Annotated in this window: 94 protein-coding genes, 2 pseudogenes and 2 riboswitches (1 of these 98 running past the window's edge); of the genes and pseudogenes, 27 read left to right on the top strand and 69 right to left on the bottom strand. The window is 29.3% G+C overall.

The window, feature by feature from the left end:
• The 9 genes from hydA to KGF48_RS06515 form a co-directional block, all read right to left on the bottom strand.
• Nucleotides 1–545, bottom strand: the 5' end (the start) of a protein-coding gene (gene hydA, locus KGF48_RS06475) for a dihydropyrimidinase (protein WP_227828386.1). 847 nt of this gene lie to the left of the window's left edge; only the first 545 of its 1,392 coding nucleotides appear in the window; it begins with the start codon at nucleotides 543–545; its stop codon lies off the left edge, out of view.
• Nucleotides 546–825: 280 nt separating this feature from the next.
• Complete coding sequence (locus tag KGF48_RS06480) at nucleotides 826–1,935, bottom strand: 4Fe-4S binding protein (protein ID WP_227433768.1); 1,110 nt, start codon at nucleotides 1,933–1,935, stop codon at nucleotides 826–828.
• A gap of 87 nt (nucleotides 1,936–2,022) precedes the next feature.
• On the bottom strand, nucleotides 2,023–3,375 hold the full coding sequence (locus KGF48_RS06485) for a nucleobase:cation symporter-2 family protein (protein ID WP_227828385.1): 1,353 nt from the start codon (nucleotides 3,373–3,375) through the stop codon (nucleotides 2,023–2,025).
• Between the two features lie 143 nt (nucleotides 3,376–3,518).
• A complete protein-coding gene (gene ssnA, locus KGF48_RS06490) occupies nucleotides 3,519–4,847 on the bottom strand; it encodes a putative aminohydrolase SsnA (protein WP_227839632.1) in 1,329 nt (442 codons plus the stop codon).
• A 27-nt stretch (nucleotides 4,848–4,874) separates the two neighbouring features.
• Nucleotides 4,875–6,458 carry an N-acyl-D-amino-acid deacylase family protein gene (locus KGF48_RS06495; protein WP_227828383.1) on the bottom strand — a complete coding sequence of 528 codons (1,584 nt, stop codon included), beginning with the start codon at nucleotides 6,456–6,458 and terminating at the stop codon, nucleotides 4,875–4,877.
• Nucleotides 6,459–6,473: 15 nt separating this feature from the next.
• A complete protein-coding gene (locus KGF48_RS06500; RefSeq protein ID WP_227839631.1) occupies nucleotides 6,474–7,661 on the bottom strand; it encodes a YgeY family selenium metabolism-linked hydrolase in 1,188 nt (395 codons plus the stop codon).
• A 115-nt stretch (nucleotides 7,662–7,776) separates the two neighbouring features.
• A complete protein-coding gene (dpaL, locus tag KGF48_RS06505) occupies nucleotides 7,777–8,991 on the bottom strand; it encodes a diaminopropionate ammonia-lyase (RefSeq protein ID WP_227839630.1) in 1,215 nt (404 codons plus the stop codon).
• Between the two features lie 316 nt (nucleotides 8,992–9,307).
• Complete coding sequence (locus KGF48_RS06510) at nucleotides 9,308–11,116, bottom strand: sigma 54-interacting transcriptional regulator (protein ID WP_227828380.1); 1,809 nt, start codon at nucleotides 11,114–11,116, stop codon at nucleotides 9,308–9,310.
• A 366-nt stretch (nucleotides 11,117–11,482) separates the two neighbouring features.
• Nucleotides 11,483–11,860: a RidA family protein gene (locus KGF48_RS06515; RefSeq protein ID WP_227433761.1), complete on the bottom strand. Its 378-nt coding sequence runs from the start codon at nucleotides 11,858–11,860 to the stop codon at nucleotides 11,483–11,485.
• Between the two features lie 888 nt (nucleotides 11,861–12,748).
• Between KGF48_RS06515 and KGF48_RS06520 the strand changes: the two genes are divergently transcribed.
• A complete protein-coding gene (locus tag KGF48_RS06520) occupies nucleotides 12,749–13,234 on the top strand; it encodes a hypothetical protein (protein WP_227839629.1) in 486 nt (161 codons plus the stop codon).
• A 182-nt stretch (nucleotides 13,235–13,416) separates the two neighbouring features.
• Here the strand turns inward: KGF48_RS06520 and KGF48_RS06525 are convergent, their stop codons facing one another.
• The 3 genes from KGF48_RS06525 to KGF48_RS06535 form a co-directional block, all read right to left on the bottom strand.
• Nucleotides 13,417–14,838, bottom strand: a complete 1,422-nt coding sequence (locus tag KGF48_RS06525) for a glycoside hydrolase family 55 protein (protein WP_227839628.1) — start codon at nucleotides 14,836–14,838, stop codon at nucleotides 13,417–13,419.
• Nucleotides 14,839–14,952: 114 nt separating this feature from the next.
• Complete coding sequence (locus tag KGF48_RS06530) at nucleotides 14,953–16,416, bottom strand: glycoside hydrolase family 55 protein (RefSeq protein WP_227839627.1); 1,464 nt, start codon at nucleotides 16,414–16,416, stop codon at nucleotides 14,953–14,955.
• Nucleotides 16,417–16,441: 25 nt separating this feature from the next.
• Entirely contained in the window at nucleotides 16,442–17,788 is a 1,347-nt protein-coding gene (locus tag KGF48_RS06535) for a glycoside hydrolase family 55 protein (RefSeq protein WP_227867843.1), read from the bottom strand.
• A gap of 356 nt (nucleotides 17,789–18,144) precedes the next feature.
• Here KGF48_RS06535 and KGF48_RS06540 point away from each other — a divergent pair, with 356 nt between their 5' ends.
• Nucleotides 18,145–19,272 (top strand): Fic family protein, encoded by a 1,128-nt coding sequence (locus KGF48_RS06540; RefSeq protein ID WP_227841386.1) that lies wholly within the window; start codon nucleotides 18,145–18,147, stop codon nucleotides 19,270–19,272.
• An 86-nt stretch (nucleotides 19,273–19,358) separates the two neighbouring features.
• Here KGF48_RS06540 and KGF48_RS06545 read toward each other — a convergent pair whose 3' ends face one another.
• The 3 genes from KGF48_RS06545 to KGF48_RS06555 all read right to left on the bottom strand — a co-directional run bounded on the left by KGF48_RS06545 (nucleotide 19,359) and on the right by KGF48_RS06555 (nucleotide 23,752).
• On the bottom strand, nucleotides 19,359–20,768 hold the full coding sequence (locus KGF48_RS06545; protein WP_227841385.1) for a glycoside hydrolase family 55 protein: 1,410 nt from the start codon (nucleotides 20,766–20,768) through the stop codon (nucleotides 19,359–19,361).
• 145 nt (nucleotides 20,769–20,913) lie between these two features.
• Nucleotides 20,914–22,380: a glycoside hydrolase family 55 protein gene (locus KGF48_RS06550; RefSeq protein ID WP_227841384.1), complete on the bottom strand. Its 1,467-nt coding sequence runs from the start codon at nucleotides 22,378–22,380 to the stop codon at nucleotides 20,914–20,916.
• 25 nt (nucleotides 22,381–22,405) lie between these two features.
• Complete coding sequence (locus tag KGF48_RS06555) at nucleotides 22,406–23,752, bottom strand: glycoside hydrolase family 55 protein (protein ID WP_227867844.1); 1,347 nt, start codon at nucleotides 23,750–23,752, stop codon at nucleotides 22,406–22,408.
• A 472-nt stretch (nucleotides 23,753–24,224) separates the two neighbouring features.
• Between KGF48_RS06555 and KGF48_RS20255 the strand changes: the two genes are divergently transcribed.
• The gene (locus KGF48_RS20255) at nucleotides 24,225–24,359 is read left to right on the top strand and encodes a hypothetical protein (protein WP_255642490.1); all 135 of its coding nucleotides are present in this window, start codon (nucleotides 24,225–24,227) and stop codon (nucleotides 24,357–24,359) included.
• A 203-nt stretch (nucleotides 24,360–24,562) separates the two neighbouring features.
• On the opposite strand, the gene KGF48_RS06560 is transcribed toward KGF48_RS20255, so the two are convergent.
• The 3 genes from KGF48_RS06560 to KGF48_RS06570 all read right to left on the bottom strand — a co-directional run bounded on the left by KGF48_RS06560 (nucleotide 24,563) and on the right by KGF48_RS06570 (nucleotide 26,795).
• Nucleotides 24,563–25,102 carry a flavodoxin family protein gene (locus KGF48_RS06560; protein ID WP_227841359.1) on the bottom strand — a complete coding sequence of 180 codons (540 nt, stop codon included), beginning with the start codon at nucleotides 25,100–25,102 and terminating at the stop codon, nucleotides 24,563–24,565.
• The gene (locus tag KGF48_RS06565; RefSeq protein ID WP_227828373.1) at nucleotides 25,095–25,511 is read right to left on the bottom strand and encodes a MerR family transcriptional regulator; all 417 of its coding nucleotides are present in this window, start codon (nucleotides 25,509–25,511) and stop codon (nucleotides 25,095–25,097) included. The genes KGF48_RS06560 and KGF48_RS06565 overlap by 8 nt, the downstream gene beginning before the upstream one ends.
• A 162-nt stretch (nucleotides 25,512–25,673) precedes the next feature.
• Entirely contained in the window at nucleotides 25,674–26,795 is a 1,122-nt protein-coding gene (locus KGF48_RS06570; RefSeq protein ID WP_227867845.1) for an aldo/keto reductase, read from the bottom strand.
• A 133-nt stretch (nucleotides 26,796–26,928) separates the two neighbouring features.
• On the opposite strand from KGF48_RS06570, the gene KGF48_RS20615 reads away from it, so the two are divergent.
• Entirely contained in the window at nucleotides 26,929–27,141 is a 213-nt protein-coding gene (locus KGF48_RS20615) for a winged helix-turn-helix transcriptional regulator (protein WP_413894788.1), read from the top strand.
• A 113-nt stretch (nucleotides 27,142–27,254) separates the two neighbouring features.
• Entirely contained in the window at nucleotides 27,255–28,949 is a 1,695-nt protein-coding gene (locus KGF48_RS06580; RefSeq protein WP_227867846.1) for a cell wall-binding repeat-containing protein, read from the top strand.
• A gap of 259 nt (nucleotides 28,950–29,208) precedes the next feature.
• Here the strand turns inward: KGF48_RS06580 and KGF48_RS06585 are convergent, their stop codons facing one another.
• Nucleotides 29,209–30,072 carry a conserved phage C-terminal domain-containing protein gene (locus tag KGF48_RS06585; RefSeq protein WP_227841361.1) on the bottom strand — a complete coding sequence of 288 codons (864 nt, stop codon included), beginning with the start codon at nucleotides 30,070–30,072 and terminating at the stop codon, nucleotides 29,209–29,211.
• A 541-nt stretch (nucleotides 30,073–30,613) separates the two neighbouring features.
• On the opposite strand from KGF48_RS06585, the gene KGF48_RS06590 reads away from it, so the two are divergent.
• The 5 genes from KGF48_RS06590 to KGF48_RS06610 all read left to right on the top strand — a co-directional run bounded on the left by KGF48_RS06590 (nucleotide 30,614) and on the right by KGF48_RS06610 (nucleotide 37,250).
• On the top strand, nucleotides 30,614–31,534 hold the full coding sequence (locus KGF48_RS06590) for a GyrI-like domain-containing protein (protein WP_227828368.1): 921 nt from the start codon (nucleotides 30,614–30,616) through the stop codon (nucleotides 31,532–31,534).
• A gap of 90 nt (nucleotides 31,535–31,624) precedes the next feature.
• Complete coding sequence (locus KGF48_RS06595; RefSeq protein ID WP_227867847.1) at nucleotides 31,625–34,045, top strand: excinuclease ABC subunit UvrA; 2,421 nt, start codon at nucleotides 31,625–31,627, stop codon at nucleotides 34,043–34,045.
• Nucleotides 34,045–35,067 (top strand): serine hydrolase domain-containing protein, encoded by a 1,023-nt coding sequence (locus tag KGF48_RS06600; RefSeq protein ID WP_227867848.1) that lies wholly within the window; start codon nucleotides 34,045–34,047, stop codon nucleotides 35,065–35,067. Before KGF48_RS06595 ends, KGF48_RS06600 begins: the two co-directional genes overlap by 1 nt.
• 100 nt (nucleotides 35,068–35,167) lie before the next feature.
• Nucleotides 35,168–35,914 (top strand): MerR family transcriptional regulator, encoded by a 747-nt coding sequence (locus tag KGF48_RS06605; RefSeq protein ID WP_227828365.1) that lies wholly within the window; start codon nucleotides 35,168–35,170, stop codon nucleotides 35,912–35,914.
• Nucleotides 35,915–35,999: 85 nt separating this feature from the next.
• Nucleotides 36,000–37,250 carry an MFS transporter gene (locus tag KGF48_RS06610; protein WP_227867849.1) on the top strand — a complete coding sequence of 417 codons (1,251 nt, stop codon included), beginning with the start codon at nucleotides 36,000–36,002 and terminating at the stop codon, nucleotides 37,248–37,250.
• Nucleotides 37,251–37,400: 150 nt separating this feature from the next.
• Here KGF48_RS06610 and KGF48_RS06615 read toward each other — a convergent pair whose 3' ends face one another.
• The 8 genes from KGF48_RS06615 to KGF48_RS06645 form a co-directional block, all read right to left on the bottom strand.
• Nucleotides 37,401–37,817, bottom strand: a complete 417-nt coding sequence (locus KGF48_RS06615) for a DUF3795 domain-containing protein (protein ID WP_227839721.1) — start codon at nucleotides 37,815–37,817, stop codon at nucleotides 37,401–37,403.
• 202 nt (nucleotides 37,818–38,019) lie between these two features.
• On the bottom strand, nucleotides 38,020–39,033 hold the full coding sequence (locus KGF48_RS06620; RefSeq protein WP_227839722.1) for an ABC transporter permease: 1,014 nt from the start codon (nucleotides 39,031–39,033) through the stop codon (nucleotides 38,020–38,022).
• A gap of 2 nt (nucleotides 39,034–39,035) precedes the next feature.
• Nucleotides 39,036–40,064, bottom strand: coding sequence for an ABC transporter permease (locus KGF48_RS06625; RefSeq protein ID WP_227828361.1), 1,029 nt, complete (start codon nucleotides 40,062–40,064; stop codon nucleotides 39,036–39,038).
• Complete coding sequence (locus tag KGF48_RS06630) at nucleotides 40,064–40,909, bottom strand: ABC transporter ATP-binding protein (RefSeq protein WP_227842393.1); 846 nt, start codon at nucleotides 40,907–40,909, stop codon at nucleotides 40,064–40,066. The genes KGF48_RS06625 and KGF48_RS06630 overlap by 1 nt, the downstream gene beginning before the upstream one ends.
• Nucleotides 40,906–41,034: a hypothetical protein gene (locus KGF48_RS20260; RefSeq protein WP_304521268.1), complete on the bottom strand. Its 129-nt coding sequence runs from the start codon at nucleotides 41,032–41,034 to the stop codon at nucleotides 40,906–40,908. Before KGF48_RS20260 ends, KGF48_RS06630 begins: the two co-directional genes overlap by 4 nt.
• Before the next feature lie 264 nt (nucleotides 41,035–41,298).
• A complete protein-coding gene (locus tag KGF48_RS06635; protein WP_227839724.1) occupies nucleotides 41,299–42,432 on the bottom strand; it encodes a sensor histidine kinase in 1,134 nt (377 codons plus the stop codon).
• Nucleotides 42,432–43,100 (bottom strand): response regulator transcription factor, encoded by a 669-nt coding sequence (locus tag KGF48_RS06640; RefSeq protein ID WP_227839725.1) that lies wholly within the window; start codon nucleotides 43,098–43,100, stop codon nucleotides 42,432–42,434. The genes KGF48_RS06635 and KGF48_RS06640 overlap by 1 nt, the downstream gene beginning before the upstream one ends.
• A 175-nt stretch (nucleotides 43,101–43,275) precedes the next feature.
• Nucleotides 43,276–43,926, bottom strand: a complete 651-nt coding sequence (locus KGF48_RS06645) for a membrane protein insertase YidC (RefSeq protein WP_227839726.1) — start codon at nucleotides 43,924–43,926, stop codon at nucleotides 43,276–43,278.
• 660 nt (nucleotides 43,927–44,586) lie between these two features.
• Between KGF48_RS06645 and KGF48_RS06650 the strand changes: the two genes are divergently transcribed.
• Complete coding sequence (locus KGF48_RS06650; protein ID WP_227867850.1) at nucleotides 44,587–45,180, top strand: nitroreductase family protein; 594 nt, start codon at nucleotides 44,587–44,589, stop codon at nucleotides 45,178–45,180.
• A 105-nt stretch (nucleotides 45,181–45,285) separates the two neighbouring features.
• Here KGF48_RS06650 and KGF48_RS06655 read toward each other — a convergent pair whose 3' ends face one another.
• Both KGF48_RS06655 and KGF48_RS06660 read right to left on the bottom strand, forming a co-directional pair.
• The gene (locus KGF48_RS06655) at nucleotides 45,286–46,689 is read right to left on the bottom strand and encodes an MATE family efflux transporter (RefSeq protein WP_227867851.1); all 1,404 of its coding nucleotides are present in this window, start codon (nucleotides 46,687–46,689) and stop codon (nucleotides 45,286–45,288) included.
• Nucleotides 46,673–47,134 carry a MarR family winged helix-turn-helix transcriptional regulator gene (locus KGF48_RS06660; RefSeq protein ID WP_227828354.1) on the bottom strand — a complete coding sequence of 154 codons (462 nt, stop codon included), beginning with the start codon at nucleotides 47,132–47,134 and terminating at the stop codon, nucleotides 46,673–46,675. Before KGF48_RS06660 ends, KGF48_RS06655 begins: the two co-directional genes overlap by 17 nt.
• A 414-nt stretch (nucleotides 47,135–47,548) precedes the next feature.
• Here KGF48_RS06660 and KGF48_RS06665 point away from each other — a divergent pair, with 414 nt between their 5' ends.
• The 5 genes from KGF48_RS06665 to KGF48_RS06685 all read left to right on the top strand — a co-directional run bounded on the left by KGF48_RS06665 (nucleotide 47,549) and on the right by KGF48_RS06685 (nucleotide 51,537).
• Nucleotides 47,549–48,517 carry a helix-turn-helix transcriptional regulator gene (locus KGF48_RS06665; RefSeq protein ID WP_227839729.1) on the top strand — a complete coding sequence of 323 codons (969 nt, stop codon included), beginning with the start codon at nucleotides 47,549–47,551 and terminating at the stop codon, nucleotides 48,515–48,517.
• Nucleotides 48,518–48,776: 259 nt separating this feature from the next.
• On the top strand, nucleotides 48,777–49,325 hold the full coding sequence (locus KGF48_RS06670; protein WP_227854836.1) for a DUF1697 domain-containing protein: 549 nt from the start codon (nucleotides 48,777–48,779) through the stop codon (nucleotides 49,323–49,325).
• 497 nt (nucleotides 49,326–49,822) lie between these two features.
• Entirely contained in the window at nucleotides 49,823–50,338 is a 516-nt protein-coding gene (locus KGF48_RS06675) for a PadR family transcriptional regulator (RefSeq protein WP_227861319.1), read from the top strand.
• A gap of 48 nt (nucleotides 50,339–50,386) precedes the next feature.
• A complete protein-coding gene (locus KGF48_RS06680; RefSeq protein WP_227839732.1) occupies nucleotides 50,387–50,890 on the top strand; it encodes a flavodoxin family protein in 504 nt (167 codons plus the stop codon).
• Nucleotides 50,887–51,537, top strand: coding sequence for a hypothetical protein (locus tag KGF48_RS06685; protein WP_227828348.1), 651 nt, complete (start codon nucleotides 50,887–50,889; stop codon nucleotides 51,535–51,537). The genes KGF48_RS06680 and KGF48_RS06685 overlap by 4 nt, the downstream gene beginning before the upstream one ends.
• Nucleotides 51,538–51,608: 71 nt before the next feature.
• Here KGF48_RS06685 and KGF48_RS06690 read toward each other — a convergent pair whose 3' ends face one another.
• The 14 genes and pseudogenes from KGF48_RS06690 to KGF48_RS06755 form a co-directional block, all read right to left on the bottom strand.
• Complete coding sequence (locus KGF48_RS06690; RefSeq protein WP_227839733.1) at nucleotides 51,609–54,173, bottom strand: ABC transporter permease; 2,565 nt, start codon at nucleotides 54,171–54,173, stop codon at nucleotides 51,609–51,611.
• Nucleotides 54,160–54,849: an ABC transporter ATP-binding protein gene (locus tag KGF48_RS06695; RefSeq protein WP_227828346.1), complete on the bottom strand. Its 690-nt coding sequence runs from the start codon at nucleotides 54,847–54,849 to the stop codon at nucleotides 54,160–54,162. The genes KGF48_RS06690 and KGF48_RS06695 overlap by 14 nt, the downstream gene beginning before the upstream one ends.
• 298 nt (nucleotides 54,850–55,147) lie before the next feature.
• The gene (locus KGF48_RS06700) at nucleotides 55,148–56,212 is read right to left on the bottom strand and encodes a sensor histidine kinase (RefSeq protein WP_227839734.1); all 1,065 of its coding nucleotides are present in this window, start codon (nucleotides 56,210–56,212) and stop codon (nucleotides 55,148–55,150) included.
• A complete protein-coding gene (locus KGF48_RS06705) occupies nucleotides 56,202–56,894 on the bottom strand; it encodes a response regulator transcription factor (RefSeq protein WP_227839735.1) in 693 nt (230 codons plus the stop codon). Before KGF48_RS06705 ends, KGF48_RS06700 begins: the two co-directional genes overlap by 11 nt.
• Nucleotides 56,895–57,075: 181 nt before the next feature.
• Nucleotides 57,076–57,489, bottom strand: coding sequence for a cupin domain-containing protein (locus tag KGF48_RS06710; RefSeq protein ID WP_227839736.1), 414 nt, complete (start codon nucleotides 57,487–57,489; stop codon nucleotides 57,076–57,078).
• A 115-nt stretch (nucleotides 57,490–57,604) separates the two neighbouring features.
• Nucleotides 57,605–58,366 (bottom strand): ABC transporter ATP-binding protein, encoded by a 762-nt coding sequence (locus KGF48_RS06715; RefSeq protein WP_227839737.1) that lies wholly within the window; start codon nucleotides 58,364–58,366, stop codon nucleotides 57,605–57,607.
• Between the two features lie 14 nt (nucleotides 58,367–58,380).
• Complete coding sequence (locus KGF48_RS06720; RefSeq protein ID WP_227864877.1) at nucleotides 58,381–59,916, bottom strand: glycine betaine ABC transporter substrate-binding protein; 1,536 nt, start codon at nucleotides 59,914–59,916, stop codon at nucleotides 58,381–58,383.
• A 365-nt stretch (nucleotides 59,917–60,281) separates the two neighbouring features.
• A pseudogene (locus KGF48_RS06725) lies at nucleotides 60,282–61,951 on the bottom strand (ATP-binding cassette domain-containing protein).
• 437 nt (nucleotides 61,952–62,388) lie between these two features.
• Nucleotides 62,389–63,189, bottom strand: coding sequence for a PIG-L family deacetylase (locus tag KGF48_RS06730; RefSeq protein ID WP_227839739.1), 801 nt, complete (start codon nucleotides 63,187–63,189; stop codon nucleotides 62,389–62,391).
• Between the two features lie 279 nt (nucleotides 63,190–63,468).
• The gene (gene hslO / locus KGF48_RS06735; protein WP_227433730.1) at nucleotides 63,469–64,344 is read right to left on the bottom strand and encodes an Hsp33 family molecular chaperone HslO; all 876 of its coding nucleotides are present in this window, start codon (nucleotides 64,342–64,344) and stop codon (nucleotides 63,469–63,471) included.
• A gap of 237 nt (nucleotides 64,345–64,581) precedes the next feature.
• Nucleotides 64,582–65,328: a class I SAM-dependent methyltransferase gene (locus tag KGF48_RS06740; protein WP_227828339.1), complete on the bottom strand. Its 747-nt coding sequence runs from the start codon at nucleotides 65,326–65,328 to the stop codon at nucleotides 64,582–64,584.
• On the bottom strand, nucleotides 65,315–65,548 hold the full coding sequence (locus KGF48_RS06745) for a small, acid-soluble spore protein, alpha/beta type (RefSeq protein WP_227433989.1): 234 nt from the start codon (nucleotides 65,546–65,548) through the stop codon (nucleotides 65,315–65,317). The genes KGF48_RS06740 and KGF48_RS06745 overlap by 14 nt, the downstream gene beginning before the upstream one ends.
• 279 nt (nucleotides 65,549–65,827) lie before the next feature.
• Nucleotides 65,828–66,946, bottom strand: a complete 1,119-nt coding sequence (locus KGF48_RS06750) for an N-acetyldiaminopimelate deacetylase (protein ID WP_227828338.1) — start codon at nucleotides 66,944–66,946, stop codon at nucleotides 65,828–65,830.
• Between the two features lie 206 nt (nucleotides 66,947–67,152).
• Nucleotides 67,153–68,346: an L-serine ammonia-lyase gene (locus KGF48_RS06755; protein WP_227433727.1), complete on the bottom strand. Its 1,194-nt coding sequence runs from the start codon at nucleotides 68,344–68,346 to the stop codon at nucleotides 67,153–67,155.
• 323 nt (nucleotides 68,347–68,669) lie between these two features.
• On the opposite strand from KGF48_RS06755, the gene dapA (KGF48_RS06760) reads away from it, so the two are divergent.
• The 5 genes from dapA (KGF48_RS06760) (at nucleotide 68,670) to dapD (ending at nucleotide 73,711) form a co-directional block, all read left to right on the top strand.
• Nucleotides 68,670–69,551, top strand: a complete 882-nt coding sequence (dapA, locus tag KGF48_RS06760; RefSeq protein WP_227828337.1) for a 4-hydroxy-tetrahydrodipicolinate synthase — start codon at nucleotides 68,670–68,672, stop codon at nucleotides 69,549–69,551.
• 77 nt (nucleotides 69,552–69,628) lie between these two features.
• Nucleotides 69,629–69,803: riboswitch (Lysine riboswitch) on the top strand.
• A gap of 173 nt (nucleotides 69,804–69,976) precedes the next feature.
• The gene (locus KGF48_RS06765) at nucleotides 69,977–70,978 is read left to right on the top strand and encodes an aspartate-semialdehyde dehydrogenase (protein WP_227433725.1); all 1,002 of its coding nucleotides are present in this window, start codon (nucleotides 69,977–69,979) and stop codon (nucleotides 70,976–70,978) included.
• 115 nt (nucleotides 70,979–71,093) lie between these two features.
• Complete coding sequence (gene dapA / locus KGF48_RS06770) at nucleotides 71,094–71,981, top strand: 4-hydroxy-tetrahydrodipicolinate synthase (RefSeq protein ID WP_227433724.1); 888 nt, start codon at nucleotides 71,094–71,096, stop codon at nucleotides 71,979–71,981.
• Nucleotides 71,982–72,048: 67 nt separating this feature from the next.
• Entirely contained in the window at nucleotides 72,049–72,798 is a 750-nt protein-coding gene (gene dapB, locus KGF48_RS06775) for a 4-hydroxy-tetrahydrodipicolinate reductase (protein WP_227433723.1), read from the top strand.
• Nucleotides 72,799–72,994: 196 nt separating this feature from the next.
• On the top strand, nucleotides 72,995–73,711 hold the full coding sequence (dapD, locus tag KGF48_RS06780; RefSeq protein WP_227828335.1) for a 2,3,4,5-tetrahydropyridine-2,6-dicarboxylate N-acetyltransferase: 717 nt from the start codon (nucleotides 72,995–72,997) through the stop codon (nucleotides 73,709–73,711).
• 352 nt (nucleotides 73,712–74,063) lie between these two features.
• Here dapD and KGF48_RS06785 read toward each other — a convergent pair whose 3' ends face one another.
• Nucleotides 74,064–75,053 (bottom strand): SPFH domain-containing protein, encoded by a 990-nt coding sequence (locus KGF48_RS06785; RefSeq protein ID WP_227824473.1) that lies wholly within the window; start codon nucleotides 75,051–75,053, stop codon nucleotides 74,064–74,066.
• A gap of 337 nt (nucleotides 75,054–75,390) precedes the next feature.
• On the opposite strand from KGF48_RS06785, the gene dapB (KGF48_RS06790) reads away from it, so the two are divergent.
• Entirely contained in the window at nucleotides 75,391–76,146 is a 756-nt protein-coding gene (gene dapB, locus KGF48_RS06790) for a 4-hydroxy-tetrahydrodipicolinate reductase (protein ID WP_227839741.1), read from the top strand.
• Between the two features lie 107 nt (nucleotides 76,147–76,253).
• Here dapB (KGF48_RS06790) and KGF48_RS06795 read toward each other — a convergent pair whose 3' ends face one another.
• The 21 genes and pseudogenes from KGF48_RS06795 to KGF48_RS06890 form a co-directional block, all read right to left on the bottom strand.
• A complete protein-coding gene (locus KGF48_RS06795) occupies nucleotides 76,254–77,921 on the bottom strand; it encodes an exosporium protein (RefSeq protein ID WP_227867852.1) in 1,668 nt (555 codons plus the stop codon).
• 103 nt (nucleotides 77,922–78,024) lie between these two features.
• Nucleotides 78,025–79,242, bottom strand: a complete 1,218-nt coding sequence (locus tag KGF48_RS06800) for a DUF4179 domain-containing protein (RefSeq protein WP_227867853.1) — start codon at nucleotides 79,240–79,242, stop codon at nucleotides 78,025–78,027.
• A 63-nt stretch (nucleotides 79,243–79,305) separates the two neighbouring features.
• Nucleotides 79,306–79,839, bottom strand: coding sequence for a sigma-70 family RNA polymerase sigma factor (locus tag KGF48_RS06805; protein ID WP_227867854.1), 534 nt, complete (start codon nucleotides 79,837–79,839; stop codon nucleotides 79,306–79,308).
• Between the two features lie 259 nt (nucleotides 79,840–80,098).
• Complete coding sequence (gene hpt, locus KGF48_RS06810; protein ID WP_227828330.1) at nucleotides 80,099–80,638, bottom strand: hypoxanthine phosphoribosyltransferase; 540 nt, start codon at nucleotides 80,636–80,638, stop codon at nucleotides 80,099–80,101.
• A gap of 315 nt (nucleotides 80,639–80,953) precedes the next feature.
• Nucleotides 80,954–82,261: a serine dehydratase subunit alpha family protein gene (locus tag KGF48_RS06815; RefSeq protein WP_227828329.1), complete on the bottom strand. Its 1,308-nt coding sequence runs from the start codon at nucleotides 82,259–82,261 to the stop codon at nucleotides 80,954–80,956.
• A 414-nt stretch (nucleotides 82,262–82,675) separates the two neighbouring features.
• Nucleotides 82,676–84,451, bottom strand: a complete 1,776-nt coding sequence (locus tag KGF48_RS06820) for a sigma 54-interacting transcriptional regulator (RefSeq protein ID WP_227828328.1) — start codon at nucleotides 84,449–84,451, stop codon at nucleotides 82,676–82,678.
• 211 nt (nucleotides 84,452–84,662) lie between these two features.
• Nucleotides 84,663–85,232: a class I SAM-dependent methyltransferase gene (locus KGF48_RS06825; RefSeq protein ID WP_227828327.1), complete on the bottom strand. Its 570-nt coding sequence runs from the start codon at nucleotides 85,230–85,232 to the stop codon at nucleotides 84,663–84,665.
• A 183-nt stretch (nucleotides 85,233–85,415) separates the two neighbouring features.
• On the bottom strand, nucleotides 85,416–86,051 hold the full coding sequence (locus KGF48_RS06830) for a single-stranded DNA-binding protein (protein ID WP_227433712.1): 636 nt from the start codon (nucleotides 86,049–86,051) through the stop codon (nucleotides 85,416–85,418).
• Between the two features lie 634 nt (nucleotides 86,052–86,685).
• Nucleotides 86,686–87,567, bottom strand: a complete 882-nt coding sequence (locus tag KGF48_RS06835) for a TSUP family transporter (protein WP_227828326.1) — start codon at nucleotides 87,565–87,567, stop codon at nucleotides 86,686–86,688.
• Between the two features lie 118 nt (nucleotides 87,568–87,685).
• Nucleotides 87,686–88,693 (bottom strand): proline racemase, encoded by a 1,008-nt coding sequence (locus tag KGF48_RS06840; RefSeq protein ID WP_227828325.1) that lies wholly within the window; start codon nucleotides 88,691–88,693, stop codon nucleotides 87,686–87,688.
• A 19-nt stretch (nucleotides 88,694–88,712) separates the two neighbouring features.
• Nucleotides 88,713–89,186, bottom strand: coding sequence for a glycine/sarcosine/betaine reductase component B subunit (locus KGF48_RS06845; protein ID WP_304521274.1), 474 nt, complete (start codon nucleotides 89,184–89,186; stop codon nucleotides 88,713–88,715).
• 25 nt (nucleotides 89,187–89,211) lie between these two features.
• The gene (locus KGF48_RS20265) at nucleotides 89,212–89,679 is read right to left on the bottom strand and encodes a glycine/sarcosine/betaine reductase component B subunit (RefSeq protein WP_054271688.1); all 468 of its coding nucleotides are present in this window, start codon (nucleotides 89,677–89,679) and stop codon (nucleotides 89,212–89,214) included.
• Nucleotides 89,680–89,693: 14 nt separating this feature from the next.
• Nucleotides 89,694–90,452, bottom strand: a complete 759-nt coding sequence (prdD, locus tag KGF48_RS20270) for a proline reductase cluster protein PrdD (RefSeq protein WP_255287823.1) — start codon at nucleotides 90,450–90,452, stop codon at nucleotides 89,694–89,696.
• A gap of 79 nt (nucleotides 90,453–90,531) precedes the next feature.
• Nucleotides 90,532–91,257 carry a D-proline reductase (dithiol) protein PrdB gene (prdB, locus tag KGF48_RS06855; protein WP_079739805.1) on the bottom strand — a complete coding sequence of 242 codons (726 nt, stop codon included), beginning with the start codon at nucleotides 91,255–91,257 and terminating at the stop codon, nucleotides 90,532–90,534.
• 37 nt (nucleotides 91,258–91,294) lie between these two features.
• Nucleotides 91,295–91,588 carry a CBO2463/CBO2479 domain-containing protein gene (locus KGF48_RS06860; RefSeq protein WP_227433709.1) on the bottom strand — a complete coding sequence of 98 codons (294 nt, stop codon included), beginning with the start codon at nucleotides 91,586–91,588 and terminating at the stop codon, nucleotides 91,295–91,297.
• 81 nt (nucleotides 91,589–91,669) lie between these two features.
• Entirely contained in the window at nucleotides 91,670–93,547 is a 1,878-nt protein-coding gene (gene prdA, locus KGF48_RS06865; RefSeq protein WP_227840775.1) for a D-proline reductase (dithiol) proprotein PrdA, read from the bottom strand.
• A 310-nt stretch (nucleotides 93,548–93,857) separates the two neighbouring features.
• Nucleotides 93,858–94,119: pseudogene (locus KGF48_RS20620) on the bottom strand (D-proline reductase (dithiol) proprotein PrdA); the annotation flags it as partial.
• A 441-nt stretch (nucleotides 94,120–94,560) separates the two neighbouring features.
• A complete protein-coding gene (gene prdR / locus KGF48_RS06875; protein ID WP_227433706.1) occupies nucleotides 94,561–96,321 on the bottom strand; it encodes a sigma-54 dependent transcriptional regulator PrdR in 1,761 nt (586 codons plus the stop codon).
• Between the two features lie 359 nt (nucleotides 96,322–96,680).
• Nucleotides 96,681–98,807: a Cys-Gln thioester bond-forming surface protein gene (locus tag KGF48_RS06880; protein WP_227867855.1), complete on the bottom strand. Its 2,127-nt coding sequence runs from the start codon at nucleotides 98,805–98,807 to the stop codon at nucleotides 96,681–96,683.
• 585 nt (nucleotides 98,808–99,392) lie between these two features.
• Nucleotides 99,393–99,478: riboswitch (cyclic di-GMP riboswitch) on the bottom strand.
• A 442-nt stretch (nucleotides 99,479–99,920) separates the two neighbouring features.
• Nucleotides 99,921–101,234, bottom strand: a complete 1,314-nt coding sequence (gene prdC, locus KGF48_RS06885; protein WP_227433704.1) for a proline reductase-associated electron transfer protein PrdC — start codon at nucleotides 101,232–101,234, stop codon at nucleotides 99,921–99,923.
• 390 nt (nucleotides 101,235–101,624) lie between these two features.
• The gene (locus KGF48_RS06890) at nucleotides 101,625–102,389 is read right to left on the bottom strand and encodes a polysaccharide deacetylase family protein (protein ID WP_227828319.1); all 765 of its coding nucleotides are present in this window, start codon (nucleotides 102,387–102,389) and stop codon (nucleotides 101,625–101,627) included.
• Nucleotides 102,390–102,679: 290 nt separating this feature from the next.
• On the opposite strand from KGF48_RS06890, the gene KGF48_RS06895 reads away from it, so the two are divergent.
• Together KGF48_RS06895 and KGF48_RS06900 are read left to right on the top strand one after the other, a co-directional pair.
• Nucleotides 102,680–102,883, top strand: coding sequence for an alpha/beta-type small acid-soluble spore protein (locus tag KGF48_RS06895; protein ID WP_003422115.1), 204 nt, complete (start codon nucleotides 102,680–102,682; stop codon nucleotides 102,881–102,883).
• A gap of 190 nt (nucleotides 102,884–103,073) precedes the next feature.
• Nucleotides 103,074–103,610, top strand: a complete 537-nt coding sequence (locus KGF48_RS06900) for a DUF4364 family protein (protein WP_009891708.1) — start codon at nucleotides 103,074–103,076, stop codon at nucleotides 103,608–103,610.
• 3 nt (nucleotides 103,611–103,613) lie between these two features.
• Here the strand turns inward: KGF48_RS06900 and KGF48_RS06905 are convergent, their stop codons facing one another.
• The gene (locus KGF48_RS06905; protein WP_227433702.1) at nucleotides 103,614–104,480 is read right to left on the bottom strand and encodes a YncE family protein; all 867 of its coding nucleotides are present in this window, start codon (nucleotides 104,478–104,480) and stop codon (nucleotides 103,614–103,616) included.
• Nucleotides 104,481–104,628: 148 nt separating this feature from the next.
• On the opposite strand from KGF48_RS06905, the gene KGF48_RS06910 reads away from it, so the two are divergent.
• A complete protein-coding gene (locus KGF48_RS06910) occupies nucleotides 104,629–104,874 on the top strand; it encodes a TIGR03905 family TSCPD domain-containing protein (protein ID WP_227433701.1) in 246 nt (81 codons plus the stop codon).
• A gap of 136 nt (nucleotides 104,875–105,010) precedes the next feature.
• Here the strand turns inward: KGF48_RS06910 and KGF48_RS06915 are convergent, their stop codons facing one another.
• Together KGF48_RS06915 and KGF48_RS06920 are read right to left on the bottom strand one after the other, a co-directional pair.
• Nucleotides 105,011–106,309 (bottom strand): bifunctional folylpolyglutamate synthase/dihydrofolate synthase, encoded by a 1,299-nt coding sequence (locus tag KGF48_RS06915; RefSeq protein WP_227867856.1) that lies wholly within the window; start codon nucleotides 106,307–106,309, stop codon nucleotides 105,011–105,013.
• 129 nt (nucleotides 106,310–106,438) lie between these two features.
• Complete coding sequence (locus KGF48_RS06920; protein ID WP_227867857.1) at nucleotides 106,439–107,464, bottom strand: S8 family peptidase; 1,026 nt, start codon at nucleotides 107,462–107,464, stop codon at nucleotides 106,439–106,441.
• A gap of 761 nt (nucleotides 107,465–108,225) precedes the next feature.
• On the opposite strand from KGF48_RS06920, the gene KGF48_RS06925 reads away from it, so the two are divergent.
• Complete coding sequence (locus KGF48_RS06925; protein WP_227867858.1) at nucleotides 108,226–108,939, top strand: AzlC family ABC transporter permease; 714 nt, start codon at nucleotides 108,226–108,228, stop codon at nucleotides 108,937–108,939.
• The gene (locus tag KGF48_RS06930; RefSeq protein ID WP_227433697.1) at nucleotides 108,932–109,255 is read left to right on the top strand and encodes an AzlD domain-containing protein; all 324 of its coding nucleotides are present in this window, start codon (nucleotides 108,932–108,934) and stop codon (nucleotides 109,253–109,255) included. The genes KGF48_RS06925 and KGF48_RS06930 overlap by 8 nt, the downstream gene beginning before the upstream one ends.
• Nucleotides 109,256–109,518: 263 nt before the next feature.
• On the opposite strand, the gene rgaR is transcribed toward KGF48_RS06930, so the two are convergent.
• Complete coding sequence (gene rgaR, locus KGF48_RS06935; protein ID WP_227828315.1) at nucleotides 109,519–110,229, bottom strand: two-component system response regulator RgaR; 711 nt, start codon at nucleotides 110,227–110,229, stop codon at nucleotides 109,519–109,521.
• Nucleotides 110,230–110,470 lie beyond the last annotated feature (241 nt).

The following is a 110,470-nucleotide window of genomic DNA, read 5'->3' on the forward strand; positions in this document are numbered from 1 at the left end:
TGGAATCCAATAATTCCTCCTACTTCTTCTGCTTTTCTCAAAGCTTCAAAGATAACACCATCATCAACTTGAAGGCTCCCTTTATATGCCATATACAATTTAAATGAAGACACTCCTTCTTTCACCATATCTTCCATTTCATTACAAATTGAAGCATTCCAATCTGTTATAGCCATGTGAAAACCATAGTCTGAATAAGATTTATCTCTAGCTTTTTCATGCCATTCATCTAATCCTTCTTTTAAAGAACAACCTCTCGATTGTGTAGCAAAATCTAAGATAGTAGTAGTACCTCCAGCTATTGCAGCTTTTGTTCCTGTTTCAAAGTTATCTGCTGTCTTAGTAGTTCCTGTATCTAAGTCAAAGTGAGTGTGTGTATCTATACCTCCTGGTATAACATAAGAATCACTAACATCAACTATTTCATCATTTTCTTTTGATATATCAACACCTATATCAACTATTTTCTCATTTTCTATTCTTACATCTGCACAGTAAGTTTTTTCACTTGTTACTACTTTCCCACCTTTTAAAACAATTCCCATATAGACTCCACCTTACTTATAACGTATCAATTTATTTTATCTGAAGAAATTAACTTAAAGTAATTTGACTATTGCACTTATACACAATAAATCTATATTTAGATTAAACCAATATCTAATTAAATTAATATTTAGTTAAACTAATGTTTAGTTAAATCAACGTAATAAAATTATTAACTTCATGTTGTATTATTAAAATATAATACTTGCTTATCTAATATATTTTATTATCCTAATATATCTATTACTCTAAGTTAATTACTAAAATTCTATATATTTATTATTCATTAACAGCTTCTACTTGATTGTAGCAAATGCTTAAAGCTCCTTTTGGACATCTAGTTACACATAATCCACAACCAAAGCACTTATCCACATCTATATTTAATTTATCTGTAACTTCTAGAGCTTCATATACACAGCTTGTTACACATTGTTTACATTTGATACACTTATTATCATCTACAACTGGAGCTACTGCATGAGTTCTAAACCCTCTAGCTGCCATTTTCTTATGAGTTAATCCTTTGATTTCATTAACATCAGCATATCCATTTTCATCTAAGAAATCATTTAATTCTTTAGCAATTTTTCCATATATAGAAGGCCCTTTAAGGATTGCTTCTGTACATACTTGAACAGCACTTGCTCCTGCCATCATCATTTCAGCTACATCTTTTCCACAAGTTATTCCACCAACACCTATAATTGGTATATTTACAACTTGAGAAGCTTCATATATACATCTTATTGCAAGTGGTCTTATTGGAGCTCCTGATAGCCATCCATATCCAGCTTTACTTCCCATTATAGGGTATCCTGTGTTTACATCTATTGCCATACATGGTCCAAATGAGTTTATCATTACAAGTCCGTCTGCTCCTGCTTCTTCAACAGCTTTTGCAATAGTTTGAATATCAGTATGAGGACTCATTTTCATAAATACTGGTACATCTAAAACAGCTTTTGCAGCTTTTAAAGCATTTACTATTGGAGCAACGTCTGTACCTACATAATGAGTAGATAATTCAACTGCATCTGCATAAGGTTTTACTAAAGGTGCAACCTCAGCTATTTGTTCTGCTGAATATCCCATACTTACTATTACTGGAAGACCTGCTGCTTTTACTTTTTTGTATTCTTCTTCTATCCATTGTTCTTTTGGAAGCTCTGACCATAATTCTGTGTTTAAGAAACCACTGTTAGTTTTTGCCATACATGGTCTTGGTACATCTGCTGGTAATACAGATATAGTTTTTGTACATATAGCTCCTGCTCCACCTTTTGCTGCCTCTTGACAGAGATCACCATCTTTTGCTCCAGGACCTGCCGCTGTCATAACTGGATTTAAGAATTCCATTCCATATAAATTAACTTTTAAATTAGCCATATTATTATCTCTCCCTTAATTAAATATATTTTTTTAATATTTAGCTTAGATACTCTTTTGTCTATGTTGCTTTTCGTTTATTTCATCTTATTTTGCTTCTTCAGTCTTAGGAGTTTTTTCCTTTTTTGAACCTAATTCATTGAAGAATATATTTAAAAGTACTGCTGATAAACTTCCTGTTGTTATTCCACTGTGAAATATCGTTTGCACCCAAGTTGGAAAATTATGATAGAAATCAGGATTTGTCAGTGGTATCATAGATAACCCAACACTAACTGCTACTATCACTCCATTTTTAGTTCCATCAAATTTTACTTTACTTAGAGTTTTTACTCCTCCAACCATTACCATTCCAAACATTGCAAATCCTACTCCTCCAAGAACAGGCTTAGGTATTGCTCCTATTATGGCTGCAAACTTTGGTAAGAAACCAAGCACTAGCAATATTACCCCTGCATAAACTGCAATAAATCTTGATTTTATACCTGTAAGCCCAACAATTCCTGTATTTTGACCAAATGGAGTTATTGGGAATGAATTGAATATCCCAGATAAAGCTGTAGATATTCCATCTCCAAATAGACCTCTTTTAATATTTTTACCAGTTACCTCTTTGTCTACCATCTCGTGAATAGCTATCATATTACCAACTGATTCTGTCATAAGTACTAACATAATTAAGCATAATGATAATATTGCAGATGGTTCAAATCTAGGCATTCCAAATTTTAAAGGCACATTTAGATTAAGCCATCCAACACCATTTACTGCACTAAAATCAGCCATTCCAACTGCCATAGAAAGTAATGTACCAAGTACTATACCTACCAATATCGCTGTACTATTCCAAATTCCTTTTAAGAATTTAAATGAAAGTAAAGTTATTGCCAATACTGCTAAAGCTAATGCTAATGAGTTTGGTTCAACCGCTTCCAATTTGTTGTCAGTTATCCACTTTATCCCAACTGGGAATAGTGAAATACCTATTACCATAACAACTGTTCCAGTAACTACACTAGGGAAAAATCTTATCAGTTTTTCAAATACTGGAGCAAGTAATATACAAAACAGTCCAGCTACTATTACAGAGCCAAATACTGTCTGTATTGCAACTTGAGAATCACTATATGATGAGGCTATTGCTGTCATACCTGCCACAGCGGCAAAACTAGTTCCTTCGATTACTGGTATTTTAGCGCCTACAATATTTCCTATACCAACACTTTGTATGAGTGTTCCTATACCTGCCATAAACAAGCAAGCATTTATTAAAAAAACAATACTAGCATGATCTAGTCGTGCAGCACTTCCTATCATCATAGGAACTGCTACCGCTCCTGCACACATTGCTAAAACGTGCTGTAGTGAAAATACCCAAGATTTGGATACAGGTAACCTTTCATCTACTGGAGCTATTTTAGGGCTTTCATTTTGAGACATGTTGGGTCTCCCTTCTATATTTAGTTTAATATTCTATTCCATATATTTTTTATCTATATACTTCATTTAAATTCTACTTTTGTCTAAGCTCTATTTTTAACAGTTAAATTCTTGTTTCTTACTTGTATGTTAATATCAATTATTTAGATTCTACTCCATAGATTTTGACTTAGTTCTCTACTCTTAGCTAGAATACTTTCTTCATCAATGTTTACTAATTTTCTGTCTTTCATAAGTACTTTTCCATTTATAATAGTTGTGTCCACGCTTCTTCCACTCATTCCAAATATGATGTGTCCCCCTATTGTGTTTTCTGTCAATGGAGTATGTGGTATATAATCAACTACTATAACATCTGCATAAGCTCCTTTTTTAAGTATGCCTAGGTCATTTTTATAATAAGCTTTTGCTATTTTTTTATTGTTATCAAATAACATTGTTTGTGATTCTCCAAATCCAACTCTTGGGTCACTCAAGTGGTGTTTATGAATTATATTAGCAACTTTTAACGATTCAAACATATCACTAGTGTATCCATCAGTTCCTAGACCTACTGTAACATCTCTTTTTAGTAATTCTATTGCAGGAGAACATCCAACTGCATTTCCCATATTAGATTCTGGATTATGAACTACAAATGTATTTGTTTTATTTAAAAGATTGATTTCATCTGTGCTTATATATATACAATGAACTGCTATAGTTTTTTCTTTTAGCACACCAAAATCATTAAATCTTTCTAAAACTCTTTTTCCATATTTATCTACATTGTATTGTAAGTCTGCTAATCCTTCAGCAACATGTACATGATAACCTGTATCAAGACCAGCCATTTCTGAAGCACACTTATTTAATGTATCATCAGACAATGTAAATGCAGCATGAAGACCAAACATTCCCTTTATCATGTCTGTATCATCTTTTTGAGCATATTTTATGAAGTTTACATTTTCATCGATACCTTGTTGTATTGTATCTCCACCATCTCTATCAGATACCTCATAACAAAGACAGGTTCTTATTCCCAAATCTTTTGCAACATCTGATATTGTAAATAAACTACCTTCAATTGCATTTGGACTTGCATGATGGTCATAAACTGTTGTGACACCATTTTTTATACATTCTATATAAGTTGCATATGCACTGTATTTTGTATCTTCTAGTGTAAGTTGTTTATCAAGTCTCCACCATAAATTGTTTAATATTTCTAAAAAATTTTCAGATGGTTTACCTGGAACTGCCATACCTCTAGCAAATGAACTGTATATATGCATATGTGAATTTATTAGACCAGGCATGATTATCTTCTTGCCTGCATCTATAAATTCATGTACTGGATATTTCGCTTTCATTTCCTCAGTAGTACCTATATCTTCAATCAGATTGTCATTTATTACAACACATCCATCTTCCATATAGGGATTTAAAGAATCTTGGCTTATTAGCCTCCCATTCCCCACTAAAATCATAAATTTATTCCTCCTTAAAGCTAAGATTTAATTTTTAAGTACTTTTCCTGCTTTAATTTTATTGTATTTTCCTTCTTCAACAACACAATTTCCATTTATAATTACATAATCTATACCTGTAGGATATTGCATAGAATTGATAAAATCATCACATCCACTAACTGTATCCTTGTCAAATATAACTATGTCTGCAAAATATCCTTCTTTTAGTTCCCCTCTATCTTTTATACTAAAGCTTACTGCTGCTTTTTTAGTCATTTTGTAAACAGCTTCTTCAACTGTTAGTACATTTAATTCTCTAACATATCTTCCTAGTATTTTAGGGAAAGAACCATATGCTCTTGGATGTGGCTTACCTGCTAAAAGACCATCTGTACATACATTTTGTTCGTCTCTTTTCATAAAACCTATTATATGTTCTTCTAATCCATAGAAATCTACCATTCCAACTGCATTTTCTTCTTCTTTCAATAAATCAAACGTTGCATCTAATGGGTCTTTGCCTCTCATCTTTCCAATTTCTAGTAGGCTTTTACCAATTGTATCTTGATTTTTTTCTGTCTTTACACTTGTTACAAAGATTTGGTCTATTCCAGCAAATTCTATAAAGTTATCCCAACCTTCGATTCCATTTGCTATATCTTTTTTCATTTTCGCTCTTTCGTTTTCATCACTTAATCTTTCTATTAATTTATCAGTTCCTCCTGAATGTGCCCATGGAGGTAAAACTACTCCAAGCATTGTACTTCCAGCTGCATAAGGATATTGGTCAAATGATACTCTTATACCTTCTTTTTCTGCTTTTTCTAAAAGTTCTATAACTTGAGGTATATACTTCCAATTTGATTTACCACAAACCTTGAAGTGTGAGAAGTGAACTTTTACTCCTGATTGTTTTCCAATTTCTATAATTTCTTCCATTGATGTTAAAATCGTATCTGCTTCACTTCTTTGATGAACTACAAATACTCCATCGTATTTTGCTACTACTTTACACATCTCTATAATTTCTTCTGTCAATGAATACGCACAAGGTATATATATAAGTCCAGTTGACAATCCTATAGCTCCTGCCTTTAATTCTCTTTCTGTGATTTCACACATCTTTTGAATTTCCTCTTTAGTGGCAGGTCTATCTTCAAGTCCCATTGCTTCCATTCTTACGTTTCCATGAGGTACTAAATAAGTTTCATTTAATCCTACCCCATTTTCGTCCATCATTTTCAAATAATTTTCTGTTGTTTCATATTTCCAATCAATTTCATCACTTTCACCATCTAGGCCTGCTAAATTTTTTCTCCAAGAAGATATATGCTCTTGAGGTAGAGGGGCCATAGATATTCCATCTTGGCCCAACACTTCTGTTGTGATTCCCTGTCTAATCTTTACCTCATTATATGGATTAACTAAAATCACTAGGTCTGAATGGCTATGAGTATCTATGAAACCTGGACATATAACTCTACCTTTTGCATCTATAACTTTGTCAGCTTCTTCGTTTAAATCCTGTGATATTTTTAATATTTTTTCGTTTTCTATTAAAATATCCCCTTCATATGCTGGTGTTTTATTGCCATCTACTATAAGCCCATGTTTTATTAAAGTTCTCACAAAACCATCTCCTAATTATTTTTTATAAACTGATTTTAATATACCATAATATCCTTCTGCACCTTTGAATAATTGGTCTAATTCTATATGTTCATCTATTGTATGAGCAAGATTTTCTCTAGAAGGACCAAATCCTATAGTTCTTATTCCAGCCTCACCTGCATAATGGCTTCCATTTGTACAGAATGAGTATTGAGTTATTTCTGAATCTATTCCAGCTTCTTTTAATCCTTTGTATGCTGCTTGAACAAATTCATCATCTTCATCATATAACCAACCTGGGAAGAATCTTTCACTTTCTATAGTATTTCCTGTATAACAGTCAGCTTTTTCAGATGCATAAGAAACTTTTGCATTTAGCTCTGAGTCTTCTTTCATCATTTCATCTAATAATGCTTGTATTGGAGCTAATACTCCTTCTTTTGTTTCTCCAACCAATAATCTTCTATCAAAAGTTGCTTTACAATAATCTGGCACTACTGATGCTCCTGGGTATGGAGAAGATTTTATATCTGTTAAAACTAGTATTCCATCACCTAACACTGGATGAGTTGGAGGTACTAATTGTTGTATTCTTTGAATTACATTAGCCATTTTATAAACTGCATTTATACCTTTTTCAGGATTAGCAGAGTGAGCTGGTTTACCAAAAGTTTCTACAACTATTTCTCCTCTACCTCTTTGACCAATCTTTAAGTTTAATTCTGAAGACTCTCCTATTACAACATAATCAGGTTTAACAGCTTTACTTATTTCTCTAGCTGAAACTCCTTCAAATATTTCTTCATGAACAACTCCTGCTACATATAGTTCACCTTCGAAGTCTTTATTAGTATCTTCTGCAAAGTATGAAACAGCCGCCATCATAGCACTTACTTGACCCTTCATATCAGAAGTTCCTCTACCGTATATTTTACCATCTACTATTCTTGCTTCAAAAGGAGGAACACTCCATTTACTCGCATCTGGAACTGGAACTGTATCTATATGACCATCAAATAATATTTTTTTACCTGGTTTATTTCCTTTTATACATCCTACTATATTTCCATATCTATCTCTTGACCAGCTGTCAAAACCTAATAAAGCAAAATTTTCTTCAATTGCCTTTACTACATTTTCTTCTTGACCTGAATAACTAGCATTTCTTATTAAATCTTGGCAAACTTCAGTTAATTGTTTTTTTCTTATTTCATTTAACATTTTGATATTCCCCCATATAATTCTTAATTTTTATTTATTGGCATTTTGATTTTTCATTTATAATATTTAACTTATTTGATTTGTTAGCACTTTACTTTTATTTATCTTGAACACTCTATTTGCTTTGGCATTCTCCATTCCAAACTATATCTTTATATTTGTTTGGGTCAGTATCTCCTTCTGTACTTATTAATAACACTTTAGAGTTTTCATCTAGTTTTAAAGCTTCTCTTAAATCTTTTAAATCTTCACTTTCAAGTATTGAAACTAATGCTCCAGTTGTAACTGCTCCAGATTCTCCAGAGATTACTTTTTCATCTCCTCTTAGAGGATTTCCTAAAACTCTCATACCTTTAGCAGAAACCCAGTCTGGTGCTGAAACAAATGCTGATGAATAATTTTTTAATACTTCAAATCCTATAGTATTTGGTTCTCCACAAGCAAGACCTGCCATTATAGTTGGCATATCTCCACCTACAAATCTTGGTTTTCCATCTCCTGCTTCTGCTGATTTATAGTAACAATCTGCCTCATCAGCTTCTACTACTACTGTTATTGGGCATTCATCATATATTGAAGCAACATATCCTTGAACTGCACCAGCAAGCGAACCAACTCCTGCTTGCACAAATACATGCGTTGGTCTATCTACTCCATATTCTTTTAATTGTTCTATAGCTTCTTTAGCCATAGTTCCATATCCTTGCATTATCCATGCTGGTATCTCTTCATATCCGTCCCATGCTGTATCTTGAACCATTACTCCATGGTCATCAGCTTCTGCATATTCATTAGCTAATCTTACAGCATCATCATAGTTTAAGTCTGTTATACTAGCATCTGCACCTTCTCCTTTGATTTTATTTAATCTAAATTCAGAAGAACCTTTTGGCATTAATACAACAGATTTTTGACCTAATTTATTAGCTGTCCAAGCAACTCCTCTACCATGATTTCCATCTGTAGCTGTAAAGAAAGTTATTTCTCCTAATTGGTCTTTTATTTCTTTTGAAATTAATTTTTCATATCCTAACTCTGATATATCTTTATTTAATCTTTGAGCTAAGTATCTACCCATAGAGTAAGAACCACCCAAAACTTTAAATGCATTTAATCCAAATCTGTAAGATTCATCTTTTACATATATTCCGCTAACCCCTAATAATTTTGCTAAGTTATCTAATTTAACTAAAGGAGTTTTTTCGTATTGTGGAAAACTCTCATGAAATGCTTTAGCTTTTGCAATTTCTTCATCCTTTAAAAATTCAATTCCTTTTTCTTTTTCCTCTGCTTTAGGTAAGTTATTTAATTTCCATTTTATTTCTCTCATTTATTTTATATTCCCCTTTCAAATTTTTCGATGTCATTATTAATTTTTTATCTTTGTGTCTTTATACAAAGCAATTACTGTGCCAATATTATTTATTCTAAAAACAATTTTTTTATGTTGGAATTACATACTTTTTTCAAATTTATTTAAATTCTGTAAAATCTGAGTGTGAAAAATAAGATTTATAAAAGAAAAAATTCTCATATTGGGAAATTTTTATCAATACGAGAATTATCATTTCGAGAAACCGTTTCTTTATTTTTATTTACCTACAAATCACATTACAATACATTTAAAACTATTTTTTATGTCTAATTTATTGTTGTTCCTCTTCTAGCTTTCTATATAATGTAGCTAAACCTATCCCTAAATCTTTTGCTATTTTCTTTTTTGTCTTTGTATCTCTTCCATATTTATTTAACAACTTATGTATGTAAGTTAACTCCAATTCTTTAATTGAAAGTATTTTTTCTTGGTTTTCTACTATTCCATCAACTATATCATCTTCAAACTTTATTACCTCATTATTACTCTTAAAACTATTTCCTTTAATATTATAATAGTTCAAAATATCTAATGGAAGCATATCTTTATAGATTATTCCATCTTCTCCAACTAAATTCATCATATATTCAACTGCGTTTTCTAATTCTCTTATATTTCCCGGCCAATTATAATTAATCAACATATTCATCACATTTTTTTCTATTTGATTCAATTTTATATCTAATTCTAAAGAATACTTGGAAACAAATTTCATCATTATAGCTTCAATATCATCTTTTCTTTCCCTAAGAGGTGGTAAATTTATAGGAATTACATTTAACCTATAGTACAAATCATCTCTAAACTTGCCTTCATTCACTAACTTAAGTAAATTTTTATTTGTTGCAGCAATTACTCTTATATCTAAATCTATAAGTTTATTTGAACCAATCCTTGCAAATTTTCTTTCCTGCAAAACTCTAAGTAACTTCGCTTGTAAAGGCATAGATAAGTCCCCCATTTCATCAAGGAATATGACCCCTTCATTTGCAAGTTCAAACTTACCAACCTTACCTCCACTACTAGCTCCACTAAATGCACCTTTTATATAGCCAAATAACTCACTTTCAAGAAGGTTTTCTGGAATAGCAGCACAGTTTATAGCAATAAATGGCTTATTCCATCTACTTCCTTCAGCATGTATAGCTCTAGCAATTAACTCTTTACCTGTACCACTTTCACCAGTTATAAGAACTGTTGAATTTGACTTTGCTAATTTCTTAGTTCTCTCTTTAACTTTCACCATTGATTCTGAGTTACCAATTATAGACTCTATATCACTATTTCCCCATCCACTGTTGACTTTTCCATGTCCTTTATGGTTTATATATGTCTTATCAAATATGATTATCTTGTCATATTGATTTATATATGGATATACAGGAATTATTTTGGCATTTATATTATAAATTTTGTTATCAATATCAATTTCTAGTAATTCATGCCCATTTGAAGAAGATTCAACAGATATTATTTTTACTGTATTTTCTATTATATCTTTTCCAATATCTAATTTTTTCAAAGCAATATTGTTTATATAAGATATTTTGCTATTTATATCTAATATAATGACACCTTTTTCAACATTTTCAATTATTTCTATCATCATATTCATTTTTCTACTGCTACTTTTTGACACTTCATGTTCTTCTATCTTCATAGAAATTAAATCGCATATATGATTGACAAACTTCAAATAATTATCTATTTTTGCACTTATTTCTACTTTTTTGGTTTTATCTGTACTAATAGCACCAATTACCCCTATAGTACGATTATTATATTTTATTGGGACTGCTATTATTACTTTATTTAGGCATTTCATGTAATGGGAACATTCTATACAAAGCTGATTATCACATATATCTAATACGACTAATTCCTGACCTGTCTGTATAACTTTATCATAAAGAAAACCTTCAGTAACAACGCTTTCATTTATTTTTGATTTATACAGACCTGTGCCACTAATTCTTATTAATCTATCATCAACTATTTCAATATCTACATCTAACACACTAGCTACTGTTTCAGTGTATTTTATCATTTCCTGTTGAAATTCCTTTAATTTACTTACCATAGTTTCCCCCATTAGAATTTAATTTACCAAATTATCAGTTTAACTATATTTTAACATATAGTTAATTTTTAAAATATATATAAAACATTACTTATTTATATATTTACATTGAAATACATAATAATAATTATAAAAAGATTGTTTTATATTAGGATTACTTTAATTATAATACACAAATAATAAAATACAAAAAAGCTTTCCTCCTATAACAAATATATTTTTGGCACAAAAATATATGTTATATAAGAAAAGCTCAATAGTTAAATATTTAGATAGATTTTTATATAGACTTTTTTAATATAAACTTTTTAATTGTAGACTTTTTTTATTAGTTTTTAATTTTCATTAGTTTTGTCATTGGTTTTATTATAATACTGCCATTGCTTCAATTTCTAAAACTGCATCTTTTGGTAATTGAGCAACTTGTACACATGATCTTGCTGGTGGATTTTCTTTAAAATATGTAGCATACACTTCGTTAATATCATTAAAATCCTTTAAATCTTTTACGAAAACTGTAGTTTTAAATACTTTATCCATAGTTGTACCAGCTTGTTCTAGTATTGCTTTTACATTGTCTAAAGAAGCTTTTGTTGCTTCTTTTGGGTCAGATACTAACTCGCCTGTCTTCATGTCTATTGGAAGTTGACCTGATGTAGAAACTATATTTCCAACTTGTATCGCTTGAGAATATGGTCCAATTGCTCCTGGAGCTTTCTCTGTAGCTATTACTACTTTTGACATGATTTCACCTCCTATTATTAAGTTATATTTACAGGAAAATAAAATTTCCTAAACACCAATATTAATATGAACCTTTAGACAAGTAATCAAATCCAAAGTTTCAAATAATCAATACTCAGATTATTATATTTATTTGTGTTCATGTTAATATTTATTAAAGCAATTAGCATGCCAATTTCCTTTTATTTATAAAACTTTCTATATATGTTTAAAATAGCTGTATTTCAATATTTTTATAGCTATATCCTAATAGTCTTATAAAAAAAATTAGAAATTGATTTTTTATAATGCAAATTTTTTTCTCATATCTGGAATTTTACCAACTTGAGAATTCTTGTTTTGAGAATTTTCAAATTTTGAATCCTTCTAAGATTTTAAGTTATCAACCTATAATGTATGAAAGAACTATGGTTGACAATCCTACTGCTACAAATAGCAACACTTTAATCCAAATCTTATTTACTTTTGTTATCATCGAACCTATTGAAAATATAATAGCCAAGTATAATAGTAACCAAAAAATTATCAATATACCATTACTGTTGCTGAAAACCTACAAAACTATTTTTTGATAGCACCATTTATTTTATAAGATATACGTTTATTTTATAAAATATAAACAAAATATAAAATTAAGTATTCCAACAACTTTCTCCTTTCGTATTTTTTGAATCTTTTATAGAATTGTATCATGCTTAAGTGAATTTTCATACTATTAAGTATTTTTCTCTACAAAGCAATGTCTCTCATTTCATGCCCAATAAAGTAAGATTGTAGCCATTCTATTGATTTTGATAAATTGATTGACTATACTATTATTAGTTTTTACTTGTATATAAAATTGTTATTTATATCCAAATTTATTACTTATATAGGGGGGTTTTAATTATGAACAAAAGTCCATTAACAGCAGAAACAACAGAAGAAATGCTAAAAGTACTAAGTGGGAAAGATTATAGTATTGCTTATGATTTGCATGAACTTGGTCAATCACTAGATTGCAAGATTGAACCACGAACAGGAGCCCGTTCTTACCGTATACTATATTCAACTAAAAAACCAAAACGTAGTCTATTTACCATTGAATGTAATGATAAAAAGTGGAGAGTTAAAGCAAACCTTTATAATCTAGATACATATAGAGATACTGTAGAAGAATGTTCTAAAACTATTAAAGATAGTATTACAAAAACTCGTACTTGTAAAAAATGTAATCCAAAGTGTATTGGTGGCTCTTCATTTGAATTAGATGGTAAGTCTTATTTGACTTGTGTAGGAAGTGGGCATTATTTTGCTAATATGGAAGAAACTGATTGGAAAAATTTAAAAAAGTTAATTATTAAAGAAAATGGCATTATGCAGGAATCTGTTTAATACACTACTAGCTACTAAAACAACTACTTTTATCATCTATGTTAAATATTATGTCAATTCTACAATAATCTAAATATAGTATCTTAAACTTCTTTATTAGTTTTTTGTATTATTATATTCAGCTGTATTTATAAAAAAATAAATCCTATTATAAGGATTTATTTTTTTACATTATTTAGTTATTATTTTTCTGGCTGAGTGGTTGTAGGAGGTATAGGGATTTTATAATAATACACAGTTTCTTTTCCTATAACTTCAGAACCAAGCTTTTCCCATTTACTTCCTCCATATGTAGATTCTATCTGAGAAATATCTGAATCTAGTGATGTAGCAATAATACCTTGTTGAGCTCTAAATATATCTTTTTTCTTATCGTCAATGCCAGATTTAAAACTCAATCTTCCTGTATCTAATGTTAATAAATTTATATTTTTATGATAGTCTCTCAAGTTAACTCCATTAATAATTTCTGGAACAGATGAGTTAATAAATACATAATCATTAGAGTTGTTTTGTAATCTTAAATTTCCACCTCCCTCTTTTGCTTTTATTATATAATCATAGGCATCTATTTCACATTTCAATGTAGACTTTACAATATAAGTAGTTTTAAATACATAAACTTTATGCTTATATTCCAGTCCATCATCCCAATTATCTTTATTATCACTAACTAAATTAACATAACAATTTGAAAACTGTGATCCATAAAATAAGGAGTATGCATCCTCTTTTCTATCTTCCATCTTTAAATAAGTATCATAATCTGTATTATAATAATATTGACCACATCTTCTTATAATCCCAGATATGGAAGTATTAATCATTGTTTCAAATGCAAAACCACAATGTCCACATTGATCAATAGTAATATTATTAATTTTATAACTTCCACCGCCCTTACTTCTAAGGCCTACTTCTTGTATTTTCTCGATTTTTATGTTATTTAGACTAGCTCCTACCTTAATTTGCATACCATTTTTACATTCAGATATTCTACTATTAGAAATAATTATATCATTTCCTGTATCAATACCTAATCCACAAGATGAAACTGTAATGTCATTTACAATTGAATAGTAAGGAATTTGAATTCCTGTACCTGAGAAACCAGTTATATAAAGATTTTCATAATGACCCAGGCCTTTAGCATCAGTAGTACATGTAATAGCTGATACCTTCTCCATTTCTTTATTATTCTCATTTTTATTAAGAACCATTTCATAATGATAATGTGGATTCCCTTTTGTTGGTGGTTCATCACGAACAATTATCTTACAACTGTCAGAATAAAAACTTATATTTTTAATACATTGTTTTCTTCCTGTCAATGTAATAATACTCATATTAGGAACTCCATGAGTTATAAATTGTGTAGCAGATGTTGATGAATCAGAATCTCCATGCAAGGTTACTTCTTTATCAATTGTAATACCCGTTTTAAATAAGTATTTACCTTTTGGGAAATATAAAACACAAGACTTAAATCCTACTTTATTAATAATCTTCTGTATAAAAGGTCCCACATCTTCTGAACCATCGTTTTTAATATCAGGCTCGCTTTCTAATACGTTAATCCATTTTTTCTTTTTAATTTCTTCCATAATATTATCTATTCCTTTCTTTTTTACTTAATATTAAAATATTATTTACTTTTAGTATTAAACGAATTTTTATAGTTACCAGTTTGACTATATAAAACTTATTAAAACTAATATCTATACCATCTTCTCTATCACTTTATAATAGTATATAGGTGTTTCAAATATCTTGTTTTGACTAATTCTTTCCAATTTTACTTTATATTGCCCAGAAACTGAATTGATATCACTAACTGATGTTGATATAATATCATTTACCTGTGGTCTATACATCTTAATATTATCATTTATATATATATCATAATTTTTTATCTTTATTTTATCATTATGATCTTCTTCAGACATACCAATTCCATTAATACTACCTATTTTTCCATTATAAAATATAACAGTTTGTTCTTTATTATTGTATATTAGGTTTCCTTTTTCTGACTCAACAACCATATCAGTAGCATCTACAGGACATCTTAATAATACATTCTTGGTTTCAAGCGCATTTATAATGTATATCTTATGTTTCTTAAATTTCGTATTTCCATCCTTATCAATTATCTGAGATCCCTTATCATTCCAATAATCTCCATTATCATTTGAGATTGTTATATTGGTTGACTCCATTGAATTTCCATAAAATAAAGAATATGCTTCCTTAACTCTATTGTCTAACTTTAAATAATCATCATAATTAAAATTAAAATAGAATTGCCCACATCTTGAGATATTTCCTGATATTTGAGTATTAGATATTGAATCAAACTTAAATCCACAATATCCACATTGGTCAATTGTAACATTTGTAACAAAGTTTAACCCTTTACCAATATTGTCAATAGCAACTCTACCAACTTCTTCTACTCTCATACCATTAATAAAAGTTCCTGTAGAAATTTCCATTCCATAATCACATCCCCAAGCCTTTCCATTAGTAATTATTGAATTTTCTCCTGTACTAATACCATGATTACATGAAAAAACAGTAATATCGTTTACTGTAGAATTATTAGATATCTTAAGTGCAGTTCCACCGAAACCACCAAAGTCTACATTTTCATAATGGCCAGACCCTTCTGATACATCATCACATACAATTGCTGATATATATTTTCCTTCGTGTGTGAATTCTAGCTTATGATGAAATCCTGGTTCACCATTTGGTGGAGGTGCATCATCTTTTTCAGATACCTCCACACTATCGCAGTTATTTGATTGGAAAGAAATACTTTTAATACAATGCTTTACTCCCTTTACAGTTATCATTGTAAAACTTTCCATTGTGCCATCTTCTACCTCTTTTTTATCAAATTTACCAGAAAATTGTGTTGTTCCTGAATAAAAAAATTCATTATTTGGAGTATTTGACCTAAAATATGCATCTCCACATAGTGTTAATCGTTTGTTAATCTCTATACCACTTGTAAATAAGTACTTCCCTTCTGGAAAATATATAATAGAGTCTTCTGGTGCAGCATTTATAATTTCTTGCACCCTAGAACTTACATCTTTTGTTTCATCATTAAAAACTCCATAATCTAAAACATTAATCCTTCCATCTGTTTCTTTAATTATTATAGGTTCTCCCATAATTCACTACCTCCTCATTTTAAAACTAATCATTTATTTTTTTATAATAGTACATAGGTTCTCCATTAAGTGTTTTTACACCAATTTGTTCCCATGTCCCACTATGCAATTTACTTATTTCTTCTTCTGAATCTAATATTGACGATATAACAGAATTCTTCTGTAGTTTAGGAACTACTAAATCTTTTCCACCATCATCTACATAAAGTGTATTGTCAACTATCTTAAGTAAATTGCCTTGATTTGTATCAGAAATCTGAACTCCACCTACAGAACAAACCTCGCCATCATAGAACTTATAAGTATTTCTACCATTTTCTAATAATAAGTTACCTTTTGCACATTGTATAAAATTGTCAGCCTCAGCATCACATTCTAGAGTTACATTAGTTGTTTCATTCGCTTTGATTACATGTATCTTACGCTCTAGACCATTTTCTAGAGTATCAACATTATTATTCATCAATACAATATTGCAGTTGTCTAAAGTATCTCCATAAAGTATAGAATAAGCTTCTTCTTTTTTATCTGGAAGATTTTTATAAGTATCATAATCAACATTTTTATAATATTGACTACAGTTAGTAAATCTTGCAGTTATCTGGCTATGAGACATTTTTTCAAACATAAATCCGCAGTATCCACATTTATCAACTGCAAGATTCATCATAAGATTGAAACCAAGTCCTTTATTATTAATACCTACTTCCCTGATATCTTCTATTCTTATATTGTTTAAGCTGACACCAGTTGTAATTTCCATTCCATTTTCACATCCATAAATCTTACTACTAGAAAGCATAGATTTTTCTCCAAGTTTTATACCAAGACCACATGAGGTAACAGTAATATCATTACCAGTTGCATAAAGTGGAATTTCAATTCCTGTTCCCGAAAATCCAGAAATATATAGATGTTCAAAATGTGATAAACCTTGTACTCCTTTACCTTCTGTTATAGCAGATACATCTTTAGGTAATTCATTTTTTATTTCACGATTATCATAGTAAAAGTTAATATTTTTTATAGTTTGATTTGTCTCTGTCAATGTAATGATACTCATATTAGAAACGCCTCTAGTTATAAAGTTTGTTGCTCCTATGAATGGCTTTTTATTGTCTTCACTTTCACTTAATTCTGGAACATCGCCTCCATAATAAGAATTTCCTTGAAGTGTTATTTGTTGTCTAATCTTAATACCTTTTTCAAATAAATAGTCACCGTTTGGAAAATATATAACAGAATCTTTTAGTGATTCATCAGAAACAATATCTTGTATCATATCACTTACATCAGATTTTCCAGTAATGTCTATTTTACTGTTTAGCTCCAGCACATTAACCCAGTCTGGAGTTTTAGTTTCAATTGCCATGATTAATTCCTCCTTTTAAAATTTAAGTTATTTATATTTGTAGGAATAAATATATTTTTACTATAATTAGAGTAAATCTGTTTATCTTTATAATCTCAGAGATAATCTTTATGATAATAATATCCTTCCTACAATTTCTATGTTACTATAATAAAACACTGTATTAATAGTCGATTTGTTTATAAATTGTTTATAAATTGTTTATAAATAAATAATTTATGCTTCTAGGAAGATTTGAATTGATTATAGATGGAATAATAATTAACAGAAATAAAATTATAATATATAAAATAGTGTAAAAACCAATAGTTTTTGTTAATATTAATAGATAAAGATAATCTAAGGTGGTGATTAAAGTGACAATAGAAGAATACAAAAATAAATACTCTACAGGAAATAAAATTGTACTTCCTCTAAATAGTTTTGATAATAAGAAACTATACTATCATGAGACTGAGAATATATTAAATTTAATAAATGAAACAAATAAATTAACATCAAGTAAGATATTTAAAGTAATAGAAGATAAAAATGACTTGGCACTGGAGTCTTATTATTCTAGTGTAATAGAGGGTGCTTTTTCAACTAGAAAGATTGCAAAATCTATAATTAGAGGAAAGATGAAACCAAGTAATAAAAGTGAGTATATGATTTACAATAATCATAGAGCCTTAGAATATGGATTAGATAACTTAGATAAATTGTATAGTCACAAATTTATATATGACTTACATCATATATTGGGTGAAAACTGCTTAGATTCAGAAGAGTACGAGTATAGAACTGAAAAAGTATATGTATGTGATTCAAAAGGTAAGATTATACATACAGGGCTTGATTCTTTGAAGATATATGACTTTATGGGTAAATTAATAGATTTTATGGAAAATAGCAAAATTAGTGATTTAATTAAAAGTGCGATAATTCACTTCTATTTTGTATATGTTCATCCATTTAGTGATGGAAATGGGAGAACTTCAAGAGCATTGTCTTACTTGTATTTAATTAATAAAGGATATGATACTTTTAAAGAGTTTTCAATATCATATATAATATCTAAAAATAGAACTAAGTATTATAAGGCTATACTTGATGTAGAGAATAAGGGATATAATTTAACTATATTTATAGAGTTTATGTTAAAGTCTATAATACAATCTATAAATGAAATGCGTAACATGCATGATAGAAAGTCTTTAGAGAGTGTGTTGAAAGAGGAGTTATTTGAAAATGATATTACTCTATCATCAACAGAAGAACATATATTAAAATATATTTGTAATAAAGATAACTATTCTATGACATTAGAAAACTATATTAAAAAGAATAAAAGTAGATACTTAAAGGCTGGAATAAAGGAAATCGAATTAGTTGACCAGTTGATGGAAGTGTTTAATAATCTTGAAGAGATAGAGATTTTATCTAGAGAAAAGGATGTATATAAAGTTAATGAGAAGTACTTAAAAATGCTTGATATAGATTAAAAGTTTATTATAAAATATTTTACATAAAGAAATGAATCCTGTTATAAGGATTCATTTCTTTATATAATTTACTTTGAATAAAGTACTTATAATAATTTATAATAATTTACAGTTTCTTTTCCAATAGGTTCAGAGCCAACTTTTATCCATTCTCCTCCATAGGTAGATTTTATCTTAGAAATATCTGAATCTGTTGATTTAACAACAAGACCCGGACAAGGTCTAAATATATTTTTTCGATTATTGCCATCTTTAAAACTAAACATACCATTTTGTAATAGGAATAAATTTTCGTTTTTGCGATAGTCCACTGAATTAATTCCATTAATAATTTCTGGAATAGATGAGTCAATAAATATATAATCATTAGAGTTATTTTGTAACCTTAAATTTCCACCTCCGTCTACTGATTTTACTATATAATCATAAGCATCTATGCTACATTTCAGTGTAGAATTTGGTATTTGAAGAGTTTCAAATACATAAACTTTATGCTTATATTCTAAACCATCATCCCAGTTATCTTTATTATCACTAATTAGATTAAAATGGCAATTAGTAAAATAGTTTCCAGAAAGTAAAGAATATGCTCCTACTTTTTCCTCTTTTATCTTTAAATAAGTATCATAATCTGTATTATAATAACGTTGCCCACATCTTCTTATAATTCCAGATATATAAGTATCTCTTATTGCACCAAATAGAAAACCACAATGCCCACATTGATCAATTGTAATATTATCGATTTTGTAACTACCAAATGCCTCAAGACCCTCAATTTGGCTACTTCTAAGACCAACTTGTTGTATCTTTTCAATTCTTACACTATTTATACTAGTTCCAGTCATAATTCTCATTCCATTTTTACATTTATATATTCTGCTGTTAGAAATAATTGCATCGATACCTGTATCAATACCTAACCCACAAGAGGTAACTGTAATGTCATTTGAAATTGCATAATATGGTATCTGAATTCCTATGCCTGAGAAACCACTTATATAAAGATTTTCATAATGACCAAGACCTCTGTGAACATTAGCCAAACCATCAGTTGTAATTGCTGACACACCCTTCATTTCTTCATTATTCTCATTTGTCTTAATGAGCATTTCATAATGATAATGTGGATTTCCTTTTGTTGGGGGTTCATCATGAACAATCATCTCACAGCTGTCAGAATAAAAACTTATATTTTTAATACATTGTTTCATTTTTTTTAATGTAATAATACTCATATTAGGAACTCCTCGTGTTATAAATTCTGTAGCAGATGTTGATGCATCAGAATCTCCTAATAATGTAATTTCTTTATCAATTGTGATACCAGTTTTAAATAAGTATTTACCTTTTGGGAAATATAAAATACAAGACTTAAATGGTAGCTTATCAATAACTTCCTGTATGAAAGGTCCCACATCTTCTGAACCATCGTTTTTGATCTTAGGATTTTTTTCTAATATGTTAATTGTTATTTCATTTTTAATTTCTTCCATAATATTATTTATTCCTTTCTTATTTACTCAATACCAAAATATTATGTATTTTTGGTATTAGATGAATTTTTTATAGTTATAAATTTAACTATACTATAACAACTAGACTACTAGTAACGTGCTAGTTTAAATACCATACATTTGCTTATTTTTCTATCATTTTATGATATCTTACCGCCATTCCAAACTCTACTTTTTCAGCAATTTTCTCCCATTTTCCACCATAATACTGAGCAACTGTATCGCTACTTTCATTTCCTGTTGTCATAATATCATTTATCTGTGGAGTATACATTTTAATATCTTTATCATCACTATTTATATACATCTCACCTTTTTTTATCATAATTTTGCCATTATGCTCTTCTTCAGATATATCAACTCCATTGATACTACTTATTTTTCCATTATAAAATATAACAGTTTGTTTTTTATTATTGTATATTAGGTTTCCTTTTTCTAACTCAACAACCATGTCAGTAGCATCTACAGGGCATCTTAATAACATATTATTGGTTTCAAGAGCTTTTATAAGGTATACCTTATGCGGACTATATCTTAGATCCCCTTTTCCTTCATTAAATTTATCTTTCCCTTTATCATCCCAATAATCTACATTACTATTTGAGATTGTTATATTACTTGACTCTATTGAATTCCCATAAAATAAAGAATATGCTTCATTAACTCTATTATCTAGCTTTAAGTAGTCATCATAGCTAAAGTTAAAATAGTATTGTCCACATCTTAAGATATTTGCTGATATGTGTGTATTAGACATCGAATCAAACTTAAATCCGCAATATCCACATTGGTCAATTGTAATATCTGTAACCAAGTTTGAGCCCTCACCAACATTATCAATACCAACCTTACCAACTTCTTCTACTCTCATACCATTAATAAAAGTTCCTGTAGAAATCTCCATTCCATAATCACATCCCCAAGTCTTTCCATTAGTAATTATTGAATTTTCTCCTGTACTAATTCCACGATTACACGAAAAAACAGTAATATCATTTACTGTGGAATTATTAGGCATCTTAAGTGCAATTTCACCAAAACCACCAAAGTCTACATTTTCATAATGACCAGGCCCTTCTGATACATTTTCACATACAATTGCTGATATACATTTCCCTTTGTGTTCACTTTTGAATATTATTTCATGATGAAATCCTGGTTCTCCATTTGCAGGAGGTACATCAGGTGACTCCGCATTCTTGCAGTTATCTGATTGAAAAGAAATACTTTTAATACAATGCTTTACTCCCTTTACCGTTATCATTGTAAAACTTTCCATTGTACCATTTGCTTCATCTTCTTTATCAAATTTACCAGAAAATTGTGTTGTTCCTGAAAAAAAATAATCATTATCTGGATTATTTGACCTAAAATATGCATCTCCACATAGTGTTAATCGTTTGTTAATCTCTATACCACTTGTAAATAAGTACTTACCTCTTGGAAAATATATAATAGAGTCTTCTGGTGCAGCATTTATAATTTCTTGCACCCTAGAACTTACATCTTCTTTTTCCTCATTACAAACTCCATAATTTAAAACATTAATCCATCCATCTGTTTCTTTAATTATTATAGGTTCTCCCATAATTCACTACCTCCTCATTTTGAAACTAATCATTTATTTTTTTATAATAATACATAGGCTCTCCATTAAGTGTTTTTACACCAATTTGTTCCCATGTTCCACTATGCAATTTACTTATCTCTTCTTCTGAATCTAATATTGAAGATATAACAGAATTCTTCTGTAGTTTAGGAACTACTAAATCTTTTCCACCATCATCTACATAAAGTGTATTGTCAATTATCTTAAGTAAATCACCTTGATTTACATCAGAAACTTGAACTCTGCCTACAGAACAAATCTCACCATCATAAAACTTATAAGTATTTCTACCATTTTCTAATAGCAAGTTACCTTTTGCACATTGTATAAAGCTATCAGCTTCAGCATCACATTCTAGAGTTACATTAGTTGTTTCATTCGCTTTGATTACATGTATCTTACGCTCTAGACCATTTTCTAGAGTATCAACATTATTATTCATCAATACAATATTGCAGTTGTCTAAAGTGTCTCCATAAAGTATAGAATAAGCTTCTTCTTTTTTATCTGGAAGATTTTTATAAGTATCATAGTCAACGTTTTTATAATATTGACTACAGTTAGTAAATCTTGCAGTTATCTGGCTATGAGACATTTTTCCAAACATAAATCCGCAGTATCCACATTTATCAACTGCAAGATTCATCATAAGATTGAAACCAAGCCCTTTATTATTAATACCTACTTCTTGAATATCTTCTATTTTTACATTGTTTAAGCTGACACCAGTTGTAATTTCCATTCCATTTTTACATTTATGAATCTTACTACTAGAAAGCATAGATTTTTCTCCAAGTTTTATACCAAGACCACATGAGGTAACAGTAATATCATTACCAGTTGCATAAAGTGGAATTTCAATTCCTGTTCCCGAAAATCCAGAAATATATAGATGTTCAAAATGTGATAGACCTTGTACTCCTTTACCTTCTGTTATAGCAGATACATCTTTAGGTAATTCATTTTTTATTTCACGATTATCATAGTAAAAGTTAATATTTTTTATAGTTTGATTTGTCTCTGTCAATGTAACAATACTCATATTAGAAATGCCTCTAGTTATAAAATTCGTTGCTCCTATAAATGGTTTTTTATTGTCTTCACTTTCACTTAATTCTGGAACATCGCCTCCATAATAAGAATTTCCTTGAAGTGTTACTTGTTGGCTAATCTTAATACCTTTTTCAAATAAATAGTCACCGTTTGGAAAATATATAACAGAATCTTTTAGTGATTCATCAGAAACAATATCTTGTATCATATCACTTACATCAGATTTTCCAGTAATGTCTATTTTGCTATTTAGTTCCAGCACATTAACCCAGTCTGGAGTTTTAGTTTCAATTGCCATGATTAATTCCTCCTTTTAAAATTTAAATTATTTGTATATACAGGAAGAAGTGTATTTTTACTATAATCATAATAAATCTATATTTGTTTATGACATTTGAGATAATCGTTATCATTAGAATACTTTATTTTTGCTAATTAATAGAGCTGTTCTTTTTAGTCTTATTACTACTAAAAAATTAATCTGTGAAATCATATAAAATATACTAAATAGATTCAATATTGTATGCCAAATAAGCTGATAGATTTTATCTTCTCATAGTCACACATTTCCTGTAACTCCTATACTAGCATTAAAATTCATCTTATCAGTAGTTGATTTGTTTATAAATTGTTTGTATTTTGTCCATATTTTATTTATATTTAGTTTATAAATCATTTATAATTTACTTATTTTATAAAATTATTAGTTAGTTTATTAAAAGTTAGTACTTCTATTTATGATATGATAATAAAATATGAGTACTAATGTTATGGATAGAAAATCTTTAGAAATATTATTAAAATTAGATAATAGTATTAAAATTAGCAACAGACTTGATATAATTGACAATAAGCTTGATGTGACTGATTACAGACTTGATACAACTCAAAATGATATTATATAAATTAACTTGGATGAAAAACTAATTTTCAAATCTAGCAATTATATACAACAAAAAACTGTAAGTAAATTTGTTTTACACAAATCTACTTACAGCCTCTAAATGGTAGAATACTTTTAGTCTACTATTTATTTTATCTAGATTGTTCTAGAGTCACTCAATCAATAAAATTTAGAGAATCTAACGCTCCTAAAAATACCTCTTACCTACACTGACTTACCCATTTCATATGCCTGTTTCATTGCCTCACTTCCCTTAATATCACCTACATGCCAAGCCCCTACACCATATACTATACCCTTTTCCTTAGCGCCGTTTAGACATGATGTGAATCCTCTGAATCCTTCTAAGGTTCTTTCCATAGCTTGCTCACTATTGTCTGCTGCGGCAACAATGAAATAAAACTCTTTTCCAGAAATTTCAGTGTATCTCGAACAAGTTCTATCAATCATAGTTTTCATTTGTGCATTCATAGTATAAAAATAAACTGGAGTTGCCAAAACAATAACATCTGCTTTAATCATTTTTTCAAGAATTTCTTCCATGTCATCTTTTTGTGGGCAACTTCCACCTTTCTCATAACAGACTCCGCATCCTACACAATAATTAACTTCCTTATCTTTCAAAAATATTTTTTCTACTTTATTTTTAGATTCCAATGCCCCTTGCATAAATTGGTCACATAGTAAATCAGAATTCCCACCTTTTCTAGGGCTTGCAGATAGTACAAGTACACTTTTATTCATAAGACAATACCTCCGTTCTTTGACTCTCACTATTATTCTTTAATGTTTTTTCTTTTTCAATAACTTTATCCTCATATCCATCAATCTTACTATTTAATCGTTCTAAAGTTTTCTGCATATCTTCTATTCTTCTAGAAAGCTGATTTCGTTGTTCTATTAAAAGGTCTTTTCTCGCTTTTATAGTTTCATTCCCTTTTTGAAACATAGTTACATACTCAATCAATGTCTCAATGGAAAGCCCTGCACTTCTCATACATTTGATGAAATTAACCCACTCACAATCTTTTTCTGTAAAAGACCTAATTCCACTTTTGTTTCTACTTACAGGTGGTATTAAGCCAATTCGTTCATAATATCGTAAAGTATCTGCTGAAAGTTCGTATTTTTTACTCACTTCTGAAATTGTCACACAAATCCTCCTCCTTTCTTGATAGTGTATAATTTAAAATTCGATTAAACAGTTTGACTGACATTTCATCAATTTCAACTTTTCTATATATCATTAATTATTTTACTTATATTTCATTAACTTCAATTTTTCCGTATAACATTAATTATTTTATGGTAACAATTATTTTTCAAAAATTTCTGCTACATTCTTTAAAGAGTCTACAATTTTAATGTGTTGTGGACAATTTTTTTCACACTGTTTACATCCAATACAATCTGACGCTTTTCCATAAGTTTTAGTGTAGTTATTATAGTAAACCATTTGTGTTGAAAATCCAGTATTAAGAGCTTGCTTTTCTGCATTATATAAAGCAAAATAGTTTGGAATAGCAATATTTTTTGGACATCCTTCTACACAATATTGGCAAGCAGTACATGGAACTGCAATTGCTTCATTTATAATTTCTACTGCTTCATCTATAACATCATATTCTTTCTGTACAAATGGTTCAAAATTTTGCATATATCCTGTGTTATCTAATAGTTGTTCCATATTTGACATTCCACTTAAAACCATCATGACATTATCTTTACTTGCTGCAAAACGAATTGCCCATGATGGCACTGACATATCTGGATTGTAATCATTAAATAATTTTTCGGCTCTTTCTGGTATTTTTGCTAGTGTACCACCTTTTACTGGTTCCATAACGATAACAGGTTTATTGTGTTTTGTTGCTACTTCATAACATTTTCTAGATTGTATGCTTTCATTATCCCAATCCAAATAGTTAATCTGTAACTGAACAAAATCTACTTCTGGATGTTCATTCAATACTTTGTCTAATAGTTCTGCACTATCATGAAAAGAAAAACCAATATTTTTTATTTTTCCTTCTTTTTTCTTTTCTTCAATAAACTTAAAGCTGTCAAATTTCTTGGCTACCTCATAATGTGATACACCTATATTATGTAAAAGATAATAATCAAAATAATCTACACCACATTTTTCTAACTGTTCATTAAAAATAGACTCCTGCTCTTCTTTTGCTTTCAAAGCCATTAGTGGTAGTTTTGTAGCTACAGTAAAACTTTCTCTTTTATGTCTCTTTACTAGAGATTCTCTAAGTGCTATTTCACTTTTACCCATATGGTATACATATGCTGTATCAAAATATGTAAATCCTCTCTCTAAAAAAGTATCAACCATCTTATTTAAGTAATCCATAGCAATACTTGTAGCATCATTTTCATCTTTTACTGGTAAACGCATTAATCCAAATCCTAATTTTTTTTGTTCCATTGTCCTGCTTCCCCCTTTAAGTATTCTCTACTTTAACTTGTTCTTTTAAATACTTATAAACTTTCTATAATTATACTTTACTACTTAGAGTTAACTTCAAGTCAATAGTTTTTTTATTTTTTAATTAAATACTATGAAAATTTATCAAGAAATTTCACCTAAAGTAGAATATTCCCTAACAGATTTAGGAATAAGCTTTTTACCTGTTTTAGAACATATGAAACAATGGGCAAAACCTATTTATCAAATGATAAAAGTAATCGATTTACATATATTCAAGGTTAGAAACATTTTCCCAAGTATTTATGATACAATGTTAAATAAGAAAATAAAAACTTTATATTGAATAATCTTATCTGTTATTTTTAAAATGTTACATTTAATAGTAACTTGATTTTAAGATTATATTTTACTAGTTCATACTAAATAAGAAAATATAAGGATTGTGAGGTAAAAAATATGAATAAGAAAAACTTAGCTATATTAGTGGCAGGTATGATGTTTTTTTCTAGCTCTTCAGTAATATTTGCAAACAACTTAACAAAACAAGAAAGATTAATAGGTAAAACAAGATATGAAACGGCTGTAGAAGTGAGTAAAGTAGGGTGGGTTCAATCAAAAACAGCAATTATAGTCAATGGTAACTCTATTCAAAGCGCACTTTGTTCAAATCCTTTTGCTAAATTAAAAAATGCTCCTATACTTTTAGTAAATAATAATAGCATAGAAAGTTCAACTAAAACTGAACTTAAAAGACTTGGCGTAGATAATGTATATATAGTGGACAGTGGAAATAGTATATCCAATAAAGTAGAAAATGAAATAAAATCACTTAACATAAAAGTAAATAAAATAGTAGGAAATAATATCTATGAAATGTCTACAAATGTACTTAAAGAAATAGATAAGATAAAAAAAGTAGAAAATGTAGCAGTTGTAAATGGATTAAAGGGGTTATCTGATGCAGTTAGCATAGCTTCTCCATCAGCAATACATAATATGCCTATAATACTAGTATCTGAGGAAAACAGCAATAATAGCAGTATAAATTTCTTAAATAATAGGTCTATAAAAAAATCTTATATAGTTGGAGGAAATAAGATTTTATCAGACAATACAGTAAAAAAATATCCAAATAAAGAGAGAATCAGTGGTTCAGATAGAAACAATACTAATGCCAAAATTATTGAGCAATTTTATAAAAACAAAAGCATAAAAAATGTATTTGTTACTAAAGATGGTATGAACAAAGAAAATGCACTAGTAGACGCATTATCAATAGGAGTATTGGCAGCCAAAGAAAATTCTCCTGTAATAATATCTAATGGTACTCTTGCAAACAGCCAAAAAGATTTTATTAAAAATAAAGACATAAAAGAAGTAACACAAGTTGGCGGAGGTGATAACCAAAAAGCCTTTGAGGATATCTTAAAACTAAAAGATGTCGATATAAGAAATAAAACTAAAAAAATATCTTTAATTGAAGCTAAAGAAATATTAAAGCAAGCTGTTCCAGGAAGTAATGTTTTAGTTTGTTACTACGACCAAGATGATAACAAATACGACAGTAAGGTTATAAAGGATAATATTGTATATGAAGTAGAAATAGATGCATACTCTGGTAAAATAATAGAAATTGAAAAAGATGATGATATAAATAACGATAACTTAAATGTAAAAAATATATCTTTAGATAAAGCTAAATCTATAATCCTAGATGCTATTCCTAATGGTAATTTAATGTACTGTAAATATGATGCTGACGATAATGAATATGAGGCTAAAGTTGTAAAAGATAATAAAACATATGAAATAGAGATAAATGCATTTGATGGAAGAATTATAGATATTGATATGGATGACGATTCTGATGATAATGATTATGATGACTCTGATAATAATGATTATGATGATTCTGATAATAATCAAAATAATAGCGATTCTAATGCTAATAACAATAACTCTATAATTAGCATTGAAAAAGCTAAGTCAATAATGCTAAATAAAGTACCTGGTGGTAAAATAGTAAAATTTGAATACGATGAAGATGATAAAGAATATGAAGGCGAAATAACAAAAGGAAGCAACGAATATGATATAACAATCAGTGCAATCACTGGAAAAATATTAGAATATGAAGTTGATACAATATAGTATATGGTTCTAATTATACAGTTTATAAAAAGTTTCTTATTTTATATTACTGGAATTTAAATTTTATATTACTGGAATTTTAAAAATTCCAGTAATATTTTTTATTATCAATAACACTAAGAATCCTATTTAATATTAACAATTCTATTTAATACTAACAATCCTATTTTCTATACATATAACATATCTGAACATAAACTATATCTGAATTTTAGATTTTTTGTAATATCTATTCTAGTATATCTCTTCACCATTATAATCACTTTTCATTTAAATAAGTCTTGAATTCTTGACCAAACAAAGTCTCTGGTTTTATATCCACTAGCATAGGAGTATCCTTCCAGTTCTTAACTCTTGATTCTATAACTTTATAAAAATCTTCTAATCTATGACCTTCTTTTCTTCTTTCAGCTATAAGTTTGTTGGCTGTTTCTGAATCAAACCTAAAACTTTCCCCTGATTCTTTATTTAATTTTTTTATAATATTTTCATAAATACTTTCTATATAATAGTCATCCTCTTCCACATCAGTATTTTTCTTGGAATTCTTTTTTAATAACTCTTTTTTTAAATTTTTTTTTAATAATTCTTTTTTCTTTGTTACATCTTCTGTTTCATCTACAGTATGAAGTTCTGGGTCATAACCCCATGGTCTATACTCTTTATCCATATAACTGTACATATTGGTATCACTGACTTTATCTTTCTTATACTTATATTCATATTTTGATACCTTTTGGCTACTATTATTTGTTTCATTAATATTTTCCAAGATATCTTCAAAAAAACTTCTACGTTTCTTTATTACACCTGTATCACTACTTTCAGAACATATATAACTATATACAGAGCAACAATTTCCCTTCACTCCTCGACTTATTAGTCTCAATATTCCTAAATCTATAAACTCATTTACAAGCCTACTTATTGTAGATATTGATAAATCAAGGTCAGATGCAGCCTTTCTTACGGTCATCTGAAACTGTCCCCTTGGTAAAGTTCCCTTTAATCTTTGTATATTTTCTTTTCTCATTATATAGTGATTAAACCTTATTTTATTTACATCACTTCGCTCGTTAAAATATAATACTGCTGAATTTAATTGATAAAAACCATTGTTCATATTCTTATTCCCCCAATTCAAATAAATAGTTGTTTGTAAATATTTTTGTATTTCTTAATAATTTATTAGATGATTATATTTTATTAAAAATCATTCTTCTATATTTTTCATTTTAAAGTTTTAAAGGCATTATGTTAATAGATGAGATTTAACTTTTTTATTTAAACAATAAATTTAATAATTTTTTTAATATAAATATTTTCTTGGTTTATAAATATTTTCTTAAAATTGATATATCGTTCTCAGTATCAAAATTTACAGACATACTAGATATTAAGTTTTTGTCCATGTTATAGTCTCTAACTTTATATAAATATATAACCAAATATACAATCGAAAAATATATCATTATGTTATACTAAGTGTTACAAAGTAAGATACTAATTCTCTTATAATATAAATTGTTATTATATATAAGAAAAATTCCTAATAAAAAATCTATTTAACATTTTGTTTACTTTAAATCTCACATACTCAACGCTTTATTTACTATAAATAAGGATATTTAAAATATATATTTTTGTAATAAGGAGGTATACTTATGACTGATTCCCAAAGTAAAAAAGAATACTTACGTAGTATTTGCAAAGTACAGGACTATATAGAAGAGCATTTGTATGATTCTCTTTCTCTTGAAGAGCTCTCTAATATAGCAGGTTTTTCAAAGTTTCATTTTCATAGGATTTTCAAAGCGATAGAAAAAGAAACATTATCACAGTATGTAAGTAGGTTAAAACTAGAAGGAGCCACGTCTTTTCTTATTCATCGTACTGACATGACAATTACTGATATTGCACATTATTTTGGTTTTACTGATTCCGCGGTTTTTTCACGAGCATTCAAAAATTACTATAAGATAAGCCCTATAAAATATAGAAATAATTATAGCAAGAATTGCAAAGAACCATATAAAATTTCTCAGTATAATAGATACATATCAAAACTTAAATCTAAAAATAATAGAGAGGTTAAAGGAGAAATTGAAATCTTAGAACTTGATAATGTAAATACAGCTTATATTAGATACACTGGGTCATATGGAAATTTAGCTAGTCATTTTCCAAAGATTGTAGAAAAACTCTTTGAATATGCAAATGAGCAGAATCTAGTTGAACTTGAAAAGACAAATATATTAGCTATTTATCATGATAATCCTCAATTTACACAAGAACATCATTTGAGGACTAGTATTTGTATGACAATTCCAAATAATATTGTTGTCAAAGAAAATAGCGACCTTGGTAATATGACAATACCTTCTGGTAAATATCTTGTGGGGCATTTTAGTATTTTTCAAAATGAATATAGTGATGCTTGGGATTTTATGTATAATGAATGGCTATCAAATGATGAGCATAAATTACGTAATTCTTTCCCTTTTGAAGTATACCTTAATGACCCAAATACTCACCCACAAAATAAACATATAGTTGATATATATTTACCTATAGAGCCTTTTTAATACTATGATTTCGCTTAACCTCTTCTTATATTAAGGATTAAAACATCCCAATTTTATAGTTTGATAAAATTAATAAAATGAGGTGAATTAATGAAAGAAATAAAAATTAAAGGAGCAAAAATTCATAACCTAAAAAATATAGATATCTCTATCCCCAAAAATAAGCTTGTAGTTGCAACAGGTGTCAGTGGTTCAGGTAAGTCCAGTCTTATGTTTGATATTGTATTTGAGGAAGGGCGTAAACAGTACTTACAGTCCTTAGGCATACTTTCAGGCATTGATAATGAGAATAAATTCGATAACATTCAAGGATTAGCTCCTACTATAGCTGTTAAACAAAATATCATTCGTCAGAGTAATCCTCGTTCAACAGTAGGTACTAGAACCAATATTATTAGTATGCTTACACTGCTATATGCAGGAGAAGGACAAGTACTATGTTCTGCGTGTAACACTCCTGTAGACAATAATCTTATTTGTAATAATTGTGGTAATGAGGAAGAACGATTAAGACCAAGTTATTTTTCATATACATCTTCAGATGGAATGTGTATGAAGTGTTCTGGACGTGGAGCATACTTTGAAATTAATATTGAAAAACTTATCTTGGATAAGCACACTACCCTAAAAAAAGTTTTAGATAGAGCCCAAATTACACCAGGATATTTGAGAGTTCTATCTAAAAAATTCAAAGATTATTTAGAGATGCCATTCTTACAATTGCCTGAGGAAGTACAAAACGAGGTACTCTATGGCCATTATGAAAATGGAAAACGAAGTTCTTCTTTAGCAAAAGTACTTCATGGTCGTCACCAAAGAGGTGAAGACTTAAATGGTATTTATAGCATGACTACTTGCTCTGAGTGCAATGGTTTTAAAATTGGTGAAGAAGCACGCCAAGTTTTATTAAATGGAAAGCATATTGGTGAACTTGGAAAAATGAGCATTTTAGAAGTTCATGAATTCCTAAAGTCCTTATTAAATCAAGACAAACTAACTACTCTAGGTAAAAATTTGATAAATGATATTTTGATTAAGACAAACAATCTAATAAAATCAAGACTAGGTCATCTGTCCTTGTACAGAGAGATGTCAACTTTAAGTGGTGGAGAAATACAAAGGCTATTTTTAAATTCTCACCTTGATTCAGAAATGGATTCATTAATTTACGTACTTGACGAACCAACTGCGGGATTACATGAATCTGAAAAAATCGATATTCTAAAATCCATTAAAGATTTAAAAGATTTAGGTAACACTGTCATTGTAGTTGAACATGATAAAAATACAATTAATATGGCAGAACATATTATTGATATAGGGCCAAAAGCTGGTGTTGAAGGTGGACAGTTAATATATCAAGGCGATTTAGAAGGTCTGCTTAAGTCAAATGAGTCAATTACTGGACAATATATATCAGGAAAATACTCCATGCCTACTAGAACAGCATCTAAAAATATTACGGATATTGAAAAAATGCCTTGTATAGTTGTTCAAAATGCAAGTACGAATAATCTTAAAAACGTTACTGCATCATTACCTTTAGGTGCTATGATTGGAATAGCTGGAAAATCTGGCAGTGGAAAAAGTTCCCTTATATCAGATACATTACTACCTCTTCTTAGAAGTTACTTCAATAATCAACCAAATAATAATAAAGCAACTATTAAAGAAAATGAAGTAAGTGATGAGGATGATTATGCAATTGTAGAAACTATTTCAGATAAATTAAGTGGTACACAATATATCTCTGGATATTCAGAAATATCTCAAACTCCTATTGGTAGAAATATGAACTCAACACCTGCATCTTATATTGGTATATGGGATAAGATACGTGTTTTATTTGCAGGTCAACCAGAATCAATAAAACAAAATTTCACTGCTGGACATTTTTCATTCAATTCAAAGGGTGCTTGTTCTAAATGTAGTGGTAGCGGATATGAAAAAATCTGGTTGGGAAATAATTTAAGTATGGACAGTATATGTAATGAGTGTCATGGAAAAAGATTTAATGATGAATCCCTATCCATTAAATATAAGAATAAAAATATCTATGATGTCCTAAATATGAGTGTATCCGAAGCTGTTAGTTTTTTCGAAGATACTCCAAATATTGTTTCACACTTAAAAGTACTAGAACAAATCGGTATGGGTTATATAAAGCTAGGTCAACCTACCCCTACTTTAAGTGGTGGCGAATCTCAAAGAATCAAGCTTGCAAAAGAGATTGGCAAAAAGCGAAAAGGCAATATTCTCTATGTATTGGATGAACCCACTACTGGTCTAAGTTTATATGATACTGCTAAACTAATTCAATTGTTGGATGAACTAGTCGAAAATGGAAATTCTGTAATTGTTGTTGAACACGATATAGAAGTTCTAAATACTTGTGATTGGATTATTGAACTTGGTCCAGAAGGTGGAGACAAAGGCGGATATATCATTGCAGAGGGTTCTCCTCAACAACTAAAAGAAAACTCAAAGTCTATAACAGGGAGGTATTTATAATGGATAAAGACTACTGCTTAGATTTGAAATTTGAAAATATAGACCCTTCAAGTGTTGGAATGGATTCAAAAAAACTTTCACAACTTGAACCTTTAATAATCTCACAATATAGTAATATAAACGCAATAATCATAGCAAGAAGAGGAAATATCGTCTTTGAAAAATATTATAATGGTTATAATGCTGACGATACTTTTCATGTTGCATCTGTCACAAAAAGTATCATATCAGCCCTAATTGGTATCGCAATAGACAAGGGTTATATAAAGGATGTTGAGCAAAAAGTTGTTGATTTTTTCCCTGAATATAATTGTAGCCCTGCTGATATATACAAAAAAGTAGTAACTATACGCCATTTGCTTACAATGACTGCACCATACCCTTTTAAAAATACAACTGAGTCATTGGAGAGACTTTCTAAGCAACGAGATTGGGTAAAATACACCCTAAATCAACTTGGTCAAAACAAAAATATTGGAACTTTCAAATATTCTTCGGCCGGAGTCCACCTACTTTCAGCTATTATTACAAATACCACAGGAAAGTGTGCTCGTGAATTTGCTAATGAACATCTATTCAAACCTATTGGTATGAGAGAAATACCAGATTATGATATAAAAGATTTTGGCTTTGAAGATTTGTTTGGAAAAAACCTTAAAGGTTGGGCAAAAGATAGACAAGGTAATACTACAGGTGGCTGGGGACTTACATTGAGTGCCAGAGATATGTTACGATTTGGTTCTCTGTATTTAAATGATGGTATTTGGAATAATAAACGTATTATATCTAAATCATGGATTGAAGAATCAACTAAAATGAATTCCAATGAGTATGGTTATCTATGGTGGCTATGTGAAGAAGATGGAGTTCTTTGGTACTCAGCAATGGGAGCTGGAGGAAATGCTATCTGTTGTATACCACACTATGACTTGGTGATAGCAATACCATCTAAGATAGTTTTTAAACCTCGTGATAGATGGCAGTTTATTAAAAAACATATACTTACTTCTATAATAGAATAGTTGTATATAGAATGATTATAACAACCCTCCACTATAACACCAGACTTTAGTTTAGTGATATTATTATTGATGCTATATACACAAGAGGAGTTGAATATAAATGAATACCTACACGACATCAGAAATAGCAGATTTAATTGGTATACATCCTAATACAGTACGTTTATATGAAGAACTTGAACTAATACCTAAACCTAAACGCAATCCTAATGGCTACCGTATCTTTAACGATTTTCATATAGAGCAATTTAAATTTGCTCGTACAGCCTTAAAAATTGAAGTTACACAAAGAGGATTGAGAAAAAATGCAGTTGAGATTGTCAGAACATCAGCAAATAAAGATTTTGACAAAGCTATTTGTCTTGTGAGTCATTACTTACAACAATTAGAAATAGAAAAATCAAATGCTGAAGAAGCAATCACTATTGTTACAGAGATTTTAAAAGGAAACACACATGAAACAGACAAGTTATTTTTAACTAGAAAAGAAACCGCAGAACACCTAAATGTCACAATAGACACTTTAAGAAATTGGGAAATGAACGGGTTGTTAAAAGTAAAAAGAAAACAAAATGGTTATCGTGTATATACTGATGAAGATATAAAACGACTTAAAATTATTAATTCATTACGTTGTGCAAGCTATTCTCTTTCAGCTATTTTAAGAATGTTAAATGCTTTGTCTTGTAATCCCAATGCTAATATTAAAACTGTTATTGACACTCCAAAAGATGACGATGAAATCATCTCAGTATGTGATAAATTGATAACCTCATTGAAAGAGGCAGAATATAACGCAAAAGCAATGAAGTCTCATCTTCAAAGCATGAAAGAACAATTTTCTTAACCCTCCACTCTAACTCCATACTTTGATTTGTGTGTTATTCTTAAGATCGAGAAAAATTAAACACACAAATCAAAGGAGGAATAGAATGGAAAACAAAAATACTCATTTTACATGGAAGAAAAAAATCATTACCTTTTTAGTGAGCCAATATATTTCCCTATTTGGTTCATCACTTGTACAGATGGCAATGATATGGTATATCACACTTCAAACATCATCAGGCTTATGGGTAACAATTTTAACCATATGCTCCTTCATACCACAAATGCTAATATCTTTTTTTGCAGGGGTATGGGCAGATTACTACAATCGAAAAATACTCATCATTATATCTGATGCCATAATCGCTGCTTCTACACTGATACTACTTCTGCTTATGATGTCAGGAATTAAAGGAGAAAATGAATTAATCGCAATTGCAGTCGTATCCATTATTCGTTCTTTAGGAAGTGGTGTACAGACACCTGCTGTAAATGCAATGATTCCTCAACTTGTACCAGAAGAACACTTAATGCGTTTTAATGGTATAAATGGCAGTCTTCAATCTATAGTACAATTTATAGTTCCTGTTATAGCTGCAGCAATTCTTGGTCTAGGCAATAAAATATCTCAGGTACTTTTAATTGATATCATTACTGCAATTATAGCTATTGTATTACTTTGCTTCATTAAAATACCTAAACATAATATAGTAAAACAGACTGAAAAAGTATCATTTTTAGCAGACATGATATCTGGAATAAAATACTCTTTTTCGGATAAATTTATTAGAAAAGTAGTTTTTACTTATGGAGCTTTCATTTTTCTTTGTGTACCATCAGGCTTTCTTATAGGATTATTGATTGAGCGTACATTTGGTAAAGGCTATGTTTATCTATCTATTATTGAAATGATTGGCTTTGCAGGTATGGTTTTAGGCGGATTAGTTATAGGAATATTTGGTGGCTTTAAAAATCGAAATAAGACATTTTTCTTGTCAATGTTATCTTACGCCATCTTTTCCATTATTTTGGGGTCTGTTACACAAGCTTGGCAATTTTTTATATTTATGTTTTTTACCAGTTTTTCAATTCCAATTATTCAAGCAACAGCTATGACCATGTTGCAAGAACATGTAGTACCAGAAATGCAAGGTCGTGTATTGGGCTTACCTACTATTATATATACTGGTCTTATACCTCTTGGGATGGTACTTTTTGGACCACTCGCTGATATATTATCTATTAACAGTTTGATTATTGTTTCAGGCGTAATAATTGCATTTTTTGCTTTATCTATTCCTTACTCAAGGCAATTTTATGCACAAGGTATCTTTAAATCAAAGGAAACTAAGTAATATACTATAGAAATTAAGTAATGCACTAGGAAAATTAAGTAATACACTAAGATAGTTTTAATTAGCCTAGTTCAAATTTTATAATCTCCGTTTCATTTACATCAAAGATTAAATGAAACGGAGAAAAGTAATATGCCAATAAGTTTATTATTATTTTGATTCCTTTTTAGCATGACACTCAGAACATTCAGAGTCATGTAAAGAAATAATTCCACCACAATAAACACAAGTCCATTTTTTTAATTCTTCTTCCATAAAAGTACTTATTCCAGACTCTTTCGCTAAAAGACTGTTTTTTATAAGGCTCTCTTCGTATCTTTTATTGTAGCTTTTTTCCAAGTTTTTGACCAATTTGCATGGAAATTTTTCACACTCAAAACAATATGTAATCTTTTCTATCTTTGCACATTCTTTTATCTTACACGTTCTGCAATGTTCTGGTTTCCCCAAATCACTTACATAACATCCCTGACAAGATTTCTTTGAATAACAATGTTTATAACAGACTTTACAATTCATACCACAAGGGGCAAGCATAATATTTTCAATCTTATTGGGCATTTTCATAATATATTATCCCTTTCTATAGTATTCTTAATTCTTGAACAACTCTAATTATTGGAATCATGAAGTTTTTGAACAGTATCATTATAAAAAATCATTTTAATAAGATATTTTCACTTATCATAAGTCTTTATAATCAAATTATCTATCCATCTTAATCATATAATAAACATATAATATAAGTATATCAAGCAATTAGATTTAATTATCTACTAAAAAATAGATTTCTTTTCTTATCTAAAGTCATATACAGCAAAAACCATACAATACAATGTCCCACTAAAACTACAACTTCTTTTATAACAGTAATATTTCCATCAATAATTTCCATAATTCCTTTAAATGTTGCTATCGATGGCATTATATAACATAAATTGCCTATTCCTCTAATATCAACGCCTAAAATGTATACCAGTAATGGAGTCCCTATAAATAAAATCATTATTAACTTAATATAAATAATCCCTACCATAAGACCTTCTGATAGTTTACCAATAAATAAACCTATTAGTGATGATATAAATGTCGAAAATATGATAAGTAACAACATCATTACCATATCTAACATTGAAATCCTTAGACATATAAAGACAGTTACAATTGAAGATAGACACCCACATAGAAAACCTATAAATATTTTCTGAATAATATATTGACTCCTAGTTTGTGGTAAGATTTCATTGATAAATGAAATTCCATCTTCTTTTTCAGATATGATATTCATTGCATTAAAAGTACATCCCATAAACATAGCTGTAATTAGAATCATAGCAATAAAAATATTTTGAAATTCTTTTAACACATTATCTTTAGGTAGTATTGTAACCTCAATATTTTCTAAATTTCCCTTTAGTATAAAAATTTTAGGTAACATCTTTGCTACATTTTTTATAGCATTAATCTCATTTCCATAAAGTATAGTTTGAACCCCCTCACCATTACTAATAACCCCAATTGTATTTGTTTTAATGTTTTTAACTTCACTTATTAAATGATTCTTAGTTTTATATTGTTTCACTGACCCATATCTACTTAGCCATTGCTCTGTTTGTGTAGAAAGGTTGTTTTTTATTGTCCCAAATTGCAACTCTCCTATAGAAGATATATCAATAGTTCCAACAAAATTTATTAAAACAGCCATAACAATTGGTAAAAAGAAGGAAATTATGCACATTTTATCTTTCCTTATACTCTTCAACTGATATCGTAATCCAATCAACACTATCCCTCCCTAATCAATTCTTTATCAAAAACATATTTAACAAGTAAAAAAAGAACTATTATTGTCAGAAAGCATGCAATAAAATAACTAATTTCACTTGAGAAACTTATAAAAAAAGCATTTTTTAACTCATTATAAACATGATAAAAAGGGTGATATTTAATCCAACTTATTTCAAAAGATGTATTTGCAGATAAAAACACAGGTGTAGTTATAAACACTGCAACTAAAAGATATGCAAGAGAGAATTGTTTGAAATCCTTTAATAACATTGAACATCCAAATCCAACTAAAGACATAATTATGGATAAAATTCCAGTTTGAACTAGTACCTGAGGTAGTATTTTTATTCCTTCAAACAATCCAACATTAATTATTAACAAAAGCACTGTAAAACATAGGTCACATATCAGAAATATAGATACTTTTGATAATATAAAAAGACTTCTTTTTACAGGCAAAATACCTGTTATGCGCATTACACCCATTTGCTTTTCTTTAAATAGTAAAGAAGCAATACCTAAAAATCCAATTGCTACAATTTCAAAAAACAAAATCTCACAAGTCATTTCTTTTCTAAGTTTCATCTCAGATGTCTCTTTATCATCGATTTGAATTACTTCATCTTTTCCTGATGTTTTTACATCATTATCTTTTTCTGATAGTAACAAGGACAATGCATAATCAGCTCTATAATTATCAACTCTTTCAAGACTTTCATGCAAAATTACTTTTGCTCTATTCCCACTAGCATCAATCCCAACTGCATTTGTATCTTCAGATAGTTTTGATTTTAATTCATCAATAGAAGAAACAGGATGAATTAATGGAGATTCATACACACTTGTATTCTCTGGTTCGTACATATAAACACTATTGTGATAGGAATCTTCATCCATAAATTTTATATAGCCAAAATTAATATAGCATGAATAAAGTATAAGAGATGAAAATGCTAATATAAAGAATTTGCCATAAATAATCATCCGTAAATCTTTTTTCATTAAAGTAAAAAATTTAGAATACATCAATATAACATCCTTCCTGTATATTTAATAAAAATTTCTTCTAAGGTAGGTTCTTTTGAATGCACACTCACTATTTCATCATACTCAAAAGTCATACCAGATTCCAATTCCTCTATATCTAAACTCTTAACCTCTCGTTTACCATGATGTATAAACTCAACTTCAACCTTATTATTACTGTTTTTCACCTTTAGATTTTTAGGGCTATCTATTGCTATGACTTTGCCATCTGCAATGAAAGCTACTCTATTACACATTAAATCAGCATCCAACATATTATGAGTAGTTAAAAATATAGTTGTTCCTTTTTTTCGTTCCTCTTCAATAATTTTACGGAACAATACAGCTCCAGATGGGTCAAGCCCACTAGTAGGCTCATCTAAAAACAACAGTTTTGGATTACTTATCAATGCCCTTGCCATGCTGATACGTTGTTTCATTCCTTTTGAATAAGATGATACAGGCTTGTTTATGAACTCTTTCTTAAACTCTAACAAATCTAAAATCTCACCTATATCTCTTCTCTGTCTCTTAGGATAAAAAGATGAAAAATATTCAAGGTTGTCAATTGCACTTAAATTTGTATATAAATATGGAAACTCAAATAGAACACCAATCTTTTGATATAAAGATTCTGTATATTCTTCAACTTCTTTGCCAAAAAGAGACACTTGACCGCCATACCCTTTTAAAACTCCATTTAAAATTTTTTGTGTTGTGGATTTTCCTGAACCATTAGGTCCAAGAAATCCAAATATCTCACCTTCTTTTACATCAAAATCAAGCCCATGTAATATCTGTTTATCTTTTCCATAAGAGAATGTCAGTTCTTTGACTTTTATCATATATCATAATCCTCCTTGTCCTTTTTTTCTTTTTGTCGCCTATCCCACCATTTTATAAATTTAACTTTAAATGGAATAGAAATTAAAACTATTAATACAATAATTAACCATGTATACCATTTCACAAATACCCCACCCTCCTGTTTTACTTAACCATTATCTTATTTATTTCTTTAGCTTATTTTATTGCCATCAAGTGAAATCAAAGTGTCTCTCTTGTGAAATTGAAGTGAAATAATAAAAAGTCCTGTTTTCACCAAGAAAACAGGACTTTTTATTAAATACTTTTTATTAAATACTTTTTATTAAATACTTTTCATCAAAACTTTTTATTAATTTTTTTATTAGGTATTTTTATTTTTTATCTTTTATGATTTATAAGCTATTCTTCACTCATCATCAACTGGAATCATAAAATAAAACTCTACTCCTTTATCACGATTTTTAACTCCATATTTTAAACCTTGCATTGTAAGTATTTGTGAAACAATAGCAAGCCCTAGACCAGAACCACCTTTTCTTTGAGATTCAGTACTACGATAAAATTTAGACCAAATCTTTGGAATCTCATCTAAATCTATAGTCTTACCATCATTATAAATCTTAAAAACAAGTAAATCATTACAGCATATAACAGATAAGTCTAAATTGCCATTATATTTAACATGCTTTTTTGCATTGATAATTAAATTTTCTACTACTTGCTCCATTCTCATTTTATCTACAACAACAAAAACTTTATTTTCTGGCAAATCATAAGTAAAATAAAAATCAATATCTGGAACATCAATTAATAGACGCCCTGCTACAGTTTCAACAAATTCTATAAAATCAAAACGCTCTGGATTGAGTTTAGAGACTCCTGCTTCTAAAGCAGATAAATCCAATAAAGATACAATCATATTGTTCATTCTATCAGTTTCTTCTATAATGATGTTCATATAAAGCTTCTTCTTCTCTTCATCAACTTCATCCATAAGACCCTCTGTATAGGCACGAATAATACCAAGTGGTGTTTTCATTTCATGTGAAATTGTGTCCACTAATTCCTTTCTTTGCTCTAATAACATTCTTTCCTTATTTACATCTTTTTCAAGTTGGATATTTGCATCTTCCAGTTCTAACAAAGCCTGTTGTAAATTTGTAGACATTGTATTTAGACTCCTAGAAAGCTCTCCAAATTCATCATTCGTATTAACAGTACACGGATTAGAAAAATCTAGTTGTGACATACTCTTTGCAGATTTATTTATAGAAGTAATCGGCTCTGAAATAAACCTTCCCAATAAAAAATCAATACCTAAAATAAATATAATCATTACTATAAACCAAATCCAAAATCCAAACTTACTATTTACTGGAAGTTCCTCAACAATAAGATAAAACAATATAATAGTTGCTCCTGCTAATTTAGAAAGAAAAAATACTTTCTTTCTCACTGAGTATAATCCAAAATTTGTCTTAATCCAATTTGACATATTTACATTCTTTAATTTATTTATAAACTTTCTTAAATTATCCATTATTTAACCTCAAACTTATATCCTGAACGAATTAATGTAACTATATGATGACCTTCATTACCAAGTTTTTTACGCAGAGTTTTTATGTGTGTATCTACAGTTCGTGTATTTCCTTCAAAATCATATCCCCATATACAATTCAATAGTTTGTCTCTAGAAAAAACTTGATTAGGATTTTCCACAAATAAACGTAATAATTCAAATTCCTTATATGTTAAATCAATAAGTTTATCTTCTACATATACTTGCCTTGACTTCAGTATAATAAATATCTTACCTACACTTAATGAACTTTTTGGAATATCGACAGTATACCTACGAAGTAAGGCTGTCACCTTTGCTAGTAGTACCTTTGGACTAAATGGCTTTGTTATATAATCATCAGCTCCATACTCATAGCCTTTTAATTTATCTTCTTCTTCACCTTTAGCTGTCAACATAATAATAGGTATATCAGTCATTTCACGTGAAACTCTACATACTGAGAATCCATCTAAATATGGCATCATAATATCTAATATCATTAAATCTATATCAGTATTCTTTAGTATTGTAAGTGCTTCTACTCCATCATCAGCAGTTATGCAAGTATACCCTCCTTTTTGCATATATTCTACAATAATATCTTGCATTCTTTTTTCATCTTCTACAACTAGTATTTTAGCCATTATTATTTTATCACCTCAGTTTTTTAACTTTATTTTAGTTTATATTAATTTATTTATTTTGTAACTGTTTTTTAGAAAATAACATGTTTCTAAAAATAATCTACCAATTTATAAAAATAGCCTGCCAACTTTGCTTCATGTTGGCAGGCTAAAAATTTTAAAAATACTTATTATATTATTTTAATGCTAGTTTATTTTTTTGATTAAAATATATGCTAAAACAAATCTCTTCAATTAATGTATAAATTGCACTTGTTATAAAATATAGACCTAAGGCTACTGGAGTTCTAACAGTTAATATAAGACTCATTATAGTAGTCATTATAACCGTTTGTTTATTAAATGTTCTTTGAGAATTCACCTTAAAATATGGTATATAATTTATCAAATTTGGAGCTAGCATAGTTAATGTGTATATACAAGGTAGTATAAATAAATTATCAGCTGTATTTAAATTAGCAATCCAAGGAATTATAACTGTTGTAAATCCCTTTGGCATGTTTAAACATACATGATACAGTGCATATATTACTGGCATTTGTAGTAAAATCGTGGAACACCCAATCATACTCTTCATACTTTCTACAGAGTGTATCTGTAGTTGCTTTTCAAGTTCTTTAGCATTATCCTTATATTTTTCTTTTATATGTTCCATTTTTTCTGCCAATTCTTGTTGTTTTTTCATAGAAAATCTTTGTTTTAATGACAATGGCATTAGTACCAACTTTACTATTAAAGTTATAAGTACTATTGCAATCCCAAAATCTCCTGTAAAACTAAATAATATATTTAATACCTCTTGTAGTATATTTGAAATGAAATCCATTCTATTCTCTCCTTTTATTTTAAATTCTTGAACTGTAATAGAATCATTTCAAATTAAAATATACTATAATACCTCCAAATATCATATTTTTGAAAAACAATATAATGCTTAGGCAATCTTTTTTCAGAATATGTAAATCTATTTATAAATATATTTCTTATCAAAACATATTTAACTCTATGATATAAGAGGTCTTTACAAAAGTAAATTATGCATCCAAGGATAGATACTAATAATGTCATATAAACTAGTATATACAACAGATTATCCATATCCAATCTCATTACATCACCTCATCAGTATTTATATTTGTTTTTATGTCTATGTTTATGTTTATGTTTATGTTTAGATAATTATAGTATATTAATCACTTAATGTAAATATATAAGTACTAATACCTTGATAAAACTATATTAAATTTTTAGTGTCATTTTTACCAGAATTCTTATGCTCTACTTCTAAAGACAATGACTTTTTTCTAAATTAATGATAAAATAATTAAAACAATTCTTCTATATGCAAATATGTTTTATGTAAACATAACGTAAATATATTTTATATAAACATATTTTATGTAAATATATGTTTAAAACTAATATAATCTTTAAAATAAAAAACCATACTTGAAAAAATTAACAAAACTAAATGGAGGTTACCATAATGATAAGCGATTCTATATCGAAAAGACGTAGCATTAGAAAATATAAAAATCAAAGTATTTCACATGAAACTATAGAGAAAATAATTGAAGCTGGAATAAATGCACCTTCATCTAAAAATAGACAACCATGGAAATTTATTGTTGTCACTGAAAAAGAAAAAGAATCTATGCTTAGAGCTATGAGCAAAGGTATTCAAAATGAAATTGATAACAATGGACTTCTTCCAGAAAGTCGCCAACATATTGCAGGAGCAAATTATACTGTTGAAATTATGAAACAAGCCCCCATAACAATTTTTATTTTAAACAAGTTAGGAAGGTCACCTTTAGAAAACTTATCTGCTGAAGAACGTTTTTATGAAATGGCAAATATACAATCAATTGGAGCTGCAATTCAAAATATGTCTCTTACAGCTGTAGAGTTAGGCCTAGGTAGTCTTTGGATTTGTGATGTGTACTTTGCATATCATGAATTATGTGAGTGGTTAGATACAAATAGTCAATTGGTTGCAGCAATATCCTTAGGTTATCCTGATGAACAACCATCAAAAAGACCTAGATTAAAATTAAATGATGTAACTGAATGGAGATAAATAACTATTTATAACCAAAATATGGTAAGTAAATTCAATAAAAACAATTTACTTACCATAAAAAATAATTTGCTTACTATACTACTAGAACTATTGAAGATTATCTTATACCTCTACAATCTCCTTATGATTACTCACCACTTTATTTTGCTTTATAGTCAATGCTTTCATTTCATGAACTGCAAAATATATACATACCATTGCAGCAGCGGCGTCAGCTATTGGCCCTGCATACATTACTCCATCAATACCCATAAACATCGGTAAAATCACTATTAATGGAATTAAAAACAGAATCTGACGAGTCAAAGAAGTAAAAAGTCCCAGTACTGATTTCCCAATTGATGTAAAGAAAGTTGATGATACTATTTGAACACCATTTATAAATGTTAATAACAAGAAAGTTCTAAAGTAATGTTCTGCAAATATAAAGTAAGTTTCGTTCCCATTACCAAATATAGATGTAATTTGTCGTGGGAAGAATTGGAAGCATAAAAATGCAATAACAGATATAACAGTTGCACTTCCTACTGCCATCTTATAAGCTTCTTTTACACGATTATATTTTTCAGCCCCATAATTGTATCCTATGATTGGTTGCATTCCTTGTGATATACCAATAATTATAGATATAAAAATCATATTTACTTTAATAATGATACCAACACAAGCAAGTGGAATCTCACTTCCATAAACTGACATTGCTCCATAATATGCTAGTGTATTATTCATAACTATTTGTGTTACAGTCATTGCTAATTGGTTAAAACATGAACTTGAACCTAGTGCAAATATATGTTTATAAATCATACTCTCTAATTTAAAACTCTTCTTATGTAGTTTAATATGTTGAAAGTTCTTCACATAATAAACACTAATTCCAAAAGATATAAGTTGCCCAATAACAGTTGCTAAAGCAGACCCAGCAATTCCCATATCAAGCACAAATATGAATAGTGGATTTAAAATGGTGTTGATAACTGCTCCTACCAACATACAAAACATAGAAGCTTTTGGTTTTCCATCAGCAAGTATCAACTTACTCATTCCAGTAGACATTATAAGAAATGGCAATCCAATTGATGTAATCTTTGTATATGTGTGTGCATAAGGTAATATTTCTGATGTGGAACCAAAGAATTTTAACAGTGGTGTTAAAAATATTGATACTATTATAAATAAACTTATTCCAAATATAGCCATCAAGCAAATAGAATTTCCTGCTGCTTTTGTAGCTTTTTCTGAATTTTTAGCTCCTAATTCTAATGAACACTTAGATGCTCCTCCAATACCTAACAATAAAGCAATTGCAGTACATATTGTTGTTAGTGGAAAGGTAACATTTGTAGCAGCATTACCTAATACCCCAACACCTTGCCCGATAAAAATTTGGTCAACAATGTTATATAAGGCACTTACTAACATCGCTATAATACTGGGTATTGCATACTTAGTCAATAATTTTGAAACTTTCTCATACTCCAATGGTTCTTTATATTTTTCTTCCATCTTCCTTCGCCTCCAATTTTGCTTCTTCATTCATATCAATGGCTATAAAAGCAGTCTTTTTTAACATTGACATGAACAACTCTTGCTCTTCTTTTTCAAATGAACTTAACAATTCTTCTACATACCCATTCGTTATTTTTATTATTTCATCGTAACATGCCAAAGATTTTTCTGTAGGATACAAATGCCATGTTCTTTTATCTTTAACACTTGGCTCTCTAGTGATAAATCCTTCTTTTTCTAGGTTTGCCAAAGCTCTTGTTATGTTACTAGGATTTACAAGAATTCTTTTAAATATAGTATCCTGTGTAATACCTGGATTGCTACATATGTGTAATACATAAAAATATTGGCTATTGTTAATTCCAATATCAGCCAATTTTCTGTCAATATAGTTTGTGTTATATCTATTTATAATGGAAACCCATTTTAATAGCTCTCTCATGTTTTCTCCTTATATTGTTATTTATATTTTAATTGCGAGCGCAATAATCTATTTGCTCATGCAATTATTTTACTGCTAAATTTATACTTTGTCAATAGTCCATAATTCCTAATTCCTGTTGAGTTTTTGTAAACTTTATATAAATTTTTGATTATCTCTTTAAATCTTCTTATATATCTAAATAGCTTCATTTTATCAGCTATTCGGTCATTTTCACTATTAAAAGTTGAAATTAACACCAAGGCAAATTAAAACCTACTTTTAATCTATCATATCGATGTAATGTAATATTGTAAATTAGACAATACGTAAATGGATAGAATTAAAATCAAGTGACAGCAAGTAAAATCAAGCCATAACTTCTTTATTTCGTTATAATGAATATAGGGTGATTGAAACGAGGTGAATAGTTAAATGTATGAGTGGCAACAACAAATTCAGATAATCATTGACGAGATTGACAAATGTATTAAAAATTACAATGGCGAAGTCTTAACGCTACGCTTTCTTTCTCGCAAATTGGGATATTCTGAATTTTATACAACGAAAAAGTTCAAAGAGATATCGGGTATGCAGTTTAGAGATTACTTGCGGAATAGAAAATTAGCCTTTGCATTAAAAGAGGTTCGGGACAGTGATAAAAGTCTATTGGATATTGCTTTTGATTTTGGATTTTCATCGCATGAAGCTTTTACCAGAGCTTTCAAAGGAACTTATGGTGTAACTCCAAGTGAATATCGAAAAAATCCTAAGCCAGTCGTTCTTCGTACAAAAATAACCCCTTTTGACCGCTACTTTTTAGGATTGGGAGAAATAGGTATGATTAAATCAACAGATGGTGTCAAGATTTATTTCGCAACCATACCTGCTCACAAATTTTTGTACATTAAAAATAATGAGAGTAACGGGTATTGGGATTTTTGGCGAAAGCAAAACCTTATTCCAGAACAGGACCACGAAACAATTTGTGGTTTGCTCGACAGTATCAAGGGTAAATTGGACGATGATGGTGGAAGTGAAGTTAACTGCGGAAGCGGTCAGATTATGGCTTACATGAACGATTCGGACGGCAGGCTCTGCGATTGGGGTATTCTTCGTACAGAGTGTTGGGGCGTACGACTTCCTTTTGATTATAAAGGGGAACTGCCACCACAAATGCTTATGGTTGATATTCCCGAAGCTGAGTATATTATCTTTGAACATGGTCCGTTTAATTATGAACAGGAAAATTGCAGTGTGGAAGAAAAGATTGAAACGGCTATGGCAACTTTTGATTACACTGGTAAGGGTTACTGTCCTGATATTACCCCTGGAAGAATCATGTACTTTTATTATGACCCAGAACAGTATTTTAAGTACATTAGACCTGTGAAAAAGATGTAAGCCTATCCACTGTAAAATACTCACTAAGTGGATAAGGCGTACTCGATAAAATAAAATTTACAAATTTATTTTGGAAATCAGCTTTGCAAAAAAGACAGTGACAGATATTATGGAATTATTGCTGACGAAAAATATCTCATGGTATCTGAGTATAGCGGTTATGGTTCTGATGCTGAGATTGTAGTATTTAAGCATTGGAGGTAAGCGAAGATTAGAAGTTGAAGCGAAGATTATTTATAATATATGGAGGTTCTTTAGGTTGGAAAAATATATTGCTCTTTTACGTGGTATAAACATTAGCGGTAAAAACAAAGTGTCAATGCCATTATTAAAGGAGGCATTTGAAGATATGGGATTTTTGAATGTTAGCACCTATATCAATAGTGGAAATGTTCTTTTTTCCAGTGAAAACAACGATAAAAGTGAAATAAGTAGCCAATGTAAAGCCATGATAGAAGAAAGATTTATGTTAGATGTCCCTATAGTAATCATTTCACTAAAAGAATTATCGGAAGCTTTGGATAACACTCCCAAATGGTGGGATATAAATTCTGATGAAGAAGTGATACATCAAGCTATCTTCCCTATTCCACCTATCACTATTGAAGAAGTATATAAGGCTGTTGGAGAAGCCAAACCAGAATATGAACAGGTTGATTATTATAAGAATGTGATTTTTTGGTCTGCACCAAGAGCTACATTATCAAAAACAAGGTGGTATAAAATTGCGAGTTCTTCAGTTAATAACAAAGTAACAATTAGAAATGCCAGCACTACAAAAAAATTATTTTTGCTATCAAATGAGTAAATTTATTATTGGCATAACATGGAGTTCACAAGTTTCAGTTTATCTTTATGATTAACTGACTAGAAAATTTGAAAGCAATCTAACATCGTCATTCGTACAAATCTAAGAAAAAAATAGAGCTGGACCCAGATAATTCGCAATATATATTGACTGTCTGGGGTGTTAGCTATAAATTCAACGAAGAAAAACCGCAGGTTATATATCACTAATTAGTGAATTATATATAATCTGCGGTTTTGTGCATTACTCAAATAATTTATATGCTTTTAATCATATTGTCATATCAAAGCTCTTACGTAAGCTGTAGATTAATAGTAAATTCAACTCTTAAAACTTAAGATATTGATAATAAACCTAGTGTTTAAGAGATAATCTGTATTTCTGTTTAAAATTTAATTTAAAAACATATTGACAGTCTACCTATTATTTGTAATAATTAATATATCAATTCGATATATAACTAAACAATATATACATAAACGATACTAGGAGGCACTATGTTAGAATACATTATTTTAGGATTTCTTATGGAAAAAGAATTAAGTGGATACGATTTAAAACAAAAAATGTCACAAAGTACTTCATACTTTTTTGATGCTAGTTTTGGTAGTATTTATCCTGCACTCAAAAGATTAGAAGAAAAAGGTTATATCTGCTATCGCGAAGTTATAGATGGTGGTAAATTAAAAAAACTATACTCTATAACTGATATAGGAAAATCATACTTTCTTGAGTGGTTAGAAAAACCAATTAAATTTTCTAAAACAAAGCATGACCACCTTGTTAACATATTTTTTTATGAGTACTTACCTAAAGAAATAATTGAAACAAACTTAAAAATGTTAATAGCTGAAGTTGAATTACTTTTAAATAAATTAGATACACAGAAAACTGAGGTGGAACAAAATTGTTGTATTGACCAATACACATGTATGTATTTCACAATGATTTATGGAGTTGACTATTATAGTTTTGTAATTAATTGGTGTAATGATTTATTAAAAAAATTGTAGGATAGAATTATAAAAGTCAACCTACATAATATAAAGGGGGTAAAATTTATGAGACTTTTAATACATGATTTAACTGAAAAAGATTTAGATAATTTATTACCTAAACTTGATAACAATATAAAAGTACTTTCAAACAATGAAGAAATCCATAAGTGTATTGGTTGCTTTGGTTGTTGGATTAAAACACCTACTACATGCGTCATAAAAGACTATTACAGAAATATGGGTAAATTGATAGCTGATTCTGATGAACTTATTATACTAAGTAGATGTTGTTATGGTGGCTTTAGCCCATTTATTAAAAATATACTTGATAGAAGTATAAGCTATGTACTTCCATACTTTGTAATGAAGAATAATGAAATGCATCATAAGAATAGATATGAAAAACAGATAAATTTAAAGGTTCTATTCTATGGAGATTATATTACAGATGCTGAAAAAGATACTGCTACTAATCTAATACGTGCAAATGCTGTAAATCTCAATATGAAGGAACATTCTGTTTCATTTTTTAAAAATCCACAAGATGTAAGAGGTGAATCTTTATGAATATAGTAATGATAAATGGAAGTCCAAAAGTAAAAGAAAATAATTCACAATACTTTTTATCTGAGGTAGAAAAACTTATACAAAAAGATAATGAGATTTTCACATTTAAAATAGACAATGTATCTAAGTATCCTAAAGCTATTGATTCCATACTTAATTGTGATAGGTTAATAATTGCATTTCCTCTTTATGTAGATGGTATTCCTTCTCATTTAATTAGTTTTTTAGAGGAATGTGAAGAACTTGCAAAGAAACAAAATAAAAAATCTATTCCAGTATATGCAATAGTTAACTGTGGATTCTATGAGGGACAACAAACTCACTTAGCAATTCAAATGATAGAAAATTGGTGTAAAAAGGCTAACTTTACATGGGTTCAAGGAATCGGAATTGGTGCTGGAGAAATGATAGGTTCATTAAAATCTGTTCCTTTAGGTAAAGGTCCAAAAAAAAGCTTAGAAACTTTATTAGGAGAACTATCAAAGAATATACTTAGTAACAACATAGATAGTAACACTTCTAGTAAAGATACTATTTTTATCTCACCTAACTTTCCTAGATTTGCATATAAATTTATGGCTAACCACCAATGGACTCCTCTAGGTAAATCAAATGGATTAAGCAAAAGTGATATACTAAAAAAATAAAACATTATAACAAAACTGACATTTAAAAAGGGCTCTTACCTATAAGAACCCTTTTTTCTATACATATAAACTTATTCAGCTTCTCTAATTCTTTCAACAATACTATCCTTAGAAACATTATGATAAACTATTAAAGGCACTATAGATGTTATTAAAAATACTATTAATATACTTATTATAAGTGCTCCTACTGGATAAGCATACACAGAATATCTTAATTTCATAATATTAAATCCTAAAAATGTTGCCATACTTCCAAAAGTAAGATTTACAATAGTTATTATCACCCCATAATAAAAACCTTCAAGCATTATCATTTTTTGAAGCTGTTTTCTTGTCATTCCTACTGCCTCAATCATTGCAAACTCTTGTTTACGAGACATTATATTTGTTATCATAGTATTTATAAAGTTTAGTACTCCAATCAATCCTATTATAAATACTGCACTCATACCTACAATCTTTATAACCTTTTGACTCTCTCTTGCCTCTTCTATATAGATATTTTTTGAATAAACTTTTGTATATGGATTATTGTATTTCTTATTCAAATTATTTATTTTATTTTCAACAGACTTCACATCACCATTTGTATCAATTACCAGACTTTCTACATATGGCTTTATAACCATATTTTTAAAGTCATTTTCATTAATGTACATTCCCATATTAAAATTTTGTGCACCATCAAAAACTGCCATGACTTTAAACTCTTTATCTATATATCCTTCCCCTATAGTATCTCCTTTTAAATATCTAAACTTAATTTTATCTCCTGCTTTTATTTTACTTCCTTCATGTCCATTAATTACTACATATCCGCCTTCATCAAATTTTTTCTCATCTATAGAACCTGACAGTATTTTAGAATTCTTTTGAGAATATATATTATTGTTTTTTGATAGTTTACTTAATAATCTACCTGAAGATAATCCAACTGTATCTGAAGCTAAAAAACCATTATTTTCTGCAATTTCTTCTGGGTCTCTGCCTTGAAGAAATTGCTTTTTATATTCTTCATCTACTTTTTGAGTCAACACTTCATCTTTTAAATCCCCTTCATAAACTATATAACTTAAATCCTTGTACACCTTACTTACATTACTCACTCCATCAAGATTCTTAATATCTTTTATAAGATTTTCATCAATTGGAGCAACTTCGTTATCTTCAAATTTCGCAGTATCTGCAAGCCCATGACGTATTTCTATATCCCCTAACATCATACCTTCAGCTGCTCTTTCTGGGTTAGAACTACTTATAATTGCAGATACAGTCAAAAATATTATACAACTTAGTGACATAGAAACTAAAACTAGAATAGCTTTGCGTCTATTTCTAAATATATTTGAAAATGCCATCTTATGAATTTTAGAACCATGTTTCCCACTTTTAGACTTACGTTTAATCCTATTACTTTTATCACTATATCTTACAGCGTCTATAGGAGATACAGAACTTACAATCTTAGCAGGTTTTCTGCATGACAATCTAACAGTTACATATGAAAATATAACAGCAAATACAAATATTAACGGATTGAAATATTCAAATGCAGTTTTATTTAATCCCTCCATAAACTTACCAACCAGAGGAACAAATACCATCCCTAGTAAAAATCCCAATACTAAACCTATTGGTATAGCTACTATACATAATCTATTAGCTTGTTTAATAATCAGTTTTTTTAATTGATACGGTGATGTCCCTATTGTTTTTAATAAGCCATAATATTTTATATCTTTAACAACTGAAATATAAAAAATATTATATATTAATAAATATCCACTTAAAAGTATAAGTATTACAATTAAGATTATTGGCAATACATTTTTAACAACTTCTTTGAAAGTAGTTGCTTGTTTACTTAAGTATATGGGATTTATAGTTGCTTTTCCTGAATAAGGTTGGATTTTCTCAATTAATTTATCAAATTTAGACTGCAAATCTTTATCATTAAAAAAATTGAAGGATACACTTGTAGGAGCTACCTCATGTGTTTTCTTGTAATTATCATAGAAGGCTTCACTTGTAAATACATCATGAAGAGGTATTGCTATAGCTGTTTTGTATTCAAAATATCCAACTAGTTTAAATTTGAATGTTTCTTTTTCATTAGTTAGTACTCCATCTTCAGTTTTTGGAATTATTAATTTTACTTCAGCACCTATTTTATGAGGTACATCTATCATATCTAATATCTTTGTAGGCATGACTATTTCATCATTATTTTTTGGTAAACTCCCTTCAATCATCTCTACATTTACAGCACTTTCAAGGCTTTTTTTATCATAAACAGTTAAATTCACTGCCTGCGTTGAAAACTCTGGATTTTTTAAACTTGCTATATTTTTTACTATTCCAATACTGTTTTTATCTACTGAACTATCTTTTCTTATAATGTCAATCTGTCTATTACTTAAATCTTGAAATTGAACATGGCTCTTTGTCCCATATTCCATAGCTTGATAATTATTAAAAGCTTCCAACATACTACATCCTACTGTAAACAATGAGGTAAACAAAACTGTAGTTAACACTATTGCAAGAACTGAAACTATATTTCTCATTTTATTCGTTTTAAAACTTCTATCACTTAATTTTTTTATAATTTCCTTATTGTTATTTTGTAACATTGTTCTCACCTCTATTTACAACTTTTCCATCCTCAATCCTTATAATTCTGTCAGCCATTTGAGCAATTTGTTCATTATGAGTTATCATAATTATAGTTTGGCTAAATTTACTACTAGTAACTTTTAGAAGCCCTAACACATCTTGTTCTGTTTTGCTATCTAGGTTCCCTGTTGGTTCATCAGCTAGTATTATTGATGGTTTTGTTGCTAAAGCTCTTGCAATAGCTACTCTCTGTTGCTGTCCTCCTGATAGATTGTTTGGAAGGTCATCCACTTTTTGACTTAGTCCTAAAACGTCTATTATTTCATCTATATATTTAGTGTCTATTTTGCACCCATCAAGTTCTATAGGTAATACTATATTTTCATAAACATTTAGTATTGGAACTAAGTTATAATTTTGAAATATAAATCCTACATTACGTCTTCTAAATATTGTAAGTTCTTCATCATCCATAACAAATATATCATTATTATCAACAATTACTTTTCCATCACTTGCTCTATCAAGTCCCCCTATCATATGTAACAAGGTACTCTTTCCACTTCCTGATGTCCCTACTATAGCTACAAATTCTCCTCTATTTATACTTATATTTATTCCATCTAAAGCTTTTACTATATTTTCACCCTTACCATAATATTTTTTTAAATTATTAGTCTCCAGTATTTTCATAATCATATCTCCCTCTTACTTTATTTTATATATTTTCTAATTGTATATTAAAATTTCATGCTTATTGATTCCTTACTTAGATATTATCATGTAAGTACCTCTCTAATCCTCACAGTACTGTTATATTTTAGATATGAATTATAACAATTTTGAGATATTTTGTGATATTTATTGAAGTGAAACTAAAAATAGTGCATATGATGTTATCTAACAAACACTATATACACTACTTCTAAGAATTTTTGATTTTATTTTCAAGTTATATATTATAATCCTCAATTTTAAATAAATGCTGAGTCTAATTTTTCATATAAACATTAAACGTAGTTCCAATATTCTTTTGAGAATCTACTTTTATATATCCATTCTGTTTATTTATAATTTCTCTTGCTAAGTACAATCCCACTCCAATACCTTCTATATTTCCAACTTCTATACTCCTATAGAACCTTTTAAATATATTGTTTATTTCACTTTCATCTATACCCATTCCATTATCACTTATGATAATTTTAGTGAATATATCCATTTTGTCAACCTTTATACTTATTTTTCCTCCCTCATGGGTATATTTTACTGCATTTTCTATAATATTAAATAAAGCTTCACTAGTCCATTTTTTATCATGGCAAACTTCAATTTTATCATCTAAATCAATTTCTAGTACTATATTTTTTTCTTCTAATTTTAAAAACACTCCACTTAATGCGCTTGCAATAGTATCACTTATTCTACTTTTAGTCGTATTCAAAGATATAATACCAGTTTCTAATCTAGAAATTTTTATAAGGGCTTTTCCTAACCAGTCCAATTTATTTACCTGACTTTGCATGTTTTCTAAAAACAATACTTGATTCTTTCTATCTAATTCTTTATGCATTAGAGTTTCATTATACATAGATATATTAGCTATTGGTATTTTTATTTGATGCGATATATCTGATATCAAAGTTTTTATATTTTCTTTTTCCGCTGAATACTTACTATTTTTAACTTCCATAACCTCTATCATATATTTAATTTTATTTTGAACTTTGGCAGTTAAAGTATCTTTATTTAAATCAAAGAGAATATTTTTATTACCCGATATAAATTCATCTATGTTATATATAATATTGCTACTAAATTCAACTATGTCTTTTCTTATTTTATATACAAAAAATAGTGATAAGAAAAACATAGTAAATATAAAAATTAAAATTATACAATTAATATTTACAATAAATTCAGCTAAATCAGGATGCATATATAAAATTTTGTTAGTTTGCATTCTTATTATTATTAAGGATAGACATGATACTATGAAATATATAATAGAAATGTTTTTGTAATAGTTCTTACTTAAATTTTTATTATTTTTCATCTTGTTCACCAACCCACATATACCCTATTCCATAAATAGTCCTTATGTACTTATGTTTAGATGTCTTCTGGTCTATTCTCTTTCTCAATCTATTTATATTTACAGTCAATGCATGTTCTTCCATATACTCACTATCATTGTCCCATATGGCATCTATCAATGCTTGTCTTGTGACTATTTCATTTTTATGTTGTACCAATTTCTTTACGATTCTATATTCTATGGGTGAAAGAATTATATTTTCGCCATTCCTACTTACAGTCATATTAGCAAAATTAAATTCAAATTCTCCCTCAAATAAGACCTCTTCTTGCATTTCAATATTACATCTTCTAAGCAATGCTTTTATTCTTTGTAGCAATATATTTATACTAAATGGCTTTGTTATGTAATCATCTGCTCCTATCTTAAATCCATTTACAATATCAGATTCCATATCACAGGCTGTCAAAAACAGAATACCTACTTTTGAACTAGTTCTTATTTCTTTGCACAGGTCAAATCCATTTCCATCAGGAAGATTTACATCTAATATCATTAAATCTATTTTTTCTTTCTCAAATTTTTCTTTAGCTTCTTCTAGATTATATGCTGGTACAACTCGAAATCCATCACTTTGTAAGTTAAAACATATACCATTATTAAGCATAATATCATCTTCTACAACCATTATAGTTTCCATTTTATTTCCTCCATATTTTTTATACACATTAAATCATTGGGTTCCCTATTTTATTATACTAATTTTATTTTCTAAAAAACTATTATTATCTTAAGTTTTTATTAATTCAAAATAAAAAAAGTGTATATTTAGTAATTTTAACTAATATACACTCATTATTGTTTATAAGTTTATAAATGTTTTATTTTAGTTTGCCATAGTCTTCATCAGATACAGGCTCCAACCATTCATTGAAAGCTCCCTCTGCTGGGACTTCTACAGCTAGATGCTGAAACCAACTATCTGGTGCAGCTCCATGCCAGTGCTTTACATCTGGTGGTATATTAACTACATCACCTGCATGCAATTCCTGTGCTGGTTTGCCAAACTCTTGATAATATCCTCTACCTCCAGTTACAAGTAAAATCTGCCCACCCTTATGATGTATGTGCCATGAATTAATTGTAGAAGGAGCAAAAGTCACATTCCCGATTCCCACACCAGTAGTAGTAAGCATATTTAAATAACATTCTCCTGTAAAATACTGTGCAAATGCTTTGTTTTCTTCCCCAATAGGGAAAACTGCTCCTGTACCTAAATCTTTTTCTATATCCATATTTAATACCTCCTATGCCTTGCTTAACTATTCTTACATTTTTAGTATACGACTTAAAGTTAACTCAAGGTCAATAGCTTTTTAGTATTATCATAATTTAATTTTTAGATTAACTTTATTCTTTTAAATCATCATAGCTTGTTATAGATTTTTTTACATTCAGTAATTGGTCTACAAATTGATTAGCAGGGGCATTTAAGATATTTTCAGGAGTATCATATTGTTGAATGACTCCATGATTCAATACCAAAGTTTTTGTACCTAAAATCAAGGCTTCATAAATATCATGTGTAATAAAGATAATTGTAATTCCTGTTTTTTTATGAATTTCTTTTATCTCTTTTTGTAGCTGTTTTCGTGTAATTTCATCAACAGCACCAAAAGGTTCATCCATCAATAAGATTTCTGGTGAAGAAGCTAAAGCACGTGCAATCCCTACACGCTGTTGCTGACCACCTGATAATTCAGATGGGTATCTTGTTTTCATATCATTTGCTAATCCCACGATTTGCATCCATTTATCTACAGCATTTTTTATCTCTGACTTATTTTTTCGATTAAGGAGATTTGGCACATATGAAATGTTTTCTTCAACAGTCATATGAGGAAAAAGAACACTTCCCTGAACACAATAGCCTATTTTTCTTCTTAATTTAATTAAGTCCTCATTTTTAATGTCTGTTTTGTTAATTAAAATATCTCCCGTGTCTGGCAAAATCAGACCATTAATCATTTTTAGAAGTGTTGTTTTTCCACTTCCAGATGACCCAATAACAGTTAAAAATTCGCCTTTTTCTATATCTAAATTGAGATTATTTATGATTGTTTTATCATTATATCGTTTTTCAATATTTTTAAATTGTATAATAGGTGTCATTATATTTCCTCCAATTATAAAAGTCCCTTTTTGTTCAAAAACTCGTGTGCAACTTCTCTAGGCTCTAAATTATTATTTTCTACATCATAATTCAATTTAGCCATTTCTTTATCAGTTAAAATATTTTTAACCATCTGGAATACTGCTGAAAGTTCTGGATGTTCCTCTAACACCTCTGAACGAATAACATTTCCACATTGATAAGATGGATAAAAGCTTTTATCATCATTTAAGACTACAACATCTGAAACACTATACTGTCCGTCAGTTGTAAATATAGGCATTACATCAATTTTTCCCTCATTAATTGCCTGATATTTAAGTCCAATATCTAAATCAACTGTGTTTTTAAAGTGTAGGTCATAGGTATTACATAGTGGAGTATAGCCATCTTCTCTTTCATAAAAATCATACTCTGCACCAAATGTCAATTTAGAAGATATATCTCTTAAATCTGAAATATTCTTTAGTTTATATTTATCTGCAATTTCTTTTCTAACTGCCAACGCATAACTATTAGAAAAACCATACATACCAGTCCACTGCATTTTAAGTTTAGTTTTATATTCAGATTGTAACTTCTCAAACATATTTTCAGTATATAGTTCATTTTTCTTCAGTACCATATTCCAGCCTGTCCCTGTATACTCTGGATAAATATCAAATTCTCCATTGCCCATAGCTGGCTGAATATTGGATGTTCCTCCGCCTACACCTTGTGTGATTTCTACTTTCAAATCTGTATTTTTTTCAATTAAAATATCCAGCATTTCACCAAGAATATATTGTTCAGTCATTGGTTTTGTAGCGATATGAATAGTTTGAGTCTTTGCAGAATTAAAGAAGTAAGATGTAAAGATAGTTATTATAAGGATAAGACTTCCTAGAATGGCAAATACTTTTTTCCTATTTTTCTTTTTTCTTTTTCTTTGTAAAAATCTTTCTACTAATCCTAGAATAAAATCAAATAACAAAGCCAATAGAGCAATAAGAATACTTCCAGTGACTGTCATTACTGTGTTGTTTGTTGTGATTCCTCTATATATAGCTACACCCAGACCACCAGCACCTATAAATGAAGCAATACCAGTCAATGCAATTGTCATAATAACCATGTTTCTAATACCAGACATAATAACAGGTAAGGCTAGCGGAAGTTTTATTTTATATAGTATCTGAAAGTCTGTACTTCCCATACCTTTCGCTGCTTCAAGAATATTTTTATCTACATTAGTAATTCCAGTATATGTATTTCTAACCATAGGTAATAATGCATATATAGTAAGAGCAATAACAGCTGTAGTATTTCCAATTCCAGAGAATGGTATCAAAAAACCCAACATAGAAATAGATGGTATGGTGTATAGAAAATTAATAGTCCCCAATATTGGCTTAGACGACTTATGAAATTCACTTACAACGATACCAATTATACCACCTAAAACAATTGCAATTACTATAGAAATAATAGAAATTGTCAAATGTTCGATGGATAGTTTTATAAAAAAATCACTTCTTTCAGATAATAGTGTTAGCATATCGTTTAGCATTACTTCCACTCCTTTTTATGAGTTTTACTTAATAAGATTCAAATTATAAAATTATAGTTTAGTGATAGCTCTCATCGTACCACACTAAATAAATTATTCCATAAATTACATGTTAAGGTCATAATATCAAATTTTCAAGTAGGCACTAAAAAGTAACTAATAGAAAATCCCACCTTGTCAATCTTCATGAAAATAATAAAAAATGTCAGAGCCGTTAAAAACTTACTATTTAAACGGATTTCTGACACTATATTTAATTAAATTTGAATATTTATCATATTATTTATTATTGTTAAACTTAACTATCATATTATATATCCATTATATTTACTCATATATCATCTATATTTATTGTATTTTATTTATTATACTATATATTTTGCTGTTAGTGATATTTTATTGTTAGACAATTCTTTTGGAGTTCCTTCAAAGATTACTTTGCCACCTTTTGTCCCTCCTTCAAGACCCATATCGATAATCCAATCCGCTCTTTTAATTACATCTATATTATGTTCAATTATGATAACTGTATTTCCATTATCTACAATCTCTTCAATTATATTTATAAAATTTTCAATGTCAGCCATATGAAGCCCAGTTGTCGGCTCATCTAATATATACACTGAACTTTCCTTATTTAATTCATTAGCAAGTTTTAATCTTTGACGCTCTCCTCCAGATAATGTATCTAGAGTTTGCCCTAAAGTAAGGTATCCGATTCCCATTTTTTCAATGCACTGTAATTTCTTTTTAATCTGTTTTAAACTAAAAAATTCAATCGCATCTGAAACCGACATTTCAAGAAGTTCTATTATATTTTGCCCTTGAAATCTATATTCTAAAACTTCTTTTTTAAATTTTTTCCCTTCACAAATATTGCAAGTACTTTTTATACTTTCCATAAATGCAAGATTTGTGTGTACTATTCCAGACCCTTTACAGTTATCACAAGCTCCTTCTGAGTTTGAGCTAAACAAAGAAGCTTTAATACCATTTGCTTTTGCAAAAATGTTTCTTATATCGTTCATAATTCCACTATATGTTGCTAAGCTTGACCTAGAATTAGCTGATACAGAGCTTTGGTCTATTAATACAGCATTTGTATTTTGCTTTAAAAATTCATGTTTAATTAATGTACTCTTACCAGCTCCTGCTACTCCTGTCACTAAAGTTAATACACCTTTAGGTATCTTTATAGATATATTTTTTAAATTGTTTTGATTACAATTTTTAACCTCTAAATATCCTCTATGTTCTCTTACATTTTCCTTAATAGAAAGAACTTTATTTAAGGCATTTCCTGTTAATGTCCCACTTGAAAGCAACTTTTCATAACTTCCTTCATATACAACTTTACCACCATACCTCCCAGCTTTTGGACCTACATCTACAATGTGGTCTGCAATTTTAATCACGTCTGGGTCATGCTCAACAACTATAATTGTATTTCCTTTATCACGTAATTTTCTTAGAAGATTATTTAATTTATAAACATCTCTTGGATGAAGACCTATACTTGGTTCATCAAAAATATACATCAAATCTACAAGGTTACTATTTAAATATTTTACCATCTTTATACGCTGAGATTCTCCACCTGATAGTGATGATGTCTCCCTATCTAAAGTTAAATACCCTAGACCTATATCTATGATGTTATTTAGTTTTTCTAGTATCCCTTTAATTAGAGGTTGTGCTTCTGGCTCATTTATATCTTTAATAACCTGATAGTACCTAAAGTTGACCTTGAATTACCTCCAAGTCTACTTTGGTCTATAATAATTGGTGTTGATAAATTTTCTATACAATCAGCTTTAACTTCTCCATATTTAGGTAAAAAACTTCTTACAAAAGTACTAAATCTCTCGTTTAATTGACGTTGTGATTCTTTTGCAATTGTTTCAAAAACAATAGATGATTTTCCAGAACCAGATACACCTGTAAATATGGTTATTTTTCTTTTTGGTATTTTTAATGAAATATTATCTAGATTATTTTCCTTACATCCTTTTAAAACTATAAATTCATTACTCATACTGTATCCTCCTAAATTGTTTTTATAGCAAATTATAGCACGTAACTTATCCCATGGTTGTATACTGTAGGGTTTAAAATTTCATATAAAAAGTCCATATAAATTTATTAAGAGGATAAAAAAAGTACCTCAAAATGATTTTTAAAATCACAACTGAGATACTAAACCTTGTTTAATAATAATATATTTTTATTATTCTCAAATACTTTTTTATCATTAGTAAATAATATTTTTAAGATAGCTTTATGTTCAATTAATTTAATATTAAATTACTTTAATATTAAATTGCTTTAATGTTTAGTTACTTTATGTTTGATTACTTTATGTTTAATTGTTTTAATATTTAATTACTCTAATATTTAATTATTTTACAAGCAATTCTTATATTTAATATGAATTAATACAAAAAACTAAACAAAGTTCATAATCACTAAAAATTAATCTTCACTTAACACAGATGTAAATTCAGGGTCATCCAAAAGATGTTCAAAATAGCTATGTGCTGAGATATACCCTATACCATACATTTTTCGTTTTGAATTTACAACCTTATATTCATAACACGCACTTTTGACCTTACTATAGTCATTAAAATTCATTGCTTTATAGATGGCTCTTTCATTTCTTGGTATGTACTTTACATATTTTGGTTTTATAAAATACAAGTCATCTTTTATCTTACGTTCACGTTTAAGCTTCTTTAAAACTTCCCCATTTTTTCTATGCATTATATGGTCATCGTACTTATAATGATGAGCTATATGAGTTACATCACCCTTAAATTTATTTTCAAAATCTAATATTGTCTTTTCCATTAACTTATAATGTGTCCCCTCTTTTTTGTCTATATCAGCAAGTATAATTATATTTTGTGGTTTTACTCCAAGCTCTTTTAATGCTGACTTAAATTCATTGTTCCTAAGCTCTTCTTTTTGCTTTCTGGTCAGATTTCTAAACTTTGTATTAGCCCTAAAAACGTTAACCCCAGAACCATCTGATACTAGTACCACATATACATTATCAACACCACACTGTTTTATAGCATCAATAATGGCACTTCCTCCCCATAGGACCTCATCATCTTGGTGTTGAGGATAAAATACTGCTGCCGATTTAAATTTTCTACTATTACTTTCAGGAATAGGCATTTCAAGTTTTCCATTAAAATTCTTTGCAATTAAAAATATCATTAATAATATTAATATACTTATTCCTATGTGCTTCGTTTTATTTTCCATATTTAAAATTTTCTCCTTCTTATCAATTCAAATATCTTATAAACCTTTGTGGCAAATAGGTTGAAATATACAAATTATTTTACAATATTTTATTGTTTCATACAATCTTTGATACGAACTATAATAAAATAAAAAAGCTTTCTAACTGCAATGTTGCAAACATTACAGCCAGAAAGCTTCTTAATTCTTAAAATTTATTAAGCTTATTTTTAATATAAATATATCTATTTTTGATAAATTATACTTTAATTGCTATATAAATACGACTATTTTCATAGTCTACATTTCCTTTAAAATTTCAATCAATTCTTCTTCACTATACATATATTTCTCATTACAGAACTGACATCCAACTTCTGCCTGTTTATCTTCTTCTATTATTTGAGCCAAAGATTTTTTCCCTATTGCCACTAACGCAGTTTTTACTCTTTCCTTTGAACATTCACACTCAAATCCAACTTCACAAGTATCAAGTACTTTAGGCTCCAAACCATCTAAAACTCTATTTAATATATCTTCTGGTAAGTTTCCTTCCTTTAACATATTAGTTATTGAAGGTAATTTAGCTACATTTTCTTCTAATTTTGCGATAGTTTCTTCTTCTGCATCTGGCATTAATTGAACTATAAATCCTCCAGCAAACTCAACTTCATCCTCTTTTGTAAGAACACCTAAAGCTACCACTGATGGAGTTTGTTCTGACACTGCAAAGTAGTAAGTAAAGTCTTCTGCAATTTCTCCACTTACTAATGGATAAGTTCCATTGTATGGCTCTCTAAGACCTAAGTCTTTAATAACTTTTACAACACCTTCTGTCCCCACGGCTGCTGCAACATTCAACTTTCCATTTGGATAATCTTCAACTTCTACATGAGGATTTCCTACATAGCCTTTTACTATTCCCTTAGAATTTGCTGTTGCGATGATAGTTCCAATTGGTCCACCACCTTTTATTATTACAGTCAATTTATCACTGTCATTTTTCATCATCAATCCCATTATAGATGTTGCTGTTAATGTCCTGCCAAGTGCTGCTGTTGCTACTTTTGTAGTTTCATGTAATCTTCTAGCTTCTTCTACTGTATTTCTAGTAGTTGCAACAAATGCTCTAACTTGACCATTTCCTGATGTCGCTCTTAGTACATAATCTTTCATTTGTATTCCTCCACACTTTGTTAATCATACTATTTTTCTATATTATTACTTTTTTCTATATTACTACTTTAAATTACTTTAATTTTTAATACAGAAAACTTTGCCTCTTTTATTTTTACCAATAACATTTTATATCTCTGTCAATAATATTTTATATCTTTATCAATAATATTTTATATCTCCAGCAATAATATTTTATATTAATAACACTTCTTTTTGTACATAACAAGAAAAGCTTTATTTTTTACATACAAAGAATATCCTTTGACTTTCTTCATTAGGTTTTTCAAATGTAAAATCTCCATAAGATTTTATATCACTAAATCCAGATTCTTTAAGCATATCAACTATTTCATCCTCAGTATATGCCCTTTGTTGATGTACTTCTTCAAATCTTTCAAACTTTCCATCTTCATCTTTAATAAAAAATGTCAGTTCCATTTCAATCAAATTTTCTTCATCATCAAAGTAATTTTGCCACATATAAGCTATATCTTCTCTATTTTCTCCATACATATTATTTCCTAATATATTGGCTAATTTATAAAATGAACTTATATCAAATATAAAGATTCCATCTTTCTTTAATAATTCATACGTTTTTGAAAATACATTTTCTAAATCATCATCATAAGTTATATAATTAAATCCATCACAGGCACAAAGCACACAGTCCAAATCGGATATATCAAAGTCAAGCTCTGATATGTCTTGTTGAAGTAAAACTAACTCTACGCCTTCTTTTTCTGCCTTTTCTCTTGCTACACTAAGCATTTCATCAGATATATCAATCCCAGCTATATCATAGCTCTTTTTAGTTAATGGAATTGTGAGATTACCTGTACCACATGCTAATTCCAATATATTTTTTACTTTTACACCTTCATTATCTATTATATCTTCTATATATTTAACCCATCCATCATAATCAACTTCATTCATAAGTTCATCATATACAAACGCAAAATCACTATATTGACTCATCCTTTTTATTCTGCCCCTCCACAATCTTTCTTAGCCTCTTTTTACGTGATGTAAGCATACCTCCGATTCTTCCAGCTTCTTTAGCTGTAAGCCCTGCCCATCCACGTTCTCCAACTTTGTCCATAAGACCTAGTTCTGAGGCTATCTCATATTTCATTATATCATCATTTGTCAATATTTTAGTATTCTTGCCATTAGTTATCTTCTTTTCTCTTTTCATATTTTCTTTCAAAAAAATCACCCCTTCTTATTTGTATTTTTGTCAATTAAAAGAAATTTATACAAATAAGTAAGGGGTATTTATCAATTCATATGTTTTCAAATTTAAGTATTTTAAATTTATGACTTTTTAAAATTATTCTTTCTAAGTATGTGTTATTTATAATTTCAACATATTATTTATAGTCTTATCATAATATGTTATTTACAATCTTATCAAAAAAATTGACCTTTTTATCCAAACTATCTACAACTTATTCATTACAAAGCTTAACATATTTTAATCTATTGCTTTTTTATATTTTAATAATTTTGCATAGACATTTAGTGCATCCACACATATCTTTTCATCAAAGTTGAAGTTTATATTATGAAGTCCATTTACAAATCCTTTTTTCTCATTTCTTGAGCCCAACATAAAGAACAGCCCTGGAACTTCTTTTTGATAGTAAGAAAAATCTTCTGATATCATAAGTGGGTCTAATTCTATAGCCGTATCCTTTCCAACAGCTTCTACAAACTCTTTATACAAGTCTTTATCGTTTTTAACAGCTATATAATCATCCATAATATTTATATTTACCTTACAGTTATAAGACAATTCAAAGCCTCTAGCAAGTTCTTTAACTCTAAGTTTCATTCTCTCATACACTTCTGGACTAAAGCATCTAATAGTCCCTTCCATCTTTATATTTTCAGCTATTATATTTCTTCTAGCCCCTCCTTCAATTCTACCTATAGTCAACACTGCATTGTCTATTGGGCTTATATTTCTTGATACTATAGTTTGAAGTGAACTTATAAAGTTTGAAGCTATGACTATACCATCAATTCCATTTTGTGGCATAGCTCCATGTCCACTTTTAGACACTATTTCTATATCAATATCTCCTATTTGAGCCATGAAGTATCCTTCTCTTGTACCTACATAACCTTCTGGTAATTCTGGGTATATATGAAGCCCATATATCTCATCAACATTGTATTTTCTAAGCACACCTGCATCTATCAATGCTTTTGCTCCACCTGGCCCTTCTTCTGCTGGTTGGAATATAAATACAACATTATCATTTAAATCTTCTTTATTATCATTTAAATACTCAATTAATCCAAGCAATATAGTAGCATGTCCATCATGACCACATAAGTGTTTTACACCTTCTTCACTACGAAGACCGTCTATATCAGCTCTGAAAGCTATATCTTTTCTTGGTCTTTTCCCTTCTATCACACCTACTATTCCTGTTTCTAAGTAAACTTCATATTCAACTCCTATTTTATCAAGATAATCCCTTATATATTTTGAAGTCTTATACTCTTTTCTTCCAATTTCTGCAATAGGATTTAATGCATTCCTATGCTTATAAAGTTGTTCTTGTAAATACGATGCCTCTCTCATGTAATCTCCTCCAAATTATAATTTATTATAAAAATATTTCTATATCTCTTATAATTAAAATATTATATAACATACTTTCATATTTAAAAATAAAAAGCTAAATTGAATATAAAAATATTTTGCATTATTAAATAATTCACCATTAATAATAATTCCCCTGTTTCATAAATCAAAACAGGGGAATTATTATTAAAAAATTTTTAATTTTAGCAAGAGAAGAAGTGTTTAGCAAGTCCACCTTTTGCAGTTTCTTTGTATTTATCCATCATATCAATACCCGTTTCTTTCATTGTTTCAACGACTTGGTCCAAGGAGACAGAATGTGAGCCATCAGTTAATAATGCATACTTAGCTGCATCATAAGCTCTTTGAGCTGCCATTGCATTTCTTTCTATACATGGAATTTGAACATATCCATATACAGGGTCACAAGTCATTCCTAGATGATGTTCAAGCGCTATTTCTGCTGCATATTCAATATGGTCTATAGTACCACCCTTTAAATACGCTACTGCCGCTGCTGCCATCGAACAAGCTGCTCCAACCTCACCTTGACATCCTACTTCCGCACCAGATATTGATGCATTAGTTTTTATTATATTTCCGATTATTCCAGCCACAAGTAATGCTTCAATTATTTTTTCATCATCGTATTTATAGAAATCTTGCATTGCAAAGAATATTCCTGGTATTACTCCAGCAGAACCACAAGTTGGTGCTGTAACTATTATATTACCAGAAGCATTTTGCTCTGAAGCTGCCAGTGCATATGCATATACAAGTGTCGAAAAACTTTTATCTTCTTGATACGCTTTATAAAAATTATTTGCTCTTCTTTTTAATAATAATTTACCTGGTATTACTTCATCTGTGCTTAGTCCATCATCAATAGATTTTCTCATAGCATCTTTTATAGTTTTTATATAGTCTTTTATATCAGATGGTTCACATTCTAATACAAAATCAACTAAAGTTTTATTATTTTCCTTACACCACTTCACTATTTCATCCATAGTGTCTAGATGATATATACTATTGCTTTTACTGTTTCTTTGACCTTCTTCTGCTATAGTTCCTCCACCAACAGAATATACAGTCCATTCAGCTGTCACATTTCCATCTTTATCTAAAGCTTCAAACTTCATTCCATTTGGATGAAAATCTTTTATTATGTCTTCTTCCCAAACGATTTCAACTTTCTTTGGTGCTATAGTTTTTTCAATTATATAATCTGTTAAGTGACCTTTTCCTGTAGCAGCTAAACTACCATATAATATTGCTCTAAAACTTTCTGCATCTGGATTTTCATTTTTAAATCTTTCCGCTGCTCTTTGCGGCCCCATAGTATGAGAACTTGAAGGTCCACTTCCTATTTTAAAAAGTTCCTTTAAAGTATCCATATTATTCCTCCTAAATTTTCTATGTTAATGCTTATTATTTATTTTTACGCACATATTTATTATAACCTAAATATATTAATTATTAGTTATTAAATTCGCATAAAATTTATTTTTTATTTCCATTTTGGTATATTTTATTAAATTAATATGCATATTTTGAGAATAAAACATTTATTTAAAATTTTTTTAATATTAATATAATATAAATATCTTACTTTATACAGTTAAGATATTAACTATGCCTATTAAAATTAATTAATTTGTACTATAATTATTATTGTACTTAAAAAATTAAATTTAAATAAAAAAGGAGATTTGATTATATGTTATTTAAAGGTTCTGCTGTTGCTTTAGTTACTCCATTTACGGAGGATAACAATGTCAACTTTGAAAAGTTAGGTGAATTAATCGAATACCATATTGAAAATGACACAGATGCATTAGTTGTTTGTGGAACAACAGGTGAAGCTACTACTATGAGTGAATCTGAGATTTTTGCTGTAATAAAATATACAGTTGAAAAAGTCAATAAGAGAATACCAGTTATAGCAGGTACTGGTTCAAACAATACTATGTTGTCTGTTCATATGAGCCAAGAAGCTGAAAAATTGGGAGTGGATGGTCTTTTAATCATAACTCCTTACTATAATAAGACTAATGAAAAAGGTCTTAAACTTCACTTTGAAACAATAGCAAAAAGCGTTAAATTACCAATTATTTTATATAATGTACCAGGAAGAACTAAGGTAAATATAAAGCCATCTGTTGTAGCTGAGCTTGCTAAAATAGATAATATAGTTGCTGTGAAAGAAGCTAGTGGAGATTTAGCTCAAGTTGCAGAAATAGCTAAATTAGTGCCTAAAGACTTCGCTATATACTCCGGTAATGATGATACTATATTACCTCTATTATCATTAGGTGGAAGTGGTGTTATCTCTGTACTTGCTAACATCTGTCCTAAAGAAACTCATGATTTAGTAACTAAATTCTTTGAAGGTGACATTGAAGGCTCTAAAAAATTACAACTTGATATGGATGCTTTAATTGCTGCCTTATTTATAGAAGTAAATCCAGTTCCAGTTAAAACTGCTATGAATATTTTAGGTTTTAATGTTGGAGATTTAAGACTTCCTTTAGCTGAAATGGAAGAAGCTAATCTTAATATCTTAAAACAAGAATTGACAAATTTTGGATTTAAATTTTAGCAATATTTCTATAAATAAGTTGATTTTTTCTAAAATATGTATTATTATTAGAATAATCAAATTTTAATATCCTATTAACCTAGGGTAGAGGTAGCTGTAAATAAGAGTATCCAATAGGAGCTGGCAAGCGTTAATGATTGGAAAAAGGATTTATAGCCGAAGAAAATATTTCTCGCAATAATATTTTCTGGGATTACACATAAGATGTGTAATACTGTCACTTATTTGTGTAGGTGGTGAGCTACAAGGTTTACTTTGAGTGATAAACTAGACGTACAAAGTATACCTTTGTACGTTTTTTGTATATAATTAAAGTTGTTAATATAATATTAAAGTATTTAGATATATAAAAATATTAACATATCTTACTTGTATAACTAAAATCAAATAATGTTTTAATAATTAAAAATTGGGGTGAATTTAATATGAAAAAAGTAAATGTGGCAATAGTTGGTGCTACTGGAATGGTAGGTAGAACATTTTTAAAAGTATTAGAAGAAAGAAATTTTCCAATAGAAAATCTATTTTTATTCTCTTCTTCTAAATCTGCTGGTTCTAAAGTAATGTTTTGTGGTAAAGAATATATAGTAGAAGAGTTAAAAGAAACTTCATTTACTGATAGAGGGATACAAATAGCATTATTCTCTGCTGGAGGAAGCATTAGTGAAAAATATGCTCCAATAGCTGCATCAAATGGAATCTTAGTAGTAGATAACTCTAGTCAATGGAGAATGAATCCAGATGTTCCTTTGGTTGTTCCTGAGGTAAATCCAGAAGCTATAAAAAAACATAAAGGTATAATAGCTAATCCAAACTGCTCTACTATACAAGCTATGGTTCCTCTTAAACCTCTAGATGACAAATACAAAATTAAGAGAGTTGTTTACTCTACTTACCAAGCTGTATCTGGTTCTGGTGTTAAAGGGGTTGAAGATTTAGAAAAAGGAATGACTGGTAATCCTACTGGATTCTATCCACATCAAATTTCTTATAACTGTCTTCCTCATATAGATTCATTTACTGAAAATGGATATACTAAGGAAGAAATGAAAATGGTAAACGAAACTATGAAAATACTTGATAACTACGACTTAAAAATAACTGCAACTACTGTAAGAGTTCCAGTAAAAAATGGTCATAGCGAATCTATAAACATTGAGTTTAATAATCCATTTGAATTAGAAGATTTAGTAAAAACACTTGAAGAAGCTCCAGGAGTTGTAGTAGTTGATAATCCTGCTAAAAATGAATATCCAACTGCTGTAGAATTTGATGATAGAGATGAAGTGTTTGTTGGAAGAATTAGAAGAGACTTTAGTGTTGATAATGGTGTAAACCTTTGGGTTGTTGCTGACAATATAAGAAAAGGTGCTGCAACTAATGCAATCCAAATAGCTGAAATGGCTATATCATATGATTTAGTATAGTATACAAATTTGTATAAATATATGATTTTGTAAAATATTAATAATAAGTAAAAATAAGCATTAGAAGTAACTGTAATATAAAACACAAAACTAAAAAAGAGGGGATTGATTTTTTATGATATTTAAAGGTTCTGCTGTTGCTCTAGTTACTCCATTTACAAAGGATAGCAAAGTTGATTTCGACAAATTAGGTGAATTAGTTGAGTACCAAATTGCTAACGGTACTGATGCTATAGTGGCTTGTGGTACTACTGGTGAAGCTAATACTATGACCGATGAAGAACAACTTGCTACTATTAAGTATGTTGTTGAAAAAGTTAATAAAAGAGTTCCTGTTATAGCAGGAAGTGGTTCTAATGATACTATGCACTCAGTTAATTTAAGTCAAGAAGCTGAAAAACTAGGAGTAGATGCTCTATTAATAATAACTCCTTATTACAATAAAGCCAATAAAGCTGGACTTAAACGTCATTTTGAAACAATCGCTAACAGTGTTAAACTTCCAATTATACTTTACAATGTACCTGGAAGAACTTGTGTTAATATAAGCCCTAGTCTTATAGTTGAACTTGCTAAGATAGATAATATAGTTGCTGTGAAAGAAGCTAGTGGGGACTTAGGACAAGTTGCAGAAATAGCTAGCTTAGTTCCAGATGACTTTGCTATCTACTCTGGTAACGATGATACTATACTTCCTTTATTGTCTTTAGGAGGTCAAGGAGTTATATCAGTACTTGCTAATGTTTGCCCTCAAGAAACACACGATTTAGTGGCTAAATTCTTTGAAGGCGATATAGAAGGTTCTAGAAAATTACAACTTGGTATGGATGCTTTAATCGCTGCTTTATTTATAGAGGTAAATCCTATACCAGTTAAGACTGCAATGAATTTATTAGGATTCAATGTTGGAGATTTAAGACTTCCTCTAGCAGAAATGGACCCAGCAAACTTAGAGGTATTAAAGAAAGAATTAGTTAACTTTGGACTAAAAGTTAATGCATAGTACAAATTAATGCATGATAAAAAACTAAGTTTGGTCAAAAGTTAGCCCTTAATCATAGGAGGAAATTATGTTAAAAGTTATAGCAACTGGTTATGATGGAAAAATGGGCAAGATTTTAGCCGATACTATAAGAGATGATAGTGAACTAGAATTAGTTTGTGTTGCAGCTAGAGGTATGGATAGCTGTGAAGGCAATCTTAAAATTTATGAAGATATGAATACTATAGTTGAAGAAGCTGATGTAGTTATAGATTTTTCTCATCACTCTAATCTAGATAATATTTTATCTTATGTTTTAAAAACTAAAACTCCTTTAGTAATTGCTACTACTGGATATAATGATGAAGAAATTAATAGAATACATGAAGCGGCTAAAGTTATTCCTGTATTCCAATCATATAATATGTCTCTTGGTGTAAATGTATTAGTGAAATTGGTTAAAGATGCAGCTAAATTATTAGAAGGATTCGATATAGAAATAATAGAAAAACATCACAACAGAAAAGTAGATGCCCCAAGTGGCACAGCTGTTATGATTGCTAACGCTATAAAAGAGGTTTTACCAAACGTTGAAAATAATTATGGTAGATATGGGCGTAGTGCAAAAAGACAACCAAATGAGGTTGGTATCCATGCTATAAGAGGTGGAAATATTGTTGGTGAACATGATGCTCTATTTGCTGGAGATAACGAAGTCCTTACAATAAGTCATCAAGCTCAATCTCGTGGTATTTTTGCAAGTGGTTCTATAGCTGCTGCTAAATACTTAGTTAAACAAAAACCAGGATTTTATAACATGGATAGTATGTTAGGATAGTAAAAATCTATATCACAAATAAAAAATATACACAAGTAAAAGATATATGATATAATAAATAAATTTACTCAATATTATGCTAAAATAATAATGCTATTAAAAAATAAATAATAGTAAGTATATACTAAAGTTGATAAATTAGTATATATGAGTATATAATAAAAGAAATATAATGAAATACAAGGAGAATTAACAAATGGTAAATTTAAACGATGCTTATGAAATAGCAAGATATATAAAGGAAGTTAAAAAGAAAACACCTGTTAAAGTATATGTAAATACTAACTCTTTACATTTCCAATCAACTGATAAATTTAAAGTATTTGGAAACAATGGTTCTTATGTATTTGTAGGTGACTATGAGGATATAATGGAAGTATTAGATAAACATGGTAACGATATAATAGATACTCATGTAGAATATGATAGAAGAAATTCTGCTATTCCTCTAAAAAATACTTTAAGTGAACATGCAAGAATCGAACCAGGTGCAATAATAAGAGACATGGTTACTATAGAAAAAAATGCTGTTGTAATGATGGGAGCTGTTATAAATATAGGAGCTGTTGTTGGTGAAGGTTCTATGGTAGATATGAATGCTGTTATTGGTGCTAGAGGTACTCTTGGTAAAAATGTTCATTTAGGTGCTGGTGCTGTTGTTGCTGGTGTTTTAGAGCCACCTTCTGCTACTCCTGTTATAGTTGAAGATGATGTTTTAATAGGAGCTAATGCAGTTGTTCTTGAAGGTGTTAGAATCGGTAAAGGTGCTGTTGTTGCAGCTGGTGCTGTTGTAACTACTGACGTAGAAGCTGGTGCTGTTGTTGCTGGTTCTCCTGCTAAAGTTATAAAAATGAAAGACGAAAAAACGGCTGACAAGACTAAACTTATGGAAGACCTTAGAAATTTAGACTAATTAGAAATAATATTATTAATTAAAAGGGGCTGTCTCAAAATAGAGAGATAAGCCTCTTTTTCATTGTTGAAATGATGAAAATATATTTGATTTCATACAAAAAAGAGTGTCTCATGAACTAAAAAGTTCATTTTGAGACACCCTCCTCTTTTTATAGCCTTTTAATTTATCTTTGTTAAATACCATTAATTTGCTAGTTTACTTGCATGCAATTTAAACATTCTTAATTTATTGGTTTCCTTACACACTAATTAAAATATCCTTAATTTACTGATTTACATATATACAAGTTAAACACTCTTGATTTACTTACACAATAGTTAAATGCTCTTAATTGGTATTTACTTCTATACTAATAAATTGAACCACTGTTTACTACTGGTTGTGCATCTTTATTACCACAAAGAACAACCAATAAATTGCTTACCATAGCAGCTTTATGTTCCTCATCTAAAGTCACAACATTATTCTCACTTAAATTAGTTAATGCCATCTCTACCATACTTACAGCCCCTTCAACAATCTTTTTACGTGCTGCTATTATAGCTTCTGCTTGTTGACGTTGTAACATAGCTGCTGCAATCTCTGGTGCATAAGAAAGGTGAGTAATTCTTACTTCACATACTTCAATTCCTGCAATATCTACTCTAGATTGTAACTCTTTTTGTAATTTATCTGCTATTTCTTGACTACTACCACGAAGAGATTTTTCATCACCATCTTCAGACACATCATATGGGTAAAGTCTTGAAACATTACGAATAGTTGAATCACATTGAATTGATAAAAAAGTATTATAATTATCAACATTAAATACAGCTTTAGTTGCATCTATAACTTTCCAAATTACAACAACACCTATTATAATAGGATTTCCTAATAAATCATTAACTTTTTGTTTTTCATTATTAAGAGTCATTGTTTTTAAAGATACTTTCTTTCCTCTTGGATTAGAGGATATATCTACTTTTTCAGTAGATGAAGATTTTGATACATTAATTCCTGATGATGTTGGATTTACTGCTGAACAAAATGGATTTACCCAATAGTATCCTTCTTTTTTTATAGTTCCATAGTAGTTCCCAAATAAAACTAGAACAATAGCCTCTTTTGGATTAATCATTTTTAGTCCAAAACACAGTATAAAATCTATCACAATAAATAAAATACTTAAAACTAACATAAATGAACCTATTCCAGTGAATCCATTGTCAAGTTTTATTATTCCAAAAACCATAACACCTATTGAAACTACTAAAAATAAGATAATCATTATCAAAGCTACTACTCCATTAAATGCTTTAGCATCCTTTTCTTGATAAGTTTTTTCTTCCTTTAACATAGCCATCTCTCCCATCTTATTATATTAAGTTAAGATACTTCTAATTTAATAATATCACTTTTAATGCTCAAATTGTTGAGTTTAAAATTAATACTCTAGATTTATATATTTTTAAAGACACATCTTTAGTAATTTTAACATATTAGTATTGATTTTTAAGTAAATTTTATGATATATGAACTTATATTTAATACATATTAAATCTAAATACAATTTTTTTAATATCCAGTAAATTATAAGTTTATTATCACTAATATTATTTTATATAAATTATATTAGTGATAAAATAAACCTATAGAAATATAACAAATTTTTATTAATTTCATAGGAGGATTTTATGTTAAAAGTTATAATTAGTGGTTATAATGGAACAATGGGAAGAGTGTTAGCAGAATGTGTAAAAAAAGATAGTGAATTAGAGTTAGTTTGTGGTGTAGCTAGGTCTGCTGATGAAAATGCTTATCATGGAGATACGAAGCTTTATAAAACAATGACTGATGTAACTGAAAAAGCTGATGTTATAATAGATTTCTCACATCATGAAACTTTAGACCCAATCTTGTCATATGCACTAAAAAACAATACACCTGTAGTATTAGCTACTACTGGATATGATGAGGATGAATTAAATAAAATAGAAAAAGCATCAAAAAATATTCCTATATTATTATCCTCAAATACATCTCTAGGTGTAAATATTTTAATAAAATTAGTTAAAGATGCATCAAAAATGTTAGAAGGTTTTGATATAGAAATCATAGAAAAGCATCATAATAGAAAAGAAGATGCTCCTAGTGGTACTGCTACTATGATAGCCAATGCAATTAAAGAGGTCTTACCTGAAAGTGAAAATAAATATGGAAGATATGGTAGAGATTGCAAAAGAAAAGCAAATGAAATTGGAATCCATTCTATAAGAGGTGGAAATATAATCAGTGACCATGATGTTATATTTGCAGGAGATAATGAAGTTCTTACATTAAGTCACCATTCTCAATCTGATGAAGTCTTTGCAGATGGTTCTATTGTTGCAGCTAAATTTTTAGTTGGTAGAAAGTCTGGGCTTTATAAAATGTCAGATATATTAGGGTAGTTTTTATACATAATGAATCTCAATCTACTTAGATATTCAGATTTATCAATTTGAATATCTAATAGATTGAGATTTTATTTATCTTTTTTCTTCACCTATAAAACTAATTATTGTATTCTATAGACTGAAACAAATCCAAATGGTGAAGTTCCTGTTGTGCCTGAATTAAATGTAAAGCTTAAAGTAACAGCTGCTGCTCTAGCATCAACTAAAAAATCCAATCCTACACTTACATCTGATGAAGTAAGAGTATTTACTGCTTTTGCAATAAAATTATTTTGAGCTGCGCCATTAAAATTAGTAGTAATTGCCATAAATCCTGCAAGTGAAAGTGTAGCACGTATACCAAAGGATACATTATATATACCTCCAACTGCAAGGTTTATAGTGTTACTTGTTGGTAAAGTTATATTTGTTCCATTTATAAATGATGAGTTAAACGTCACTAGTGAGTTATTTGTTAAACTTGGAGATGAAACTATAAATTGTGCATTGTTCGATGCCAATACTCCAGTTGCTCCTGTATTTCCTGTTGGACCTGTTGCTCCATTGGCTCCAGTTGCTCCTGTATTCCCTGTTGGACCTGTTGCTCCATTGGCTCCAGTTGCTCCTGTTGGACCTATTGAACCTACTGCTCCTGTTGGACCTGTCGCTCCTACTGCCCCTGTTGGACCTACTGCTCCACCTACTCCAGTTGCCCCTGTTGCCCCTGTTGCTCCAGCTACTCCATCTGCTCCGGTTGGGCCTGTTGCTCCCACTGCTCCTGTTGCTCCTGTCTGTCCTGTCGCTCCTGTCGCTCCTGTTGGGCCTACTGCTCCATCTGCTCCTGTTGCTCCTGTCTGTCCTGTTGGACCTACCTCTCCATCTGCTCCTGTTGGACCTGTTGCTCCTACTGCTCCTGTTGGACCTACTGCTCCATCTGCTCCTGTTGCTCCTGTATTTCCTGTTGGACCTACTGCTCCATCTGCTCCTGTTGCTCCTGTATTTCCTGTTGGACCTACTGCTCCATCTGCTCCTGTTGGTCCTGTTACTCCATCTGCTCCTGTTGGACCTACCTCTCCATCTGGACCTGTTGCTCCTACTGCTCCTGTTGGACCTACTGCTCCATCTGCTCCTGTTGGACCTGTTGCCCCTATTGCCCCTGTTGCTCCTGTTACTCCATCTGCTCCTGTTGCTCCTGTATTTCCTGTTGGGCCTGTTACTCCTGTTGCTCCATCTGCTCCTGTTGCTCCTGTTACTCCATTTGCTCCTGTTGCTCCTGTGTTTCCTGTTGGGCCTGTTATTCCATTTGCCCCTGTTGCTCCTGTTGCTCCTGTTACCCCTGTTGGGCCTGTTATTCCATTTGCCCCTGTTGCTCCTGTTGCTCCTGTTATTCCTGTTGTCCCTGTCGCTCCGGTTGCTCCTGCTGGACCAGTTGCTCCTGTTACTCCATTTGCTCCTGTTGCTCCTTTGTTCCCTGTTGGACCTGTTATTCCATTGGCTCCTGTTGCTCCTGTATTTCCTGTTGGACCTGTTATTCCATTGGCTCCTGTTGCCCCTGTTGCCCCTCTAGGCCCTGTTTCTCCAGTTGCTCCATTTGCTCCTGTTGCTCCTGTGTTTCCTGTTGGACCTGTTATTCCGTTTGCTCCTGTTGCTCCTGTGTTTCCTGTTGGACCTGTTATTCCATTGGCTCCTGTTGCCCCTGTTGCTCCTTTAGGACCTGTCGGACCTATTGGTCCCGTTGGTCCTACATCTTGATATAAACTTGGACCTGAATTATCTTTGTAATCATCCATATAATAAATTCTCCCTATTTTAAAATTAGAGCAATATTAGACAAGTATCTAATATTGCTCTATATAATTATATGAATAGACAATTTATTATGTGATAATACATCTATTTACTTATATCAACATCGATACCTTGTTTTTTAAATTCTGTTATATTATTAATTTCTTTACTCCAATCTTCTATTATTGGAGTTATTTTTAGTTTTTTAACATCTTTCTTAATTTCATATTCTAAAGAAGATTCAATATAATTACCTTTAGAGTAACTTAAGTCATAACCTCCTGCACCACTAAGTAATTCTAAATCTTTTCCTCTTCCATCTTTAAGTGCAAACTCAAGTATCTTTGGTGTATCATCACCTTTATTGAAATTATATTTGTTAGTTTTAAATCCGTAAATCACTCTGATTTTGGTAGGAGAAACCCTTACTTCTTTTAATACTAAATCAACATCAATATTTTTATTTTTTAATTTTACATTTTTATCTACATTATAAATTTTTGTATCTTTGACTATATTTGAACCATTTATACTTGTATTAAATTGCCATTGTCCACTAAGATATCCATTTAGGTGTTCACCTTCTACTCCTCCCATATTTCCTACCTCTATCTCTTTTGATGTTTTTATATCCTTATTTAACTCATATTCAACTTTATTTATACTTATATTTATATCATAGTCTTTATTTAAATCCACATTTTTTAGTAAATCAAAATTTTCGACATCCCCTTTTCCATCTCCATCTTTATCTAGATTATCAAGCTTACAAGTCATAACCATATTAGTAGTACCATCTTTATTTTTTTCTGATGTAGAAGGCCCTGTTATTGAAACAAAGTTCATATCTCCAACCTTTATTTTGATATCATCAATTCCTAAGAATCCTCCTTGTTTCTTTAAGCCCAAAGCATCTTTATCAAGTTTGCTATCATCAACACTTATATTTAAAAATAATTCTCCATCACCAAGCATAATCTCATTTAACTTTATATCTATTCCTTTATCTGTAGCAACATCATCTACAATATTTTTATAAGGTTTAAGTTCTTCAGTATCCTTATTAAAGAAATATTCTATCTGCTTTCCAAGATGTTGCATATATGCCAAGGTAGTTTCATTAGTAAATGCAGTTGAACCTAAAATAACTACTGATAATCCTCCTACTAAAGCATATCTCTTAAAATTATTCTTTTTACTATATTGAATCTTAGATTTCATTCTCTTCTTCATTTCATCCTTTTCTTCATTACTTAATACAATATCATCGTATTTTTCTATATCTATATTTGTTTCATTAAATAAACCAAATTTATCTTTCATAAAAACTCTCCTTTTATTCTATATTTTCTATATTTAAATCCTTAATTATCTTATCTATTATCTCTAAGCTTTCTTTTTATTTAAATGCAGTCTCAACTTCTTTCTTCCTCTTGATAATCTATTATGTAAGTTTTCAACAGTGGTTTCATTTTGTATAGCTATATCCTTTAGTGATATATCTTCTAAATAATACCTTCTAAAAATTTCTGCATCTTTATCATTTAATGTGCTTATAAGGTCATTTATTTCCTCTTTAATTTCTCTCATATCCAACTCTTTATCTATATATGGTATTTCTTCATGTTCTATATTTAAATAAGTATTATTACTTATATACTTTTTCCTATAATTAATTGCTCTGTATTTAGAAATAGAACCTATCCAGTTTTTAAAAGAGTTTTTTTCATTATCAAATTTTTCTATGTTATTCCAGATTGACAAAAGCACATCATCAACACATTCTTCCTCATAAATTCTAGCATCCATAAGAGTCCTTCTAACTATAGATGCTATAAAATTCCCATACTCATCTATAAGCATTTCCATACCCTTTTCTTTTTTCTTTATTATGTTTTTAATTATCAATTTATCCTCCAAGTTAACTCCTCCTTTGTAAAAGCTTCTACAACTACTAATACAATTAAAAATCGTATTTCCTATCAAATTTTTAAAATTTTTTTTATATTTCTAAACACAGAATCAAAGCTTGGATAAAACTATCAAAACAATTTTACTATGTTGAACTTATAGCTTGATACGAATACAAGATAACTCCAAATCAAACCCCAAAATAAAAAGATACCTCAATATAATTTATCAAAATTATATTGAGGTATCTATAAAATTAAAAAATTGCTTATCTATCTTCATCAGTTACATTAAATATATAAGGAACATTTCTATAGTAATCTTCAAAGTCAAATCCATATCCTACTACGAATTTGTCTTCTATCTCAAACCCACAATAATCTGGTACTAAATCAACCTTTCTTCTACTTGGCTTGTCTAAAAGTACACAACATTTTAAACTAGCAGGATTTTTAGCTTTTAGATGCTTTAAAACAAAATCCATAGTCAATGCAGAGTCAGTAATATCATCTACAACCAATACATCATATCCTTTTATATCAGTAGTTACATCGGAAACAACTTTAACCGTTCCAGTACTCTCTTCACTGTTTCCATAACTAGAAGTAGTCATAAAGTTAACTCTAAGAGGTAAATTTATATTTCTAACTAAATCTGCACAGAATATAAAACTTCCTTTTAATAGAGACACAATCATAAGATTTTTATTTTTGTAATCCTTCTCTATAATCGCTCCTAATTCTTTTAATTTATCATTAATTTTTTCTTCTGAATACAATACTTCCCATTTTTTTGTTTCTATATCCATAAAAAGACCTCCAATTGTAATAATCCTTCTTAATTTTATAAGAGATTGCTCACTTTTTCAATACTCTTATTCAATATTAGCCAATATTATTGAGTTTTTAAGCATATTCAACAATTATTAACAAGATATTATCTATTTTAAGTAAATCATATATCCCTACTAAATCATATACTATATATTTTAGACAAAAAAGAAAAAACTTGCACTAGCAAGTTTTTCCCATTTATATATAATCATAATTTATTAGAGGGTACTAATTAAATTTATTTATATCACCTTCACTATATATTGCAATATAAGAAATATTGTAATATATTAATCAACTTTATTCATATCATTCATTACATTTAATATTATCTCATCTGTTATAGACATACCTTTATCACTTACTCTTCCTAAGTTTTGTATACTTTGCTCAACACTTGAACCAACTATACCATTTAATGGTGGTACAAAACAGTCTTGCTTAGCTATTATAGCACTTTGTATTGCAGCAGATGCAGCAGATGATAATTTTAATGCACAGCCAGCTTTTGCTCCATCACATATCATTCCACTTAAGTCAGCTATCATATTTTCTATTGCACCTTCTATTTGTTTTTCGCTTCCATCCATAAGCCAAGATATACCAGCAGTTGCCCCAGTAGATGCTGCAACTCCACATCCACATACAGCAGATAATCTACCTGTATAATTCTTAATATAACCAGTTACTAAATGAGATATAGCCAAAGCTTTTGCTAGTCTTTCATCAGATTGTGGGAATTTTTTATTGTAAGCAACTATTGGAAGAATTGCTGTTAATCCATGATTTCCACTACCATTTGAACTCATAACAGGCATTTTTACTCCTGCCATTCTTGCATCTGAAGCTCCAGCAGTTAACATCATTGCATAGTTTATAACATCATTACCTAAAAGACCTTCTTCCATAGACTTTTTAATTCCGTATCCAACACCAATTCCAGTCTTTTGTTTCAATCCATATTCAGCCATTTCTTCATTCATTTTTACTCCATCTAGTAAAAACTCTATATCTTTAAAATCAATACCTTCTACATTCTTTATTAATTCTTGTATAGTTACAGTATCCATCAAGCTCTCAACTTTTTCTGCTGAAGCATTTGAAACTGATACTTTTGGCTCATTATCCAATAATACTTCTCCATCTTTTTCTAAGAATGTAAAGTTATCATGTTTAGTTCTTATTCTAACTTTAGCATTGTGATTTGCTCCTTTTAATGCAACTTCTATAAAAACTTTCTCTTTTGTATCAGCAGGTGTTATTGATAAAGGAGTATTATCCATATAATCTTCTGCTATTTTAACTTCTTCCTTTGTTAAAGTTTCTAATACACTTAATCCGTTTTCAGAATGTCCTCCTATTATCCCTAGAGCTGCTGCTATTTTTAATCCTAATCTTTCAGTTCCTGGTATACCTACACACATACCATTTTTATAGATACTAGGGCTAACCAACATATGATTCTCTACTATTTCTTCTCCTAGTAATTCTTTTGCCTTGGCACATGCTAGAGCTAAAGCTACTGGTTCAGTACATCCTACTGCTGGTTTAACCTCTGCTTTTAACATTTCCACTAATTCTTTTCTTATATCTCTCATTATATATAAACCTCCCAATTAAGTTTAATTTTAGTACTTAAATAATTTCTTATCTATATTTGTAGCAAAATACATGCCATATTTTTTATTTTAGTCCATTTTTTCATTTCAATATTGTGCATACATTGGAATAACTAACCTTAATTATATATTTTTTTTATTTATATGAAGGTTTTATATTTTTTTCACTTGCTAAATGGATGACAATTTCGCAAAAAGACAAAAAAAAATCTCAAAATGAGATTCTATATCATTTTGAGACGATTACTATTTTAATAATTACTATTTTTTAGAATATGAAGGCTTAAACAACCACTACTTTTTATATACTACTACCTTTTATATACTACTACTTTTTGTTTATATTTAAATTTTATATCACTTTTTATTATATTCTTATATCACTTTATATCACTAAGAAATTATATTGTATTTTTCAATTTTTCTATATAATGTAGCTCTTGATATTCCAAGTGCCTTAGCTGTTAATTCTTTATCTCTTTTATAATCTTTGTATTTATTTAAAGCTTTTATTATCTCAATTTTCTCAAGTTCATCTAGTGGAATTATCTTATCACTTCTAACTTCTAATTCTTCTATAGATGTATTTTTAATCTTTTGAGGAATTACATTCATTGTAATTATTGGAGATGAAGACATATTTACACTGTATTCAATAATATTCTGCAATTCTCTTATATTGCCTGGCCACTTATATTCAATCATAGCATCAACAACCCTAGTGTCTATATCAATAACATTTTTATCTAGTTTTTTTGAGTATTCCTTAATCATATGCTTTATTATAAGTGGTATATCATCTTTTCTTTCTCTTAAACTTGGGAGCTTTATTGGTATAACATTTAATCTATAATATAAATCTTCTCTAAAAGTTTCATTTTGAACCATTTTTTCTAAATCTTTATTTGTCGCAGCAATAATTCTTACATCTATCAGAACATTTGATTTACTTCCAATCTTATTGAGCTCTTTTTCTTGTAATACCCTCAACAACTTTGACTGTAAATGCAAGCTCATATCTCCTATTTCATCCAAAAATATGCTTCCTTTATGGGCTATTTCAAACATACCAAGTTTTCCACCTTTTTTAGCCCCTGTAAAAGCACCTTCTTCATATCCAAATAATTCACTCTCTAATAAATTATCCGGTATTGCTGCACAGTTTACAGCTATAAAAGGATTATCTACCCTATTACTATGGTTGTGTATAGCTCTTGCAAATAGCTCTTTACCTGTTCCACTTTCACCAGTAATAAGTACTGTTGAAGTGGATTTAGAAGCCATTAGGGCTTCTTTTTTTGAATTTCTTATAGCTATACTCTCTCCAATTATATTTTCCAGTTTTATCTTATAATCTTTGTTCATCTTATTGTAGTTTTTTATAGCATCTCTTTTATCTATAAAGTCAATAACATATCCTTTTAGTTCATTTTTTAATACTATTTTATTGATGTTATATATCCCCTTTGAATCATATCCGTATCTTCTATAAAAAAAGCTACATGATTTGTCCTTCTTAAAGTTATTTATAGAAGGTTTCTTTATAAAATCTAGCTCAGTGAATATATCTTTCCCAGTTATATTGTCCTTTAGATTAAAAAGCTCTTTAAACTTTGAATTATATTTATCAATCTTACCATCTACATCAATGGACACAACAGCTTTATCCATATTGTTTAATAAAGTCTCTAATTTTTTCTTTTCTAACTCTAACTCGTACGTTTTAATTTGAGCTTTTAGTTTATTGGATATCAAGTCTGCCATCTTACATAAAAAGTTTATAAGTCCACTTTTGTTATTTTCTATAATCTGTGCTTGTTCTTTTGTAAAGGCTATAAGACCTATAACACCATAAGACTCTCCATCACATATAATTGGGCAACATACTTCTGCAAACTCCACACAGACATTATTTTTATAACATTCTCTACATATATCACTGCTCTTTGGGTCATCAATTAGTATTGTAATTTGTTCTGTAAGTGACTTTTTAAAAGCTGTATATTTATCTACTTTTTCACCTATTTTGTCCACATATATACCTGTCCCTGCAATCCTAAATAAGTTTCTATTTACTATAGTTACATCTATATTGAGCACTGAAACTATAGCTTCAGCTATGTTCTGAATATCAGATTTTATATATTCTAAATCTATCATAGTTATCATTCCTTATTTTTTCTTAACATGAGTATTTGTCTTATTTCCTTAAGGATTAAATATATCTTATTTAAAGTAAATTGAATTGACATTAGGATTACAAAGAGCATAACAATTATTATTAACTCATAATTTATTTCCATATCTACATCTCCTTATAACAAAAGACTAGGCTTAACCTAGTCTTTTATATTATATCCATATTTATATTTTAACTCATTTATCTTCTTTTTCCCACATAAATATATTTTAATTTATTTGACTCTTTAATCATACCATCAAAATTTAATCTTGAAAATATATTAAATACTTCATGTGGATAGTGAATCTTTGCTACAGAACCACAAAATTTATGCTTAAGATAGTTTAGTTTAACTTTTAAATTTTTTAAGTTTAAATCTTCTAATATAACCTCTCCATTACCTTTTAAAACTCTTTGTATTTCAGATGAAGCTTTTTCACAATCTGTAATAACATTAAATTGGTCTACTATTATTATCTTGTTGAACTGATTATCATCAAATGGCAAAAACTCTAACTTACCTTTAACTACATTGCAATTTTCATTATATACTAAAGAATAACATACATCTTCATAGTTACTATTCTCTAATATCGTTACAGAAGTACCAAGACCTCTCAGTCTCTTGCCTAGGTTTCCTATATGACCAACAAGCAATATTTTATCCCCTACATTATACTCAATTGTATCTAAAAAACATTCTAATTCATCAGATGTATATTTAGCTTTAACTGGCTGTTTATTTATCTGATATAATATGCTTTTCACAATGCTTCACCTCTTCATTTTCTCAATTATAAATTATGTACAGATTACATTATAATAAATGGCGAGCAACTATTCAAGAGATATTTCATTAGTATTTTTTTAAACAATCTTTATTTATTTTTAATGTATTATTATAGCAAATTTATTAGTTTTTTTGATGAAAAAACAATATATTTTTAATATTTAGTCATTATTATTTTCATCTAATTTTTTTATTTTTGATATAGATACTTCATATGCCATTTTTTTCACTACGTTATCCTCATCTATTTTTTTCTCATACTCTCTACTTTGAACTCTACCCCAAAGCTGTATTCTATCACCAACTTTTAAGTTTTTTGCAAACTTTGCATTTCTTCCCCAAACTATTGATGGTATATAATCAGATTTATTATAAGGTCTGTTTATAGCCACTAATAAATCAGTTATTTCCCTTCCTAAAGGAGTTTTCCTATACACAGGTTCTTTACATACATACCCATCTAGAAATATGCTGTTTGGGTCCTTATTTTCCTCCTCTATAGCCTTTATTTCTCTAACAAATACTGTAAGCACTAATCTATTTTTATTATTTAAGGTTTTATTATATGATCTCAATTGACCTACAACATTGACTAAATTTTGTTTATTAATATCAATATCTTGAAGAAGTCTTTCTGACACAGTCATAGGAAGTGTATCAAAGGAATCACTTAATCTGTTTATCTTTATTTTCACGTTATAAAATTTCTCTCCAAATATCTCATGGCTAAATTCTAGCTTATTGTCTAACTCCCCTCTTAAGTTTACTACGTTATTCTCATCTTTAACAGCTATCATATTTTATCCCTCCACAATTGTTAATTCTTATATTTCTGGTATCAGCTTATATAATAAATATATTTGTGAGTGATGTATTTTATTACAAATCTTTGATTGCTGTTTAAAACTTTTTATTTATTTATAAATTTCATTTAATCTTTTGATTTAAGCCTATAAAATTGTCCTATTATTTATATAATATATTATTTGTTTTAACCAAAATTGATTATTAAATTGCTTCTTATCCACTTTTTAAGTCATATATAACTCAACACTAATTTATACACATAAGCAATATCAATATTTTAAATTAATTCAAACGATTCAGATAATTATCAAGTCATTATAAACTCAATTTTCTTCAGTTATAAGTTATATTCGACTTATTATACTAATATTTTTGCTAATATACATCAATATATTAACTTTTTATTTCATCTAGCATTAAATTTAAATATTTAATTTCAGTTTACAGCCTAACTTTAGAAAATATAGCTACATTTATACTAAATTTATATATATATTGCATAATTGGCACACTAGTTGCTTTATATAATTATATCTAATAAATAAAAAACTGCCTTAGAACATTAATATTAACGTTCCAAAGCAGTTTATAATTTTTATTGTTAGCTGTAATATTTAATAAATACTAAGCAGTCTTTTTATTTTTATTTGCAGCCATTATCATTGTAGCAGAAGTGTAAGCTATAACTATTATTACTAATGCTTTTAATATATCCATTGGTAAAGTTTTTACTATATATGCCGCTACGAAAACTCCTATTAAACCACAGATAGCTATTATAACTGATGCTTTTTTAGTATATGCATCTTCTTTTATGAACTTCATACTTGCAACTGGCATTAATAATGCACAAGAACCCATAACTATTGGGAACGCAACTTTTGCAGACATTCCTAAGAAGTAAACCATTGCCATACCTGGAGCATATAGACCTATACCAGCTGTCATTAAAGCACCTAATATAAAGTTACCTAATACACCTATTACTAATTTAACACCAGTAAGACCTAATTCATTTCCTCCACCTGGTAATACATTAACCCAAGGATGACCTAATAACATTAATATTGCTGTTAATGCTAGAGTCACACCCATAACCATTTGTATCTTTCTTTCGTCCATTTTAGCTATTATTCCTGCACCTATGTATGAACCAACTGCTGCTGCTACAACCATAGATACTAGAGTTACACCATCAACTGGTATGATTGATGTGAATATAAATGCTTCAGTAACAACTGGAATAGTATGTGCTACGTTTAACGTACCAGGCATTTTCTTATCTGGTATGTTTAATTTTAAAGCTTTTGACATTGCTATTGTTGGAGCAAATGAGCCTATTCCTAATGTATCAAAGAAATCTGTTATAAATCCTGTTACAGCAACTTTTGGAGTACTTTGTTCTTCTAGTTTCCCCTCTTTGTTTGCTTTAGCTACGTCTTTACCAAATACAACTGCAAAGATTGCTGCGAATACTACGTATAATGCCTTTAAGATTGCTACCATAATCCATCCTCCTATTTTTTTATTTTTTTATATATTCTGAATCTTATAGCCTAAAATCTATAGAATAGTAACCAACAAGAGGTTACTATTCTATTTTAATTTCCCAATTTATTTGTTTCTATTTAAGAATAAATCCATGTTTAAGTGGATCTTCTTCATCTATTACAAAATGATTAAATCCAGTTATATAAGCAGAACCACTTATCTTAGGTACTACAGCATTGAAATCTGCAACTTTAGTTTCTTCAACTATTTCACCTTTGAATAAAGTTCCTAATATACTTTCATATACGAATTTTTCTCCTACTTTTAATTCACCTTTAGCATGTAAAGTAGCTAATTTAGCACTTGTTCCAGTTCCACATGGAGATCTGTCAACTTGACCTTGACCAAATATAACTACGTTTTTGTAAGTAGCTTCTGGATGAGTTGGCTCATCATATATTTCAACTAAATCTACAGTTTTTATATGAGCTAAAGTTGGATGTTGTATTTCTATTTTTTCATTTATTATATCTCTAAGTTTCATAGCTAGTTCAGTTAATTTACCAGCATTTTGAGGTTCTATTTTTAAACCTAATTGACTTGCATGTATTATAGCAAAGAAGCTTCCACCAAATGATATATCAAATTTAACTGTTCCAACACCTGGTAAGTCAACTTCAACACCTTCTTTATATAAGAAAGCTGGTACGTTTAAGAATGATACTTCTTTAGCTTTTCCATCTACAACTGTAACATCTCCTCTTATTATTCCTGCTGGAGCTTCCATAACTACATGAGTTACAGGCTCTACTGCTGGAACTACACCTGTTTCTATAGCTGCTGTCATAGCTCCTATTGTACCATGGCCACACATATTAAGGTATCCGCCACCGTCCATGAAGATTATTCCAAAGTCAGCATCTGGACAACAAGGTTGAGTCATTACAGAACCAAACATATCATTATGTCCTCTTGGCTCTAACATTATAGCAGTTCTTAAATAATCTAGATTTTTTTCTAAATATTCTTTTTTCTCAGGCATAGAATTTCCTTTTATGTTAGGTATTCCACCCACAACTATTCTAGTTGCTTCTCCTGCTGTATGAGAGTCTATAGCTTGTATACTTCTGCTAAATTTCATATCAAATTCCCCCTTAGGTTTATTTTGCGTTTTTACGCATTTTTAGTTTTAGAAAAGCTAATGCTTTTTTTACATCAACTTCATCCATGTGATTGTCTCCAACTACTTCTGTTTCTATGTAGCCTGTTGTCTTTTTATAATCAATTATGGTAGCTTTATCTAAATACTGATTCGTAACTACTAAACCATCTGCTCCCATAATAGTAAGACCTACTGTAGGTATGTCTGATTTTACAAACTCTGATATAGCATTTGTAAAATCAATATGCTGGTTTCCTGCCATGTCTAAGGTTATAATCACTCCATCAGGTCGCAATGCTTCAATCCATCTTCCAAGCCTGGCTGATAAAAAGGATTTCCATTCATTGTGCTCTGATGTACCAACTACAACTACTCCTAGCAAATCTACGTCAGGATCATTGTCTATTAAATCAAGTAATGGGTCTCTAAAAATCTGAAGTGATGTGTTTTTCATTGATGTAGAAATTCCCACAAAACTCATCCCTTATTTAAATTTTTTATCCATGCTTTCTCATTTTTAATTTTAAAAACGCTAAAGCTTTTTTAGCATCAATCTCATTTGTGTTGTTTTCTCCAACAACTTCTGTCTCAATACCTTCTTTTGATTTGTTCATATCAACTATGGTATTCATATATTGATTACTTACAACAAATTTAGCTTGAGTACCATTAAATGTCACTCCAACTACAGGTATATCTCTTTTTCCTATTTCTTCAAATGTATTAGCATAGTCAACATGTGAGTTTCCCCAACCATCTGAAGATACTATAGCTCCATCTACTCTCATAGCCTCCAGCCAAGCGGCTGTTCTCTGTCCTACAAAAGTTTTGTTTTCATTTCCATCTGGAGTTCCTACTACTATTACTCCAAGTAAATCTACATCCTTATCACTTTCAACTATATCCAAAAGTGGGTCTCTAAAGTGATGAAGAGATGTTTCTTTTGTTGAAGGTCCTATTCCCATAATATCCACCTCTCTTAAGTCATAGCTCTAAGGGCACCATCTCTATATTCATTAGGAGATATAATCATAGGTACATTTCCCATATCTATAATTGATGTTCCTCCTTCAAAACCACTAGGTTCCTTTGAGAATAACTGATTGTCATACATAGCCCCTTGACCTGCTATTTGTTTTACTATGACAACCTTTTTTGCATTTGGTCGAATTTTGTCAAAATATTCACGAACTTGAGTAGCATTTCTTCCGTCTTCCATTTTCAAAGACGTTCTTATTTCTTGTATAAAATCATCACATGCTTTAAATGCTGCAAGTGGAAGTGTTCTTTCAAAAGGTAAACCTCCCTTAAGAGTTACATCCACATGGATTATATAATCTTCAACTGATGGAGTCCCATATCTACCAAACACCATTTGTTCACTCAAAATTCCTTCTGAAGAACCAAATTCATGCATCTGATTTCCATCTTCGTCTGCACCAGTTAGCATTACGTATACACCAGTTAAAGTATGTGTAATTCCCTCTCCCAATCTGCCTAAAACTTTGGTTGATATTGGTATAATGTCCATAATAGTATTAATTTCCCTGTCATAATCTCCAGGTTTTATAATATCTACTTTTATATCTGTTATTAAATCTTCTCTTGCTTTTATTTCATCTATACTTGATAAATCAATTGTAAGTACATCTTTCTTTATAGAAGTTTTTGAACCGAAATTAACTTCATTCATATGAAACGGTTTTATAACAAGTCTTCTCATTATTTTTTCTTCCATAATATCCACCTTTGTTCTTAAAACCCCTCTCCTAATTATGTAGGAGAAGGGTTCTATATTTTCAAATATAAATTACATTTTAAACGTGAGCTTTATATTCGTATGGTAATGGAACTATCTTACCAGCAGATGGTATTGCAACTAATTGCTCTAATGTATCTCTTAATATATGTGTTTGCATTTCTATGTTATGTGGTTCACCAGCATTAGCACCCATTGGAACTAATGGAGCAACTGCTCTAGGAGTTCCGTTTTGTCTAACTACTGGAGGAAGAGCTGCGATTATTATTGTAGGTATTCCAGCTTCCTCTATTGCTCTCTGCACGATCACGGCAGTTCTATGGCAAGTACCTCAGCCAGCTGTCATGACTACACCGTCTACTCCCTCTTCTTTAAGTTTAGCAGCGATAGCAGGACCAGTTTCTTCAGTGAAGACATGTTGGTTTCCTCCACCACCCATGAATGCATAGTGCATAGGAGCTACTGCTTTTATAAATCCTTCTGCAGCTAATTCATGTAATCTATCTATAGGGAACATACAGTTTATATCTTTATTTACATCTCCATTATCGTATCCACCATGTGATACCATCATTTCATCAACTGTAGCTGTGTTAGGTACAGCTCTAAAAGTAGTATCTCCTGCTAGATTAAATCTCTTGTCAGATTTTAAGTGAACACCAGCTGCTGTAGCTAAAGCTATAGTCATATCTTTTAATTCTTTAGTTACAGGAGTCCAAACTGGAGGAGGTGTTATTGGAACAAATATTTCAGATTGAAGTCCTTGTACTGTTGTAAGGCTCATATATTTCCTCTCCCTTCTATTTTCAAACGATTAATTATTATTTTTCTTCTTCTTGCTTCTTTTTAGCTTGCATTTCTGCTTGCTTTTCTTTTTCTCTCCTAATATTTTCTACATACTCATGATTAGGTTCTGGACTTAATACCTCAGGATAGCTTAGCATGAATCCAACCTCTTGACCTATCTTAAGTTCGTAGTCAGTTATAAGCATTCTATTAGGTATTTTAAATTGTCCAAGTCTACCTTTTAGGTCTATAGTTACTCCACCACCCATGATTTCGACTATAACACCCTCATAAAAAGTCTCTGATGAGATATATTTTAATCTATCCATTATAATTTTACCTCTCTATACTTATTTTAAACTTGGATCTAAATTTATATTGTTATCTAAATCTTAGTTATTATCTAAATTTTAGTTTTCGTCTTTTTCGTATATTTCTCTTCTCTTCTTACTCATTGGTAAAGATTGCTCATTATCTTCTAATACTATTTTTTCTCCTGTAGCTTTTTCTATAGCCTCTATGTTATTTAACTTAACATTTGGATTCCATTTTCTTTCAGGAGCTTTAACTTCTACACCTGCAATAGCATTTTTAAGCATAGCCATGATTCTTACAGCTTCTTCTGGAGCTAATGTATTGTTTGATAATATTTCATTTTCTATACCTTGCTTAGACTTGTTATTGTCTACCATGTGAGTCATGTATTTATTACCAACAACTAGAGCACCTTGAACTGCTGAATAAGTTACACCAACTACTGGTATACCTCTCATACCTATTTGCTCTATGTGAGATGCGAAATCTATATGGTTGTTTCCGAAACCTTCAGTAGTTACTACAGCTCCATCAACTTCCATAGCTTCAACTAACATACCTAATCTCTTAGATACATAGAATTTCTCAGCATTTACTTGTGGAGAACCAACAAATACAACACCTACTAAATCTATTTCTTCATCTTGCATAGCTCTTATTACTAATGGCTCTCTCCAGTAATGTCTTGACATTTCTTTTGATGCAGGTCCTATACAAGTTAATGCATGGATACCACCATCTAATACTTCAAGTGGAGATAATACAACTGGCATGTTTCCTAAGTCAACGTTTGGTTGAGCTCCTAATGTACCAACTGGTTCAACTGGTAATATTAAGTTATCATGCATTGCACCTTGTCCCATTATTTCTTTTATAACAACAACTTTCTTTTTACCTTCTCTTCTGTATTGCTCGATTACTTCTTCGTCTACTACTAAAGAGTTGTCAACTTTCTTTAAAGCTTCTCTTATCTCTTGAGTTATATAATCAAAAGCACGGTGAGCAGCTAAAGGTCCTGGTCTTTCCATGTTAGTTCCAGCTTTTATTGTTACTTGACCTTTGATGAATATTTCACCTTTGTCAGCAGCACCTGGTCTACCCCACATTATAGTAGTATTTAATTCACCTTCTGAAGAACCGAATTCACCTATTTGAACTCCATCTTCATCTGTACCAGTTAATACCATTATAGCTCCATCTATAACTCTTGTTATACCTGAACCTAATTCGCCTTCTTCTTTAGTAGCGATTGGTTGTATATCTAATACAGCCTCACTGTAAGTTTCATACTTATCAGGAGTTATTATTTCTAATTTAACATCAACAACTAATTCTTGAGTGTCATTAGCTTCTTTACATATTTCTGCTGCATTTCTGATGTATAAAGTAGTTCCTTCTATTTTAGTTTCATCAGCAAATTCAACTTTGTCTATTTTAAAGTGTTTTTTAGTTAAGCTTCTTAATAATTTCTTTTCTTCAGCTTTTGGAGCTACTTCTGCTACTGCACCTGCTACTGGAGCAGCAACGTTTGCTACTGGAGCAACAACTCCTGCTTGACCAGCTACTGATAAAGGTATTTCTAAGCTTATATCTTTACCTTCACCTATGTGTATTTTAACTGTTTCACCTAAAACTCCTGTGCTTACTGGCACTACTGCTTCTAAAGCTGCTGGAGCTTCTTCTACTACTGCTTCTTCTACTACTTCTTTAGCTTCTCCTGCTTTGTATCCTTCTACATTTTCTGTAGTCATTGGAGATAGAGCATCTAAAGTTTCTTTTAACTTAGCTCCTAGTACTTGACCTATAGTTAATCCATTTTCTGGTATTGTTAATAATCCAGAATCCTCTAAGTCTGCAAATATTGCTGGATCTTCTAAGTTTTCTGGTGCTATTATTGTTCCCGCTTCAAATCTACAACAACATACTGCTGGGTCATTTGCATGGGCTTGAGCTGTTTCTAAAGTTATTGACATAGTATAAAATACCTCCTTACATTATTTTCTTATTTATTATTTTAAATCTCGATTCCTCAACAGGTAACCCCTTAACTGAGGAATCAAGTAAATTAAAACCGGCTTTAATAGTTATATTTTGACTATTATTTTTGTGATACTACTCCCATTTGAGCAGCTATTGTCAAAGGTATTTCTAAGTTTATATCTTTACCTTCTTTTATGTGTATTTTTATTACTTGACCTGTTGTAGCTTGAACTGTCGCACCTTGAGTTGGCGTTACTTGAGCGACTGGAGCTTCTACTTCTTTAGCAGATTCTTCAGCATCTGTTTCTGCTACTTTATATCCTTCTACATTATCTGTAGTCATTGGAGATAGTGCATCTAAAGTTTTTGTTAATTTAGCTCCTAATACTTGACCAACTGTTAAATGATTTTCTGGAATAACTAATAATCCTGAATCTTCTAAATCTCCAAATATTGCTGGGTCTTCTAAATTTTCTGGTGCTATTATTGTTCCTTCTTCAAATCTACAGCAGCATACTGCTGGGTCATTTGCATGGGCTTGAGCTGTTTCTAAAGTTATTGACATAATAAAATGCCTCCTTCATTTGATTTTAATTTATATTGATGCCTCAACACTCTCAATAATTAACATATTTACTGTTCCCTACTAACAGCCCAAAGTGTCAAGACCTTTTAACCTACATAAATCATCATAATTAATACTATTTTTTTCTCATTTGAAGTCACTTTATATATAAGCAATTCCTATGCCAACTTATTAACAAAAAGATATTTTCTATAATACAACCTTCCTTTATCGCTATTTTTAGCCAAATATTATATAAATATTTATTTACAATACCCTGTTTTTTATGTTTGGAAACATTTTCTCAAAACAAAAAAAGTGTCAATTAATCAACACTTTTTTATTTTTTTTAACACAGCCACATATATCACACCACTCCAATCATTGATTTTGCTTGGTTTGAAATTAAAGATTATTATTTTGTCAAAATTTAGTCATGTGTCATATTTTAGACACATCTATTTTATACTGATCTATCTTATAATATAACGTTGTTCTTGGTATGTTTAATATTTTAGCAGCCTTAGCTTTATTTCCATTAGACATTTTAAGTGCCTTTGTTATATTTTTTACTTCAATCTTTTGAGTAGCTTTCGTCAAATCTAGAGGATATTCTTCTTCCTCCGTATTGTTATTTCTAGAATCCATCATATAGCTTGGTACATCATCTACTTCTATTCTAGGATTTTGGGATAAGACAACAATATTTTCGATTGTGTTTTTCAATTCCCTTATATTCCCTTTCCATCTATAATTTTGAAATATATCAATTACATCTTTACTTATTGTAAGAACAGGCTTATTATTTTGTTTGCATATTTCTTCCAAGAAACTATGCACTAATAATCCTATATCTTCTTTTCTCTCTCTAAGGGGTGGTATTTTTATTTCCACAACATTTAATCTATAATATAAATCTTCTCTAAATTTTTCTGCTTTTACCATTTTTTCTAAATCTTTATTAGTAGCTGATATTATTCTAGGATTTATTTTTATTGTGGTATCTCCACCAACTCGTCTTATTTCTTTTTCTTGCAATACTCTAAGCAATTTAGCTTGCATACTAAGAGGTAAATCTGCGATTTCATCTAAAAATACTGTCCCATCCTTCGCAAGTTCAAATATACCTATTCTACCTTTTTTACTTGCTCCAGTGAATGCACCCGATTCATAACCAAAAAATTCGCTTTCAAATAATTCATTTGGTATAGCACTACAGTTAACAGGTATAAATTGACCTTTTCTCTCACTATAATCGTGAATAGCTCTAGCAAATACTTCTTTACCTGTACCACTTTCGCCCCAAATGAATATACTACTGTTGGTTCTAGCTACTTGTTTTGCAATCGCTTTCGATTTTTCCAATTTATAACTTTTACCTAAAATCTTGTCAAAGCTACCTTTAGATAAATTTTTTACTTCATCTTTTAAATATTTTAATGTATCATTTACTTTCTCAAGTTCAAGAGCTAATATTTTAGCTTCTGTAACATCTACTTCAGTACATACAACACCAATAAATTCTTCTTTATAAAATATAGGATTTGCATGAACTAATGCATACATGTTTTCTTTTTTGTCAGTAAAATATAAATCACTCATACCGACTTTACTATTCAATACTTTTTCTGAAATAGTATTTTCCAAAAACTCGTTCATCGGTCGACCCACTATGTCTTCAGACTTTATATCATACCTTTCTTCCATAAAATTATTCCATAAAATTACAACACCTTCATTATTTATAGCACAAATTCCTTCTTTAATCTGACCTATAATGTATTTTAAAGTCAATCCATAATCTTCTAAGTGCATGTATAAATAATCTCTAATATGCTCTTGTTTCAAGACACCAATAATTTTATTATCTCTAAGCACAGGAAGAATCCCTATATTTTTTAATATCATTATATCTCTACACTCATCTAAGGTTAAGCCTTCACTGACATATATAACATCTTTTTTCATTATAAGTTTTACTGGTTGGCCTTCATATTTCTTATGCATCTCATAAAGATTGTGTATATCAGTCATAGATATAATGCCTTTTAATTCACTAGATGAATCTATTACCATTAGAGTTTTTGTATTGCTTCTTATCATTTCTTTTATTGCACTTTCTATTTTTGTGTCTTCGTCTATAGTTGTAAATTTTGTATCCATTACTTCTTCTACTTTTTTTACTTCTGGTATCGAAAACATAAAGTCCCCCCTTTATAGTAGTACCTCATCAAAACTTATTTATACATATTTATTCTAGCATATTATAATAATAATTTATTGAATAATTAATATTAAAATTTCTTAAGAGATTAATATCTAAATTTGTATAATCCCTAAAATTGACATTTAATTCATACAAATAAAATGAAATGAATTATATACTTAGTATATTACTTTTTCAATACTATCTTCACCTTCAAACCATTTTTCTATTCATAAAACAGTCAGTGTATACTTTAAAATAAGTTATACTTACGCAAAAAAAATTGTCTCAAAACGATTTTTAAATCAATTTGAGACAATGTATTTTTAAACTTAATAATAAATAATAATCTAGATTAATTTTTTGCTCTTTTACATTGATACCCTAATCCACAAATTGCAATTATACCAATAAATACATATGACATTATTTGAGTTTCGTCACTTGTTTTTGGCGATTTTACCACAGTATCATCTGTTGGTGGTACTGGTGGGTTTATCACAGTATCATCTGTTGGTTTTACTGATGTATCTACCACAGTATCACCTGTTGGTGGTACTGGTGGATTTACCACAGTATCATCTGTTGGTGGTACTGGCGGATTTATCACAGTATCATCTGTCGGTGGCACTGGTGGATTTATTACAGTATCATCTGTTGGTGGTACTGGTGGGTTTATCACTGTGTCATCTGTCGGTGGTGATGGATTATGTCCATTTGAGTCTCCTCCTCCTGATGGTGGTACTGGTGGATTTACAGTATCATCTGTTGGTGGCACTGGTGGATTTACATCTGAACCTCCATCTGTTGGTAAACCTATATTAAAGTTAACTTCTTCACCATTCTTTTGTTCTATTGTATAGCTCAATAAATTTTGTTTACTCATTGGTAATAAAGATGAATGGTCTTTCTTTCCAAAATCAAAAACTGACTTATAATATTGAATAGCTTTAGGGAAAATATAATCATAAGATACCGCAGAGATATTAGCCTTTACATCTGGCTTTTCAACACTTTTAAGTATAAATTTATGTTGTGTTGAAACTTCTACTTCACCTGTACCTATTATATTACCATCTTCGTCATAAGCAGTTACTCCATTTGGTAATCTTAATTTAACTACACCACTATAACCCACTAAAGCTATCGCTTTTGTTTCATAAGTTCCATCCTCATTTTTATCAAATTCAATATCAGTTGAACCATTGCTTAGGCTAGGTTTTCCTGTATCATCTGGTTTTAGTTGTTTATGACCTGCTTCTAACAATGCTTCTAAATAAGCTTTTGTATTTATTGCTTGTTCTTTACCTTTTTGATATTTAGCTTTTTCTTCTTCAGTCTTTGCACTTTCTATAAGTATATCGTAAAGGTTTATACTTCCTTGATATTGGTTAAGTTTGGCTTGTTCATCCACTTGTCCAAGTATAATCCATATTGCACTTTGAGTAGCTGAATGAACTATATAGTCATTCTCTTCTCCACCCAAGTTAAATTGTTGTTTATATCCAAATCCATCAAATTCAGAACCTGCATAGATTATAGATTTAACTGCATCTTCATTTTGATTTTCTTGACCATTAAAATCTTCTGCTGGTAAATATGGACTCTTACCATCACTAGTTGGAGATTTTAAATGATTATTATAACAAAAAGCAGTTTGTTCGCCATCTTCTCCATCTATAATATATTTGTTATCTTTAGTACTTGCACCTATAAGACCCTTTACTATGTAATCAAAAGTTAGCGTCTTTGTAACATTATCAAATCTTATATCATAATAAGGTCTATCTGAACCATCTTCTTTTAGTAAGCATGTATTTTTTACTTTTGCTTTTTTATCATACCATAGATGTATATTTTGATCTTGTGGAGTAAGTACTTGTCTAATTTCTGATTGTTCATCTTTTTTTACAGAGTCTTCATCTTCCCAGAAATTATATACAATTTTATTTATCTGAGATAAAGTCATATCAAGAATTTTCTCAATATTATGCTTTAAGTTCATTTCTTCTACTACTAGTTCTTCTTCTGGAATTTGTTCTTCTAAAGGCTGTTCTCCTTCTGGAGTTTGTCCGTCTGATGGTTGTTCTCCCTCTGGAGTTTGACCTTCTGATGGCTGTTCTCCTTCTGGAGTTTGTCCGTCTGATGGCTGTTCTCCTTCTGGAGTTTGTCCGTCTGATGGCTGTTCTCCTTCTGGAGTTTGTCCGTCTGATGGTTGTTCTCCTTCTGGAGTTTGTCCTTCTGATGGCTGTTCTCCTTCTGGAGTTTGTCCTTCTGATGGTTGTTCTCCTTCTGGAGTTTGTCCGTCTGATGGTTGTTCTCCTTCTGGAGTTTGTCCTTCTGATGGCTTCTCCCCATCAAATACTACATCTTTGCCATTCATTTCAGCAGCATAAGATACTATTGGTGTAAATGTAGTAAATGCCATACTAAAAGCGATGGCTAAACTAATTATACTTGATTTTTTAATTTTTACTTTCAAAATTCTCCTGATACTAAAAATATATATTGTATCTATCTAATATAATTCAAAATATTATATTATTGTATAGATTTGATTCCACAATACATCTTTAGCATGTTCAATTAGGGTCGTTAATCCTAACCAGTTCTCTAATGAACTTCTTAATATTTCTATTAAGCACAGACTATATCATTACCTAATAATTAGGTACTCCCCATTTCCCCACACTTGTAGGTACGAGATTTCTCTCTAGTCGTTGAAGTTTCTTCTTTTCGAAGCTTACCTGCTGATTATCCATTTTTAAGGCACTTAGGGTTTAACCTTATGCTATCTAACTAATTTTTTCTACTTTCGTAACCGTCAAGTATCTATCAAATAGATACTCTATCACACCTATCCTTATTTCATGATTATGTTGTGGTTTAGTTAGCTTTAGGAACTTCCAGCAATTAAAGGAGTTTTGGGCAGATGTTCTACCACTCTACACTCTTTATGAATGTAGGGAGCTATTTCAAAAATATATTTTATATCTATATTTACTATGATTTATGTACTTTATTATGTCTGTTTATATATTTTTGATAATTAAAAGTTACTCCTATTTATATTTATAGCAGGTTGCACTACTAACTCCATATATCCCTTAAGTGCCCAAATTTAAGATATACTTCACAGTTTCTATAAATAGGTTTTTGTAATTTTTATTTTTTTAATGTTTTGTTCAATGTTTTAACTCTTTAAGTGCACTTTTTATGAATGTATTAAAATACAAACTAATATTTCAAGATAATTTTTCTAATATAAGACAAAAATTCGTTTTTATACTAAAAAAGATACCATAGAGTATCTTTAAATAACACAAAAACTTTTACTCTATTTGGATAGTTGACTAAATTTAATTTAGATATGTCAATACAAATCACATATTTGAGCTTTACTATTTTTGTCTGATATAATTTTAATAGCTATTGTCATTATTATACAATATAGATGAATTTTTGTCTATTTTTTCCATCTTATTTGCACATCTTATCAATTTAACTTATATGTTACATCAAAAAACATCCTCAGAAGTAATTTTTAAGATTCACTTCTAAAGATGTTTTTATTATATGGCTTTACATTAATTAATTATTTTATTTTTAATCTTACGTCACCTTTTATTCTTCTTATTAATGGGTGATTAACTGTTCTCATTACATGGTCAGTGATATGGTATACACCTAATTTTAATTTTGGTGCAGAACCCATTACTGTATTACTACAGTCAGTACAGTTACCTATTAATATAACTTCTGCTCCAGCTTTTTTAAATTCTATACATTTTTGAGCTTGTCCTGGACAGTGTCCTGGATTTTCACATTTTAATGCACCTTTTATTTCTTGAGCTTGTTTACATTTTTGAACTGATACTATATCAGTAACGCCCATTTTAGCTGCTATGTCTCTCATTCTTTCTTCGTTAGGTCCACATGCACAGACTAAAAGACCCATCTTTCTCTTTTCATTAACAAATGGCATAGTAACTATTATACCACCACTAGTTTTAGTTATTGGAGTATCTAAAGTAGTAGCTTTTCCTGTGAAAGGTCCTCCTAGGATTATTTCACCATATTCACCTTTTATTCCACCAGCTCTTTCAATTAATTCTCCAACAGTAGTTCCGATTGGCACATCTTCAAATACTATAGATTCTTTTCCACTGTTTAATTGACCAACTACAGTTATATTTTTAGATATAACTGGTCTTTTTTGCTCAACAGCTTCTACTATTCTAGTTAATGTTTCTACGTTTATTACTACTGCATTAGCTTCTGAAGGTAATTGAGTTGGCTCAAGTAATTTTCCTAGAACATCTCTTACTATAGCTCTTTCTTCTCCCATTGGGTACATATCAACTAGTTCAGCAACCTCTATATTATCTCCTGGTTTTATTACTTTTTTGAATGCTGCTATTGCTTCTGGATGTTTGCTCTTTATTGCTAGCATACCTTTTCCAGCATTAGTAACTTCCATAGCATATTTTATACCTTTGTAAACTATTTCTGGATTTTCTTCTATTTCTTTTATGTTATGAGCTAGTAAAGGTTCACATTCAGCTGCATTTGCTAATATTGTTCCACCTTTTAAATCTATATTTAATTTTATATGAGTAGGGAATCCTGCTCCACCCATTCCTACAACTCCAGCTTCTTTAATTAAATCAAGTATACTTTCTCCTTTTAATGGTTCAAAAGTATCATCTTGTGCTTCATCAGCTTCAATTACTATAGCTTGGTCATTTATTTCACTTATTTTTCCACTAACACTGGCATAAATATTTGCTCCTAATCCAGCTGGTTCTGCGATTAGAGTTCCTTTTTTTACTACATCTCCAACACTTACTACTGGCTTATCTGGACCACCAACGTGTTGTTTTAATAAAATAGAATATAGTTTGTTCAACTAGTACGCCCCCTTAAATATATTAATTTTTTTTATAAGCTGTTCAAATAATATTAATCTTGTTTTTCTATTACAAGACTTTAACATATTGTTTATTTCTATAGAACATATCGCTTATTATCAAAGCAATTTCTATGCCAACTTTTAAACAAAGTTATACCCTTTGAAAATACTATCTTACAGCGTTTGTAGTTCAATTTAATCATTTAAACTCAATAAAAAAAAGTCAATTATTAGACGCTTTTTTTACTGATTTAATCTATAATTATTGATATTACATACATGCATAAAAAAGTGTCAAAAAATAGACACCGTCTTTTTATCGACACTTTTCTAACATATACTATACAATTTTCCACAACACTACTAAAAATATACATTTATTGATTATTAATTTTTTGGTTTTTGTACTCCATTAGAATCAACTATGTAATTATCTTTATATAATAAATCAGATATTTTTACTAAGCTATATCCATCTTTTTTAAGTCGATTTATTATGGTATCCAAATAGTTATCTACATCATTTATATTAGCATGAAATAAAACTATTGAACCAGGCTGAGCTTCTTTTATTACTTTTTCAATTACATGATTTGGGCCAAGTTCTTTCCAATCTATCGAATCTACATCCCACTTAATTACTTTATAACCTAAATCTCCACAAATGTCCATAGCTTTATTGTTTACGTCTCCAAAAGGAGGTCTAAATAGATTGGTCTTTTTACCTGTTATATTAAATATTTTTTCTGATGTAGTTTCTATTTCTTCTGTTATATCCTCTTTTGATATTTCTTTTAAATTAGCATGAGTATTTGAATGATTTCCAATCTCATGTCCTTTTTCATCTATAGCTTTAACAATTTCTTCATTATCATCCACCCAACTACCAACTAGAAAAAAAGTAGCTTTTATGTTATGTTTATCTAAAATTTTAAGAATATCATCCATGTTATCAGTTCCCCAAGCAACATCAAAACTCAGAGCTATCTTTTTCTCATTTGTATCAACTCTATATATAGGCATTTTTGAGTTATCAGATTTAGAGCATACATATTTTATTCCATAAACAAGAGCAAATATTAATACCAATAACAATGAAAAAAATAAAACACTATATATTAAAGCTTTAGTTCTCTTAACTTCTCTTTTCATACTATTCCCCCTTTTAAATAAATTCTTCTATATTTAAAATTTATTTTTTTTTAGCTCAAAAAAGTACTGTAATATTTAATTTATAGGACAACAAATAAAAAAATAAACTCTATATTAGACCAATTAACCTCTTTAAAATACTACTTTTTTTAATTTTTTTATATTTTTTACATTTTTACCTTTATTTTTCTGTATATATTATTTTTATTTTGGAGAAATTAGTATTAACATCACATAAATAAAAGTGTTGTTAGACATCATAAACTAATTATTTAAGGAGGAAATTTACTATGTCAAATTCAAACAGAACAGTAGTGCCAGAGGCAAAAGCAGCTTTAAATCAAATGAAATTAGAAATAGCTAACGAAATAGGTTTATCTAACTATGAAAACATAGACAAAGGTAACTTAACAGCTAGAGAAAATGGATATGTTGGTGGATACATGACTAAGAAATTAGTTGAAATGGCTGAAAGACAAATGGCTGGAAAATAGATAGTAAATTTTGACACCTGGGTATCAACAGGGCTGCCGATTGGTAGCCCTGTTTTCTTGTCTTCATTTATAAAATTAATTTTATATAATTTGTTAAAGATTAATGATACTATACAAATTATTCTTTTAATTTTGTATAAATTAGTTTAATATATTATATATAGAAATAGTTTGACGGAGGATGATATTTATGTTTGAAAACTCATCTGAAGAATTAGCTTATCACAAACTTTTAATTTTGTATATATTGGAAAAAATTAAAATGGACTTAACTAATTCTCAAATAACTCAAGTAGTATTAGAGACTGAAATGATGAATTACTTTTCATTACAACAACTTTTATCTCAGCTTATGGAATCTAAGTTTTTGACTACATATAAAGACTCTGACAGAGAATATTATGCTCTTACTCAAAGAGGCGTAGAAAGTCTAGAATACTTTTTTAATCGAATACCTACTAGTGTTACTGAAAAAATAGACAAGTATATAGATTCTAATAAAGAAAATTTACTAGCAGATACTCAAGTAAAATCTAGCTTCGTAAAACAAAGTGATAATGAATTCATTGTCAATCTTAGAGTCATAGAAAATCAATCTAACTTAATAGATTTAAATCTAAATGTTTCATCAGAGAAACAAGCAAAACTTATTTGTAACAATTGGAAAAACAATGCATCTTATATGTATGCTGAAGTTATCGACTTACTTATAAGAGACATACATTAAGGCCTACAAACAAACTATAGTTGTAGGCTCTTTTCCTACCTTGATTACCTTTATTAATTTGTTATTTGCAGTTTCATAGACTTTAACTGAGTTCTCTTGAGTATCTGATACAAATAATAACTTTTCATCTTTAGATATTTCTAATCCCTGAGGAATTCCATCTATTTCAATATTTCCAATATATTTACTTGTTGTATAATCCAAAATTCTTACATTATTATAACCCAAGTCAGCAACATAAACTTTTTTCCCACTATAATTAAACCTTATTTCTACTGGCAATAAGAATTCATATAATACCTTTTTTATATCCATACTTACTTCATCAACTATTACAAGCTTTCCATCAAGTGTTGATATATACATTTCTTTCTTTTGTTTATCAAGTGCTATATGCCATGCTCTAAAGTCCATATTGATTTTCTTTTGTATACTTTTATTTATTGTGTCTATACATACTATCGAATTTATACATGGTACATATAGCTTTTTACTCTCTCTGTCAAAATCAAATCCATGTGGCATATTATCAACGCCAATGATTCCTATTGGATTTAATGTGTTTTTATCCAATACATATATGCTATTTGAATCTTCATTTGCTACAAATAACTCATTATCACTAAGCATAACTTGACTAAGACTTCCTCCTATAGAAACAGTATCAATTATTTTATCATTACTTAAGTCTAAAACATATAGTATTCCATTGCTCGAACTAGGTATGTATATCAAATTTTTTTCCTTTTCTATGCAAAAATGATGTGGATATATATTATCCTCTAATACTATTTCTTTTTCTAGTTCAAGCGTAGAATAATCAACTATACTAATGCTCTTTGATAGGTAGTTAGAAATATAGATTTTCATATAACCCCTCCTCTCTACAATACATATACTACAATAATATATTATTTTATTAGCTTGTATTATGCTTTATAGTTGCATTATTATACATATATTTGGTATTATTATTGATGTTGACACAATGAAATAATAATTAATGGAGGTCTTTTTTATGAAGGTTACTTTTAACCCAAGTGGTGTTTGTTGTAGAGAGATGTTTTTTGAAGTTGATGAAAATAATGTGATTGTTGATGCTGAGTTTATAGGCGGATGTAATGGAAATTTATTAGGGCTTAAGAGTTTAATAATTGGTCAAAATGCTCTTGAAATTGCTGATAAATTAAATGGTATTGATTGTGGAGGTAAAGGTACTTCTTGCCCAGACCAATTATCTAAAGCCATTCGTCAATCTATCTAGATATTGATAATATATAGTAATACACTCATCTAAAAACTGATTTTATTAAAAAAGGAGTTGTCTATTATTTTAGCCAACTCCTCTTTATATGTCTTTTATTTTTATCTATATATTTATATGTATTTATTTTATAAGATTATAATTTCTTTACCAAAGTTCTTACTGTGCCTATCATATATAAAGAACCTGCACTTATTATAATATCATCCTTATTTGATGTTTCCAATGTATAATTAACTGCATCTTCTATTTCATATTTTGACGTTACATCACTTACATATTTTAATATTTTTTCTTTTAATATATCTGAATTTATAGCTCTTGGATTATTAGGAGTTGTTGTCACTACTTTGCTAAATTTAGGCATTAGTATGTCCAAAACACCATCAATATCTTTATCTTCCAACATACCTATTAATAAAGTTAGTTTTTTATCTTTAAAATGTTTATCAAGTGCTTTTGCTAAAGATTTTGCTCCATCTTCGTTATGTGCTCCATCTATTATAAAAATTGGACTTTCTTTTATCTTTTCTATTCTTCCTGGCCATTTAGTAGTTATGAGACCTTCTCTTATAGATTCTTCACTTACATTATCTAATTTTTTTGTATCTTTTAGATATTTTAGTACACTCATTGCCAATATAGAATTATTTATTTGATGTTCACCTATCAACGTTATTTCAAGATTCTTATAAGTTTCTCCCATTACATTACAATCATACACTTGAAAGTTTATGTTTGATTTTTTTATATTTATATTTTCAAAATTAACTTCTATGTATTTTGCATTTTTTTCTTTGCAAACTGACTTTATAACATCCTTTGCTTCATCAGTCTGGTCATATACAAGTACTACTCCATTTTCCTTTATTATACCAGCTTTTTCATATGCTATTTTTTCTATTGTATCTCCAAGTATTCCTGTATGGTCTAAACTTATAGATGTTATTACACTTACAAGTGATTTTGTTATTATATTTGTAGCATCATATCTTCCACCTAATCCAACTTCTAAAGCTACAAAATCTACTTTTTGCTCTGAATAGTAATAAAATGCCATTGCAGTAACTACTTCAAATTCAGTTGGATATGCATAACCTTGGCTTACCATAACTTCTATCTTTTCTTTTATTAAATCAATTATTCTAGCAACATCTTCTTGTGGTATATTCTCTCCATTTACTCTTATACGCTCAGTAAAAGTTTCTAGATATGGAGATGTGTATAGGCCGACCTTATATCCACTTTCTCTTAGTATATTAGAAATAAAAGAACACACCGAACCTTTTCCATTAGTTCCAGCTACATGTATTATATTTAAAGTTTCTTGTGGATTTCCCAACAGTTCTAATAATTTCCCAATATTCTCTAAACCTAATCTTATACCAAACTTATTGGTTTGTGATATATATTCTAATGCTTCTTCATATTTCATTATCTAATTCCCCCTGTATTGGCATTTTATTTTATGTTATCTAATTATAGTATATTTTTCACTTTTAATCTACTGACAAAGAATACATATAATCTAACACCTTCTACATTAAATTTGGTTCATAAATTTTTATTTATCTTTTGTATTTGTATATCTTTCTACTAATTCAGTTAATGTATATATGGAAACTAAGTCATATTTTGATATGTCCATATAATTAAATTTCAAATCAAATCTGTTCTCTAATTTTTCTAATAGATTAAAACAATTATCATAAACTAATCCTATCTCTTTATTAAAAAGGCTACATTGAAATAATTTTTCATTATCAGCTTCAGTATTTAAACACTCTCTAATAACATCAGCAACTTCCACAAGCAGAGCATTTTCCTTATCATATAAATCCACTTTAAAATCTGGAATCCTACTATACTTGTCTAAATCACAACTACTCCAACAATTTTTGGTTGCTAGAGACTCGAGTTTTTTATTTAACGCGTATATTGTTATGTTTGGCTCTTCTGACAATATTTTAGCTATTTTCCCAGTAAATTTTGCAACTACATAACTATTACATTTTGGTGGTAATCTGAAAGAATTATTTATATCACAACTTATATATGAATTACTATCCATAACACATTGAACATCATATTTTTTATTGTACCAAAAAGAATTCTCTATATCCAAAGTAGAAGCCCTTACACCTATGACATTGTTAAACATAGCTGGATAACTCAAGTCAAAGTTATTAGCTAAGGAACATACTATTATCTTTCCTTTTCTAAACAATTCATAGCAAACTTCAAATAAGCCCTTAACACTTTCTACACCTATAACTGATAAACTTAAGTTAATCAGTCTTATATTAGTATCCAAAAGGTATTTTAATGCCTCTTCAAGAACCTTTATATTTGTAATACTATCTTTATTACATAAAATTTTTATCACAAATAGCTCTACATCTTCATACTCCTTTTTGATTATTGATGCACAAGCAGTTCCATGACCATCTTCATCATCAAATTTGTCTGATATAAAAATATAGTCATGTATACATTCAAAAGCAATTCCTCCAACTAAGTTATCTTTTAAGTAATCATGTTCTTTATCTATTCCTGTATCTAATACTGCAACCTTAACTTTATTATTCATATCACATATATTCTCCATTACTAAAAGTTTTTAATATATCTACATTAATAGTTCATCTTAAACCTTAATTTAAGTGGCACAATTTATCTTTTAAATGCTCTATTTGTTGCTAAAAACATAAAATAAGTACACTATATACTTAATTTATCTTAATTATATCAATTATTGTCATCAAATTGTTAAATATTACGATAAAATTTTTAGATTTATATCACAATTTAGAATTATTTGTAAAAAGGGGATTGTCTTTTCTATTAGACAATCCCCTTGTATATTTTGTTATTCATTATTCACAATTAACTATTAATTATATTTCATATTTTGTAATTTAAATATTATATATCTTAATTTTATTTATCTAGGGGGAATAATTATCTTTATATGTTGTACAACCCATTTAAGCACTATTCTAAAAATTAATATCAGTAAGTAATATTAAAAAATAATATTAAAAAACTATATTTTGTTAGTATCTAAAAAATCCAATCAAATAAAATTTCTCTTGCATGTTAAATAATACCACATACCTAATACATTATATCATATTTCAATAAATAAATTGCATAAAAGGAAATCTTTTAATAGAATTAAACTATTTATTAAATCATTACCATAAGTTCTACAGACTATAAGTGGATTTTTTGATACTTACATGCTACTATCTTAAGCATTGATATAACTAGCTAAAATAGCTATAATAAAATGAAGCAATTATTTATAGAATTTTATAAATATTCATTATTTTTAAGGGGTGATTGTATTTGAAAAAAGACATGTCAAAAAGAGAAATCTTAAAGGAAAGCTTTCTAGCATCAATCCCAATATTTCTAGGATATATTCCCTTAGGACTTATTTGTGGTATTATGCTTCAAAAAGCAGGTCTACCAGCCTTCTATATATTATTTATGTCATTTATAGTATTTGCTGGTAGCTCACAATTTGTAGCTGCTTCTATGCTCGCTTCAAATGGAAGTATTACTTCGATAATTTTAACTACATTTATATTGAATCTTCGCAACTTCCTAATGAGCTCTAACTTACATATGCACATAAAAAATAAGAACATGAAATTTTTAATGTATTTTTGTCATGGTGTTACAGATGAAACATTTGCTATAAACTTAGAAAAATATACTTATGGAAATTGGACTGATACACATGCTTTATACTTAAATAACCTTTGTATATTAGTATGGGCTGTAAGTTGCTTCGTGGGCGCATTTCTTGGAGAGATTGTTCATATAAGCGATTCTGTTGCTGGCTTTCTGTTAACAGCTATGTTCATTACTCTAATAGTTAATCAAATTAAAAATAAAATATATGTACTTGTTTCTATACTTTCTATATTATTATCAGTAGTTTTATATACTTTCTTTAAGAATAGTTTAGTTATTATAATAGCATCTATTTTATCTTCTTTATTTGGTTTTTATATTCAAAAATTAACACATAGAAAGGAATGCAACTATGAATAATAATTACATAATTATCGTTATCTTAGGCATGGCAATTGTTACTTATATTCCAAGAATTTTACCTATGATAATATTCTCAAAAAATGATATGCCTGAATCTATTAAAGATATCATGAAATTTATACCTATTGCTATACTTAGTTCACTAATAGCAAAAGATATTTTCTTTAATGGAGATAATCTATACCTTTCATTTACTAATCCTAAGATTATTTCAGGTATAATAGTACTGTTAGTAGCGTATAAATTTAAGTCTATTGCAGTATCAATAGCTGTAGGTGCAATATCCATATTTTTATTTGGAATTATATTATAATTTATAATACTATATACAACATATGATATAGTACAAAATATAAAATACATTATATTGAAGTTAATATTTAAAAATTAAATTAATACATATTATAATTAGCATACCTTACATATAAAACAATATTGATAACTGCTAAATTACCATTTTACACAATAAAGACTGTCTTAATATAGAAAAATTCTTCTACATTAAGACAGCTTTGAATCAATAGCTTTGTGATGACACTAAATATTTTTTACCATAGTTCTTTACCTTTTTCAAAATTAATACATTATATCACATAACAAGCTTGTTAATGTTGCTTTTAAATCTTTGAGTCTGTACTTACTAATGGGTATAAATTTTTCATTAATAGTAATCATATTGTCTCCAATATCTTCTATTCTTCTCAAGTTAACAATGAAACTTGTATGACATCTAAAAAAGCCATTTTCACACAATAACTTTTCCGCTTGTTTCATACTCATATTAGCTTTATAATCTCTACCTGATGTATGTACAACTAAATCTCTCTTTACAGTTTCAACATACAAAATAGAATCTATCAGTATTCTGTTAAATCCTTTTTTGTTGTACAAAACTATATAACGTTCCTTCTTTCTTTGAAGGTTATCAATACAAAGATTTACACCCATTGCGAAATTACTATAGTCTATAGGTTTTACTAAATACCTATAAGCACGAACTTCATAACCTTGTGGGGCATACTCTGAAAAAGCTGTTGTAAATATAATCTCTACTTTTTCATCAAACTTTCTTATTTTTTTAGCCACCTCGATTCCATTAATATCTTTCATTTGGATATCTAAAAATATAATGTCAATTTTTTCTGGGTATTTGGAGAGTAAATCTTCTCCACAGGAAAATTCCAATATTTGATAATTTAGACACCTTTCAGACAACAGTTTTTCTGCAAACTCTTTTAGTATGCTTCTTTGTATTTTTTCGTCATCACATATAACTACCCTAAACATAATATCACCTCCAAATCTAAAATATCATTTAGTTTACTTTATTTCAATTTACAAACTGTATCTAGCTAGCTTTATATTTAAATTTTGATATAAATTTAAATTGTCGATTAAATTACTTATAACAATTATTTTTGATATATAAACTTATTTTTTGACAAATTTATATATTTTTTCAACTATACAACATAAAAAAATATAGGAAAATAAATGCAACATGTATTTATTATCCTATATTAAATAT

This window comes from Clostridioides sp. ZZV15-6388 (assembly GCF_020657755.1).
In the GTDB taxonomy this organism is placed as follows: Bacteria; Bacillota; Clostridia; order Peptostreptococcales; family Peptostreptococcaceae; genus Clostridioides.

Coding starts and splice junctions, on each gene's coding strand:
- KGF48_RS06535 (WP_227867843.1), bottom strand. CDS start 17,788: ATGGCAATTGAAACTAAAACTCCAGACTGGGTTAATGTGCTGGAGCTA.
- dapB (WP_227433723.1), top strand. CDS start 72,049: ATGTTAAAAGTTATAGCAACTGGTTATGATGGAAAAATGGGCAAGATT.
- KGF48_RS06655 (WP_227867851.1), bottom strand. CDS start 46,689: ATGGAAGAAAAATATAAAGAACCATTGGAGTATGAGAAAGTTTCAAAA.
- KGF48_RS06630 (WP_227842393.1), bottom strand. CDS start 40,909: ATGATAAAAGTCAAAGAACTGACATTCTCTTATGGAAAAGATAAACAG.
- KGF48_RS06665 (WP_227839729.1), top strand. CDS start 47,549: ATGTATGAGTGGCAACAACAAATTCAGATAATCATTGACGAGATTGAC.
- KGF48_RS06785 (WP_227824473.1), bottom strand. CDS start 75,053: ATGTTAAAGGAAGAAAAAACTTATCAAGAAAAGGATGCTAAAGCATTT.
- KGF48_RS06820 (WP_227828328.1), bottom strand. CDS start 84,451: ATGATAACTATGATAGATTTAGAATATATAAAATCTGATATTCAGAAC.
- KGF48_RS06910 (WP_227433701.1), top strand. CDS start 104,629: ATGAAGGTTACTTTTAACCCAAGTGGTGTTTGTTGTAGAGAGATGTTT.
- rgaR (WP_227828315.1), bottom strand. CDS start 110,229: ATGTTTAGGGTAGTTATATGTGATGACGAAAAAATACAAAGAAGCATA.
- dapB (WP_227839741.1), top strand. CDS start 75,391: ATGTTAAAAGTTATAATTAGTGGTTATAATGGAACAATGGGAAGAGTG.
- KGF48_RS06710 (WP_227839736.1), bottom strand. CDS start 57,489: ATGGATATAGAAAAAGATTTAGGTACAGGAGCAGTTTTCCCTATTGGG.
- KGF48_RS20615 (WP_413894788.1), top strand. CDS start 26,929: ATGAAAATTTATCAAGAAATTTCACCTAAAGTAGAATATTCCCTAACA.
- KGF48_RS06800 (WP_227867853.1), bottom strand. CDS start 79,242: ATGAAAGATAAATTTGGTTTATTTAATGAAACAAATATAGATATAGAA.
- KGF48_RS06740 (WP_227828339.1), bottom strand. CDS start 65,328: ATGAGTCAATATAGTGATTTTGCGTTTGTATATGATGAACTTATGAAT.
- KGF48_RS06755 (WP_227433727.1), bottom strand. CDS start 68,346: ATGGATACTTTAAAGGAACTTTTTAAAATAGGAAGTGGACCTTCAAGT.
- KGF48_RS06525 (WP_227839628.1), bottom strand. CDS start 14,838: ATGGAAGAAATTAAAAAGAAAAAATGGATTAACGTATTAGAAAGCGAG.
- KGF48_RS06690 (WP_227839733.1), bottom strand. CDS start 54,173: ATGTTACAAAATAACAATAAGGAAATTATAAAAAAATTAAGTGATAGA.
- KGF48_RS06675 (WP_227861319.1), top strand. CDS start 49,823: ATGTTAGAATACATTATTTTAGGATTTCTTATGGAAAAAGAATTAAGT.
- KGF48_RS06610 (WP_227867849.1), top strand. CDS start 36,000: ATGGAAAACAAAAATACTCATTTTACATGGAAGAAAAAAATCATTACC.
- KGF48_RS06685 (WP_227828348.1), top strand. CDS start 50,887: ATGAATATAGTAATGATAAATGGAAGTCCAAAAGTAAAAGAAAATAAT.
- KGF48_RS06585 (WP_227841361.1), bottom strand. CDS start 30,072: ATGAACAATGGTTTTTATCAATTAAATTCAGCAGTATTATATTTTAAC.
- KGF48_RS06830 (WP_227433712.1), bottom strand. CDS start 86,051: ATGATAGCTGTTAAAGATGAGAATAACGTAGTAAACTTAAGAGGGGAG.
- KGF48_RS06640 (WP_227839725.1), bottom strand. CDS start 43,100: ATGGCTAAAATACTAGTTGTAGAAGATGAAAAAAGAATGCAAGATATT.
- KGF48_RS06905 (WP_227433702.1), bottom strand. CDS start 104,480: ATGAAAATCTATATTTCTAACTACCTATCAAAGAGCATTAGTATAGTT.
- dpaL (WP_227839630.1), bottom strand. CDS start 8,991: ATGAGAGAAATAAAATGGAAATTAAATAACTTACCTAAAGCAGAGGAA.
- KGF48_RS06595 (WP_227867847.1), top strand. CDS start 31,625: ATGAAAGAAATAAAAATTAAAGGAGCAAAAATTCATAACCTAAAAAAT.
- KGF48_RS06485 (WP_227828385.1), bottom strand. CDS start 3,375: ATGTCTCAAAATGAAAGCCCTAAAATAGCTCCAGTAGATGAAAGGTTA.
- dapD (WP_227828335.1), top strand. CDS start 72,995: ATGGTAAATTTAAACGATGCTTATGAAATAGCAAGATATATAAAGGAA.
- KGF48_RS20255 (WP_255642490.1), top strand. CDS start 24,225: ATGGATAGAAAATCTTTAGAAATATTATTAAAATTAGATAATAGTATT.
- KGF48_RS06700 (WP_227839734.1), bottom strand. CDS start 56,212: ATGAAAAATAATAAAAATTTAAGTAAGAACTATTACAAAAACATTTCT.
- ssnA (WP_227839632.1), bottom strand. CDS start 4,847: ATGATTTTAGTGGGGAATGGGAGGCTAATAAGCCAAGATTCTTTAAAT.
- KGF48_RS06860 (WP_227433709.1), bottom strand. CDS start 91,588: ATGGATAGATTAAAATATATCTCATCAGAGACTTTTTATGAGGGTGTT.
- KGF48_RS06480 (WP_227433768.1), bottom strand. CDS start 1,935: ATGGCTAATTTAAAAGTTAATTTATATGGAATGGAATTCTTAAATCCA.
- KGF48_RS06660 (WP_227828354.1), bottom strand. CDS start 47,134: ATGAGAGAGCTATTAAAATGGGTTTCCATTATAAATAGATATAACACA.
- KGF48_RS06570 (WP_227867845.1), bottom strand. CDS start 26,795: ATGGAACAAAAAAAATTAGGATTTGGATTAATGCGTTTACCAGTAAAA.
- prdA (WP_227840775.1), bottom strand. CDS start 93,547: ATGTCAATAACTTTAGAAACAGCTCAAGCCCATGCAAATGACCCAGCA.
- KGF48_RS06715 (WP_227839737.1), bottom strand. CDS start 58,366: ATGACACCTATTATACAATTTAAAAATATTGAAAAACGATATAATGAT.
- dapA (WP_227828337.1), top strand. CDS start 68,670: ATGTTATTTAAAGGTTCTGCTGTTGCTTTAGTTACTCCATTTACGGAG.
- KGF48_RS06530 (WP_227839627.1), bottom strand. CDS start 16,416: ATGGGAGAACCTATAATAATTAAAGAAACAGATGGAAGGATTAATGTT.
- KGF48_RS06840 (WP_227828325.1), bottom strand. CDS start 88,693: ATGAAATTTAGCAGAAGTATACAAGCTATAGACTCTCATACAGCAGGA.
- hpt (WP_227828330.1), bottom strand. CDS start 80,638: ATGGATATAGAAACAAAAAAATGGGAAGTATTGTATTCAGAAGAAAAA.
- dapA (WP_227433724.1), top strand. CDS start 71,094: ATGATATTTAAAGGTTCTGCTGTTGCTCTAGTTACTCCATTTACAAAG.
- KGF48_RS06545 (WP_227841385.1), bottom strand. CDS start 20,768: ATGGAAGAAATTAAAAATGAAATAACAATTAACATATTAGAAAAAAAT.
- KGF48_RS06730 (WP_227839739.1), bottom strand. CDS start 63,189: ATGGAAAATAAAACGAAGCACATAGGAATAAGTATATTAATATTATTA.
- KGF48_RS06515 (WP_227433761.1), bottom strand. CDS start 11,860: ATGTCAAAAGTAGTAATAGCTACAGAGAAAGCTCCAGGAGCAATTGGA.
- KGF48_RS06680 (WP_227839732.1), top strand. CDS start 50,387: ATGAGACTTTTAATACATGATTTAACTGAAAAAGATTTAGATAATTTA.
- KGF48_RS06580 (WP_227867846.1), top strand. CDS start 27,255: ATGAATAAGAAAAACTTAGCTATATTAGTGGCAGGTATGATGTTTTTT.
- KGF48_RS06500 (WP_227839631.1), bottom strand. CDS start 7,661: ATGTTAAATGAAATAAGAAAAAAACAATTAACTGAAGTTTGCCAAGAT.
- KGF48_RS06650 (WP_227867850.1), top strand. CDS start 44,587: ATGATAAGCGATTCTATATCGAAAAGACGTAGCATTAGAAAATATAAA.
- KGF48_RS06590 (WP_227828368.1), top strand. CDS start 30,614: ATGACTGATTCCCAAAGTAAAAAAGAATACTTACGTAGTATTTGCAAA.
- KGF48_RS06900 (WP_009891708.1), top strand. CDS start 103,074: ATGTTTGAAAACTCATCTGAAGAATTAGCTTATCACAAACTTTTAATT.
- KGF48_RS06555 (WP_227867844.1), bottom strand. CDS start 23,752: ATGGCAATTGAAACTAAAACTCCAGACTGGGTTAATGTGCTGGAACTA.
- KGF48_RS06815 (WP_227828329.1), bottom strand. CDS start 82,261: ATGAGAGATATAAGAAAAGAATTAGTGGAAATGTTAAAAGCAGAGGTT.
- KGF48_RS06750 (WP_227828338.1), bottom strand. CDS start 66,946: ATGAGAGAGGCATCGTATTTACAAGAACAACTTTATAAGCATAGGAAT.
- KGF48_RS06920 (WP_227867857.1), bottom strand. CDS start 107,464: ATGAATAATAAAGTTAAGGTTGCAGTATTAGATACAGGAATAGATAAA.
- KGF48_RS06835 (WP_227828326.1), bottom strand. CDS start 87,567: ATGGTAGCAATCTTAAAGGCATTATACGTAGTATTCGCAGCAATCTTT.
- KGF48_RS06510 (WP_227828380.1), bottom strand. CDS start 11,116: ATGGTAAGTAAATTAAAGGAATTTCAACAGGAAATGATAAAATACACT.
- KGF48_RS06895 (WP_003422115.1), top strand. CDS start 102,680: ATGTCAAATTCAAACAGAACAGTAGTGCCAGAGGCAAAAGCAGCTTTA.
- KGF48_RS06615 (WP_227839721.1), bottom strand. CDS start 37,817: ATGAAAATGCCCAATAAGATTGAAAATATTATGCTTGCCCCTTGTGGT.
- prdR (WP_227433706.1), bottom strand. CDS start 96,321: ATGTTTTCGATACCAGAAGTAAAAAAAGTAGAAGAAGTAATGGATACA.
- KGF48_RS06765 (WP_227433725.1), top strand. CDS start 69,977: ATGAAAAAAGTAAATGTGGCAATAGTTGGTGCTACTGGAATGGTAGGT.
- KGF48_RS06720 (WP_227864877.1), bottom strand. CDS start 59,916: ATGCTAAACGATATGCTAACACTATTATCTGAAAGAAGTGATTTTTTT.
- KGF48_RS06795 (WP_227867852.1), bottom strand. CDS start 77,921: ATGGATGATTACAAAGATAATTCAGGTCCAAGTTTATATCAAGATGTA.
- KGF48_RS06635 (WP_227839724.1), bottom strand. CDS start 42,432: ATGGATAATTTAAGAAAGTTTATAAATAAATTAAAGAATGTAAATATG.
- KGF48_RS06745 (WP_227433989.1), bottom strand. CDS start 65,548: ATGAAAAGAGAAAAGAAGATAACTAATGGCAAGAATACTAAAATATTG.
- prdD (WP_255287823.1), bottom strand. CDS start 90,452: ATGGAAGAAAAAATAATGAGAAGACTTGTTATAAAACCGTTTCATATG.
- hslO (WP_227433730.1), bottom strand. CDS start 64,344: ATGAAAGATTATGTACTAAGAGCGACATCAGGAAATGGTCAAGTTAGA.
- KGF48_RS06915 (WP_227867856.1), bottom strand. CDS start 106,309: ATGAAATATGAAGAAGCATTAGAATATATATCACAAACCAATAAGTTT.
- KGF48_RS06560 (WP_227841359.1), bottom strand. CDS start 25,102: ATGAATAAAAGTGTACTTGTACTATCTGCAAGCCCTAGAAAAGGTGGG.
- KGF48_RS06645 (WP_227839726.1), bottom strand. CDS start 43,926: ATGGATTTCATTTCAAATATACTACAAGAGGTATTAAATATATTATTT.
- KGF48_RS06550 (WP_227841384.1), bottom strand. CDS start 22,380: ATGGGAGAACCTATAATAATTAAAGAAACAGATGGATGGATTAATGTT.
- KGF48_RS06930 (WP_227433697.1), top strand. CDS start 108,932: ATGAATAATAATTACATAATTATCGTTATCTTAGGCATGGCAATTGTT.
- KGF48_RS06600 (WP_227867848.1), top strand. CDS start 34,045: ATGGATAAAGACTACTGCTTAGATTTGAAATTTGAAAATATAGACCCT.
- KGF48_RS06625 (WP_227828361.1), bottom strand. CDS start 40,064: ATGTATTCTAAATTTTTTACTTTAATGAAAAAAGATTTACGGATGATT.
- KGF48_RS20265 (WP_054271688.1), bottom strand. CDS start 89,679: ATGGGAATAGGACCTTCAACAAAAGAAACATCTCTTCATCACTTTAGA.
- KGF48_RS06695 (WP_227828346.1), bottom strand. CDS start 54,849: ATGAAAATACTGGAGACTAATAATTTAAAAAAATATTATGGTAAGGGT.
- KGF48_RS06705 (WP_227839735.1), bottom strand. CDS start 56,894: ATGGAAACTATAATGGTTGTAGAAGATGATATTATGCTTAATAATGGT.
- KGF48_RS06605 (WP_227828365.1), top strand. CDS start 35,168: ATGAATACCTACACGACATCAGAAATAGCAGATTTAATTGGTATACAT.
- KGF48_RS06520 (WP_227839629.1), top strand. CDS start 12,749: ATGAACAAAAGTCCATTAACAGCAGAAACAACAGAAGAAATGCTAAAA.
- KGF48_RS06890 (WP_227828319.1), bottom strand. CDS start 102,389: ATGAAAAGAGAAGTTAAGAGAACTAAAGCTTTAATATATAGTGTTTTA.